Consider the following 102,464-nt stretch of genomic DNA (forward strand, 5'->3'; position numbering starts at 1 on the left):
GCAACAGAGAAAAACTATACGGGGCTTCTACGTATCGCGCAAATCGGCGAACTGCCCAAAAAATCGCACCTAAACATTGTCTGACTAGTCATTTAGGGATAAAGGTACAACAAAACCGCCAGAAAAGTGTCGTGGTTCACAGACATTTCTGGCGGTTTCGTGTTTATCGCTGATCGAAGCCGGCTAATTACCTAGCCGAAAGCTCCACGACTGCCATGTTCTTCTTGCCGCGGCGCACGATGGCATAGCGGCCATGCAGGAAGTTTTCGGCGGTAAGCACAGTCTCGATTCCTGCAACCTTCTCGTTATTCACGTAGGCGCCACCTTCGTTCACGGTACGACGGGCTGCAGACTGGCTTTCGCTCAGACCCGAAACGTGAAGCACGTTCAGAATACCGAGCTCATCGCTCGTGACCTTCGCGGACGGCAACTCTGCGAGCACCGATTCCAGAGTCGGCAGGTCGATCTCGCTCAAATCACCATTACCGAAAACTGCCGCCGAAGCGTCGATCACCTTATTGGTGGCCTCTTCACCGTGCACCAACGAGGTAACAAGCCAAGCGAGTTCGCGTTGGGCCTGGCGCTTGAACGGACGCTCGGCGACCTCAATCTCCAAGGTCTCGATCTGCTCGCGGGTCAGGAAGGTGAAGACCTTCAGTCGGTTGATCACATCCGCGTCGGCGGTATTCAACCAGAACTGGTAGAGGGTGTACGGGCTGCACATCTCGGCGTCCAACCAGATGGCGTTTCCTTCGGACTTGCCGAATTTGGTGCCATCGGAATTGGTAATCAGCGGGGTGCCGTAGGCGTGAGCCGACTTGCCTTCAACCTTGCGGATCAGGTCGGTGCCGCTGGTGAGGTTTCCCCACTGATCCGAGCCACCGGTCTGCAGTGTGCAACCGTACTGGCGGTTCAGCTCAAGGAAGTCGTAGCCCTGCAGCACCTGGTAGGAGAATTCGGTGTAGCTGATCCCCTCATCGGAGTTCAGCCGGGCGGAAACGATTTCCTTCTTGATCATCGTGCCCACGCGGAAGTACTTGCCCACGTCGCGCAGGAAGTCCAAGGCAGAGAGCTGCTGGGTCCAGTCCAGATTGTTGACCAAGCGGACCGCGTTCTCCCCGTCGGCGGAAAGGAAGCGGGAAACCTGCCCCTGCAAGCGGGCAACCCACTCGGTGACGGTTTCTCTGGTGTTCAAGGTGCGCTCGGCGGTCTGGCGCGGATCGCCGATCAGACCGGTGGAACCGCCGACCAGGGCCAGCGGCTTGTGGCCGGCCAGCTGCAGGCGGCGCATATTCAGCAACTGCACGAGGTTGCCCAGATGAAGGGATGGTGCGGTCGGATCGAACCCGCAATAGTAAGTGATGCTCTCTTCGGACAGCACGCGTTCCAGCTCGGCCTCATCGGTGGACACATGCACCAGGCCGCGCCACTTCAGTTCCTGCCAGATATTCTCGAAGGAGGGATCATTACTCTGTCCCGCAATGACGGGATTTTGCTTTAAGTCAGACACAGTCTCCACATTAGCAAAATCCCGTCGGCCAGTCCTAGTTTGTCCCCGTTCTCACACCCGGGGATTCCGAACTGTCTTGGGACGAACGACTAGGACTCGGTGAGCCCCGCGGGCAGCGGAGCGGTGTGAATCACGTGCAAGCGCTGAGTGGTGCGGGTCATCGCGACGTACAGATCGCCCACTCCCCCATCGACGTCCGCGATCAGCTGCGCCGGTTCCACGATGATCACCCCGTCGAATTCCAAGCCCTTGGATTCGCGTGCGGTAATCACCACGATGTCCTGGACCATTCCGCCGGACCCGGTGCCAACGCGCTCACCGTAGATCTTGGTGACCGCAGCGCGCGCGTCGGCCAGCAATTCCTGCGGGACGATGATCGCCTGCAGGCCCCCGGCCGCGTAGTCCAGCTCTTCGGGAAGCTGCGCGATGAGCTGCTCGATCAGCTGGCCCTGCGGCGCATAGGTGAGCACCGGCGGCCAGTCACCCTCGCGCACCGCGCGCGGCGTGGTGATGCGCAGCCCCGCGGCTTGGGCCACGCGAACCGCAGCATCGGCGATCTGCGCCGGGGTGCGGTAATTGACCGTGAGCTCTTCGAGGTTGTAACGCTCGCCCAGGAAGGGTTCCAACGCCTGCGCCCAGCTGTTTGCGCCCGAGGCGGCGGAGGTCTGCGCGATATCCCCGACGATGGTGAAGGACTTCATCGGGCAACGGCGCACCAGCAGGCGCCACTGCATCGGCGAGAGTTCCTGCGCCTCATCGACCACGATATGCCCGTAGGCCCAGGTGCGATCGGCCACCGCACGTTCCGCGGCGCTCTGCGAGGCAGCGGTTTCCTGGTTCACCGCGGCGACCTGCTCCGCGGTGACCACCCCGTCGATCCCCGCGTTGGCGAGCATCGTGTCCATATTGTTCAGCGCCATCTTCGCGTTTTCCACGTCACGCTCGTACTGCGAGGTATCAGGAGCGTCCTGCGGGTTGACGAACTCGCCGAGCAATTCGGCGGCCTCGTCGAGCAGCGGCACGTCGGCCTCGGTGAACGCCGAGCCGGCCGGGCGGAAGAGCGCGTCGCGGTCGGCCTGCGACAGCCGCGGGGCGGCCGCTTCGAGCAGGTGCGGCTTGGCGTAGAGCTCTTCGAGCAGGCCCTGCGGGCTCAGCGGCATCCAGCAAAGGTTGATCGCCACGCGCACATCCCAGGATTCGCGGACTTCCTGGGGCAGGTAGGAGCGGTCCGCGGCGCTGGGCTGCCCGGCGGATTCCTCCAGTTTGCGCAGCAGCTGCTCGGCCAGGTCCCCGACGATCACCTTGGTGAAGGTCTCGCGGGCCTCGTTGTAGGGCTTGTGGCTGTGCCGGGCGCGTTCGCGGGCGTTGCGCACCATGCCCCGGGTCAGCGTCAGCCGGGTGCCTTCGACCACCACGGTGCGGTCCTCGGCGAGCAGCCGCTGGCGGTTGCGCACCGCGGCGGCGATCACCTTGGCCATCGACAGCCGGCCCTTGACCTTCGCCACGGTCCGGTTGGTTTCAGCTCCGGCCGCCACCCCGTGGTACAGCTCGCCTACCGAGGACATGACCACGCCGGTTTCGCCCAGCGAGGGGAGCACGCGTTCGATATAGCGCATGAAGGAATTGGACGGGCCGACGATCAGCACGCCGGCGTTCTTCAGCCGTTCGCGGTATTCGTAGAGCAGGAAGGCAGCGCGGTGCAGCGCAACGGCGGTTTTGCCGGTGCCCGGACCGCCCTGCACGACCACGGCGCCTGGAAGCTCCGCACGGATGATCGCATCCTGCTCGGCCTGGATGGTGCCGACGATATCGCCCATCCGGCCGGTGCGTTTTTCGCGCAGCGCGGCCATCAAGGCACCTTCACCGTGGTGGGTGTGCCCCTCGTCGAGCCAGGTTTCATCGAGCACGTCGTCTTCGATCCCCGCCACCGTACGGCCCTTGAGCATCAGGTGGCGGCGGCGCCGCACGCCGCGCGGGTTCAACGCGGTGGCCTGGTAGAACGGGGCGGCTTCGGAAGCGCGCCAGTCGATCATCAGCCGATTGAGCTCCTCGTCGGATAGCCCGATGCGGCCGATATAGCGCGGTTCGACGCCCTCGCCGTGGTCGGCCATGTCCAGCCGGCCGAAGACCAAGCGATCCTGCACCGCGTCCAACTGGGCGATGCGGTCCTCGTAGAGGCTGGCGAATGAATCGCGTTCGGATTGGTTCTGGAAGGTCCCCACCGCACCGGTGGCGCGAGTGCGCGCAAGCTGCTCCACCTTTTCCGCGCGCAACTCATCGAGCCTGTCATACAGGCGTGCGACGTACTGGCTTTCAGCGAGCAGATCCCGCTCGATCGTACCGGTCAATCTTGGTTCCCCTCGCGCTAACTTACAGGACAGACAATCTTACGCGCGTAGCGACCCTACGGGTTAATCCCGCGAAGCCACCACGTCATCTTCGCGCCGCACCACGCCGTGGCGCGGCGCGGCGCGGCGGTTAAACCGTTTGCAGCGACAGCACCCGGTGCCCGCCCAGGTTCTTGCGTCCGCCCAAGGCCTCAAGTTCCAAGATCACCCCGACGCCGGCGACGATGCCTCCGGCGCGTTCGATCAGCCGCACCGAGGAGCCCACGGTCCCGCCGGTGGCGAGCACATCGTCGAGCACCAGCACCCGGGTGCCGGGGGCGATCTCATCCTTATGCAACTCCAGCGCGGCGCTGCCGTATTCCAGGGTGTAGTCATCGCGGTAGACCTCGCGCGGCAGCTTTCCGGCCTTGCGGATGGTCAGCATCCCGGTCCCCGAGGCGTAGGCCGCGGCCGCGGCGAGCACGAAGCCGCGCGCTTCCAGCCCGGCGACGATGTCGAAGGTCCCGGCGAAGGGCGCGATCAACTCGTCGACCAGGCGGCGCAAGCCCACAGGATCGGCAAACACCGGGGTGAGGTCCTTAAAGGAGATACCGGGCTGCGGGTAGTCGGGGACCACCGCGCACAGACGATCCAGCAGTTCGCAAATGCTCTCGTTATTAGTCACGCGTAATATTTTAGTGCGTGCGTGACCCCGCTGGGTACCTGGACGATTGTGCCATCGGCGGAACGGAGGCACCCGGGCTCGCTGCTGCTGCGCCGCCCGGTCGCCCATTGCCTAGCGCGGCAGCGGTCCGGGCGCGGAATCGCGCGGAATCAGCGCTGCATCAGGGTATCGCTCGGCCAAGGCAGCAGTGTGGGGAATTCGGCCGAATCGGCGGCCTTGGTGGCGCGTACCACCCCGCTGACCGGGCGGCCGACGAACCAGGCGGCCAGATCGTAGTCGGTTCCCTCCAATACCCAGGACCGCTGGCCGTTGCCGAGCACCTGGCGCTGCCGTCCATGGGGTTGCACCACGACGCGGTCACCTGCCCGCACCCGGGCGGCCAGCGCGCGCAGCAGGTGATCGGAAAACTCTTGCGGCCAGCTGGCGGCCGGGCGCACGAATTCGTCCAGATCGGTGGCGTGTATCAGCATTTCGCGCCACACCGCATAGACCATGTCCGCGACCTGCGCCGCGGGCCGATAGCCCACCGGCTGCTCCCACTTGGCTTCGCAACCGGCCAGCACCACGCGCAGCTGCGCGAGGGATTCGGCCACCAGTTCGCGCAGCTTTTCCGGTCGCAGCAACGCGACCATATTGATCGCTTCGATCCGCCCGACCTGTCCCCCGTCGTACATCGGCGGCAAGTGCGCGGCCCCGGCGTTCTCGAATTGCCGCCGGGCAGCCTGCGCCAGCGAATGCAGGTGCGCGACTAGTTGCGCGGTGCTCCAACCGGGCAGCGAGCTGGGCTTGGCGAATGCCTCGTCGGGCAACTGCGCCAGCTGCGTGGCCAATTCGTCCAAGGCCGTGGTGACCTGCTCAATGAGTTGTTCCGGCGGAAGTTCAGATGTCATGGCACACACTCTAGCGCGCGGGCATATCCGCGCAGAAGTCCAGCTCGTTAAACGCCTATGGCGGCCCGATAGCTNNAGCTATCGGGCCGCCATAGGTTGCCGAACGAAGGTTTGGGCCTAGCCCTTGACCCAGGCGCGGATCTCGTCGAGCTGGCGTTCGAATTCGGTTAGCTGCGCCGCGACGGCACTCGGCGCGGTGCCGCCCTGCCCGTTGCGCGCGTTCAGCGAACCTTCGGTGGAGAGCACTTCGCGCACCGCCGGGGTCAGGTGCTCGGAGATGCCCGCATATTCTTCGTCGGTCAGATCCCACAGCTCCACGCCGCGCGATTCGGTCAGCTGCACGGCGGACCCGGAGAGCTCATGCGCATCGCGGAACGGCACGCCCTGGCGGACCAGCCATTCGGCGATGTCGGTGGCCAAGGCGAAGCCCTGCGGAGCAAGCTGCGCCATGCGCTCGGTATTGAAGGTCAGCGTGCCCATCATGCCGGCCATCGCTGGCAGCAGCATCTCCAGGGTGTCCGCGGCGTCGAACACCGGTTCCTTGTCTTCCTGCAGGTCGCGGTTGTAGGCCAGCGGCAGCGCCTTCAGCGTTGCCAGCAAACCGGTCAGGTCGCCGATCAGCCGGCCGGCCTTGCCGCGGGCCAGCTCGGCGATGTCCGGGTTCTTCTTCTGCGGCATGATCGAGGAGCCGGTGGAGAAGGCATCGTGCAGCTTCACGAAGCTGAACTCCTTGGTGGCCCAGAGGATCACTTCCTCGGACACGCGGGAGAGGTCCACGCCGATCATCGCGGTGATCCAGGAGAATTCGGCGAATACGTCACGTGCGGCGGTGCCGTCGATTGAGTTGAACACCGCGGAGTCGAAGCCCAGCTCGCTGGCGACGAAGTTCGGGTCCAGCCCCAGGGTCTGCCCGGCCAGCGCGCCGGAGCCGTAAGGGGAAACCGCAGCTCGCTTATCCCAATCGGCGAAGCGCTGCACGTCGCGCAGCAGCGGCCACGCGTAGGCCAACAGCAGGTGCGAAAGCAGGATCGGCTGGGCGTGCTGCAGGTGGGTACGCCCTGGCATCGGCGCGTAAGGGTGCGCCTTGGCCTGGTCGACCATCGCATCGATGGTGTCGATGACACCGGAGGCGATGATGCGTGCGTGGTCGCGCAGGAACAAGCGGCCCAGGGTAGCGATCTGGTCATTGCGCGAGCGGCCCGCGCGCAGCTTGCCGCCCAGCTGCGTGCCGGCGCGTTCGAGCAGTCCGCGTTCCAGCGAACCATGCACGTCCTCATCGGATTCTGCCGCCACGTAGGCCTCGGACTTCACGTCCGCTTCGAGCTGGTCAAGGGCGGCGAGCATCTCCGTCAGCTCGGCCTCGGTCAGCAGCCCCGCGCGGTTGAGCACCTTGGCGTGGGCACGGGAACCGGCGATGTCGTAGCTGGCCAGGCGCCAGTCGAAGTGGGTCGACTTACTCAGGGCAGCCATCGCATCAGCGGGCCCACCGGAGAAGCGTCCGCCCCAGAGCGATCCTTCATTTGTTGACGAGGTCATGACTCGTTCCTTTCAGCCAGATCCCGCCGGGCGACGGGTAAAGTTTATTGATTCGCTGAAACCACTCTAGCAAAGCTTTATGCATTGGCGCTCATAAATATTCAGCAAGTTTGCGATTCTGCTGTGCGCATCTTTCGGTGCGCGGTCCCCCTCCGTTCGAAGCACGGGTCACCCGGCGTCACATATCGTGCCCGGCATGAGTAGCGATCGGCTGCCTGTGAACTATGTACCGATTTTTTGAGAGGAGTCGGTGAGTTGCGCGTTTTACACTTCCGCAGGTGCGGAGGCGAGCGTATGGTGAGAGACACACAATCGAATACGGATACTTCGTTGGAGGAAACCCCATGGAAATCCAGTTATACCGCGGTGATATCACCACGTTGAACGTTGATGCCATCGTGAACGCAGCCAATCCCTCATTGTTGGGTGGCGGCGGCGTTGACGGAGCTATTCATGCGGCAGCCGGCCCGGCCCTGCTCGCCGCTTGCCGCGAAGTGCGCACGGCCCGGTACCCCGATGGGATCCCTTCCGGTATTGCCGTAGCGACGAAGGCAGGGAACCTTTCGGCGAAGTGGGTTATCCACACCGCTGCGCCGAACCTGGCACTGCTCAAGCCAAACCCGAAAATACTGGCCGATTGCTTCAGCAATTCGCTCTATCTAGCCGCGCGCCATGAGGCGCACTCGATCGCATTCCCGGCCTTGGGCGCGGGTGCGTTCGGCTGGCCGCCGGAGCAGGTCGCACAGATTGGTTTCGAAACGATCAGCGCCTGGATCGAAACGAATAAGCATATTTCGCCGATCCATCGAGTTGTGATGGTGTCACATACCGACGAGGTTCAAGAAGCCTTCGAGCAGGCTTTTAACATGTCCTCCGTGGACCAGCTCGCAGCCTAGACGCTCCGATACCCCGGTGTCAGACACCAATAACTACCCGTCATGGCACAGCGCCTGACGGGTAGTTCTTCTCTGGGGCGCGGTCAAGCAGCCCGGTGAGCACTATCGCCCGGGGCTTGCCGGTCCTGCCGCGTTTCCGGATGCCGGTTCAACACGGCCCGATAACTGGCGCCGGGTGGAATCCCGGGGCCCTGCGCAGAGCCATTTCCCGTGGCATCGAAGGTTTGGAAGTACCGATTGCGTCTCGGCCTTCGATCTGGGTCGAGGTGTTCGGGCAAGATGACGTGCGGCAGCCCGTCGATGCTCACGATCTTGAGGTACCCCAGGTGCACCGCGACATGATGGGCCGGGCATAAGGGGCAGCAATTGGACAGGCTGGTTTGGCCACCGTGTTCCCAGTACCGGATGTGATGGTAATCCAGCAGCGCCGGATCCATGGTGCAACCGGGCACGACGCAGCCGCCGTCGCGTGCCCGCGCGGCGCGTTTGATCGACTTGGGAAACAACCTCTGGGATCGTCCGACATCGAGCACCTGCCCCGCTGCATTGAAAACCATGGGGATGATCTCCGCTTCGCACAATAATTTGCGCAGGTCTTCCGGTTCCAGCTCGATCCCGTGGGCGGTGCGGGCGGTGCCGCTGGCCAGCTCGCGCAGGTCGCGTAGCGCCAGGTACACGATCAGCTCCGGGGTGACGGTTTTTCCGTCGCTGCCTTCACCGCCATGGGTTTGGTTCCGCAAGATGCCAAGCAGGGCATTCAGCCGGCGTTGCGGCACGCTGCACAGCGGATCCAGGTCCGTCTGCGCGGCCATGAACTCGGCGGAGGCCGGAAAAGGTTCGATTCCTGCCGGGACCGGCGGTGGGTTGCTGCGCCGGGTCCGGGAAGAAGGTGCTGGCGATGCGGGGTTTTCCTTGCCCCGCGGTACTGCTTCAGCCTCACCGCTAAGTTCGGGCGCTGGGCTCCCTTCGGGCGCCGCTTCCTCCGCGGCCGCGGGTTCTGGGATCTGCTCGGGGTCGGGAGCTGCAGCCCACCGCGGAGGTGGGCTGGCGCTGTTCCACTGCCGATCCAGGTTTTCTCGCCACGCCGGCAGCTGCTCCGCGGACTTTCCGGTGGTTGACTGCATGTCCGGGGCATCCGCTGGCCGTTTGAGCACCGTCGCGGCCAAGCGGGCCGCCGCCCCGGCGGCCGTTCGCTTGTTGTCGGCCTGGGCGATCAGCGATTCGAAGAGCTCTGCGTCGAGGCCCTCCACTCGGATGAGGTACTCGTGCACTCCCTGCTTGACCGGGCGGGGGAAAACGCCTAGTTTCGGGCGGGGCTGCTCGCTATGCTTCAGCTTGTATCTGGCCATCAGGGCGCCGATTTTCTTCCGGCTGGTGGCTCGATCGTGTTCTTTCAGCAGCCGGTTGGCGTGCGCCTCGAGGGTTTGGCCGTCCTCGGCCGTGGCGCTGGCGGTGGTGGGCAGCCCATCGAAGGTGGTGTCCTGGGGCTCGACCTTGTCCAGCGCCCTGGCCTGGGCGAGCACCGCGCGCGGATCAAGCTGCTTGTGCTCGGCGAAGGTGCGGGCCAGTTGCGTAAACCGCGGGGCGCAGCCGGTGCCGGCGATGCTGCGCCGGGCGTGGATCAGGTGCGCGTCGGCGATGCGGCGGCTAGCCTCCTGATAGTCCAGCCCGAGCCACTTGCCCAAAAAATCCGCGGCATCCCGGTAGCAGGTGCGTCCCGGAGCCAGTCGCGCGGCGGCGCTGAAATCGGTGGAGCCGGCACGCAGCGCGTCGAATTCCTCCAGGGCCAGGGCATGGCTTGCGGTAATTTCCACGGCGCTGGCCGCACGCGGCAGCTCGCGGTAGACCTCGCGGTTCAACCGCTCGAGATGCTCGGCGAAGGCGGCCGCCACCCGCGGATCATCGGTGGCGGCGGCTTGCTCGGCAAGAACCCCGAACAGCGTGCGGCACGCGTCTTGCGCGGCGATGAGCTGTTCGATACTCAGCGCGGGCGCGGTTACGAGCTGGCCGGCCAGCTCGCTCAGCGTAGGTGGCAGTTGTTCGGGGTCCATGCACCGATGATGCCCCGAGACGTGCGCGGCTTAAACGGCACCGCCACCGGGTGTGGATAACATCCGGTGGCGGGCCGATCGTGCGTGAGCAAGCCGGTCAGCGCGGTTCGGCCAGTTGCAGGAAACGCCCGGCGACCTCCGCGGCCCCCTCGGCCGCCCGGGTGATCACCATGATCGTGTCGTCCCCCGCGATGCAGCCGAGGATGGAGGGCATCTGCGAGTGGTCGATGGCCAGCGCTAGCAGGTTCGCGGCGCCCGGCGGGGTGCGCAGCACGACGATGTTGCCCGAGGCTTCGGCGGTGACCAACTGCTCAGCGCAGATCTTGGCCAGCCGTGCGTCGAGCACCTCCTGGGTGATCGCGGTCTTCGGGGAACGGTCCCCGCCCTCCTGGCGCACCGCGTAAATCAGCTGGCCGAGGTGATCGCGGATGCGCACCGCCCCGATTTCCACCAGGTCCCGGGAGAGCGTGGCCTGGGTGACCTCCAGCCCGTCGTCCTTCAGCAGCCCGAGCAGCTCGGCCTGGCTTTTGACCGAATTATTCCCCAAAAATGCGCGGATCCGCGCCTGGCGGGCGGTCTTGGTGCTTGGCTGGGTCCCCATTTAAAGCTCGACCCGCTCGTCCTCGGCCAGCTCGGAGGCGACCATCAGCCAGGCCATGATGGCCTTCTGCGCGTGGACCCGGTTTTCGGCCTCGTCGAACACCACCGACTGCGGGCCGTCGATCACCTCGGCGTCGATCTCGTAGCCGCGGTAGGCCGGCAGGCAGTGCAGCACGATGGCATCGGGCTTTGCCAGCTTCATGGCTTCGGCGGTCACCGAGTAGTCGGTGAACAGCTGCTGGCGTTCGGCCTTCTCGGCCTCCTGCCCCATGGAGACCCAGGTATCGGTGACGACCACGTCCGCGTCGGCCAGCGCGGCGGCCGCGTCGGTGGTGATGGTGACCGAACCGCCGGACTGCTCGGCGCGGATTTCCGCGGCGGCGATGATCTCGGCGGCCGGGAGGTAGCCTTCCGGGCCGGCGATGCGCACGTGCATGCCGGCGGTGACCCCGGCCAGCAGGTAGGAGTTGGCCATGTTATTCGCCGCATCGCCCAGGTAGACCATGCTCAGCCCGGCGGTCTTGCCCTTGTGCTCGCGCACGGTGAGCAGGTCGGCGAGCAGCTGGCAGGGGTGGTAGTCGTCGCTCAGCGCGTTGATCACCGGCACCGCGGAGTTCGCCGCCATTTCCTCCAGCCCGGACTGCGCGTAGGTGCGCCAGACGATGGTGGAGACCATGCGCTGAAGCACCTTGGCCGAGTCGGCGATGGATTCCTTGTGGCCCAGCTGCGATTCGCCGGAGTTGATGATCAGCGGGGAGCCGCCGAGCTCGGCGATGCCCGCGTGGAAGGAGACCCGGGTTCGGGTGCTGGTCTTATCGAAGAACACCGCGACGGTTTGCGGGCCGGCGTAGGGCCGGTAGCCGTATTTGTCGGCCTTCATCGCCGCGGCGAGGTCCAGGACCTTGGACTGCTCGGCGGGGCTCAGGTCGAGGTCGGTCAAGAAGTGGCGGGTAGCGCTCATGAATCGGTTCCTTTTGCTTCCGGTGGTGCCGGGAAAATGTGTGGGCTAGGCGGCGGTGGCCGCGGTCAGCAGCGCCGGCAGGGCGGCGAGGAAGGTGCCCAGCTGCTCGCGGGTGATGATCAGCGGCGGGGCCAGGCGGATGGTGGACTCGTCCGTGGCGTTCACGATGAACCCCGCATCCAGTGCCGCGCCGACCAGCTGCGGCGCCGAACCATCCATCAGCTCGAAGGCGGTGAGCAGGCCGCGGCCGCGGACCTCCCCGACCCCGTCGATGCCGGCCAGTTCGGCGCGCAGCCAGTTCCCGGTTTCGCGCACATGGCCCAGCAGCTTCTGATTTTCGATGGTGTGGATGACCGCGAGCCCGGCGGCGCAGGCCACCGGGTTGCCGCCGAAGGTGGTGCCGTGGTCCCCCGGGGTCAGCCAGGCGGTGTTCTGCTGCCCGAAGACGATCATCGCCCCGATCGGGAAGCCGCCGCCCAGGCCCTTGGCCAGGGTCATCACATCGGGGATCACGCCCGCGGAGGCGAAGAACTCGCCGGTGCGCCCCATGCCGGTCTGCACCTCGTCGAAGACCAGCAGGGCCCCTGCCGCGGAGGTGATCTCGCGGGCAGCACGCAGGTACTCGGCGCCCAGCTCGCGCACCCCGGCCTCGCCCTGGATGGGTTCGATGAATACCGCGGCCACGGTTTCGTCCACCGCGGCGCGCAGCGCGGCCTCGTCTCCGGCCGGAATCCAGCTGACGTTGCCCGGCAGCGGCGCGAAGGGAGCGCGGTACTTCTCCTTGTAGGTCAGCGACAGGGCTCCGAGGGTGCGGCCGTGGAAGGCGTGCTCCAGGGCGATCACCTTGGTGCGCGGGACCGCCGCGGTGCCGGTGTTCCGGCGGGTGAGCTTCAGCGCCGCCTCGTTCGCCTCGGTGCCGGAGTTCGCGAAGAACACCTTCGAGCCTTCCGGGGCGGCCGAAATTTCGAGCAGCTTCTCGGCCAGCGCGATCTGCGTCGGGGAGCTGAAGAAGTTCGACACGTGGCCCAAGGTGGCCAGCTGGCTGGTGATCACGGAAGTCAGCAGCGGGTTCGCGTGGCCCAGGGTGTTCACCGCGATGCCGCCGAGCAGATCCAGGTACTGGTTGCCGTCGGCGTCCCAGACATGGCAGCCGGCCCCGCGCACGAGCACCCGCGACGGGGCGCCGAACACGCCGAGCAGCGACTTGGCGTAGCGGGCGGACAGATCCGCGCCGTGCAGCGCGGAGAGTTCGTTGGCCTCGTTCAACGCGCCGGTGGCGCGCAGTTCCTGACTCACTTGGATTCCTTAATCTGGGGTACCACCTGGGTGCCGACCCCGGCGGTGGTGAAAATTTCGAGCAGCATCGAGTGCGCCTCGCGGCCGTCGACGATATGCGCCTGGGGCACTCCGGCGTCCACCGCCTTCAGGCAGGCACCCATCTTCGGGATCATGCCCGATTCCAGGGTGGGCAGCATGCTGCGCAGCTCCTCGTTGGTGATCGAGCTGATCAGCGAGGACTTGTCCGGCCAGGCGGCGTAGAGCCCCTCCACGTCGGTGAGGATCACCAGCTTGGCGGCGCCCAGCGCGGTGGCCAGCGCCGCGGCGGCGGTGTCCGCGTTGACGTTGAGGATCGCGCCGGTGGGATCGGCGTGCTCGTCGAACTCCGGGGCGACGGTGGAGATGACCGGGATCATTCCGGCCTTGACCAGCGAATCCACCTGGTCGGTGCGCACCCGGGTGACCTCGCCGACCAGCCCGAGGTCAACCTCGACGCCGTCCACGGTGGTGCCGGTGCGCACCGCCTGCAAGGTGGCCCCGTCCTCCCCGGACATGCCCACCGAGTAGGGGCCGTGCGAGTTGATCAGGCCCACCAGGTCGCGCTGCACCTGGCCGGTGAGCACCATGCGCACCACGTCCATCGCCTCCGGGGTGGTCACCCGCAGCCCGCCGCGGAATTCGGATTTGATGCCCAGGGTGTCGAGCATCTTGTTGATCTGCGGTCCGCCGCCGTGCACCACCACCGGGTTGATCCCGGCGTGGCGCAGGAACACGATGTCCTCGGCGAAGGCGCGGCGCAAGGACTCGTTGACCATCGCGTTGCCGCCGTATTTGATGACCATCGTGGTCCCGGCGAAGCGCTGGATCCAGGGCAGCGCCTCGATCAGGGCTTCGGCCTTGGTGCGAGCGGCGCCGAGGTTGGTATGTGCTGTGTGCGGCATGGTGGGTTTGCTCCTGCGAAGGCGGCCTAGCTGGAGTAGGCGGAGTTTTCGTGGACGTAGTCGTGGGTCAGGTCGTTGGTGAGGATCGTCGCCTCGATCGCCCCGGCGTTCAGGTCGATGTCGATGGTGACGAAGCGGTCTTCCAGCGAGATCAGGTTGCGGTCCTCGCCGACGCCGCCGTTTTTGCAGACCATGACGCCGTTGATCGACACGTTCAGCTCATCGGGTTCGAAGGCCGCGGCCGTGGTGCCGACCTCGGAGAGCACCCGGCCCCAGTTGGGGTCCTTGCCGAAGATCGCGGTCTTGACCAGGTTCGAGCGGGATACCGCGCGGGAGACCTCCAAAGCGTCGGCCTCGGTGGCCGCGTTGTAGGTGCGCACCGCGATGGTGTGCGCCGCGCCTTCGGCATCGTCGATCAGCTTCGCGGCCAGCTCCTGGCATAGATCTGCCAGGGCTGCGGTGAATTCTGCCAGGTCCGGGGCGATGCCCGAGGCGCCGGAGGACATCAGCAGCACGGTGTCGTTGGTGGACATGCAGCCATCGGAGTCCGCCCGGTCAAAGCTCACCGCGGTGGCCGCGCGCAGGGCCTGGTCCAGCGCCTGGGGCTCGAGCACCGCATCGGTGGTGAGCACCACGAGCATGGTGGCCAGCGCCGGGGCGAGCATTCCCGCACCCTTGGCCATGCCGCCGATGCTATATCCGCTCACGCTGCGCGAGGCGATTTTCGGGACGGTGTCGGTGGTCATGATGCCGGCGGCGGCTTCGTCGGCGGCCCCTTGGCCGTCGGCGAGCGCGCCGGCCGCCTGCTTCACCCCGGGCAGCAGCTTACCCATCGGCAGCTGCATGCCGATCAGGCCGGTGGAGGCCACCGCCACGTCGCCCGAAGAGAGGTTCAGCAGTTCGGCCACGTATTCGGCGGTGCGGTGCGTGTTGCCGAATCCCTCGGCACCGGTGCAGGCGTTGGCGCCGCCGGAGTTCAGCACGATCGCATCCACCCGGCCGTCGCGGAGAACTTCCTTGGACCAGTGCACCGGGGCGGCGGCCACGCGGTTCGCGGTGAATACCGCGGCGGCGGTGAAGTCCGGGCCCAGGTTCTGCACCAGCACGACGTCGTTCTTGCCGGTGGACTTCAGGCCCGCAGGGACCCCGGAGGCCAGGAAGCCGGCCGGTGCGGTGACGCCGGCCAGTTCGGCCTGCGGAAAGGTGGGGGTGTGGGTCAGGCTCACGGTGCGACTCCTTGCATCATCAATCCGGTGGTTTCGGGCAGGCCGAGGGCGATATTCATCGATTGCACCGCGGCGCCCGCGGTGCCCTTGGTGAGGTTATCCAGCGCAAGGGTGACGATCACTCGTCCGGCGTGCTCGTCGAGCGCCAGCTGCAGCTGCACGTGGTTGCTCCCCTGCACCGCGCCGGTGGTCGGCCACTGGCCCTCGGGCAGCAGGTGCACAAAGGGCTCGTTGGCGTAAGCCGATTCCCAGGCTGCGCGCAGCGCGCCGGCGGTGACTCCGGGCTTGATGCGCGCGGTGGCGGTGGTCAGGATGCCGCGCGGCATCGGTGCGAGGGTCGGGGTGAAGGATACGGTGACTTCCTCCCCGGCGAGCTTGCTCAAGCCCTGCTCCATCTCGGGGATGTGGCGGTGGATGCCGCCGACGCCATAGGTGCTCATCGAGCCCATGGTTTCGCTGCCCAGCAAATGGGTTTTGGCGCTCTTGCCGGCCCCGGAGGTGCCCGAGGCGGAGACGATGACCACGTCTTTGGCCTCCAGCAGGCCCGCGCCGTAGCCCGGGGCGAGGGCCAATTGGCCGCCGGTCGGGTAGCAGCCGGGGACGGCCACGCGCTTGGTGCCGATCAGTTGTTCGCGCTGGCCGGGCAGTTCGGGCAGCCCGTAGGGCCAGGATCCGGCGTGCGGCGAACCGTAGAATTTCTCCCAGGCGGCGGCGGATTCCAGCCGGTGATCCGCCCCGGCATCGATCACCAAGGTGCATTCGGGCAGGGCCGCGGCGACCGCTGCGCTCGCGCCATGCGGAAGGGCGAGGAAGACCACGTCGTGCCCGGCCAGGTTTTCCACGGTGGTCTCCACGAGCACGCGGTCGGCCAGGGAATGCAGATGCGGGGCGACGCCGCCCAAACGCAGCCCGGCCTGGGAATGCGCGGTGATCGCACCGATCTCTACCTGTGGGTGGTTGGCCAAAATTCGAAGGACCTCGCCGCCGGCGTATCCGCTGGCGCCGGAGACAGCAACTGAAATCGTCATGACCTCACTCTACAACTGGTTATGCATCAAACCTAATAAATATGCATAAATAGTTCGTCATTTACGCAACCCGGGGTTGCCGCACACCCGGCTCACACCCTTCAGACCTAAACTAGTTACCAGGAGCCGTCAGCAATATGGCAAGGGACAAAGATTGGAAGCGCATCGCATGAATCAGCAGAGCATACTCGTCCCCCACGCAGGTGGGCCTGAAGTTTTGGAGCTCGGCGAAACCCAAATCCCTGCCCCGGGCGCCGGACAGGTGCTCGTCAAGGTCGAGGCCGCCGGGGTGAACTTCATTGAAACCTATCAGCGCTCGGGAGTCTACGCCGTGGACTATCCGTTCACCCCGGGCAGCGAATTCTCCGGCACCGTCACCCAGGTCGGTGAGGACGTGCGCCATTTGAAGGTCGGCGACCGGGTCGCCACCGCCAGCGGTGCAAAGGGCTATGCCCAATACACCGTGGTCAACGCGGCCGAGCTGGGCAAGGTGCCCGACAAGGTCGACCTGCGATTGGCCGCGGCGCTCCCCCTGCAGGGCATGACCTCGCACTACCTGACGCATTCGAGTTACCTGGTGCGTTCGGGCGATGTCATCCTCAGCTACGCCGGCGCCGGCGGAGTGGGGCTGCTGCTCACCCAGATCCTGAAGATGAAGGGCGCCACCGTCATCACTACCGCCTCCACCCAGGAGAAGAAGGATCTGGCCCGCGCCGCCGGAGCAGACTACGTGGTGGATTATGACCAGGTCGAAGCCACCGTGGACAAGGTCACCGGCGGGGTGGGCGCGCACGCGGTCTACGACGGCATCGGCAAGGACACCTTCGAAACCTCGCTGAAGGTGCTCAAGCGCCGCGGCACGCTGGTGCTCTTCGGCGGGGCCAGCGGGCAGGTGCCGCCCTTTGATCTGCAGCGGCTGAATGCGGCCGGGTCGCTGAGCGTGACCCGGCCGAAGCTCGCGGACTTCCTGGCCACCGACGAGGAACGTGCTTGGCGCTTCGGCGACGTCTTCGGCTGGGCCGCCAGCGGGGACTTGGATGTCCGCGTTGGACAGAAATTCGCGCTGGCCGACGCGCGTGAGGCGCATGCCGCGTTGGAATCACGCAAAACCACCGGCAAGGTGCTGCTCGTTCCCTAAACAGGGCCGGCAGGCATTCCAATGCCCGATGGACCAGCGAATCCATCGGGCATTGTTGCTCGTCTTCAGATTTTGGCCAACAACCGGGCGCTCATTGACCCATCTTGCGGATTAGTTCCGTGGAAATATATTTCATCTGCTGAGCTGAAATATGGTTAGTCGCCACGTAATCTATGTGCTCGGATTCAACTCGTTCCACGAAGTTACGAGCCCACCTGCCATTTGCCCGCGCTCCCGGATCCAACGAGGCGTAGGCCGACATCACTGTGTCGGCAAGGGCGTCGGGGTCAAAACTCCAATTCCGCGCCAACAGGTCTTGGACTATCTGAGCGATCTCCGCTGGGGAGTAATCGAGGAATTCAATCCGCAGAGGAATACGCGAGGGCAACCCCGGATTCGCCTTAAGGAACCGCTCCATACTCTCGGTGTAGCCAGCGAAGATTGCCACAAATTTGTCGCGGTCTTCCTCCAATCGGGTCACGAAGGTTTCCACTGCTTGGCGGCCGAAGTCACTATGTGAACCATCGGTTAGCTGGTAGGCCTCATCGACGAACAGCACTCCACCCATGGCCTCCTCAATGACTCGGCTCGTTTGTTCTTCTGTATGTCCGACCCATTTACCGACCAGTTGCGCACGGTCCACTGTCTTGACTGTGGGAGATTCGAGTAGCCCGAGGTTAAAGAAAATTTGACCGATGAGCTTGGCGACAGTGGTCTTTCCAGTTCCAGGGTTTCCTGCGAAGACCATGTGGTACGACGGGCGGGCGATCACTTCGCCTAGCTGCTGGCGCTGTTGGTCGATCTTTACCCGGTTCACCAGCTTTCTCACCCATTGCTTGACGTTGCCCAGCCCCACCAGTCGGTCGAGTTCGGCCAATAATTCATCGACTTTCTGCTGCTTCGCTTGTGCATCTCCGCCTAGTAGAGCCTCGAAATCCGCCGCGGTAATATGCGTGAGGGCTGCTTCGTCGTGACTCGGCTGGCCAAAGACCCGCCCTGCCATCTGCTTTACGAGCTCTTCGTTAAAGTTACGCACCCATCGACCGTTGCTCCGATCGGCGGCTTGGCCGTACTTTTGTGTGACCGTGCGACGATACAGCTGCTCGTCGACGGTGTAGTCGGCTTCCAGAAGGCTCCGGTAGCCGATCTCGGCAATTTCCAGCGCACTGTAGTCTTCAAAATCGAATCGGTTTGGAATGCGGGATTTCAGTCCCGGATTCATGTTCAAGAAGTCTTGCATCTGGTTCGCATAGCCGGCAAAGATCACTACGATGCTTTCCCTATGGTTCTCCATGTAGGCAAGGATTGTGTCGACGGCTTCCTGTCCAAAGGAATTTCCTTCCTTCTGATGCAATGAATATGCTTCGTCAACGAACAATATTCCGCCGCGGGCCTTGTCTAAGGCCTTCTGCGTCATGATCGCGGATGCGCCGAGATGCTGACCGACCAGATCCGGGCGCCCGACTTCAATGAAGTTGTTTTTCTCGATTGCACCTGCGGCGTATAGCGCATCACCGAGCATTCGAGCGACGGTGGTTTTGCCAGTTCCGGGGTTCCCGAGGAATAAGCTGTGCATGCTAATTCCAGTTGTTTTGAGTCCTTGTTCTTGGCGCATTTTATTGAACTGAACCATCTGGGTGAAAGTGGCAATTTGTTGCTTGACGGTCCGCAAACCCGTGAGATTATCGAGTTCCGTTAGCGGATTCGCCTCAGTGCTTTGGGCTACTTCACTTTTGGCCGACGTATCTGAATTGGTCCTGTCGTTCTGAGCCAGCTGCTGGCTGGACGCGTCACTGCTCGGCTCGACTGAAACGACTGGGCCGGTTTCCTGCAACATTTCGGTGTCTAGGTTTCGAATTTCGACGGCATTACCCGTGACATCCAGAATCGCATCGTCTTCACCCAACACACCAACCGTTGCGGTGTCCGGTGATTTCAAGTCCTTAATGGCTAAAGTACTCTCGGAAACATAGATTTCGGCATAGGTCGCCTCAGGTTTCACCTCGGCGCCACGCACCGTGGAATTCGATTTGACTACCATCGCCCGCATATTGCATTCGTTAACTTGAATTGTCAGCACACCGTGCGATTTCACGGTCGATCCTGTTTCGGCCCAGAGGCGATAGGCGCTACAGTCCACGAGCTGACCCTGACCGGCATTCCAGAAGTTCACCCATCCAAGGAACGAGTTCTCGGCCTCCAGCCTGGCGCCATCGCCGATATCCACCGATCCAGCCACCGCGCTGCTGTCGGCTGCGATTCGGCAATCGCTCATCTGCACGAGACCCTCTATGGCGACGACCGCAGGTTTTTCCGCGCCCGGAGCTGGCTGAATAATGACGTTCACGAGATTGACCGACTCGTCGCCCGCGACGAAGACCGCATTGCTGGCAGCCTTGGGCCGGATGGTCAGGTTCGAAACCCTGATGTTTGCCTTGTCCATGATTCTGATTCCGCCATGGAGAATCGTGCGTTCGGCCCTACCTCGACCAGCGATGTCCGCGCCCATCAGAATAAAGTGTTCATATTGCTCGAGGAAGTATTCGCCCTCTTCGAGCATGATGGTGTCCCCTTTATTCAGCTTCGGGGCCACCGCATTGGCGAAGTCACGCGCGTCTTTGAGATCCCATAGAATCACCTTAGGCTTCTGGACGGTTGGCATCGGTGGTTCCACCGGTTGAGGCTCCGCAGTCGACGTGTCCAAATTCTTTGTGGCCGTTCCCACCGCGGGAATGTCAATCCTGGCAGCGTTCTTGGTGACTAAGAGATATTTTTGCCCCTCGCGCACAAGAACGTTCCCGATCTTCAGGTAACCATCTTGGCAATAGCCCTCTAAGGGTTCGCTCTGGGCACGCAATAACTCGATACTGCAGGCGGATTCGCCTTCGATTCGCAAGGAGCGACGCCCCTCGGCCGGGTGTAATTCTAAAAACCCTGCGCAATCAACTCGGCTGCGTTCGAGTGCGACTATCGCAAAGCTGAACACATTCGAGGTAGTTGCCTTGCTCGCTGTCAAGGTCAGCAGCCCAATCCCTGAATCCTTGGCGAACAACACGCTATTCGACGATGCTTCGATGCTGGAGGCTGCTCGATCAGTGAATACATTGCTGTCAACCATGGAAACCGTGCTGGAACTGGCATATATCGCTGGGTACTTCCCTGCAGGTTCGCCATGAATTTGGCTGGATTGAAGTTCCAGCTGGGAATCCCTTACTGTCAACGCGTTGTGATAAGGCGGAGCTTGAATCGTGACGTTAGCAATTTGGCAGGTTCCCTGAATGCTCAGTTGACCGAAAATGACTACCTTGCTCGAATCGCCAAGACCGGTGATTTTTAGGTTGGATAAGGATACGGAGTCAACTACGTACTCCCCTTCCTTGAGCTGAAGCTCGTCGCCCTGTTTAGCCCGCCGAAGTGCATCCGTCAGGCTCAGCCCAAACCGGCCATTGCTTACGCGTATCTTTGCCACGAATTTTGCTCCTACCACGTGTTCATTTCGTTCATGGACTGGTCTATTCAATTTATCTCAGGTGGTTTAGAACACATCTTGGATGACCAGAAACTACTTAAGCGGCGCCGACTTCTGGCATCGATCGCTTCATACATCGCAGCCAGGCCTCGCATCGGGCCTACTGAATCCTCCTTGGCCAGTGGCAAGGTACTGCTCGTTGCGTAACCACTCGGTTCAATCTGCGAAAGGCTTCCGTTCAGCGCCAGCTGCCGGCCGTCGTCGTCTACTCAGGAACCAGCCTGTGAGACCGACTTTCCCCTCGATACAGCTGATTGCTTGGTTTTGAAGCTCTCGCAGTCCAACATGGCCGGAATAACATCTAGAATCGCGAGGATCCCCCGGCGCCGGAGAAGCTGCCGCCGCCGGAATAGCCGTGGGAGACGCCCGAGGAGCTGGCGGCCTCCCGGGAGGTGTCCACCGCGTTGACCCCGGTGGCGTACCCTGCGTGGTAGGAGTTCACCCGCCAGAACATCGAAGCCGGGTAGATCACATCGAGAATGGATCCCGAACGGCTCGCGCCGGTGCTGTCGTAGCGGGAGTGGCGCAGCGCTTCGTGCATCTCCTGCTTCTCTTCGGCGCTCGACGCATAGACCTCGACCTGCGCGCTGGCGTAGGCATCGAGCCGTTCGGTGAGCTGGCTGCGCAGTTCGGACAACTGATCAAGGGCGGTATCCACGTCGAGCTTTTCGGCCTTCAGCTCGTTGCCCAGATCTGCTACGGCCCGTTGTGCGCTGAAGGAGTAGGAATCCAGCGCGGCGGCTGCGGCCTGCAGCTCTTCCGGCGCCTTTTCGATCAGCGCGGGCAGCTCGGCCAGGTCTTCGAGCAGGGGTGCGGTTTGGCGGCGCCAGGCATCCTCCCACGCGGCGCCGCGGGTGTAGAGGGCCGCGGCGTCGTTGATCGCATCGTCGGTGAGGTCCAAGGCCTGGGCGCTGGCGTGGAATTCCTTGGCGCGGGCCACCCCGGGGCCGCTTGAACGCAGCTTCTTGCTCGCCTGCGCCAGCTCTTGCTGCGTGGTGAAGCAAGCGCGGTAGGTGGCGGCAAAGTCGGCGAAACGGCGTTCGAGCTCCGCGGCGTGGTGCGAGTCGCCAGGCAAGGTGCGCGCGGATAGTTCGGTGGCATCCAGGTCCATGGTCACATTGGTCAGGTGCGCGCTGCCCGATTCCAGCTGCTCGGCGAAACTCTTCCGCCGCCCCGAACGCACCGCGAGCGCTATCCCGGTACCTCCAATGGCGCCCAGGCTCCCCAGCCCTACGGTCCAGCCGAGCGCCGGATGCCGATACCAGGGGCGGTTGATGATGTTCGCGCCGCGCGTGGCGACGGCGATCATTCCGTCGGACCAGCGGGCCTGGTTAAAATCCTCGGAGCCTGCCTCGTGGATCGAGCGCATCTGAGAGTCGGATACCTTGCGGTCTTCGCCGAAGTAGGTCCCGATCTGGCCATCTCCAGGGCCCTCCACGGACAGCGTGATGATGAAGTAACCATCGGCCCAGTAGTCGCCGTAGTCCTCGGGGGCCTGCGAGATCCATTCGGGGTGCGCGCTGCGGGCGTGGCGCAGCGTCTCGGTGTTGATGTCATCCGCGTACTGGCCTTCGCGCGAATACACGGCGACCTTGGTGGGCTCGTTGAAGTCGATCTGGCCCACTGCGTCGCGCAGCTTCTGCTCGTTGAGCACGTTCGCGGTGTCATCGATGGTGATCGAATCCAGGTTGGTTCCCTCCGCCTGCGCCGCGGGCGGCACGGCGAGGAACAGCAGCGTGGCGGCGGCCGCCGCGGCGAGTGCACGGCGTGGAGACTTGAGCTGGCGCATGGAGAATTCCTCCCAGACAGATGATGCGAATTATTCCGAACGTTAGGCCAATAGCTCCATCCTAACGGCCGGCACGGGGTAGCTGCGCAGCCCGCGGAACGCCGCGGCGCGCTGCCAGGAGGAGCAGCACTGTGATTCCAGCGACCAATTGCCCCTTCAACTTCCCGGTAAGCGGTCCGAGGGTATTTAATGAGTTATGGACGTCGCAACGTCCGATCCCCCTCCAGGATCCGTACCCCCTTTTCCGAGAGTTCACTCCCCCTGAGCGCTCGTACCACTTGTGCATGACACTTTAGTGAAGGGACGGATCCGCCAAGTATGGACTCCGTAAATAGTTCAAAGACCGAGGAGCCTGGGCTCCACTCGCCCCAGTTCCCTTCCGGTGCGCTAGCTCCTGCCGAGCGCACCCTCATCGACATTCTGCAGGCCACCGCCACGGCGCATCCCGACGCGCCGGCCATTGACGACGGCGAACGCAGCGAAAGCTACGCGGAGCTGATCGAAGAGGTCAAGGCGAAGGCCCGCGCCCTGCATGAACACGGGCTGGGTGCCGGGGACCGGATCGGCGTGCGCGTCCCCTCGGGCACCCGCCAGCTCTACGAATGGATCCTCGCGATTCTCTGGGTCGGTGCCGCCTATGTACCGGTCGACGCGGACGATCCGGATGAGCGGGCGAAGGTGTTTTTCACCGAGGCCGAGGTCGCCGGCATCGTGAAGGGCCTGGAGGAGATCGTGGTTTCCGCCGATCGCCCCGCCCCCTTCCCGAACCCGCGCGCGCCGCAGCTGGATGACGACGCGTGGATCATCTTCACCTCCGGCTCCACCGGCAAGCCCAAGGGAGTGGCGGTCTCCCACCGATCGGCCGCCGCCTTTGTGGATGCCGAAGCTCAAATGTTCCTGCCCGAAGACCCGCTGAACACCTCGGACCGTGTGCTGGCAGGACTGTCGGTGGCCTTCGATGCGTCCTGCGAGGAGATGTGGATCGCCTGGCGCAATGGCTCCTGCCTGGTTCCCGCCCCGCGGGCGCTGGTGCGCAGCGGCATGGATCTGGGCCCGTGGCTGATCTCCCGCTCCATTACCGCGGTCTCCACGGTGCCCACGCTCGCCGCCCTGTGGCCGTCGCAGGCGCTGGAGTCCGTGCGCCTGCTGATCTTCGGCGGCGAAGCCTGCCCGCCGGAGCTTGCCGGACGTCTGGCCACCGCGGGCCGCGAGGTGTGGAACACCTATGGCCCGACCGAGGCCACCGTGGTGGCCTGCGGCGCCACCATGGACGGCAGCCTGCCGGTGCGCATCGGCCTGCCGCTGGCCGGCTGGGACCTGGCGGTAGTGGACGCCGAGGGGATCCCCGTCGCCGAAGGCGAAACCGGGGAGCTGATCATCGGCGGGGTGGGCCTGGCCCGCTATCTGGACCCGGAAAAAGACGCCGAGAAGTACGCGCCCATGCCCACCCTGGGCTGGGACCGCGCCTACCGCTCGGGCGACGTGGTGGTCAATGACCGGCTGGGACTGGTCTTCATCGGACGCGTGGACGACCAGGTGAAGATCGGTGGCCGGCGCATCGAACTGGGCGAAATCGACGCGGCGCTGAACTCGCTCGACGGTGTGTCCAGCGCCGCGGTGGCGGTGCGCGAAACCAGTACCGGAAACAAGCTGCTTGTCGGCTATCTGGCCGCCGACGCGGACTATGACCTGGATGCCGCACGCACCGAACTGCTCAAGGATCTGCCCGCGGCGATGGTGCCGCTGCTCACCGTGGTGGACAGCATGCCGATGAAAACCAGTGGCAAGGTGGACCGCAACGCGCTGCCGTGGCCGCTGGCGGGGACCGAATCCGAGCAGCCCGGCGAGGAGCTGACCGGGTTGGATGAGACCGGCGACTTCGTGGCCCGGGCCTGGAAGGGCGCGCTCGGCATGGCGGCCTCCAGCGCCGATGCCGACTTCTTCGGCTCCGGCGGCGGCTCGCTCTCGGCAGCCCAGCTGGTCTCCGCTTTGCGCGCCCGCTACCCGGACCTGACGGTCGCCGAGCTCTACGACTACCCGCGCTTCGGCGCGCTGGTGGAATACCTCGGCGGACAGCAGGTCAACGACGAGGTCATCGAGCCTCGCATCGTCAAGCGCACCAAGCGCATCACCCAAATCACCCAGACGCTGCTCGCGGTGCCGCTGTTCATCCTCTCCGGCCTGCGTTGGTTCACCTACCTGATGCTCGGTCACTGGTTCCTGCTCAGCGTGGGAATCCTCGAAGCGCAGCTGCCGATTCCGTGGTATTCGATTCTCGCCTCCTGGCTGATCTTCGTGACCCCGGCCGGGCGCATGGGGCTCTCGATCCTGGCCAGCAAGCTCTTGCTGCGCGGGCTGCAACCGGGAACCTATCAGCGTTCGGGCTCGATGCACCTGCGCTTGTGGCTGGCGCAGCACATTTCCGACGTGGTGGATCCGATTTCCCTGGCCAGCGCTCCGCTGCTGCCTTGGTATGCGCGCATGCTGGGCGCAAATATCGACAAATCCGCCACCATGCACACGCTTCCTCCGGTGACCGGAATGCTCACCGTCGGACCGGGGGCCACCTTGGAGCCCGAGGTCGATGTCTCCGGCTACTGGATCGACGGCGACCAGGTGCACGTGGGCCACGTGAGCGTCGGCGACTTCGCCTCCGTCGGCGCCCGCTCCACGCTGCTCCCCGGCGCGGTTGTGGCCGCGCAGACCATCGTGGAAGCCGGATCCGCCGTCTACGGCGAAACCCGCGAGAACTCGCGCTATGCCGGGTCCCCGGCCGTCCGCGAGGGGCGCGCCAAACCTCGCTGGCCCGAAGCAGTACCCGCGTACCGCCTCCTTCCGCGCGTACTGGGCGCGGCCGGTTCGATATTGCTGAACCTCTTGCAGTGGCTGCCGGTGGTATTGGCGGTGCTGGCGGTGGCCCCGATGCTGCGTGCCGAGGAATCGCTGACCTCGATCGGCTGGAAGTTCCTCCCCGCGGTGCTGCTCGCCGCGCTGGTGTGGTTCCTGTCCATGATGGCGCTGATCATCGTCGAGGTGCGATTGCTGTCCATTGGCCTGGTCGAAGGCTGGCATCCGGTCACCTCCCGGGTCGGCTGGCAGGCGTGGGCGACCGAACGCGTGCTGGATACCGCCCGCGATGCGCTCTTCCCGCTCTACGCTTCATTGTTCACCCCGGTGTGGCTGCGGCTGCTCGGCGCCAAGGTGGGCCGTGACGTGGAAATCTCCACGGTGCTGCTGATCCCGAAGATGACCACCATCGCCTCGGGCGCGTTCTTGGCCGATGACACCATGGTCGCCTCCTACGAATTGGGCGGCGGCTGGATGCACATCGCCCCGGTGCGCGTAGGCAAAAAGGCGTTCCTCGGCAACTCCGGCATCTTGCATGCCGGCCGCCGGGTGCCCAAGCGTTCGCTGATTGCGGTGCTTTCGGCGACCCCACGGAAGATGAAGGCCGGAACTTCCTGGATCGGATCTCCCCCGCATAAGCTGCGCCGCACCACGGTGGATGCCGAATCCGAGCGCACCTACCAGCCGCCGATGAAGCTCAAGGTCATGCGTGCGGCCTGGGAGCTCTCCCGTTGCCTGGCGGTATTCACCACGGTCGGCATCGCCGCCGGAGTGCTCTGGGCGCTGTCCGCGCTGGTGACCCACGTGAACCCGCTGTCCGCCGCACTGCTCTCCGGCGCGGTACTGGTCTTGGCCGGAGCTCTCGCCGCATTCACCGCGTTGGCCGCCAAATGGCTGGTGGTCGGGGTGATCCGCCCGGGCGAACACACGCTGTGGAGCTCGTTCATCTGGCGTACCGAAATGGTCGACTCTTTTGTGGAGCTGGTCTGCGCCCAGTGGTTTGCGCGTCTGGCCTCCGGCACCCCGGCGCTGGTCTGGTTCCTGCGCGCGCAGGGCGCAAAGATCGGGCACGGGGTGTGGTGTGAAAGCTACTGGTTCCCGGAGGCAGATCTGGTCACCTTGGAAGATCACGCGACGGTGAACCGCGGCAGCGTATTGCAGACCCACCTGTTCCACGACCGCATCATGTCCATTGACACGGTCACCCTCGGGGCCGGTGCCACGCTCGGCCCGCACAGCGTCATCCTGCCGGCTGCGAAGATCTCCGATGGCACCACCACCGGACCGGCTTCGCTGGTGCTGCGCGGCGAGGTGCTGCCAGCAAATACCTACTGGCGCGGCAATCCGGCGGTACGCTGGAACATCACGCCCGACGAATCACAGACAGTATAGGACCGCGCCGGATGCCCCAGAAGATCTTGGATGAATACACCAAGCACCACGGTTCGGCCGCGTACACCGTGGACCACTACGACCTGGAACTGACCTGCAAGCTCGCCAGCAACCTGCTCGAAGGCAAGGCGGTGCTGCACCTGCGCGCGCTCCAGGACTTGGACACCGTGCAATTGAACCTGCACGGGCTGCGCGTGCTGAAGGCCACCTGCCAAGGCAAAAAGGCCCAGGTCTCCAAGCGCAACCACCGCATCGAGGTGCAGCTGCCGAGCCGCTTGGCCGCCGGCGAGCGCACCGAGTTGACCCTGCGCTATGCAGGCAACCCCGGGGTGCAGAACGGTATCTGGGGCGAGGTCGGCTGGGAAGAGCTGACCGATGGGGTGCTCGTTTCCGGTCAGCCGACCGGCGCGGCGACCTGGTTCCCCTGCAACGACCACCCGAGCCACAAATCCACCTACCGCTTCTCCATCGCCACCGACGCCGGCTACCGGGCAGTGGCCAACGGCGAACTGATCAACCATTCACGCGCCGCCAGCCGTGACACCTGGGTCTACGAGCAGCGCGAACCGATGACCAGCTACCTGGCTACCTTGCAGATCGGCCGCTATTCGGAGATCCCCTTCGACGAGGAGCGGCATCTGGTGGCCTATGCGGTGCCCGGCATGGATCTGAAGGTCCGCGGGGCCTTCGGCAAACAGACCGAGATGGCAGAGGTCTTCGAACGGCACTTCGGCCCGTACCCCTTCGAGAGCTACAAGATCGTGGTGGTCAACGACGAGCTGGAGATCCCGCTCGAGGCCCAGGGGCTGAGCATCTTCGGGCTGAACCACCTGTCCATGGATTGGGAGGCGCAGCGCCTGATCGCCCACGAATTCTCCCACCAGTGGTGGGGCAACTCGCTGACCCTGAAGCATTGGAAGGACATCTGGCTGCACGAGGGCTTCGCCTGCTTCAGCGAGTGGCTGTATTCCGAAGCCGCCGGGGTTATGCCCATGGCCGAACGTGCCCGGCTGGCCTGGGAGCTGCTCGACGGGCAGGACCAGGATTTGGCCATCGGGGATCCGGGGGCCAAGGACATGTTCGATGACCGCGTGTACAAGCGTGGCGCGATGGCGCTGTTCGCGCTGCTCGGAGAGCTAGGCACCGAAACCTTCTACGCGATGCTCAAGGAGTGGGTGGCTGCCCGAAGCCACGGGCACGTGGACACCGAGGCGTTCATCGCGCACGCCCAGGGTTTCGCCCCCGACGCACTGGATGTCCCCGCCCTGCTGCGGCCGTGGCTGTACGACCTGCAGCTGCCGGTTTTCCCACGCTAGCGCGTCGCATAGAGCACCACCTGCGAACCGTCGAGTCTTCTCGGCGGTTCGTTTCTTTAAGCGCAGTTGCGCAATGCTCCATGAGTCTACCCGGTTGCATCTTCGGATTCTGCGTGCCAAAAACTTCGCTATTCGGTATTGCCATCTACCAGTAGTCGGCGATACTATCTACTGGTAGTCATTATCACTAGATAGCGTTTGGAAGGCCTCTATGGCAAAGCAGATGACCGAGTTGCTCAAGGGCACCCTGGAGGGGATCGTCTTGGCGATCTTGGATGAGTCCCCGGCCTACGGATACGAAATCACCGCACGGCTGCGCGGCAAAGGGCTCAGCGACATCGTCGAAGGAACCGTCTACGCCCTGCTGATCCGCTTGGAGAAACGCGGCCAGGTAGACGTGGAAAAGGTGCCCTCGGAAAAGGGGCCACCGCGCAAGGTCTACACCTTGAACGCGATGGGCCGCGATTACCTCGAAGAGTTCTGGAAGAGCTGGTTCTTCCTCTCCGAACGCATCGAAGCATTGCACACAAATTACACCAACCACGCAGAAGGAAAATCCTCATGAGTACCAAATGGTACGAAGTTCTCACCGGCCAGCTGCAGCAGAAAAAGCAGTACAAGGATGCCAAGGCCCGCTTGGACGCCCTGCCCGAGCCCTACCGCACAACAGCTACGGCGTTGAATCGCTACTTCATGTATTTCGGCGGTATCACCGACGGGGACACCATCGTGCAGATGTTCATCGACCACGCTGACCTGTGGGAGCGAGCCTCCATCGACCGGCTTCCGCTCAGTGAAGTTGTTGGCGAGGACCCAGTGGAATTCGCTGAAAACTTCACTCAGTCCTACGGAGGAAAACAATGGATCGACAAAGAACGCGCCCGGCTGATCAAGGCAGTTCAGGACGCGAAACGAAGCGAAGAGTCATGAACACCGAAGGTGCGCGCACCGCAATCAGCGTCCGCGGGCTGAAAAAATCATATAAGGATCTCCAAGTGCTGCGCGGAATTGACCTGGAGGTAAATCCCGGAGAGATCCTCGCATTACTCGGCTCGAACGGCGCCGGGAAAACCACACTCGTGCGGATACTTTCCACGTTGCTGACCGCAGATGCGGGCAGCGCGAGCGTCGCCGGTTTTGATATTGCCGCCCAGCCGCACCAGGTCCGCGAAACGATCAGCCTGACCGGTCAATTCGCCGCCATCGATCCGGTGCTCAGCGGCCGCGAAAATCTAGTATTGATGGCGCAGCTGCGTCATCTGGAACACCCTCGCCAGCATGCCAAGGAGCTGTTGGAACGGTTTGCGCTCAGCGAAGCTGGCGACCGGAAGGCCGCGACCTATTCCGGTGGAATGAGTCGCCGGCTAGACATTGCGATGAGCCTGATTGGGAATCCACACATCATTTTCTTGGACGAGCCAACCACCGGCTTGGATCCGCAGGCACGCTTGGAGGTCTGGGACACCGTACGCCGGCTCGCCGCGGACGGAACTACCGTGCTGCTGACCACGCAGTACCTCGATGAGGCCGAACAGCTGGCGGATCGTATCGCGATCTTGCACCGGGGAATCATCATTCAAAACGGGACCCTTGGCCAGCTCAAGGACTTGCTGCCGCCGGCCCACGTTGAATATGTGGAGAAGCAGCCTTCCTTGGAGGACGTGTTCCTCGCTCTGGTCGGCGCCCCGGATCAGGAGCCGTCATGACCGCCCACGCCCTGCACGACACCGGCGTACTCACCGGACGCTCGCTGCGTCATATCCTGCGCAGTCCCGACACGATCATCACCACAGCGATCACCCCGATCGCCATGATGCTGTTGTTCGTTTATGTGCTCGGAGGTGCAATTAATACCGGCACCGATGGCTCCTACATCAACTACCTGTTACCCGGGATCCTGCTGATCACCATTGCCTCGGGTATTGCGTATACCGCCTACCGGCTGTTCCTGGACTTGCAAGGCGGCATCTTTGAACGCTTCCAATCCATGCCGATCTCCCGATCCAGCGTGTTGTGGGCGCATGTCTTCACCTCGCTGCTCGCAAACCTGGTATCGATCGCCATCGTCATCGGGGTGGGGCTGCTGATGGGCTTCCGCTCCCAAGCCTCGATCGGGGGCTGGTTGGCGATAGTGGGGATTCTGGTGCTCTTCGTCTTGGCGTTGACTTGGCTCGCGGTCATCGCAGGGCTGAGCGCGAAGACCGTAGATGGGGCCAGCGCGTTCAGCTACCCGTTGATCTTCGCCCCATTCATCAGTTCCGCTTTTGTGCCTACCGCCTCGATGCCCTCTCCGGTGGCCTGGTTCGCCGAACACCAGCCGGTGACCTCCATCGTTGACACACTTCGGGACTTATTTTCCGGGCAGCCAGTTGGACAAGAAATCTGGGTGGCGCTGGCCTGGCTGCTGGGAATCCTAGTGATCGCGTACTCGCTGGCGAACCTGATCTATCGCCGTAAAATCAGGTAGCTGCGAGGGTAAGAAATAAGAGCATCGCGAGCAGACCGGAGCGTGCTCCCCGCGGGCCCTGGACACCGGGGCATACAAGAACATTCGATCGGCTCATCGAGCGTCCGACGGCGAGCACTACCGGGATTCGCCTTGGAGCCCCGCCTCGAAGTTCGCGCCCTGCAGCACGATTAGTTCTTTCTCCTACCCGCCAAAGAGTTTTAATCACATCTTCCCTTTTCAAGCTCTGGTTTCCCAATTGTTCATATTGTGTTAACCGGCAAAAATTAGGCTGGGGCCATGACGGTTGAACTCCCCCTCCTCGAAGAGGCTTTCCACGGATATTCGGTTTTGGACAATGACGACGACGACCCGGTCTTAGTTCGCGCCGACGGGAGCATCGTGGACACTTGGCGGGAAGACTACCCGTACGAGGCCAAGATGGACCGTGTCACCTACGACGCGGAGAAGCGAGCGTTGCAGATCGAACTGCTGAAGCTGCAAAAGTGGCTCAAGGTGCATGGTCGACGGCTGATGATCGTTTTTGAGGGCCGCGATGCCGCCGGCAAGGGCGGCACGATCAAGCGGTTCGCCGAGCATCTGAACCCCCGCGGCGCTCGTGTTGTCGCGCTCGAAAAGCCGACGGAGCGCGAATCCAGCCAGTGGTACTACCAGCGCTACATCGAGCATTTCCCGACGGCCGGGGAGATCGTGCTCTTTGACAGGTCCTGGTACAACCGCGCCGGGGTGGAACGCGTGATGGGGTTCTCCACGCAAAACCAGGTGGAGCATTTCCTGGAGCAGACCCCGCATTTCGAGCGGCTGCTCGTCGAGGAGGGCATCGACCTGGTGAAATTCTGGTTCTCCGTCTCCGCCGGCGAACAGCTGACCCGCTTCACGATTCGCCGGATCGACCCGGTGCGCCAGTGGAAGCTCTCCCCCATGGACCTGGCCTCGCTGGACAAGTGGGATGATTACACGGCCGCGAAGAAGCAGATGTTCTTGAAGACCGATACCGAGCACGCCCCGTGGACGGTGGTGAAGTCCAACGACAAGAAGCGCGCCCGGTTGCAGGCGATGCGCCACGTGCTGAACCTCTTCGAATACAAGGGCAAGGACCACGAGCTGGTCGGCACCCCGGACCCGAAGATCGTCGGCCGCGCGGCGCGGGTTATCAACCACGGCGAGGAGTTCTAGCGCCGGCCCTTGTGCCTCGGCCGCAGCCGGCACTACGCTGGGGCAACCGACAAACACCACCGCCGGATGCCGGCGGAATTCCCAGCGCGAAGGAACGATCATGGCCGATCCCGCCGAAACCGTACGGCGGGCTGCGGCGCCCGCGCTCTATGTGCTCTTCCCCGGCACCGCCCGGGAAGCCTTGGGCCGCTACGCGCAGATCTTCGGCGGCAAGCTCTCGCTATTCAGCTACGCGGAATTCTCCCGCGCAGATGGCGCCGGCGAGGCGATCGCCCACGGCATGCTCGACGGCGTGGTCACCCTCTTCGGGGCGGACGCCGCCGAAGGGGAAAAGTCCGTGGCCATGCAGGGGCTGATGCTTTCGCTGCTGGGAACCGCGGCCCCGGAGGTTTTGCACGGCTGGTTCGACCAGCTCGCGCAGGATGGCGTGGTGATCGATCCGCTCGCGGCTAAGCCGTGGGGCGCGACCGACGGGCAGGTTGTGGACCGCTTCGGACTGCACTGGCTGATCGGCTACGAACCCGAAGGCTAGGCCCCTCCGGAGCGCGACGGCATGCTTTATGAGGGCAGCGGATTCCCGTACGGATAATCCACCCAGACCCCATCGCCGCTCTCGGGGCAGTGCCGCTCGGCCCCGTTGCGCACGCAATGCGTGTCCGCCGGGTAGCGGTGCCCCTGCATCAGCTTGCCGAATTCGATCGATCCCAGATCGGATACCTCGCGCCCGTCTCGGTAGCGCAGCGCGTAGTTGAAATAGCGGAAGCGGCGCTTGGTGAACCGGCGGATCCCGGACAATGCCGAGGCGCGCACCGCAACGGGCAGCTCAAGACTCATGGTGCCATCATTCCGCGTGGCCGGACGCGTCGAATCCGCTGGCGACGACCGTGGTGAAATGCTCAACGACGGGGAACGGCTCGTAGAAGTGATGCAGCGCCTGCTTCCACCGCTGGTATTCCGGCGAACGGCGAAAGCCCTCGGTGTGGGCCGCAACCGACACCCAGCGCACCAGCAGCAGATAGTCTCCCGGGGATTCGATCGAACGCGATAGCTCCAAGTTCGCGAACCCCGGTTGGCACTCGATCAGCTTTCGCGCCTCGGCGAAGGCGGCCTCGAATTCTGCTTCCCGACCTTGTCGGACAGGAAGTATTGCGTGTTCCAGGATCATTCTCTGAGCCTAGCAATTCGCGGTTTAGCGGATCCTATGTGACGCTCCGCGGCCCGCCGTCGCGAGGGCTAAGCTGCCCACCGCTCGCTTCGTGGGCCCCGTTTCACGAGCTCACGCGCAGAAGCTGCGATGCGGGATCTTGGCTGGCTCCGCTGCCCTATCCAGATGCGGCGGCTCTGCCTATGCTGGGAGGCGTAGGTCCCATGCCGCGTCCAACAATACGAAGGAAGGCATCCTGATGGAAGCAGAGACCCTCATGCTCGCCGGAATTCTTTTGCTGTCGCTGATCGTGGTGACCACCGGCGGGCAGTTGCTGCTCAGGATCACCACCGGTGCGCTGTACGCCAATGAGCTGCAGAAGTCCTGGTTTCGTGCCGGGCACGCGCATGCCGGCGTGCTGCTCGTGCTCGCCCTGGCGCTGCTTCCCTACACCGATCATTTCGCCACGGAGAACTTCTTCGGCTCTGTGGCTCGGCTCGGCGTACCAGTTGCCGCAATCTTGATGCCGGCGGGATTTTTCCTCAGCGTCATCGGCAAGGACCCGCAAAAGCCCAGCAAGCTAGCTTGGCTGATCGCGGTCGGGGCCACTTCGCTCATTGCGGGCCTGCTCGCCGCGGGAATCCTGGCCATTCAAGCCGGGGCCGGCGGCTAATCCATCGGGGGTCTAGGATCCGAGCTCGTCTCCGGGAAGCGTGGCGCGTGGCCCCAAGGGCCGGTGGGATTCTTCTTCCCACTCCATCGTAGGTGTGGGTGGATCATCCAGATGCACGCCGGCGCCTCGTTGGATCATGGTGACCGCTCCCATCGCCAGGAATACCGCTACGGCCACCGCCGCGATGCCGAGCACCAGGATCAGCAAGACGGCGCCGAGGCGCGAAGCTACGCGTGAGCCCATGGGATACCGCCTTCCGAGTCTGCCATAAACGCTAATTCTATCGGTACGCGCCGGCTTCGGCCGGGACAACGGCAGAAACTTTCGGCCTGTTCACCCATTTTTCATCCGGAAACGGCAAACGCCCCGAGATTTCCGCGGGCTGCGGATCTCTCGGGGCGTTGGGCGTGCTATGCCTGGCTTAACGCTGGGTGGCGCCGAACTTCTCGGTAGCCAGGGCCACCGCGGCGGCGCGCGCCTCGGAGGCTTCATCGGCGGTCAGCGTGCGATCCTCGGAGCGGAAGCGCAGCCCGAAAGCCAGCGACTTCTTGCCGTCCTCGATGCCCTTGCCCTGGTAGACATCGAATAGGGCGATGTCTTCGAGCAGGGCACCGGCGCCTTCGCGCAGGGTGCGCAGCACGTCTCCGGCGACAACGTGCTCGTCCACGATCAGCGCGACATCCTGAGTGGCCAGCGGCTGGGTGGACAGGTGCTGTGCGACGACCACGGCGGGAGCGGCGGCCATCAGTGCGGTGGCGTTCAGCTCCATGGCGACCGTGCGGGCCGGCAGATCGGCGTCCTTGAGCAGCTGCGGGTGCAGTTCACCGGCGTAGCCGATGACTTCTCCGTTGAGCTTCAGTGCCGCGACGCGGCCCGGGTGGAAGGCCTGGTGGCTGCCCTGGGCAATCTCCAGCGGGGATCCGAGCAGGTCCGCGATCGTGCGTGCGGTATCCAGCGCGTCGGCCCAGTCCCAGGCGCGCGGGGTGAACCCGACGCCTGCGGCGGCCTCGTGGCCGGTGAAGACCGCGGCCACATGCCACGGCTGCTCCGGCACCCCGCCGAACAGCTCGGCAAGTACCTCATCGCTTGGCTTCACGCCCAGCGGAGGCAGCACCGAAGAGCCCAGCCGTTCGCCCGGCAGGAACACCAAGCCGCCCTCGTAGAGGGCCAGGTCGCGGAATCCGCGGCCCAGGTTGCGCCGTGCGGTGTCCAGCAGGCCCGGCAGCATCGAGGTGCGCAGGAAACGGAATTCCTTGGAGATCGGGTTGGCCAGGGTCACCGCGTCGACCGTGGTTCCGGCCACCGGTGCGCCGAAGGTGTTGTTCTGCGCTGCGGAGACGAACGGGTAGGACAGGATTTCGGTCAGTCCGAAGTCGGCCAGGCCCTGCAGGAGGCGGCGGCGCTGGGACTGGGCGCGAGTCAGGCCGCGGCCCGGAGGGGCCACCGGCAGGGTCGCGGGGATCTGGTCGTAGCCGACCACGCGGGCGACCTCTTCGACCAGGTCTTCCTTGATCGCCAGGTCAGGGCGCCAGCTCGGTGCGGTGACCGCAAAACCGGCGGCGTTCTGCACGACGGACGCACCAATGCCTTCCAGCGCCTCGATGGTCTGCGCGTCGGTGTACGGCACCCCGATCAGGCGTTCGGCGTATCCGGCCGGCAATTCGATCACCGTGGCCGCCGGGATTTCGCCGGCGTCGGTGACCCGCGCGGTCTCGGTGCCGCCGGCGAGCTCGACCAGCAGGTCCACGGCACGCTGTGCGGCGATCTGCATCACCTGCGGGTCAACTCCGCGCTCGAAACGCTTGGAAGCTTCCGAGGGCAGCTTGTGGCGGCGGCGCGAGCGGGCGATGGAGACCGCGTCGAAGTGCGCGGCCTCGATCAGCACGCGGCCGGTCTCAGAGCTGACCTCGGTGGTGGCCCCGCCCATGACGCCGGCGATGCCGATGGCCCCTGACTGATCGGTGATCAGCAGGTCCTCCACGTGCAGTTCGCGCTCCTTGGCATCCAGGGTGGTGAGCTTCTCCCCGGGGTTCGCCCGGCGCACGGTGATGGCTCCGGTGAGCTTGTCCGCATCGTAGAAGTGCAGCGGCGCGCCGAGTTCGAGCATCACGTAGTTCGAAATGTCCACGATCAGCGAGATCGAGCGCATGCCGGCCAGCTGCAGGCGCGAAGCCATCCAGCGCGGGGTCGGACGGCTCGGGTCGACGCCGGTGACTTCGCGGGTTACGAAGCGAGTGCAGCCTGGCACGCCGTAGATCGGGGCGCTGTCTTCCAGCACGACCCGGTGCCCGGCCTCGGCGGCCGGGGTGACCTTCACGGTGGTGGCCGGGTCGGTGAACGAGGTGCCGGTGGCCAGCGCGTACTCGCGGGCGGCGCCGCGGATCGAGAAGCAGTAGCCGCGGTCCGGGGTCACATTGATCTCGGCGGCCTGGTCGGTCAGCCCGAACAGCTCCATGACGTCGGTGCCCAGCTCCGGGTCCAAGCCCAGGGTGGAGAGCACCATGATGCCGTCGTGGTCCTCGCCGATGCCCAGCTCGCGGGAAGAGGCGATCATGCCGGCCGAGACGTGGCCGTAGGTCTTGCGCGGGGTGATCTTGAAGTCCCCGGGCAGCACCGCGCCGGGCAGGGTGACAACAACCTTGTCGCCCTCCACGAAGTTGTGCGCGCCGCAGATGATGCCCTGCACCCCGGATGGCTCGATGCCCTTGCCGGTCAGCGGCTGCTCCTGGCCTTCTGGAACCACGCGGACCTGGCACCAGTTGATGGTCTTGCCGTTGGTCTGCTCCTCCTTAACCAGGGAGAGCACCTGGCCGACGACGATCGGGCCGGACAGGGTGTCGGAGGGACGGTGCACGTCCTCTTCCTCGAGGCCGACCTTGACCAGGTCTGCCATGATGTCTTCGGCCGAGGCATCGGCCGGTACCTGCGCATACTCGCGCAGCCATGAAAGCGGAATACGCATAACCTAGATCTCCATCCCGAAGTGCTGGCTGAAACGGACGTCGCCCTCGATCATGTCGTGCATGTCGGGAACGTCGTTGCGGAACATGAGCGTGCGCTCGATGCCCATGCCGAAGGCGAAGCCGGAGTACTCTTCCGGATCGATGCCGGCGGCGCGCAGCACATTCGGGTTGATCATGCCGCAGCCTCCCCACTCGATCCAGCGCGGTCCGCCCTTGGCGCCCGGGTGCCAGATATCGAGCTCGGCGCTCGGCTCGGTGAACGGGAAGTAAGCCGGGCGCAGGCGGATCTGTGCCTCGGCGCCGAACATCTGGCGGGCGAAGTGCTCCAGTGTGCCGCGCAGATCGGCCATGGTCAGGCCCTTGTCCACGGCCAGTCCTTCGAACTGGTGGAAGACCGGGGTGTGCGTGGCGTCCAGCTCATCGGTGCGGAAGGTGCGTCCCGGGCAGAGCACGTAGACCGGCACCTCGCGCTCCAGCATCGAGCGGACCTGCACCGGGGAGGTGTGGGTGCGCAATACCAGGTGCGCGTCGGCGGGCTCGATGAAGAAGGTGTCCTGCATCTCGCGGGCAGGATGGTCCGGCTTGAAGTTCAGCGCGTCGAAGTTGAACCATTCGGATTCCACCTCGGGGCCTTCGGCGATTTCCCAGCCCATGCCGACGAAGATGTCCGAGACGCGGTCCTGCAGGACCGAGAGCGGGTGGCGGGCGCCGGCACGGCGGCGCCGCGGCGCGGCGGTGACATCGACCGTTTCCTCGATCAGGATGCGGGCGGCTTCGGCTTCTTCGAGCACTTCGGTGCGCGCGGCCAGGGCCTTGTTGACGCGGCCGCGGGCGCCACCGACGAGCTTGCCGGCTACGGCCTTCTCGGTTTTGTCCAGCTTGCCGATCTGGCGGTTGGCCAGCGACAGCGCGGACTTCTCCCCGGTGTGAGCCAGCCGTGCGTCTTTTAGTTCGGTCAGGTCGCCGGCGGTCTCGATGGCTGCTAGTGCCGCCTGGACCGCGGCGTTGATGCCTGCTTCATCGGTCGGATGCGGGACGCTTTGGTCCGTTTCCGTTGCCTCTTGGGTTGTCTGATCAGACATGGGATCGATCGATCCTTCTCTTCGCTCGTGGAACTCTTGGTTCCTATTCTATTGGCTAGGGCCCGCCAACGTTTCAACGATGACGGGCCCGGGCCGTGAAGATGCTTACGATTCGCTTAGTGGCCGCTCGGGTCCTTGGCACCCTTCGGCGCAAAGGCCAGGACAATGATCAGCACGAGCACCAGCAGGGCGCCGCCGAAGATCACCGAGTAGAACAACGCGTAGTTGGCGCTGCCGGTGGCCTTGTATTCCTCGGCGCCGGCCATCATATCGAAGGCTACCGAGTGGTGCTCGATCTCGCCCGCAGAGTGCGAAACAACCTTGCCCGGGAAGCTGACTACCAGATTTGCCTCGGTGAACTGTTCGTTGACCACGACTTCTCCGGCACCGGGCATGGAGAACTCAAATTCGCCGCCCTTGTCGGTCAGCGAGATCGGGAAGCCGAAGGTATTGAAGGCATCCTGCAGCTGGACGAAGTTCATCTTGCCGACGGTTTCGAAACGCAGTCCGACGTTCTCCCCGTCGTCGACGGTGGTGTAGCTCCACTGCTCGCCGAGGATCTGATCCAGTTCATCGGTATTCAGCTGGCTGGCCAGCACGTCTTCGAAGGGCTGGCCCTGCAGGTTTTCCTGATGAGTGGTGACCTGCAGCGCACCGGTGGCCTGATCGGCACCGGTCACATTGACTTCAGCGTTCATGTTGACGCATCCGGACAAGGCCAGGATTGCGGTAAATACCAGCGCGAGAACGCCAAGAAGTCTCTTCACTCGGATTGCTCCTCAAGTTTATTGATTGATTATCTACATTTTGCCGACACTGGGCACTTGTTCCAGCTTACGCGGTTTAGAGCGCGCGCCCTGCATGGGCTTGAGCCAGGCAGGCGGCGACGATCGGAGCGTCCGCTTCGATCCACGGCACCGCGGTGCCCAGCGATTCGTCCAGAGCCAGCCAGGCCAATTGGTCGTGCCCATCGAGCGTGTCGGGGGTGCCGGAGCTGATGGTGGCGAACCAGACCCGCATGGCGGCCTGTTCGTTCAGCGCCCAGCCCTGCGTGAGCGGGCCGGTTATTTCGGCGCCGAGCGTCAGCTGCACGCCGAGCTCCTCGCGCAGCTCTCGATGCACCGCCTCGATATCCGACTCCCCCGGTTCGACCTTGCCACCGGGAAACTCCCAAAGGCCGGCCAAGACTGCCGGGCGGTTGCGCCGGGCGGCCAGCATTTTTGTCGGCGAGGCGAAGCTATCGACGATGGCTACGGCGACGATCTGTTTCAGATTCATGGAGGTGTTCCTTGGGCTTTAGCGTTGGGCGCGGGCCGAGGCATACAGGCAAACCGTCGCGGCGGTGCTCACGTTCAGCGATTCGGCCACCCCATAGAGCGGCACCGCGACCTTGTGCCCGGCCAGGTCCTTTTCCCGCTCGTCGAGCCCCTGCCCCTCATTGCCGAAGAGCCAGATGGTGGGCCGCTCGAGCACCGGTTCATGCTCAGGCAGATCGGCTCCACTCCCCGCGCGCAGTACCGCCGCATCCTGCAGAGTGTCCAGGTTGTGGGCAGCGTAGCCATCGGCCGCGAGCACTTGCAGGCGTTCCCCGGCGGCAACGATGAATTCGTCGAGGTCGACGTCGCTGAGCACCGGCAAGTGGAAGAGCGAGCCGACGGTGGAGCGAACGGCCTTCGGATTGTAGATGTCGACGCTGTCCTTGGTCAGGATCACCGCGTCGGCACCCGCCGCATCGGCGGCACGCAGAATGGTTCCGGCATTGCCCGGATCCTGAATTCGGCAGAGCACCGCGATCAGCTTGGGGTTGCTGGCCAGCACCTCGGGAAGCTGCGGCTGGGACATTGCGACGACCGCGAGGATGCCTTGCGGGTTCTTCGTATCCGCCATCGCCGAGATGACATCGCCGGTGACAAAATAGGTGCGCACCTTGGCCGCGTCGAGCAAAGCCGTAAATTCTTCGTGGCGCTCCAGGAAACCCGGGACCACGTAAACCTCTTGGACCAGCTGGTCGTTGGAACGGTGCGCCACCAGCGCCTCGCGGACCGCTTGCGGGCCTTCGGCAAGGAATTCGCCGGTTGCCTCACGGCCCTTGCGGTGGGCCAGGCGGGCGACCGCCTTGACTCGGTCGGCGCGCGGATTGGACATCACGTCTGGGGGAAAGCTCGTCATTATTCGAGAATACCGGTAGAAGCACCGAAGGGTGGGTTCCGCACTATGTGCGGCACCCACCCGATGGTGTGATCTGTCCTACCTGAGGCTTAGCTCAAAGGGAGAAACGGATTTACTTCATCTGCTGGCGGGATTCTCCACCAGCTGGCTCGAAGCCTGCGCCCTTGGCAGCTTCGGTCGAGTTGAACCAGAACTCGGCCTCGGTCTGCTCGTACCAGGTCGAGCCTGGGACGTGGTACTTGTTCGATCCGGCGTTGCCCTTGATGACGAAGCCTTCTGGTGCGTCCTGGCCTTCAACGGCCTTGATCACGCCTTCGCCTTCGACGCTCTTGGCTGCTGGTGCAGCTGCGGCCTTTGGAGCCTTGGCAGCCTTTGGTGCGGAAGCTGGTGCTTCTGCGCCGCGAGGAGCGTTGACATCTGCCGGAAGAGCGTCCTTTGCAACCTTGACCAAGGTAGCGAAAGCGTTCGAGTCCGAAACAGCCAGCTCGGAGAGCATGCGACGGTCAACCTCGACCTCAGCGGCCTTCAGGCCCTGGATCAGACGGTTGTAGGTCAGGCCGTTGGCGCGGGATGCAGCGTTGATACGCTGGATCCACAGGCGACGGAAGTCGCCCTTGCGCTTACGGCGGTCGTTGAAGCTGTAAACGAACGAGTGGAGCAGCTGCTCCTTGGCCTTACGGTACAGGCGCGAACGCTGACCGCGGTAACCCTTTGCGCGTTCCAGAACGACGCGACGCTTCTTATGGGCGTTTACTGCCCGCTTCACACGTGCCACGTGTGTACTCCTTCAAGTCAGTTCCTCCCACCCGGGATAACCAGGTGAAAGCGAAATCTATGGTTGTTGGGGTTGTGCTTCCCCGAATTGCGAAAGGGAGAGCTTAGAGGCCCAGCATCCGCTTGATGGTCTTCACATCGGCCTTAGCTACCAGCTGGTCAGAAGCCAGGCGGCGCGTGACGCGCGAGGACTTGTGCTCCAGGTAGTGACGACGGTTGGCCTGCTGGCGCTTGAGCTTGCCGCTACCAGTCAGCTTGAAGCGCTTCTTGGCGCCACTGTGAGTCTTGAACTTCGGCATAGCTGCCGTTCTCCTAACGTGCTCCACATAAATCGTGAGATCTGTGGGGATCATCCGAAGCGGGCCTCTTGGCAAGGTGACCGCTGCTGTTCTCTTGTAGTTGGACCTTCGCAAGGAAGATCCTTCACCGTTTCCGATGACGGGCCCGGAGGCCCAACATGCTTGGGCTAGGCTTCGCCTTCAGCCGCGTTGCGAGCCTGCTCCAGCTTCGCGAGAGCTTCATCGTCCATCGCTGCTGCGACGTTCTGACCCTCGGTCTCTTCTGGGGCGTCGGTGCGGATCTTGCGCTTCGCGCTTTCCCGGCCACCCGACTTCTGCTGCTGTTCGCGGCGAGCCTCTGCCTTGTTCTTCAGCGGACCGACAACCATGACCATGTTTCGGCCATCGATGCGAGGTGTGGACTCTACGAGCCCGACCTCTGCTACGTCTGCTGCAAACTTTTCTAGCAAGCGAATGCCCATCTCTGGGCGCTGCTGCTCACGTCCACGGAACTGGATCATGGCCTTGACCTTGTCGCCTGCGCCTAAGAAGCGCAGTGCGTGGCCGACCTTGGTCTCGTAGTCGTGGGTGTCGATCTTCAGGCGGAAGCGAACTTCCTTCAGGATCGTGTTGGTCTGGTTCTTACGAGCTTCACGAGCCTTGACAGCGGCTTCGTACTTAAACTTGCCGAAGTCCATCAGTTTGCATACAGGAGGCTTGGCGGTCGGTGCCACCTCGACCAAGTCCAGATCGGACTCGACAGCGAGTCGGAGTGCGTCCTCGATGCGGACGATTCCTACCTGCTCACCATTGGGGCCGACGAGACGTACCTCTGGCACGCGAATGCGCTCATTAATGCGTGGATCGCTGATGTGTCACTCCTGATTTTCGTAAGTCACTTACTCGCAAATGAAGAAGGCCCCCGTCTGCGAAGTGCAGGCGAAGGCCAAAAGATAGACGACACAATAGCTTTACGATATTTCCCCGTAAAACTATTTCCGGATACTCATAAATATCCTGCCGAATTACCCGGAAGCCTAAGCGGCTACTGCGGGTGGGAGCTGGCCTCCACTTGCATGGCTCAACACTGATCTCTTGGTGACATCATCCGGATACCGGACGCTCTCAAGTACCTGTATTGAGTCGGTCTGTGACAAGCTTAGCAGTATGAGTACCGAAGACACCAACTCGCAGCAGCACGCCGTCGAGCAGCAGATGCGCGACATCGCAGAAGTTCCAGCAGTAGAGATCATCACCACCGCCGCAGTTCACCTGATGAGCGCGGCCGCGGTCAAATGCGGACTGGCAGAAGGTGATGACGCCGATGAGCTGAAGGATCTTGATGAAGCTCGCAAGCTAATTACCGCTCTGGCTGGCCTAGTCACCGCGGGTGCACCGGAGCTTGGATCACAGCACGCGGCACCACTGCGTGACGGTCTGCGAAGCCTTCAGCTCGCCTTCCGCGAAGCATCATTGATCCCGGATGCGCCAGGCAAGGGCCCGGGCGAAAAGCTCACCGGACCGGTCAACTAGCGATTATTTCGCAGAATATTAAGAGATTAACGTCATGGATCCGCTTCCTTTGGGAAGCGGATCCATGCTCGTTTAAACATGAACTTTCCGTTTCGGAACAGATATTGCCGGATTGAAACGAGCCACAACGCGTTGCACTAGATAGGCTTCACTAATGGAGACTTTCGAACAGCCGGTGCTGCACGCCGGGCGCTATGTCTTGCGGCCGTTCGACATCCGCGACGTGGCACTGATCGAGGCGGCCTCGCTGGATCCGCTCATTCCGTTGATCACCAGCGTTCCCATTAAGGGATCCAGCCAGGACTTCGCGGACTTCATTTACAGGCAGCAACAGCGCGTGGCTGAGCGCACCGGGTATTCTTTCGCGATCGCCGAGGCGCAGACGAATCGGGCGGTCGGGCAAATCGGCTTGTGGCTGCACAACGTTGCCGCCGGCCGGGCAAGTATCGGATGTATCGGATACTGGGTCGATCCTGGACACCGTGGACGCGGTGCGGTGAGCGCGGCGATGGATGCACTCACCGTTTGGGCCCTGGAGCTTGCGCCCATCCATCGGGTGGAGCTGTACGTCGAACCATGGAACGAAGGTTCCTGGCGGGGCGCCGAAAAATGCGGTTTCACCCGCGAAGGAATACTGCGAAGCTGGCAACTGATCGGCACCGAGCGCAAGGACATGTACTGCTACTCCCGGCTGAAAACCGATGGGCCGGAGCGCTAGCAAAAGCACGATTCCACTACGAGAGGCAGGATCAATGATGGACCGTCAAACGCAGAAGATTGTTCTGGAACCATTGCACGAGGGGCATCGGCCGTTCGTCATTTCCCTGGCCTCCGATGAACGAGTCACTCGCTATATCGGTGATGGCTCAGTCTGGGACGATCAGACGATCGGCGAGCGAATCCAGTTGGCACTGAGCGCGCTGCCGCTGGCCACGGTTGGGGCCACTCGCTGGTTTGTGGCTATCGCTGCGGGGCATCCGGCAGGGCTGGTCGTGGCCACCCGTAAACCCGAGGGAGTCGAACTTGGGTATTGGGTCTCCCCCGGCTATTGGGGTCAGGGAATCGCCGGTGCCATGGTCAATAACGCGATAGGGCTGATCCCCGAACTATTTCAGGTGCGCCGTTTGATCGCCCGGGTTGACCCAGCCAATGTTGCCTCAGCCAAGTTGTTGGCGCGCAGAGGCTTCACGGGGCGGTCAAGCACCGACGGGCTGGATCACTACGAGCTCAAACTCACCTCTGCCTAAACGAAGCCGCCCATCCGCGCGCGACGGGTGCGGCGGGTGCGGCGGGTGCGGCGCACTCGTCGGCGAATCTGCTGGGCGATCAATGCGATTACCACGATGAATACCGCCAGCAAGCCGATGCCGATAAATGCCTGGGCGGGTCCGAGCGTATCCACGAAGATGCCGGTCAGCGGTGAACCGAGCGCGGTGCCGGTGGTCATCGCAGAACCGTACCAGCCCATGGCCTCGCCGCGGCGATTCTCCGCGACCAGATCGGTGAGCCATTCGGAGGCCGCCGAGAGCGTGGGCGCGCAGAGCAGGCCAGGGGCGAGCGAGAGCAGCGCCAAGCTCCAGGTGTCGGTGGCGAAGTACATGGGCACCGTCAGCACCGCCATCGCCAAGAGCAGCAGGAGCGGGGAGATGGCCCGGTTCATCGAGCCGTAGACCAGCCCGCCGATCAGCGACGAACCGCACCAAAAGAGGAATACGATCCCCAGGTCACCGGAGCGTGACTGCGCTTCGAGTTCGGCAACGATGCCCACCTCGGTGCCGGTGAGCAGCGCACCGGCACCACCGGCGGCGATGAACACCGCAAGCACCGAGGCGCTGATCCAGTTGAAGCGGCTCTTGAACGCACGTCCGCGGCTCTTGATCCGGGCGCGCGCGGACTTCCAACCCGCGGTGATCAATTCGCCTTCGACCTCGGCCACGCCGAAGGGGGCCGCGGCGATGAAACTGGCCTCCGCGCCGAGGCGCTCCTCGTGCACGTTGGCGCGCAGGGCCACCGCCTTGGGGTCATCGCTGCGCGTAGGCGGGTTCAAAATCATCAGCGCCAGACCGGCGACCGATGCGGTCACCCCGATGACGCTCAGCCCGATGGTGCTGCTGATCTGCGTGGCGACGATCCCTGCCGAGGCCGGTCCGACGATGAACACCAGTTCGGTGGCCGTCGCATCGAGCGCAAAGGCGGTGCGCCGGTTATCTCCGGTGGTCATGATGCCCAGGGCGGTACGGACTACGGAGAACACCGGCAGTGAGAAGAGCCCGCCGATGAAGGCCAGCGGGTACACCCACTCCAGCGACACGTGCGGGACGGTGCACCAGACGATGGTTTCGACGAAGATCGAAGGGATCAGCGCCCGGCGCAGCCCCCACGCATCGACCCGGGCACCGCGCCACGGGGCGCCGATGGCAATGCCGAGTGTCATCAGCGCGGTAACCAGTCCGGCGGACACCCAGCTCTGATCTAGGTTCGTGACCAGATGCAGAAGCAGCAGCATGCTCAGCGCCGAGTGCGGCAATCGGGCAATCATTCCGATGACTAGCAGCGTTGAAATCTGCGGCTGCCGCAGAATCTGCCAATACCGTTTCATACCCGGTGGTGTCCTTGTCTCTTAGTCTGGTGCGCTGAGCAAACTCACTTCGAGCGAATCGACCGCTTCTGCGAATTCTGGGTTTTGGGCCAGGCGCCCATGGATGTCTTTGGTGCTCTGGCGGGCTTCGGGCTCGGGGGTCCCGGCGGCGAAGACGAACTGCAGGTTCAGCTCCGGTCCGGGGCCGCCGCCTAGGACTGCCGCTCCAGAGACGTCTCGCGAGCCGACTCCCCGGCCCGGCGCCACCTTCACCGCGCGGAGCGCCCGACAGCCGGCGGTCGCCTCTTCAACGAGCTTGGCGATGTGCTCGCTGAGATAGCTCGGGGTCCAATCGGTTTGCTTGGCCAGGCTCCACATTCCGGGACGGCGCAGCACGAAGGTGAAGTCGCTGCCCGGGTCTAGCACCAGCAGTTGGGCTTCTTCGCTCACCGCAGACAGGGCCGCGCGGGGTGCGTAGACCGCCACCGGGCGGGCCTCGCCATGCCAGGCCTGCAAGCGCTCGACCGTGGTGAATACCGGCAAGGCCATCCGCCCGTCGGGTGCCTTGATCTTGACCAGCGCCATGTCGGCTTCCTTATCGGCGGCGAAACCGTGTTCGGTCAGCGCTTCCTCGCCCAGCTGGGCGACAACCGCCACGAAGACGCGAGCCTGGGACAGGGCCCGATGCACGCCGGCCTCGTCTCCGGTTCCCGCGCGGAGTTCGGCCAGGGCGCGCACCACGGCCGGGTCGGCGGCTCCATCGTCCTTGTCAAACTTGTGCAACGGATTTTCCTCGCCGCTCAAGTCCCGGCCATCCCAGCCTTGGCCGGCAGAATCTGCGCGGTTGCCAGCTTGCGCCAACGCCGCGGCGATATGCCCGGGCAGGTGGCGTTCGGGTTCGGATTCGGGGTGCGAAGTGCTCATGCAACTATGCTATCTGCCGGGTCCAAATGCGAAAGTCCTGCGAGGAGAATCTGTTCATGACCTTGGCCACCCATCCCGGTTCCGGCGCGGAAAGCAAAGGACCCGAACCTGCGCGGTGTGTGCGCTGGTTCGGGTCCGCTGTTGAGACAGGTGGAGGCTAGCGGCGGCCTGCCACGTCCAGCGCTTGGGCAAGAGTGAACTGGCCGGCGTAGAGCGCCTTGCCCATGATCGCGCCTTCGATACCCTCCGAGACCAATTCGCGTAGCACGCGCAGATCTTCCAGCGAGGAGATGCCGCCGGAGGCGATCACCGGTTTGGTGGTCTTTGCGCAGATTTCGCGCAGCAGTTCAACGTTCGGACCGCGCAAGGTGCCGTCCTTGGTCACGTCGGTGACCACGTAGCGGGCGCAGCCGGCATCTTCCAAGCGTGCCAGCACGTCCCAGAGGTCGCCGCCGTCCTTGGTCCAGCCGTGGCCGGACAGCGTGGTACCGCGCACGTCCATGCCCACCGCGATCTGCTCGCCGAAGCGTTCGATGACGCGCGCGGTCCATTCGGGATTCTCCAAGGCCGCGGTCCCCAGGTTCACCCGGGTGGCCCCGAATTCCAAGGCGCGCTCCAGCGAGGCATCGTCGCGGATGCCGCCGGAGAGTTCCACCTTGATGTTCAGTTCATCGGCGATGCGGCGGACCACCTCGGTGTTGTTGCCGCGGTCAAAGGCCGCGTCGAGATCCACCAGGTGGAGCCATTCGGCCCCTTCGCGCTGCCAGGACAGGGCCGCCTCCAGCGGATCGCCGTATCCGGTTTCCGACCCGGCTTCGCCCTGCACCAGGCGAACGGCTTGGCCTCCGGCGATATCTACCGCCGGGAGCAGTTCAAGAATTGGTTGCTCGCTCATAATTTCCTTCTGTCGCTAATGTCTAGAGAGTCTGAACCCAGCCGGCGACGATTGCCGCGGCGGCCAAGGCCCATAACGCGATGATCCACGAGATGTGCGCTTTCTGGCTTTTGAGCGAGATCGCGCCACCGGCGAGGAAAGCACCGAGGGTTAGCAGGATGATGGCCCACATGTCCTAAAGTGTCTCCAACCAGTTGCGCAGCAACCGCGCCCCGGCGTCGCCGGACTTTTCCGGGTGGAATTGCACGGCGGACAGCGGACCGTTTTCCACGGCCGCGACGAAATCGGTGCCATGGGTGGACCAAGTGACCTGGGGCGGGGTCATCGCCGGTTGGGTAACATCGAACTCCCACTTCTGCACGCCATAGGAATGCACGAAGTAGAACCGCTCGTCCTCGATCCCGGCGAAGAGCCGGGAGTTCTCCGGTGGGCGCACGGTATTCCATCCCATATGCGGGATGACCTCTGCTTGCAGGCGCTCGACCACACCGGGCCACTCGCCGATGCCTTCGGTTTTCACCCCGTGCTCAACACCTTGCTCGAAGAACACCTGATGTCCTACGCAGATGCCCAGCACCGGCTGGCCACCGGCGATGCGGCGGCCAATCCACCGCAGCGCGCCGACCTTGGTCAGCTGCTCCATCACCGAGGCGTAGGCTCCCACGCCGGGAACGACGAGGCCATCGGCGGCCAAGATCGCTTTCGGATCCGCGGTCAGCTCCACCTCGGCGCCGGCGGCTTCCAGCGCCCGCACGGCCGAGCGGACGTTGCCGGATCCGTAATCGAGGACGACGACAGTTTTTTTCGCCACTTAGAGGGCACCCTTCGTGGATGGGATCTTGTCGCCCATGCGGGCGTCCGGCTCGACCGCTTCACGCAGCGCGCGAGCGAATGATTTGAACTGGGCCTCGACGATGTGGTGCGGATCGCGTCCGGAGAGCACCTCGATATGCGCGCAGATCTGCGCATGGAAGGTGATGGCCTCGAATACGTGCCGCGTCATCGAACCGGTGAAGTGCCCGCCGATCAGGTGGTATTCCTGGCCTGCCGGTTCCCCGCCGTGCACCAGGTACGGGCGGCCGGAGACGTCGACAACCGAACGCGACAGCGCCTCGTCCAGCGGTGCGTAGGAGGTGCCAAAGCGGCGAATTCCCGCCTTGGTGCCCAGGGCCACGCGCAGCACCTCGCCGATGGTGATGGCCACGTCTTCCACCGTGTGGTGCACGTCGATATGGGTATCTCCGGTGGCACGCACGGTCAGGTCGATGAGCGAATGCTTGGACAGGGCGGTGAGCATGTGGTCATAGAACGGCACGCTCGTGCTGATTTCCGAGACCCCGGTCCCGTCCAGGTCCAACTCGACGAAAACTGATGATTCGCTGGTCTCGCGTTCCATCCGGGCGCGACGAGCGCCAATCAATTCGGCAGACATGTCTTCCTTCGCTTGTGGGTGAATTCTACTTCTGGGCACCCAGCAACAAGGCCAGGTGCTCCAGGAAGGCGGTGGTTTCGGCTTCGGTGCCGGCGGTGACGCGCAGCGTTCCCTTGATTCCATTGTCGCGGACAATGATGCCGGCATCCAACAGGCCCTGCCAGATGGCGTGCGGATCCTCCAGTCCGCCGAAGAAGACGAAGTTCGAATCCGAGACAGATGGCTTCAAGCCGAGATCGATCAGCGTGGACACGATGCGGTCGCGCTGGGTCTTGATGTCTTCGACCTGCGCGAGCAGCAGCTCGATATTCTTCAACGCAGCGATGGCGGTTGCTTGGGTAACCGCCGAGAGGTGATAGGGCAAGCGCACCAGGCGAATCGCGTCGGTCACCTCGGGGGCCGCCGCTAGATAGCCCACGCGGGCGCCGGCCAGGCCGAAAGCCTTGGACATCGTGCGCGAGACGATCAAGCGCTGGCGCCCTTCGAGCAGGGTGAGCGCCGATCGGGTACCTGCCAGCGAGAATTCTGCGTAGGCTTCATCCACGATCACCATGGCGTCGGTTTCGCTGGCGGCCTCATAGACCGCTTCGATAACGTCCAAGCCCAGTGCGGTTCCGGTCGGGTTATTCGGGGAGCACAGGAATACCACGTTTGGGCGGTGTTCGCGCACCTGCGCGGCGGCGGATTCGGCCGAGAGGGTGAAGTCTTCGGCACGGTTTCCGGCAATGAATTCGGTATCGGTGCCACTTGCGAGCAACGGGTACATCGAGTACGTGGGGACGAAACTCAGCAGGCTGCGCCCCGGGCCGCCGAAGGCCTGCAGGATCTGCTGGAGAATTTCGTTCGAGCCGTTTGCGGCCCAAATGTTGTCGCGGGTCAGTTCGTGACCGAGGTAGTCGGCGAGCAGCTCGCGCAATTCGGTAAATTCACGATCCGGGTAACGGTTCAGGCCGGCAGCCGCTTTGGCTACTTCCTGAGCGATGGCATCGATAACTGTCGCTGGCAATGGATGGGTGTTCTCGTTGACGTTCAGCTGAATGGGAACGTCAATTTGTGGCGCTCCATATGGGGATAGCCCGCGGAGATTCTCACGCAGGGGCAGCTGACTCAGAAGTTCACTACGGTCATTCACGCATTAATTCTAATGGTGAGGCGCTCTCGCCGGTGAATCCACGACAAGAACAGGTAACAATGGTGAGCTGGCACCTAGTTTGAAAGTACGGGGATATCCAAAGTGTCCCCGACGTACAGCACACCAGCATCGATGGAGTTCAATTCCTCAATGTGGTTCATCGCCGCGTTGACTTCGTAGCCTGCAGCGTACTCGCTGGCCAGCCCCCATAGAGTGTCACCGGGAATCACGGTGACCTCCACAGTCGCCGGGCCGCTGGGCAGGTCCGTGGATGCTTGGGCGCTGCTGGTGAACATGAACGCCGCGGCGATCGTGAGGAGGAAGACCGGTATGCCTACCAGTACTGCCCAACCCCGACGGTTGATGCGGATCCTCATTGGTCTTTTGCTCTGCTGTGGGTGAAGTGCCAGAGTTGCCACGACTTTTTCTCCTCAACGGTTACGTGTGATGCGAACCAATATTCGAATGCAATCTTCGAACACCTGTTCGATACTAGTACATCTTTTCTAACAGAGCCAGATCGAACTTGTCCAGATGTTTTCGAACAAATCTTTGAAAGAAGCCCTGTGATCAACTAAGATTTCGAAGTAGTCGATCAATGAATACATCACAACATTGGGCACCGACAGTTTGTAGCTTCGAACTGAGGACCGAATGCAAGGGAAGGCAAAAATACATGTCAGCATCACAGCGCACTCCCCGGTCGAACGCCCGTTCGCTGACGATACGTCAGAAAAAGATCCTCGAAACCATCCAGCGTGCGATCGGCAAGAATGGCTATCCGCCGTCGATGCGTGAGATTGGCGACTCGGTCGGGCTCAAAAGCCTTTCGAGCGTGACTCACCAGCTCGGTCAGCTCGAAAAGCTTGGGTACATTCGTCGCGACCCGAGGCGTCCTCGAGCCATGGAGATTTTGCTTCCGTTGCAGCTTGCGGAGGACGGCGAGGGAAGCAGCGAGCCGCAGAGCGCGCCGGAACCCGTTGAGGACACGAAGGTCATCGAGCTGAGCTCCTCGGCGGATACCACGATGGTTCCCTTGGTCGGACGCATCGCCGCCGGTGGACCAATTTTGGCGGAGCAAACCGTCGAAGACGTCTTTTCCCTACCACGCCAGCTGGTTGGCCACGGCGAGCTGTTCATGCTCAAGGTGTCGGGCGATTCGATGGTGGATGCGGCAATTTGCGATGGCGACTGGGTGGTCGTCCGTCGCCAGCAGACCGCGGAGAACGGCGATATTGTGGCCGCATTGCTTGACGAGGAAGCCACGGTGAAGACCTTCCGTCAGCGCGATGGCCACACCTGGTTGCTGCCACAGAATTCACGTTACGAGCCGATTCTCGGCGACGCTGCCACGGTGATGGGACGCGTCGTGTCGGTGATGCGCTCGCTGTAGCGGGCAAGTCTGTTCCAACGAGCCATTCGGCCTCACCCATTCTCGGTGAGACCGGATGGCTTTTATTTTGCGTCGAGCTGGCTCGGCGGCAGGCTCACGCGCCCGGCCGCCTGGAGGATCGTCCAGCGTTGGGTGGCCGCAGAAAGCTCCGTCTCGACCCGGTCCGCGAGCTGGCTCGCCGTGTCGCAGACCAATCGCGCGGCGGTGCGCCGGGTCGCGGCGGGCAGGCGTTCATCGTTCGCGGCGAGCGCCAGGTAGCGGCAGAGGATTCCAGTGAACAGATTGCCGTCTCCACCGGATTCCAGGCGCAGGCCCTGTGCCGCAGTGGCGAGCCGATCGTTGATCGCCTGGATCAGCGAGACAGCTTGCGCCAGATGCTCCGCGGACCCGGCGGCCAGCAATGCACCGAGCACGGTGCCCTGGTTGTAGGTGTAGATCGCTTCCTCGGTGCGCGGGCCGCCGGCGGTCAGGCGGATGCCGTCGAGGTAGAGCCCGGAAGGTGTGCTGTAAAGCTCGCGGCGCAGCCAGTCCAGCAGCCCGGTGGCGGTGTCTAAATCCGCGATGCGTGCGAAATACAGGGCCGCCGGGGCGTTGGTGGGCGTGTTCTTGAAGTCGCGTTTGCGCGACCAGTAAAGCCCGCCGCCGAGCTTCTCGTCTTGGCCGCGCACCAGCTGTCGACCCAGTGCACGCATGGCTAGGGTGGCGAGCAGCGCCGGGCGGGCGGTGAGCTGCTGGCTCAGCCCATTGAGCCGTTGGCTGGCAAGCAGCAACCAGGCCATGTCGTCGTAGAAGTAATTCGGGAAGCGGCCGAAATTGCGCAGCAGGATGCCGCGCAGCAGCTGTTTGGCCCGCCGCCAGTGCCTCTGGGCCGCGCACCGGTGACCGGAGTGCAGCTCATGGAAGGCCGCGTCGAGGATCGCGTCGAGATAGTGTGCCTGCCACCAGTAGTGCCATTCGGACCAGGGGCGCGGGCGTTTTCTAGGCGCTGGCGCGGCAGGCATCGCATGCAGCGAGCCGATCCAGGTGCCGGGCAGGCCCATGAGCCGATGGCCGAATCGGGCGTGCAGGTCCTCGCCTGCCACCGCGGCCAGGGCCTCCCAGTGTGCGGGATCGTGGATGCCTGGCTGATGCTGCGCTTCATTCACGAGTCGGCTCCCACTACTCAGTTCTCCGGTTGTGTGCACCAGCGTAGCCGCTTCGCCCGCCGGCATCGAGCACATCGAGCGGGCGGGATCAGGCGGCGAGCACTTCGGCGGCCGAGAACCAGTAGGTGTTGCGCCGCGGTTGTTGATCGGGGTCCAAGAATTTGGGCAGCAGCACCGCCGGAGGTTTGCCCTCGGCCACCACGAGGCTGAAAAGCCCGGCATGGCGTGCGTGGTGATGCATGGGACAGAGCAGTACGCCACGATCCACGCGGGTCTGTCCGCCCTCCTCCCACGGGTCGACGTGGTCCGCCTCGCAACGGCTGGCCGGCATCCGGCAGCCCGGGTAGATGCAACCGCGGTCGCGGGCCGCCAGAGCGCGTTTCATATGCGGTGGAAAAAGGCGTTTGGATCGGCCGATGTCCAGCGCTTGGCTTTTGCCGTCCAGCACCACCGGGTAGATTCCGGCGTTGCACATCAGCGTTCGGGCCGACGCCGCGGTCAGCGGCAGACCGTTTTCGGTGCTGGCGAAGCTGGCGGCGCCATCGAGCATTTTCTCGTAGTTCAGGTGCACGATCACCTGCGGGGTGATCAGCCCGGCGCCCGGATTCTTGCCGCCGACGCGATTGGCGCGCAGCACCGCGAGCAATCCGGTCAGGTGGCGCAGGGCCGGGCTCAGGTCTTCGAAGGGCCGTTCGGGCGGCGCGGCGAGGTTGCTGGGTGGTTTCGGTGGTTCGGCTTCCGTCGCTTCGGCATCCGGGGTGCGGGCCCAACCGGGCATGCTCGGTGCATCATCCCATTCCCTGGGGGTGGGTGGCATTGGCGCAACCGGGGTTTCGGGCTCGACCGATGGGGTGGGCTCGGCAGATGGCGTGGGCTCGGCGTGCTTAGGATAGCTGGCGTGGACGAGCTCGTTGAGCTGCTCGCGGTTGCCGGCGATGGTGTTGGGGTTGTCGATTTTGGCGCGGAGCGACTCGATGAGTTCGGCATCGTGCGGGAAGACCTTGAGCTGGTAGATGACCAGCCCGCCTTTTGTGCCGCGGGGGAAGAGCCCGGCCTCGGCGAACAGCGCCTCGGGCGGGCGCTGGGACTGGAGCTGTTCGGCGATGAGGCCGGACAGGTGTTTCGCGGCGCTGGCCGGCTCCTGGGCGATGAGCCTGACTGCCTGCGCTTCGAGCTGGGCACGGGCCTGCGGGCCGGGCAGGTCCGCTTCGGCGTTGCGGATGGCCCGGGCGGCACCGATCGCTGGGCGCGGATCCACGTTGCGGTTCGCGAAGTGGGTGGCAAGCTGCGGGCAATCGGGGGTGGTGCGCTCCCCCGCCTCGGTGACCTTGGCGATCAGCGAGCCGGCGGCCGCGAGCCGGGAGAGGGCCGCGCCGTGGGCGATGCCCAGCCAGCCGGAGTGCAGGTCTGCGGCGTCCTTGAAGCTGCTGCGGCCCAGCGTGCAGGTGCCGTGCAGTGCGGCGAGCTGCTCGTCCGTGGGTGCGGCGCCGGCGTCGGCGATGGCATCGAGGGATTCGGTATCCAGCTGATGGCTGCCGCTGCGCTGAACCGCGTCCGCCGCATGGATCTGCAGGCGGGACAGGGTCTGCGCGGTGCGTTCGGCCAGCCAGGCGAAGTAGGCGGCCTGGCCGGCGGGCAGTTCCTCGGAAGAGAGCTGCGCGCAGGCGGCATCGAGGGTGGTGATGGCCTGGGCCATCGCCCCGAGGGCCGCCTGGTTGCTGCTGAGTTCTTCCATGCCCACCACCCTGCACGGTCCGCGGGCGGGGGCCGGCGGATCGGGCGCAGGGTGTGGATAAGCGGGAGTGGAAGCTCCGGCGCCGGCTACTTTTCCGGTTTCAGGCGCTGCAGCACGCCGGTGATGACCTTCTTGTCGGTGGTCGGCCACATCGGCGGCAGCGAACTTTTCAGGAATGAGCCGTAGCGGGCGGTGGCCATGCGCGAGTCGAGGACCGCGACCACCCCCTTGTCCTGCACCGAACGGATCAAGCGGCCGACGCCCTGGGCCAGGCGGATGGCCGCGTGGGTCGCGGAGACCTGCATGAAGCCGTTGCCGCCGTGCTTGGCCACGTCCTCGGTGCGGGCCTTGGAGATCGGGTCGTCGGGGCGCGGGAAGGGGATCTTGTCGATGATCACCAGGCGGCAGGAATCCCCGGGAACATCCACGCCCTGCCAGAGGGTCATGGTGCCGAACAGGCAGGTGTCGCGCTCCGCGGAGAAGTCCGCGACCAGCGACTTCATGCTCGCGTCGCCCTGGCAGAGGATTTTCACGTCGAGCTTCTCGCGCAGGATCGCCGCGGCCTCCTCGGCCGAACGCTTGGAGGTGAACAGCGCCAGCGCGCCGCCGCCGGAGGCGGTGATCAGGTCCTCGATCTCGTCCAGCGTCTCGGCGGCCAGCTGGCGCCCGGGCTTGGGCAGGTGCTTGGCGACGTAGAGGATGCCCTGGTTCGGGTAGTCAAACGGGCTGCCGACATCCACCCCGGTCCAGGTCGGGGCGCCTTGGCCCATGAGCCCGAGCGATCCGGCCACCGAATCGAACTGCGAGCCGATGGCCAGGGTGGCGCTGGTGAGTACGACGGTGCGCCCGTCGAACAGGCCCTCGCGCAGCTTGCCGGCCACCGAGAGCGGGGCGACGTTCAGCGTCGCCGGTTGGCTGTCATCGGTTTCCACGTAGCCGCGGCCCTCGATGAATTCACGCGGGCGGGAGGTGAAGAGCACCTCGCGGCGTTCCTCGGCTTCGAGCATGCGGATCGCGTCGTCCATCACCGCCTGCATCTGCGAGCGGGCGGTCTGCCGGCCCCCGTCCGCCGGGGCGTTCGCCTCCGGCTTGGACAGCGCCAGCACCAGGCGGGCCTGTTCGACGATGTCGTTCAGTGCGATGCCCATATCTTCGCGCAGCCCGCGCTCCAGCAGCCCGGTGGGCACCCCGGTGAGCGACTTCTCCAGTCGGCCGGCGGCCTTGGTCAGCTCGTCGACGTTCACGCCGCAGTGCCTTTTGGCGCCGCCTGCGGCGGTGAGCACCCCGCGTGCCGAAAGCGCTCCGGAGACCGAGCTGGTCACCCGGTCCTGCAGCTCGTGGGCCTCGTCGATGATCGCGACCTCGAAGTCCGGCAGCACCGAGAGGCCTTCGAAAGCGGAGACCGCGAGCAGCGCATGGTTGGTGATGACCACGTCGGATTCGGCGGCCCGCGCCCGGGCCATTTCGGAGAAGCACTCATCGGCCATCGGGCACTTTTGGGCGCCCAGGCATTCCATGGCCGAGACCGAAACCTGTTTCCAGGCCTTGTCGCTGACCCCGGGGACCAGCTCGTCGCGGTCCCCGGTATCGGTCTTCTCCGCCCAGTCGCGCAGCTTCAGCACCTCGGCGGCCAGCGGGGAGAACATCTGTCCGGCCGGCGCGGCCGGCGCGTCCATTTCGAACAGCGTCCCCTCGCTGTCATCCGGGTACCCGCCGCCGAGCTTGTACTGGCAGAGGTAGTTGGCCCGGCCCTTGAGCAGGGCCACATCCATCGGGCGGGAGAGCTTGCCCTTGAGCGCTTCGAGCAGCCGCGGCACATCGCGCCCCACGATCTGGGACTGCAAGGCGAGGGTTGCGGTGGACACGATCACCGGCTTCGCGCTGGTTTGCGCATGGGCGAGCGCCGGGATCAGGTAGCCCATCGACTTCCCGGTGCCGGTGCCGGCCTGCACCAGCAGGTGTTTTTCGTCCTCCAGTGCCTCGACCATATGCTTGACCATCTGCTGCTGGCCGACGCGCATCTGGCCGCCCATGGAGGTCACCGCGGTTTCCAGAAGGTCCAGGACCTGCTCTTGCTTATCCATGTAGGTTGAAAGTCTCCAACTGAACCGCGAGGGATTCTCGCACCTTGACGATCATCCGGGTTCCGTGATCTGTGTGTTCGCTTTCCAATATTTCCGATTCGCTCTGGTGCAGCTTGGCGATCAGGTCTCCGCGGTCGTACGGGATGAGGATTTCCAACTGCACCTCGGGCCGCGGGATCGAGCTGCTGATCTGCTCGAGCAGCGCCTCGATGCCTTCCCCGGTGCGCGCCGAAACGATCGTGGTGTTCGACTCCCGGTTGCGCACCCGTTCGATGACGATCGGGTCGGCCACATCGGCCTTGTTCAGCACGATGATCTCGGGAATGTTCAGCGCGTCGACCTCGGCCAGCACCGTGCGCACCGCCTGAATCTGCCCCTCGGGGTCCGGATGCGAGGCATCGACCACGTGCAGGATCAAATCCGAGTCGGCGATTTCTTCCAGCGTCGAGCGGAAGGCCTCCACCAGCTGGGTGGGCAGGTTGGAGACGAACCCGACGGTATCGGCCAGCGTGTAGGTCAGCCCGTCGGCGGTTTCCGATTGGCGCACGGTGGGATCCAGGGTGGCGAACAGCGCGTTCTCCACCAGCACCCCGGCGTTGGTCAGCCGGTTGAGCAGCGAGGACTTGCCGGCGTTGGTGTAGCCAGCGATGGCCACGGCCGGGACCTGGTTGCGTTTGCGGTTGGCGCGCTTGGCCTCGCGGGCAGGCTTCATCGCCTTGATCTCGCGGCGCAGCTTGGCCATCCGGTCGCGAATGCGGCGGCGGTCCATCTCGATCTTGGTTTCGCCCGGACCGCGCGAACCGATGCCGCCACCGGCGGCACCCACCCGGCCACCGGCCTGGCGGGACATGGACTCGCCCCAGCCGCGCAGGCGCGGCAGCAGGTATTCAAGCTGCGCCAGTTCGACCTGGGCCTTGCCTTCGCGGGACTTGGCATGCTGCGCGAAGATGTCCAAAATCAGCGCGGTGCGGTCGATGACCTTGACCTTGACGATGTCCTCCAACGCGCGGCGCTGCGAGGGGGCGAGTTCGGCATCCACCACGACGGTATCGGCGCCGGTGGACGCGACGATGTCGCGCAGCTCTATGGCCTTGCCGGAGCCGAGGAAGGTGGAGGAATCGGGTTTGCTGCGGCGCTGCACGACCCCGTCGAGCACCTCGGAGCCGGCGGTTTCGGCCAGCGCGGCGAGTTCGCGCAAGGAGTTTTCCGCGTCGGTGACGCTGCCGGAGGTCCAGATGCCGGCGAGCACCACGCGTTCCAGGCGCAGCTGGCGGTATTCGACCTCGGTGACATCTTCCAGCTCGGTGGAGAGCCCGGCCACGCGGCGCAGCGCGCGGCGGTCGGCTAAATCGTCTTGGTCCCCGTCGAAGGATGAATGCTCGGCGGAGAAGCGGTTCAGCGCGGTCGCCTGTCCGGAGAAGATGTGCTCCTCGACCGGTTCGTCGGCGTGGAATACGGCAGGGGCTTGTGCGTCGTCGGCCGCCAGAATGCGGTCGATGGCTGCCTTGATCTGGGCATCATCCATTGATGCCGCGTCTTGCTCGTGTGACTCGGAGTTAGTCATGGTCTCCTTAGAAGAACTTCTCTGTACAGAATAGTGCGGGGTACCCCCACTTCGCGAGGTGGCGCGATCAGATGTCGGTGGGTGTTCGGTCATACCGGTCCTTGTGCTCAAGACAAATTGCTGTCGGTGATCAGGTGAAGGGGCGGTTACCAAGAGACTGCGGCGGGGCACGAAGTGGTGCGGAGAATCCAGAAAGAAAAAGAAAAGGACCTTGCCGTCTGCAGGTTCATGTATCCGGTGGGCGCGCGAAATCAGCGCCGGTTCTCCGGGGAACCCTGGTAACCGAGTGGGTTACGTATTAGACGAAAATCAAAGTCATAGGTAAAACTCTATCAGTGGAATGCGCCGCGCGCCTATATCGTGTAGCTCACGTTGTTTGCCCGGCTTTGCGCGCAGGCGATAATCTTTGGTGCATGACCTCGGATCATTACTTCAGCGCCAGCCCCGCCTCGGCCGACGAACGCCGCAGCATCGCGGTGGAATTGAACGGCCAGCGCCATCAGGTGCAGACGGCGCCGGGCATCTTCTCCCCCGCCGGGCTGGACAAGGGCACCGCCGTGCTGCTGGAGCATGTCCCGACCCCGCGCGGGCGGATCCTGGACATCGGCTGCGGTTGGGGCCCGATCGCGCTGACCGCCGCATTGCAGAGCCCGGAGTCCGAAGTTTTCGGTGTGGACGTCAACGAGCGTTCGATCGATCTTGCCAAGCTGAATGCGCAAAGTATGGGGCTGTCCAAAGTCACCGTAGGCACCCCGGACTCGGTGGATCCGGACCTTGAATTCGACACCATCTGGTCCAACCCGCCGATCCGCATCGGCAAGGAAGCCCTGCACGAACTGCTGCTGCTTTGGCTTCCGCGCTTGGCACCGGGCGGCGACGCCTGGCTGGTGGTGCAGAAGAACCTGGGCAGCGACTCGTTGCAGAAGTGGCTGGGAACCCAGTTGCCGGAGGACTGGAAGATCACCCGCGAGGCGACAGCCAAGGCCTTCCGCGTGCTGAAAGTGGCCCGCCCGGCCTAACCGGGATTGAAGACTTAAGCGAAGCAGCCTGCCACCGAATCCAGTGATTCGGTAGCAGGCTGTTTTCGTCTTGGGTTAGTTGGCGCCGATCACGCCGCGGGCCACCAATGCGGCGGGGCCCGAGAGAATCGTGTCTTCCTTGCCGTCGCCGGTGGGTGCGAATTCCACGCCAACCATCCCGCCGGGCACTTCGACGGCCCACTGGTTGATCAGTGCCGTGCCGCTAAGTCGAAAAATCATCTTGTCCTGCAACGGAATCGGTGATCCGACGACCGCATGCGTTTGAACTGATTTGCGAGTCGCAGATGAATTCGCAAATCCACTGCCGTCATATGTGAAAACACTTTTGATGTCCCCGCCGCCGGATCCTTGCAAACAGGAGACTCGCTTTGAACCCAGCTATCGGCTACTTCATGGCGTTTATTAACGAGTGTTCCCGAGCCCCAAGGCTAGTACTTTCAAAGGGGTCGTTCTCCAGTCGCTTCAGTCGAATCAGCGGTACCCGCTTCATTCATCGCAAGTAAATACGAAGCCGCAGTTGCCACGGCGATCTGCTGGACATACCCGGCGATCGTGATGAGTAACCCTAGCGGGACAAGCGAGAGAAGTGCTGGGTTTCCTCCAAGAAATAGCACCACCAAGCCGATGACTAAACCACATGCAGTAAGTACTTTACCGACGACCTGTAATAGACCACCTTCGGTTTGGACATGCTGAACGGTTGGCGGCGTGAAGTAGTCTTTGCTCATGCTCAGATCATAGCCAGCTGTACCTACAAAATAGGCGGTTAGCTACGCTTTGAAGACCTGGGCGGATGAATCATGCTATCCACCTTGAAGCTTGCAAAGCCTGAGGTCATAGAGCGCACCGGTCATCTTTAACCAGCAACAGCCTGCCACCGAATCCAGTGATTCGGTAGCAGGCTGTTCCCGTCTTGGGTCAGCTGGCGCCGATCACGCCGCGGGCCACCAATGCGGCGGGCCCGGAGAGAATCGTGTCTTCCTTGCCGTCGTCGGTAGGTGCGAATTCCACGCCGACCAGCCCGCCGGGCACTTCGACGGCCCACTGGTTGATCAGTGCCGTGCCGCGCGCCCAGTAGCGCATGGCGGCCGCCGCGGCACAGGCCCCGGTGCCGCAGGAGAGGGTCTCCCCCACACCGCGCTCGTGCACGCGCATCTTCAGCTGCGCGACGCCATCGGTGATCAGCGGTTCGGAGGGAACCACGAATTCCACGTTGCTGCCGTTCGGCGGAGCCGGGGATACTTCGGGTGCGGAAAACAGGTCGAGGTTCTCCAGCATCTGCGCATCGGGCAGGGCCGCCACGGTATGCGGGTTGCCCATGGTGATGCTCAAGGCGGGAAGTGCCTGCTCCCAGTCGCGCGGCTTGACCATCGAGTCGACCGAGTCCGCCGCGGCCTGCTGCTCGAAGATCAGCCCCCAGGGGCCGAGGTTAGCGGCGTAGCCATCGGCCAGGCGGGTGACTTCCTTGACTCCGGCGCGGCTGCCGATGAGCAGGCTGGCACCGATCGGGAGGTTGACCAGCCCCTCGGCGAGCAGATAGTGCACGAAGGCGCGTACGCCGTTGCCGCACATTTCGGCGATGGACCCGTCGTTATTGCGGTAGTCCATGAACCAGTAGGCCTTGGGGTGTTCCAGGGCCTGCTGCTCGAAGCCGGGGACCTGGGAGGTGGGCACGGCGCGGATCAGCCCGTCGCCGCCGATGCCGAAGCGGCGGTGGCACAGGGCCGCGACCTGCTCTGGCGTCACCTCGTGCTTGGCCTCGGGGTCCGCGAGCAGCACGAAGTCGTTTCCGGTGGCGTGTCCCTTGGCGAAGGGCAGTCCGGCAAGCTGGGCTAGTTCGGTGCGGTACATTGCGCTCCTTTAGATGGTGGGGTCGCTCGGGCGGAGCAGCTGCTGTGCTTTGCCCAGCAGCCCGGGTTCTTTCGGGTTCAGCCAGTGCACCCGCGGGTCGGCGTTGAACCAGGTCAGCTGGCGGCGGGCGAACTTCCGGGTGGCCACGATGGTGTCCTCGATGGCTTGGCCCCGGTCGATCTTGCCGTCCAGGTAGTCGGTGTACTGCTGGTAGCCGATGGCGCGCGCGGCGGTTTTGCCTTCGCGTAGCCCCTGGCCCAAGAGTTCGGCAACTTCCTCGGCCAGCCCCATGCGGTCCATTTTACGGACGCGTTCGGCCAGTGTCTCGTGTAACGCGGGACGCTCGTAATTTAGTCCGATCTGCAATGCCGGCTGGAAGTACTCGCGGTTGGGCATGTAGGAGCTGAAGGGGCGCCCGGAGATTTCGAAGACCTCCAACGCGCGGACGGCACGCCGGGTATCGAGGTTGCGGTCCGCGGAAACCGGGTCGACCTTTGCCAGCCGGCGGCGCAGCTCGCCGTCCCCGTGCTCCTGCACCTCGGCTTCGAGCCGGTCCCGGACCGCGCGATCGGTGGGCGGGAAGTCGATCACGTCCAGCGCGGCGCGTACGTAAAGCCCGGAGCCGCCGACCATGATCGGCACCTTGCCGTGGGAGCGGATTTGGTCGAAGTGGTCGCGGGCTTGGGCCTGGAACTGGGCGACGGAGGCCTCTTCGCGGATATTCATGATGTCCAGCAGGTGGTGCGGGATGCCGCCGCGCTCGGCTTCGGCGAGCTTTGCGGTGCCGATGTTCATGCCGCGGTAGAACTGCAGCGCGTCGGAGTTCACGATTTCGCCGCCCAATTCTTGGGCCAGCGCGATGGCCAGATCCGATTTGCCGGTTCCGGTGGGTCCAACAATGGAGATCACCGGCAGCTGAGTGGAGTTCATGCGGTTAGCTGCGCGCCTTCAAGGTCGGCATGCCCAGGTTGGTTCGGCTTGCCCCGCCGCCGCTGCCGGCGGCAGGCACCGCGCAGCTCTCGGCTTGGGCGCGGTCCCATGCGTCGCCGGCTCGTGAACGACGCAGCGAATACTCTTCGAGCGTCGGATCGGAGACGAGGTGGAAGGCCGCGGCCTCGGTGATCGGCACGGTGACCAGATCGCCCGGGCGAGGCTGCTCGGCGCCTTGCGGCACGGAGAAGTGCACCAGCCGCTGGTCCTGGGCGCGGCCGGCCAGGCGGTGGGTTTCCTCGGACTTGCGTCCGGACTGCTCGGTGACCATGACTTCCACGGTGCGCCCGAGCTGCTTGGCGTTTTCTTCCTTGGCGATGCGGTCCTGCAGTGCGGTGAGCCGCTCGAAGCGTTCCTGCACCACTGCCTTGGGAAGCTGGTCGGGCAGCTCGGCTGCCGGGGTGCCCGGACGCTTGGAGTACTGGAAGGTGAAGGCGGTGGAGAAACGTGATGCCTCGACCACGTCGAGAGTCGCCTGGAAATCTTCCTCGGTTTCACCCGGGAATCCGACGATGATGTCGGTGGTGATCGCCGCCTGCGGAATCAGTGTGCGCACCTTGTCCAGGATGCCGAGGAATTTCTTCGAGCGGTAGGAGCGGCGCATGTCCTTAAGGACCTTGTCGGAGCCGGACTGCAGCGGCATGTGCAGCTGCGGCATCACATTCACGGTTTCGGCCATCGCCTCGATCACGTCGTCGGTGAAGGCGGCCGGGTGCGGGCTGGTGAAGCGCACCCGTTCCAGTCCCTCGATTTCACCGCAAGCACGCAAAAGCTTGCCAAAGGCCAGCTTGTCGCCGAATTCCACGCCATAGGAGTTCACGTTCTGCCCCAGCAAGGTCACCTCGATCGCGCCGTCGGCAACCAGCGCCTCGATTTCGGCGAGGATCTCTCCTGGGCGGCGGTCGCGTTCCTTGCCGCGCAGCGCGGGCACGATGCAGAAGGTGCAGGTGTTATTGCAGCCAACCGAGATTGACACCCACCCGGCATAAACCGATTCGCGGCGGGTCGGGAGCGTGGAAGGAAAGACATCCAGAGATTCGAGGATCTCCAATTCAGCCTTTTGATTGTGTTCGGCGCGGTCCAGCAAGGCCGGCAGCGAACCGATATTGTGCGTGCCGAAGACGACGTCCACCCAAGGGGCCTTCTTCAGGATCGTTTCGCGGTCTTTCTGCGCGAGGCAGCCACCGACAGCGATCTGCATTCCCGGTCGGCGGTCCTTGACGCTTTTGAGCATTCCGAGGTTTCCGTAGAGCTTGTTGTCAGCATTTTCACGGACCGCGCAGGTATTAAACACCACGACGTCCGCCACTTCGTCGTCGTCGGCTTCGGCTTTGCGGGCAAGCCCCGCGCCTTCGAGCAGCCCGGAGAGCCGTTCGGAATCGTGCACGTTCATCTGGCAACCGTAGGTGCGTACCTCGTAGGTGCGCGAAGGATTCTCGGTATCTGCTGGGGTCATCTCGTCGAACTCACTCACCCCTCAAGGTTACCGAATCTTCAGGGGCGCGGAAACGTAGGCATGCCTAGGAAGAAATGTGCCCACTTGTGCTGAGCGCACGGTGCGGGAGCCCTGCATCAATGACATAATCCCGGCAGCAAGAATCCACTAGTTTCCTGGTTTTCCTGAACAGCCGGGTCATTGGCTGGCAACGGAAAATTTTCGGCGATCACTGCCGGCCTAGGCGCTCGGATCAGAACCTGCTGATCTAGTTTGAGGTCTAGCTCGGGTAAACCTACTGGAACTGTTCGGGCATGGTGCCGTAGCTGTACCAGACGATGTCGTCGTCCATCGCGTTTGAGTAGGCCAAGCGCGGGAAGTCGAGCTTGCGCCCTTCAAAGGTCAGCGATCCGGCGGCGCATTCGCCCGGAGCCAGCACGCGCTCTTCGAGCTGATTGGGGGTCGGGATCCGTTCCGCGTAGATGTAGCCGCTGTCTAGCATCCTGAAGTCATCGGGTGAAATCCGGCGTTGAGTGTCCGGGGCGACGCCGGTGGCCTTGGTGTCCTCGCCCGCGCAGATATTCACGTCCACACCCACCACGTACTCTTGGCGTTCGAGGGTGGGATGCTTGATCTCAAATCCCGAGGTTGTCAGTGCCGTGCCGTTTGCCAGTTCGGCCGGTTCGGTGATGTTCAGTCGTTCGAAGACCGGACCCGCCGCGCGTTGGGTTACTCCCTGGATCACGGCGGCGCCGATGAGCACGCCGCCGACTGCCGCTACACTGCCCCACATCAGTGCCAGCCCGGTTCTGCGGCGGGTGCGCCAATGTGCCGCATCGGATTGGGTGAGCCGTGACTCGACGCGCAACCGAGGTGTCGAGTCGGCGATGCGTTGCTCGACGCGTTTACGCAGGGATTTTGCGGCGAGGTAAAGCTGCGGGTAGATGGTGAGCATGCGCAGCTTTTCATCGAGGATGAACATATTGCCCTGCGAATCTTCCAGCACTGCGAGCAAGGCCGCGGTTTCTACGGCGTTGCCTGCCGTGATTCCCGGTCGTTTCAGCCGCTGCCAGCGCTCCATGAAAATGGAGTCGCGTCCCACCACCAGCGGCGTGATCGGAGCGAACGGCCCACCCTTAAAGCCACGTGGCGCCCAAGACTTGTAGCGGCGGGGTCGCACCGGCGTCGGCAGAGACAGGTCCTTGAATACCTCAGCGGAAATAGCGGTCTTCGAGTCCGCACGCTGGGCGCCATACTCGACCAACCCGCCGTCGGGATCGACGGCCGCATGCAGAGTCCCCGAGGCGCGGATAATGATCTCGCGGATGTCGCTTTCCAACGGGCTGCCATCCGGTTCCATCCCGAGTACGGCTCGCGTACGCTGCATCGAATCGTGGACCACATCGCCGGCGTAGGCCATGATATCGGCCAGCCAGGCATCCGGGATCAACGTCATCGAGGTGGCGAAGTCGCGGATCAGCGTCCGACGCTGCTGTTCGCCGAGCATGTGGCTCAGGTGGAAGATCGCGCAGAAGTCTTCGCCCATGCCGACATGCTCAACCCCGACATTCAATTGTTCATTGACGATGCCTTGGGCGCGCTGGGCCAACTGGCGCTTGAGTATCTGGGAGGCCAGCAAACCGGCTGCGGAGCGTGGGACCAACACCGAGAGAATGACCGGAGTATTGTTTCCGTACACAGCGCCGGTGCCGTTTCCTGCGGCGGGTTGGCTGAACGGATCGAGCGTCGCGAACCGCGCGGAGGGATTCTGGGTACCATGACGTTTGGGTGTGCCATCGGCCCAGGTTGCGGTCATACGTCCCAGCGGATCGGTGCGCACCGGATAGACGTGGCCGATGAGCGAAGCATCATTGGTGTAGAAGACCGCCGGAGTGCGCCCGGAGTACGGGTTGAGTCGGGCGAAGGTCTCCCGGGCCGGTGTTTCAAGCTGTTCCGGGAAGGCCAGCAACGCGGTTAGTGCCGCAGCGTTCTTTCCGGTGCGCTGCAGAACATCGGCAGGCCAGAAGGTGTTCTCGTGTTGGATGGGCAGGGTGCCGGCCGGGATGGCCGCGGATGCGAAGAGCGCGGGCAGTCGCTTCCACGCGGCGGCTACGGTGAGGCTGTCACCACGCACGGTGAGGTCGGTGGTGTCGCTGCCCACGCGCACAAACACTTCGGGCAGCGAGCTGCGGCCCGGCCCCAGTTCCACCGGGCGGGCCAGCTCGGCGCGAATGGCTGCGACGATGGTGGCGAGGGTGCCCGAATTTTCCAGCGCCTCATCGAGCAGACCAGTTCCGAAGGTGACGCCGAGGACGGTTTGGGCGTCGATGGGCTCTTCAAGCTGCCAGTTGCTGCCATGCCACACGGCCATATTTCTTCCCCTATTTCTTCGGAACGCGGCAACCTGGGCTTGCTCCGCTATCCGTGCTGAGGGTCTTAATCTACCAAGCCAAGTACCGGTGCGCGCTGCATTGCACGGCGGGTGAGGCGGTGTTGCAGAACACAGTTAGCGGGTGCCGTAGCGCTCTTCCCATTCTTCGCGCGCCACCTTGAAGGCCATCGAGCCGTGATAGCCCTTGCGCCCGAGCATTCCTACCAGCCGGCGCAGCGCCTTGTCGCGGTCCAGGCCCATGGAGGCCGGGCGGAGCTTGGCGCGCACCAGTTCGCGGGCGCGCGCTTCCTCGGTCTCGTCGTCGATCTGCTCCAGCGCTTCGGCGGCGACTTCGTCTTCGATGCCTTTGCTGCGCAGCTCGTGGCGGATCGCGCCCCGGGCGAGGCCGCGGGAGCGGGCCCGGGCGACGACCCAGGATTTCGCGAAGCGCTCGTCATCGACCAGGTTCAGTTCGGCGTAGCGTTCGAGGACCTCGTCGGCGATGTCTTCGGGGCATTCCTTTTCCAGCAGCTTGTCTTTGAGCTGTTTGCTGGTTTTGTCGCTGGCGGTGAGCTGGCGCAGGATGATGCCTCGGGCTTTTTCTTGCCACTGGTCATCGCTGAGCTCTTCCGGCTCGCCCGATTCGCGTGCTGCACGGCGTTCGGCTCTGGCCTGCCGGCGTTCTTTTTTGGTAGGGCTTTCGGCTTCCGGGGAGTTACTGGCCACGATATTGTCCATCGCGGCGCGAAGCTCATCGACGGTTTGCGGTTTTTCCGGCTCGGCGGTGCCCTGCAGTATTTGCGTTCGCTGGCTGGACTTGGCGGGGCGTGCGGCGCGCTTGGGCGCAGGTTCTTTCAGCTGCTCCAGCTCTTGCCCGGTGGGTTTGGCCCAATCCGGCATTTGATCGAAGTCGCCCTGAAACTGCGCGGAGACGGACGTAGCGTCCGACCCGGATNNATCCGGGTCGGACGCTACGTTTCTGAAAGCCTGAGGCCACTACTTATCGCCCTCGACGATTCGCAGGTCGGCCTCTCCTTCTTCTCCGCTGTCAAGGATGCCGAGCTTGGTCAGGATCTGGCGCTCCAGTTCGTTGGCCAGATCTGGGTTGTCGCGCAGGAAGCGGCGAGCGTTTTCCTTGCCCTGGCCCAGCTGGTCACCGTCGTAGGTGAACCAGGCACCGGACTTCTTGACCATGCCGTGCTCGACGCCCATATCGATCAGGCTGCCCTCGCGGGAAATGCCGTGGCCGTAGAGGATGTCGAATTCGGCCTGTTTGAAGGGCGGGGCCATCTTGTTCTTGACGATCTTGCAACGGGTACGGTTGCCGACGGCGTTGGTGCCCTCCTTGAGGGTTTCAATGCGGCGGATGTCGATGCGCACGGAGGCGTAGAATTTCAGCGCCTTGCCGCCGGTGGTGGTTTCCGGGCTGCCGAAGAAGACGCCGATCTTTTCACGCAGCTGGTTGATGAAGATCGCGGTGGTCTTCGAGGTCGAGAGGCGACCGGTGATCTTTCGCAGCGCCTGCGACATCAAACGTGCCTGCAGGCCCACGTGGCTATCGCCCATTTCGCCTTCGATTTCGGCGCGTGGAACCAGGGCTGCCACGGAGTCGATCACGATGATATCCAGTGCGCCGGAGCCCACCAGCATATCCATGATTTCCAGGGCCTGCTCACCGGTGTCCGGCTGGGAAACCAGCAGTGCGTCGGTGTCCACGCCAAGCTTCTTGGCATATTCAGGGTCCAGCGCGTGCTCGGCGTCGATGAAGGCCGCCACGCCGCCGCCGCGCTGTGCGCTGGCTACCGCGTGCAGCGCGAGGGTGGTCTTACCCGAGGATTCCGGGCCGTAGATCTCTACGACACGGCCACGAGGCAGTCCGCCAACGCCGAGCGCGACGTCCAATGCCACCGAACCGGTGGGGATGACCTCAACGGCGGCGCGGGTGGTGTCACCCAGACGCATGAGCGAGCCCTTGCCGAAGGCCTTGTCGATTTGGCCCAGAACGGACTCGAGAGCCTTTTCCCGATCATTACTTGCCATGGTTCACCTTTGGTCATGCAGGCCATCGCGCGACCTGCCAATCAATCTTTGTACTGTATCTAGACAGTATGAGCGCCAACCGACACTTTAGACCGCTTGGGCCCGAGGTGTGGACAAACTCTTCGTGCTGCTGTTACTAGAATAGCCTAATCCGAACAGATGTTCGAAATTGCCGTGCGGTGTTTCGAATGTTTCGATTCTTCGAAGACGCCGGGGCGCCTGCGTCGCGCGCGGCTAGGCTTCCTTGGGCTCGATGTCCATGCCGAGCCAGCGCTCGGGCGGGACATCTTGCGCGCGGCAGATCGCTTCCCACACCTGCTTGGGCTTGATTCCCTTGCGTAGCGCCTGGGTGGCGTTGAGGCTGCCCAGCTCCGTCAGCGCGAGCGAGTCGGCCAGCATGTGCGAGTAGCCCGAACCAAATTCATGATCCATGTTCCGCCAGAATTCACTGTTTTTCACGAGTTGTATTCTTCCATGCATAACGCGAGGGCCCTCGCATTTGCGAAGGCCCTCGGGTCGAAAACTTAGGTCGGGATTAAACCGATGCCAGAGGTTTGCCGTTGCGTCCGTCGACGTCCATGGCGAACTCATTGGTCAGATCCAGCGGAACGGTGTCCGGGATGACCACGCCTTCGGCCAAGGCGATGCGATCGGAGACTTCACGGAGCATCAACGACAGCGGCACCTCCAACGCGGTGCAGATCGAGGAGAGCAGCTCGGAGGATGCCTCCTTCTGTCCACGCTCAACCTCGGATAGGTATCCAAGCGAAACGCGGGCGCTGTGGGAAACCTCGCGCAGGGTTCGGCCCTGGCGCTGGCGAACATCGCGAAGGACGTCACCGATTTCATGTCGGAGTACTACCATTTTGTGTTCCTCCTTCTCGGGCTGGACCGAATGGGCTTCTCCCATATCGCGCCAACGGACGACACCATTGACAGTTACGGGTTGCTTCACCATGTGTATAGCCTCTACTCCTAGGTCCTTCTCGAAAGATGCTTCTTATCCGAAGAGCCAGACCTTGCGGCCCTTCAATTCGTACAACATCAAGTTATACGCTTTTGTTCCCGACACCTTACCCTAATCACAAATATGCGACATACGCCACATTTAGACGGATTATTGTGAAGATCAAGGGGATTAATAGTATCTCGTCTCTTACTGTGAAGAAGCTTTACCCAAAATGGCAGCTAGCTGATTGATTGCAGCTTGCGTGCTTCGTTCCCGAATCTGCACCCGGTCCCCGACGAAGTGGTGAGCCACGAATCCGGAGTCCTTCCCGTGCGCCCAGCCGATGAACACCGTGCCTACGGGTTTGCCGTCATGGGCCTGCGGCCCGGCGACGCCGGTGGCCGAAACCGCCAGGTCCGCCGCGCAGGCCCGCTGGGCACCGACCGCCATCTGCCGGGCAACTTCACCATCCACCGAACCGACCTCGCTCAGCAGCTGGGTATCCACGCCGAGCAGCTCGGCCTTCACCTGCGCGGAGTAGCTGATCACTCCCCCGCGCAGCACGGCCGACGCCCCGGAGATCTCGGCCAGGGTGGCGGCGATCAGTCCTGCGGTCAGTGATTCGGCCGTGGCCAGTTGCTTGCCTTGGGCGATCGCCTGGGCGATCACCGCGGCGCCGTGGTGTTCCATGAAGTTGAACCTTTGCTAGTTGGCCTTGGCGGCGGCGCGCAGCTTGGCGGCCTTCCACAGGTATTCCAGCCCGGTGAGCACGGTGACCGCGACGGTGGCCAGCATCAAGATGAACGCGAGCGTGCCCAGCCAATCGATCGTCTGGGTGAACGGCAGCAGGTAGAGGCCGATAACCACCGCCTGCATCACGGTTTTGACCTTGCCGCCCATATTCGCGGCGATCACCCCGTAGCGGATGACCACCAGGCGCAAGAGCGTGATGCCCCATTCGCGGACCAGGATCACGATGGTGATCCACCAGTCCAGTTCACCCAGCATGGAGAGCACCACCAGCGCGGAGCCGGTGAGCAGCTTGTCCGCGATGGGGTCGGCGATCTTGCCGAAGTTGGTGACCAGCCCGCGGCTGCGGGCCAGGTCCCCGTCAAGCTTGTCGGTGTACATGGCCACCACGAACAGCCCCAGCGCCACCCAGCGCCAGAGCCCCTGCTCCCGGTCGTCGGCCAGCAGGGCCCAGACGAAGAAGGGCACCATCAGGATGCGGATGCTGGTCAGCACGTTGGCGATGTTCAGGTTCGGGACCGGGGCGTGAGCCGCGGAGTCATCGGGCTGCGGGGCGTGCGCGCTCATGGCTTTAGTTTCTTCCTGTCAGGTCCCAGGCGTCCTCGCCCGGTTCGTCGGCTTCGTCGTAGTACTCGGTGGCCGTCTCGCGCTTGGCGAGGTCTTCGGCGACCAGGTCCACCGGCTCGGCGTGGTTCACATTGGCCTCGTCGACCAGGGCCTGCTCGGCGGCGCTGGCCTGGTGGACGGCGCCGTCGTCCCCGCGCATGGCGGCGAGCACCATCGGCAGGTCATCGGGCTGGATCAGCACATCGCGGGCCTTGGACCCCTCCGAGGGGCCGACCACTCCGCGCGATTCCATCAGGTCCATCAGCCGTCCGGCCTTGGCGAAGCCGACGCGCAGCTTGCGCTGCAGCATCGAGGTGGAGCCGAACTGGCTGGTGACCACAAGCTCGGTGGCCGCCAGCAAGAGCTCCAGATCGTCGCCGATGTCCTCGTCGATCTGCTTCTTCTTCTCGGCCACCGGGGTGACGTCGTCGCGGTATTCGGGCGTCAGCTGCCCCTTCACGTGGGTGACCACGCGCTGGATTTCGGATTCGGTGACCCAGGCGCCCTGCACGCGCATCGGCTTGGAGGTGCCCATGGGCAGGAAGAGCGCGTCGCCCTGGCCCAGCAGCTTCTCCGCGCCCGGCTGGTCGAGCACCACGCGGGAGTCGGTGACCGAGGAGGTGGCGAAGGCCATGCGCGAGGGCACATTGGCCTTGATCAACCCGGTGACCACGTCCACGGAGGGGCGCTGGGTGGCCAGGACCAGGTGGATGCCGGCGGCGCGGGCCAGCTGGGTGATGCGCACGATCGAGTCTTCGACATCGCGCGGGGCAACCATCATCAAATCGGCGAGCTCGTCGACGATCACCAGGAGGTACGGGTAGGGCTTCATCACGCGTTTGGAGCCCTCGGGCGGGATCACCTTGCCGGCACGCACGCCCTTGTTGAAGTCGTCGATGTGCTTGTAGCCGAAGTTCGCCAGGTCGTCGTAGCGGGTGTCCATCTCGCGGACCACCCACTGCAGCGCCTCGGCGGCCTTCTTCGGGTTGGTGATGATCGGGGTAATCAGGTGCGGCACGCCCTCATAGGCGGTCAGCTCCACGCGCTTGGGGTCGACCATCACCATGCGCACCTCATCCGGGGTGGCGCGCATCAGGATGGAGGTGATCATCGAGTTCACGAAGGAGGACTTGCCGGCGCCGGTGGCACCGGCGACCAAGAGGTGCGGCATCTTGGCCAGGTTGGCCACGACGAAGCCGCCCTCGACGTCCTTGCCCACGCCCATCACCATCGGGTGCTCGGTCTTGCGTGCGTTATTCGAGCGCAGCACGTCGCCCAGGGCGACGATTTCCTTATCGGTGTTCGGGATCTCGATGCCGATGGCGGACTTGCCGGGGATCGGCGAGAGGATGCGCACATCCGAGGAGGCCACCGCGTAGGAGATGTTCTTGGACAGCGCGGTGACCTTCTCCACCTTGGTGCCCGGGGACAGCTCGATCTCGTAGCGGGTCACCGTGGGGCCGCGGGAGAAGCCGGTGACGTGGGCCTCCACCTTGAACTGCTGCAGCGTATTGGTCAGCGCCGCGACGATGGCCTCATTGGCTTCGGAGGCTTCCTTGGCCGGCGGGCCGGCGGGCAGGAAGTCGTCCTGCGGCAGCGTGTAGGTGACGTCTCCGGAAAGCTGGAGCTGTTCGGTGCGTTGCGGGATGGGGGCCAGCGCCGGGGCCGGGCGGGTGTGGTTGACCGCGACGGTCGGGATCGCGTCGGTCTCCGGTTCCGGCTCGGCGTTGCCCAGTCCCACCTGATCCATGATCGCGGCCATCTCGGTCTCGGCCTTGGTGGGGCGCTTGACGCCGGGCGGCGGTCCGGCGGGAGCCGCCGGCTTGGCCTCGGCGACGGGTCGGGAGATCGCCTCGGTGGCGGTGGAATCCGCGTCGTAGACGTCGGTGACCGGCAGCGCATTCGTGGCCGGTTCGTTCGGCTCGATCACCGCCTTGTCGTAGGCGACATCTCCGGTGAGTTCATCGCCGGACTCGCCGTCCACGTTGTAGACCTCGGAGACGCGCTTGGCCTCGGCCCGGCGTTCGAAGAAGCTCTTCTTCTTGGGCTTCGGAGCCGGCGCTTCCTGCTGAGCATCCGCGTAGAGGTAGGACTGGTCGTGCGACTCGGAGTTCGGATCGAGCACCGGGACCTGCGCCACGGTCGGCGCGCTGCGTTCGCGGTGCGGATCCTGGCCAAGCAGCCGGTTATAGCCGATGCGCAGCCGTGAGGCGATCTGCAGCGGCGGGGTGGCGGTGACGACCAGCAGCGAGAGCACGAGGAAGAAGATGTGCACGGCCATCGCGCCGGGAACCGAGATCAGCAGGCCCAGCGGGGTGCCCAGGATCGAGCCGACCATGCCGCCGGCGGCCCAGAGCGCCGCGAAGTCGTCGGTGACCGCAGGCGAACCGTTGGCCAAGGCGGCCAGGGAGGATCCGGCCATGGTCATCATGAACAGCCCGATGCCGATCCGGTTATTGGCCGAATCGGCTTCCGGGTAGCGGAAGAGGCGGAAGGCCCCGATAAACAAAACCACCGGCAGCAACACCGCCATGAAACCCAGCGAGCCTCCGGCCACCGAGTGCACGCCGCGGCCGAACCAGCCCACGTCGCGCAGCCCCCACCATTCGACGATGGCGACGGTGATCGCGATCAGCGTCAGGAACAGTCCGGTTCCGTCGCGGCGCAGCTCGAAGTCGGGCCGGACGGTGGCCCCGATCCGGCGGAAGGCGCCGCCGAAGATCCGGGCGATGCCCATCCACACGCTGCGAATTGCGCGCAGCGGAAGAGCGAGATCCTGTTCCGGGTTCTCGGGAGTTTTTTTGGCAGGCGAAGAGCCCGACGTCCGCGGTTTGCGCGTCGTCGGCTTCTTCGCCCCCTGCGACTGGGTGCGTGAGGCCATAGTTCTAGGGTATCTCCACCTACCGGATACCGGCTGAATTTACACGTCTCGACAGGGTTTGGCGCCAGCTAGATACTCATCACGTGGAATTGCTCCGGGGTCGAGCCTAAATGTCGGTGGGCACCGAGATACTTTCTTCATGGCCGAATTTGTCCAGTCCCAGCTATCCACTGCGCGTCTTGAACCACGCCCGCGTTCCAGCTCAATTCCCTGCGTCCCAACATCGACGCATGCCGCGTCCGCATTCCATGCTGCGTTCATTGCCTGGACGACGCCGCAGATCGCAGGCAGCGCGGAGTTCATCTACTGGATCATCGCCATTCGCAATGAGCGCCAGGAACCGACCATGCATCGGGGGCAGTCGAGTTCGCCGCGGCCGATGGCTGAAATCATCGAACACTTCGAACGGCTGCTCGGGCAGCGCAAATCAGAGACCTGGGTGGCGCTGGGGAAAAGGCATTGGTATTTGCCCAAATATCTCCAAGCCGCCGGATTCACGGTGACCCGCGGGCTCAACGACTTGAATCAAGCCTCGGGTGTGGTGCATCGGGAAGCGGAGATCGCAAAGAGAGTCCAGACCAGAGCGGCAATCCAGGCAGGAAGCGCGTTGGCGGTGCCGATGGCCATTCCGGCTCGGGGCCACAGGCCCCGACATGATCTTTCGCCGCAGCAATGGCAACCGGAGTATTGGGATCTCGCTGATCACGCGCCCTCGAGCATCGCCCTGGCGGTAGATGCCTCAACCGATCCCACCGGCGCCAGTGCGGTCGCACTGCTCAGCGAACATGGAGATGCGGTCCTCTACGGCGGGGAGTCCTTCGACACGATCAGCATGCTCGAATTTGCTGCGCTCATCGTGGCGCTGGAATACCTCGCAACCACCTCTCCGGCCAGTGCAACGATCCATACCGATTCGGCCGATGTCTATCGTGTAGCCCAGGCGCTGGCCCTTGAGGGCCGGTGCGAGACCGGCTATTGCGGCATCAGCGAGGACTCCAAGCACCGGTTCCTGCAGGCATGGAACTCCACCGAATCGCAGGTTGCCTTTGAACTGGTCAAAGGGCACAGCGGTGAAAAGCTGAATGAAGGAGCGGATCAACTGGCGTGGGCTGGGCGGGCCGCTTCAAAACGTCCGCGGGAACAGGTCGAGGCGGCGCTGATGTCCCGGATTGCAGAGATTCGCCAAGCCTTCACCGGCGGCTGCCGCTGAGCGGCAACCCCAGGGACCTTGGACGACGGCCGGCTGCGGCTTCCCCCTTGTGATTTCCTTATCGAGCACCTCGGGTGCCTCGGCACCCGAGGTGCTTTCGTTCATGCGACCAAGGGAAATTGCCTAGCTCGCGCTAGGCCGGCACTGCGTGTTCTTCCGCGGAGCTAGAGCGCCGCGGCGAGAGGCAACGGATCGGGGTGCTCATCGGCCATGCTGAAGACAAGCTGCAGGGTGCCGCGCACGGAAAACGGTTCGACGTGGATCCCGTACACCCGCAGCAGCAACTCGGGGGTGAGCACCTCCTCGGGAGTGCCGCTGGCCACTGCCTGGCCGTTTTCGAGCATAACCAGCTTCGTGCAATAGCGGGCGGCCAGGTTCAGGTCGTGCAGCACGACCACGGTGGTGACCCCCAGCTGCCCGACCATGCGCAGCAGCTCATGCTGGTAGCGGATGTCCAGGTGATTGGTCGGCTCGTCCAGCAGCAGGTGGTCCGCCTGCTGGGCCAGGGTGCGGGCCACCAGCACGCGCTGCTTTTCACCGCCCGAGAGCGTGGCGTAGCGGCGGTCGGCCAGATCCCGCGCCCCGACCCTGCTCAGCGCCGCGGCCACCGCCTGGTGGTCCTCGCGGGTGAATGCCGCCAGCGCCTTGCGGTGCGGGGCGCGGCCGAGCAGCACCATGTCGGCGACGGTCACCGGCAGGTCGGTAGGCGTCTCCTGGGCGACCACGGCCACCCGGCGGGCCAGCTCGGTGCCGCGCAGCTCCTCGAGGGGCTGCTCGTCCAGGGTGACCAGCCCGGCGCGCGGGCGCAGCGCCGCATACAGGGTGCGCAGGAAGGTGGACTTGCCGCTTCCGTTCGGGCCAATCAGCCCAACGACCTCTCCTTGCCCGGCATGCAGGCCGACGGATTTCACTACCAGCTTGCCGCCGTAGCCCACGGATACATCGGTGGCTGTGATCATGCTCTATGCCCCTTTCGGTGGTTGGTTGTCATTGGGTCGGGTTCAGCTTGCGCACCAGCACGAAGAGCAGCGGGGCGCCGAGCAGGGCGGTGACGATGCCCAGCGGCAGCTCCTGCGGGGCCATGGACGTGCGGGCGAGCACGTCGGCCCAGACCAGGAAGATCGCGCCGAGCAGGGCGGCCACCGGAAGCAGCTTGCGGTGTGTGGAGCCCACGCACAGCCGGGCGATATGCGGGATGATCAGCCCGACGAATCCGATGCCGCCGGAGGCCGCGACCAGCGCGCCCACGCACAGCGCGGTCACGATCATCACCGCCGCGCGCAGCTTCGCCGGGGAGATCCCCAGCGTCTGCGCGGTGGAATCGCCGATGGCCAGCGCGTCCAGCGGGCGGGACCAGAGCAGCAGCAGCGCCAAGGTGCCCAGCACCACCGCCCAGGTGAGCAGCGCGGACTGGCCGGTGGCCTGGCCGAGCGAACCGAGCGTCCAGAAGAGCACCGAGCGGCCCGCGTTCGGGTCATCGGAGGCGAAGATCAGCAGCGAGGTCAGCGCGTGCAGCACGTAGCCCACGGATACCCCGGCGAGCACCAGCCGGGTGGAGGTCATCTGCGAGCCGACCCGGGCCAGCAGGAATACCGCAATCCCCGCGGCCAGCGCCCCGGCGAAGGCGCTGCCGGCCAGCGAAGCCGAGCCGATGCCGGCCGCGGTCCCGAAGAGGATCGAGGCCGCTGACAGCGTGGAGGCCCCGGAAGTCACCCCCAGCAGGTAGGGTTCGGCCAGGATATTGCGGGTCAAGGCCTGCAGGGCCACCCCGGCCAGCGCCAGCCCGGCGCCAACGGCGGCGCCCAGCAGCACGCGGGGCCCGCGCAGCAGCAGCACGATGGATTCCTCGGAGTCGGTCCAGGCGCCTATCATTTGGCCGCCGGACAGATGCTGGCGCAGGATCTGGAGCACGGTGCCCGCCTCGATGGCCACCGGCCCGAGGCCCACGGCCACCGGCAGGGTGATCAGCAGCGCGCCGAGCAGCCCGGCGATCCACAGCCAGGTGTGCCGGGTGCGTTTGCCGTGCTCCAGGTCGTCTCCGGTGAACACCAGCGGCGCCGCCGGTGGTGTTGCGCCGCGCGGTTCGCGCAGCGCGGGATCAAGTTGGGTCATGGTTGCCTTTCCAGCGATTCGTCATTCGTTGCGGTGCGCAGCGTCAGCGCGGCAATCAGGGCAAGCAGGGTGAACCCGCCGAGCACTGCGGCCGCGGCCAGATATCCCGCCGTACCCAGCGCCGCCCCGGCGGCGCCCGCGCCCAGAGACAGTCCCAGTGACATGCCGGCGGCGTTCAGGCTCAGCGCGGTGCCGCGCACTTGCCCGCAGCGGCGTACCAGCAGGGTCATCACCGCGGCGGAGACCACCGCATGGCTGGCCGAGAGCACCGCGGTGCACAGCATTGCCAGCGGCAGCACCGGGGAAAGATACACCCCGAGCAGGGCCAGCAGCGCCGCGGACAGGGCGATGCACATCACCGCCCGGGTGCGCCGCTCGGAGTCCTCGGCGTTCAGCATCCGTCCGGCCAGCAGATGCCCGAGGAAAAAGGATCCTCCGCTCAGCGACCAGACGAAGGCGAACCAGCCGGTGGATAGCTGGAATTTGTCCGCATACAGCGGGGCGAGGAAGGCCAGGTGCCCCATGAGCGCGCCGGCCCGCCCGAAGGAGACCAGCAGCAGGGCGCGCGCCCCGGGGATGGCGGCCAGCGTGCGGAAGGCGGCCAGGTAGCCCAGCCGCGGGGCCGGTTGGGCCGGCTGCCCCGCCCCGGGTTCCGCCCGGCCGTAGCGCAGCAGCGCGGGCACCAGCGCAAAGGAAGCGATGGCGATGGCCACGAGGTTCCCCTGCCAGCCCCACCACAGCGCCGGCAGCACCAGCAGCGGCGCGCCCACCGTGGAGGCCAGGGTCTGGGCGGTCATCACCAAGGTTGCGGCGCGGCCCGCGGCGGGAGTGTTCCCGAAGCGGTCCGCCGCGGCGGTGGACAGCGCCGGGTAGAGCAGCGCGTTGGATACGCCGGTGGCCAGGCAGAAGGCGGCCAGCGCGGCGAGCCCGGAAAAGGTCCCGAGCACCGCGGCGATGCCCAGCAGCGCCAGCGCGGCGGCGGCCACCCGTCCCGGGGCGATGCGCCCGATCAGCGGGGCCAGCGCAACGCCGGTGAGCACCGCGCCGACGCCGGCCAGCCCGCGCAGCGAGCCGACCTCGGCATAGCCGGCTCCGGCCCAGTCGGCGATCGGCACCAGGAAGGTGGAGAGCACGGTGAAGGGCAGCAGGCCCACGGCCGAGGCCAGCAGGGCCGGCCAGATCTCGGCGATGATCTTCCGTTCGCCGGGCAGCTTTTCGTTGGTGTCCAATTCGGTCTCGCTCATGAGGCCCTTCCGATCCCGGCGCGGATCATGCCCAGGTCTTCGCCGAAGTCCTGCACGGCGAAGTCCGCGGAGCGCGGCTGGGCGCCCAGTCCCTGCGCCGCCTGCGTCAGCGCGCTCTCGTAGGCGGCCAGCAGGCGGTCGATCATCGGGCAGGGCACCGCCAGATGCCGGGCGAGACCTTGGATGATCTTGGTGCGGTAGTAGTCTTCCTTCGGCATCCGCGGCACGTCCCAGTGGCCTGCGTCGTTGCGGAAGATCGGCCGGATGGGAATGGCCGAGAAATCGAAGTAGCGCCCGTGGGCGTCCGGTTCGGAGAAGGGGTCCACGAGCAGCGAGGCGTAGCGCACGTAGACGAGGTACTCCTGATGGATGGCCGGCAGCTGCTCGAATGCGGCCACCTGCTCCGGGTCGATGCTCTGCGGGTGGACCGGGTAGCCGTCCTGGAGCATGAAGGCCAGCAGGTTGACTCCCTTCCCGCCCAGCGCGGTGACGATGGCCGAAAGCTCGCGCCACTGCTGGACCATGGCGTGGATCATGGATGGGGTGACCGGCCCCTCGGGGTAGAGCTTGTAGACGTACTGCGTCGGCGGCTCCGCGGCGAACACGGCGCGCAGCGTGACCTCGTTCATGAACAGTGCCGGATGCACGTACAGCGAGATGTTCCGCGCCTCGGCTTCGGCCGGCAGGCCGAGCACCGCCAGCTCGGTGCCCGCCGCCTCATGCACGGCGCGCAGCCGTTCCAGTCCCGGCGAGATGCCGCGATTCGATGCGGCGTAGATGCGGACCTTGGCTCCGGCGGTCAACACCGCAGCGCCAGGGTGTCCCTGCGGCCAGCGGGTGTCGCCCAGGTAGCTGGAGAAGCTGATCACCTCCGGATCCGCGCCCCGGGCGTTGGCGTATTCGCGCACCAGTGCCCCGGAGCCCATGGTGGGCGAGAGCAGGACGATGCGTTCGAACCCGGCCAGCACCTCACCGGCCAGTTGGCGCAGCACCGGGAGGTAGGCATCCGCAGTGACCGCCAGGAGCAGCGTGTCCCATTCCCCGGCCACCGATCCGTACCCGTGGAAGACGTGTTCGATCTGTGCTTCCCCGGCCAGTGCCGCGTGGGCGAGGTTCTGCACCTCGGCGCGCACGGTGCCCGCAGTTGTCTCCAGCGCGGCGAAGAATGCCGCCGCGCGCTGCGATTCGCGGCCCGCAAGGCCCAGGGTCCCGGGGAGCCGCCCGAGCAGCACCGCGCTTTGCACGGCCACCGGACCGGTCCCGGCGATGAGGATATTTCCCAATTCGTCCATCTGCTAAACGTCTTTTCCTATTGAGCGCTGCTTCACGTACAGCGCGATGTCGAATACCTGGTCCGGCTGGCGGATGATGTCGACCAGCCGCCAGAGCGCCGGGTCGACCTGCTGCATCGGGTAGTTGAACAGCGATTTAAGCCCGTCCCCGAAGCGCATGGCCACCACGATGTCCTCGCGGGTCAGCGCATGCATCTGGTGCAGCAGCTCGTACTTCACCGGAACCGTGGAGCTGATCACCACGTGGGTGGCCTGCGCGGTGAAGTCCAGCTCGTGGAGCGCGCGTTCCTCCAGCCCGATGTCCAGGCCCTCGCCGAGCTGGGCCACGACCCGGCGCCCGAGCGCAATGGACTCGGCGTCGATGTCGATCCCGAGCGCGGACGCGCCGGTGCGTGAGGCGACGTTCAGCAGCGTCATCGGGAAGGATCCCGAGCCGACGAGCAGCAGCTTGGAATCCCCGGTCAGCGCGACGGCCCCGAATTCCTTGGCGATGCAGGATTCGATATTGGCAAAGTATCCCTCCGCTCCCACCTGCCCCTCCAGCAGCCGTAGCGCGCGGTACTTCTCGATGACCGCCACGCAGCGCGCCGACTGGCAACGCAGTTGGTCCACCAGCTCATCGGTGCCGGCGGCCGCGGCAAGCTGGGCGAAGGGGGGCACGTTGCCCGGATCGGTGACGAAGCGCGCGTAGTCCGCCAGCAGCTCCTCGAGCTCGCCAGCGTGCCGGGTCGAGCCGTCGTAGCCGTCGGCCGCCGCGCTGAAGTGGCGCAGGAAGCCGCGCAGCGTGGCCAGCATGGCCTGCGCACCGGAGCTCAGCTCCGGGCTTGCGCCAATCGATATTTCAGTCATGGATATATGCCCTCCCCTCGGCCACGATGGCCACGTGTCCGGCGACGCGCAGCCCGGTTATCGTTCCGGAGCCGTAGTCGGCTTCCACGTCCATGGTGCCGCCGGGTTGCCGTACGCTGGCGCAGACCGGAGCGCGGTTCTTCGCGGCCAGGTACGCGCCGAGCGCGGCGGTTCCCGAGCCGCAGCTGCGTTCCCAGAGCAGGCTGCCCAGTGCGGGCACGTTGATCAGCGGGTCCAGCGCCCCGCGCGCCGGATCGTAGAGCATCACCCCGGCAACGGAGACGCCTTCGCTATTGCCCAGCTGCAAAGCCGCCTGTTCGGCGTGCTCGCGCAGCCCCTGGCCGTGGCCGGCGCATTCAATGACAAGGTGCACCGAATCCGCATACCGCACCAGGGCCGTTCCCGAGCGGGCTCCCGGGGACGGGTAGGGTTCGATGCTCAGCGGCAGCGGGCTGTCCAGCTGGCAGCGGTAGCCCGAATCCCGGGGCTCGACTCGGCAGCTCAGCAGCTGATCGGCGCCCGAGGCTTCTACAAAGAGTTCAACCCGGCCGGTCTGCCCCTGCTTCGAGGCGTGCAGCGCCGCCAGCGCCATCGCGGCGTTGGCGCAGAATTCGTCCCCTGCCATGTGCAGGCGCAACTGCGCCGCGGAGGATTCCGCCGGCAGGATGAACCCGACCTGTTCGGCATGCAGATGCTCGGCGCGCAACAACTGCTCCGCGATGGTGCGGTACTGCCGGGGCGGATGCTGGCTGGTGACCAGCACGGTGGTGTTGGATGTCGGGCTCAGCTTCGCGAAGTCCACTTCGGTGGTGCCCCTGGCCGCAGTGGAACGCGCGTATCTGCGTGCAGGCAGCGCGGAGGCGCGCCGGCGGCCGGTGTGGCGCGGGGTCCGGCGCAGCTGTGCTGACTGGCTCATGGGGCGGACAGCCGGTCCGCGAGCAGCTCCACGCCGTCCACGGCCAGCGGGCCGGGTGAGGAATAGTAGTAGTTCAGCGGCACCACGGCCGCGTCCTCCTCGATGGCAGCGAGGCCATCGAGCTCGGGTCGATCGCGCAGCGCCTGGAGCACCTCCTGGTCGGTTTCCAGTGCCGAGGAACCGGTAGGCAGGTACATCGCGAAGACCTTGTCGGCGGCGCTGGCGATCAGTTCCTCCGTGGAAGGGTCGAAGTAGCGCTTGGGCACATCGCCGAAGACATTCTCCAGGCCGAGCAGCTCCATCTGCTCCGAGACCAGCGATTCCCCTCCGTAGGATCCGAGGCCGCCGGCGCTCGGCACGTAGAGGGACAGCGCGCGCTCTCCGCTGCCCTGCTCAACGCGCGCCGCGGCGGCCGCTACACGCTCGCGCATGTCCTCCACCGCATTCTCGGCCGCCTGATCGGTGCCGAACAACTGGCCGTAGGACTGCACGTCACGGTAGATCTGCTCGAATCCGCTCACTCCTCCGGTGGAGCGGTCTTCGAATCCGGCGCAGTAGCCGCTCACGGTCAGCATCTGGACCCCGGCCTCGTCCAGTCGTTCGGCCAGGGAATCCAGATCGACTCCGGCTGCGATATCGGTGCCGATGACCACGTCGGCTCCCGAACCGAGGATCATCTCGTAGGAGACGTCGTGCGAGTCCTCCGTGATCCGCTCGGCGTCCTCCACCACGGCCTTGGTGGCCGCGTCGAAAGGCACCTCCAGGCTGCCAGCGTAGTGCGTCAGCTTGTCGCCCGCTCCAGCTGCGGACAGCAGCGCCGGGGCCTCCGAACCGACCGCGAGCACGCTGCGCGGTGCCGCGTCGAACACCACCTCCCGGCCGCAGCTGTCCAGGGTGATGCTGCCGGCGGCCGATTCATTCTGCGCGCTGTTCACGGTTCCGCCGGGGACGGCGCAGGCGGTGGCCACGGCCAGGATGACGGCGGGCATGGCCACCATCCAAGGATTGATTCTTCTCATAGATCATTGCTCCATTCGGTGCGGCCAGGGCGGGGACCTTAGGTCTCTGAGTACGCCTTTTAGCCAACAATCGTAAACACTAATGAGAATCATTCTCAAAAGTCAAAACGATGACGGCCCGCCGTCTCCTTGAACCCACGCCAGCCCCGCTCGCCCGGATAGGCCGCAGCGCACCTCGGAACAAAAATAGATCGCCCGCCGTACCCGGNNCCGGGTACGGCGGGCGATCTCCTGGATATCCAGCCTAGAGAGGATCTGGCATTAAAGCCCTTCAGCGGTCAGCCAGGCCGAAGCGATATCGGCGGCCGACTTCTGGTCAACGGTGCTTTTCACATTCAGCTCAACCAGGGTCTCGGCACTCAGCTTTTCGCTAACCGGGTTGAGCACCTCGGCGAGATCCGCTGACAGCTCGGCGGAGACCACCGGAACGACGTTCGAAGCCAGGAACAGCGACTCGGGGTCTTCCAGCACCACGAGATCTTCGGTCTTGATGCGCGGGTCGGCGGTGAACACGTTGGCAATGTTCACCGTGCCGGCGACCAGATCTTCAACGGTGGTGTCGCCGGTCCCGGAGAAGTCAGCCTTCACCCCATAGACGCTTTCGAGCCCCTTAGGGCCATAGGGGCGTTCGGCAAGCTCCGGTGGCCCGCCGAGGGTCAACGGCTCGCTAACATTCGCCAAGTCCTTGATGGACTTCAGGTTATTTTCCTCAGCAAACGCCCGGGTCACGGTGTAGGAGTCCTGGTCAGAGGCCTCGGCCGCTTCAAGGACCGCCAGAGAATCCGGAAGCTCCGACGTCAGCTCGGTGTAGACCTCATCGGCGGCACGCGCTTCGGTGTCTTCCTTGAAGAATTGCAGCAGATTGCCGGTGTACTCGGGGAACACATCGATACTGCCCTCTTCGAGCTGAGGCATGTACGCGTCCCGCTGACCAATGCTGTACTTGCGTTCCACCTCTTTGCCGGCACCTTCCAGCGCCTGGGCGTAGATCTCGGCAACGATCTCATTCGAGTAGTAGGCCTGCGAGCCGACAACAATCGTTTCTCCGCCGCCTTGTTCGGCGTTGCTCTCGGTTGCCAGCGGGTCTCCCCCTGCGCAACCAGCCAAGACAAGACTGCCGGCCAGCATTGCGGCTGCGCTCGGGATGGTGCGTTTCAGTTTCATGGCTTTTCCCTTTCCTGGGATGTCGAGTGATCTATTTTCGGGTTTGCATCTTCACCGGCGGTTTTGTCTGGGGCGAGCTTGCGCGGTGCCTTCTTCCTAGCTTTTCCCAGGCCCTCCGGAACTGCCGTCTTTTGAATCACGGCGAACAACAGGTCCAGGAGCAGCGCAAGCACCGCCACCATGAGCGCTCCGCCGAGAACCATGTCGAAGCGCCGCAGATTCAGCCCGGTAATAATTGGCAGGCCCAGCCCGCCAAGGTTCACGTAGGCCGCGATGGTCACCGTTGCGACCACTTGCAGCATGGCTGACCGGATTCCGCCTACGAGCAGCGGCAGGCCGAGCGGGATTTCAACCTTGAAGAGGATCTGCCACTCGGTCATCCCCATGGCCCGAGCCGCGTCAAGGGTCTTGCGGTCTATGGCTTCAAACCCCGTATAGGCTCCGGCCAGCAGCGAAGGGATGGCCAGTAGAACAAAGGTGACAATGGCTGCTTCGGGTTTGTGCAGCACGCCAAAGAGCAGCACCAATAAGATCAGCAGGCCGAAGGAAGGTATCGCGCGGGCGACACCCGCGGCGCCCACGGCGATCTCGCGCCCAATGCCGGTGTGCCCGATCGCCCAACCGGCAGGGATGGCAATGACACCTGCGAGGAGCACCGCCACCACCGTGAACAGCAGATGCTGGCCAAGCAATGCCTGCAGTCCCCCGCTGCCTTCCCACTGTTCTGGCGCGGAAATCCATTCAATTGCCTTGGCAATCAGGTTCATGGCGACACCCGCGTTCTGGCCGCATGCGTGGCTTTTCGCTTTGGTTGCTTAATTTGACGTGTCCAAGGCATCAGCCATCGTCCGAGGAGGACTAAGAACAAGTCGATGGCCAGGGCAATCAAGGCCACCGCAAGGATCCCCGAAAAGACTTCTTCGATGATGCGCCGCTGGAGGCCGTTCGTGAACAGGTATCCCAGGTTCGTCACACCCACCAAGATTCCCACGGTCGCTAGCGAGATGGTGCTGACCGCGGTGACGCGCAGTCCGGCGAGAATCACCGGACCGGCAAGCGGCAGGTCCACCGCGAAAAACCGGCGCCCGGGCCCGTAGCCCACGGCAGTTGCGGCCGCGCGCGCGGCAGGGTCTACGGAGTCCAGTCCGTCCACGACGCCGCGGACCATAATCGCAATCGCGTAAATGCTCAGTGCCACGATCAGGTTGGCTTCACTGATCGCGCTCATTCCGGTGAGCACAGGCAGGAGCATCAGCAACGCGAGCGAGGGGATGGTGTAGAGCAGGCCGGTGGTTGTCACAACCGGTCCGCGAACGATTCGAAATCGCCAAGCTACCCAGCCCAGCGGGATGGAAAGCAGGAACCCGATGACGATCGCTATCAGGCTCTGCCGCAAGTGCTCTAGCGACAGCGACCCGATGAGTCCCAGATTCTCGAGTATCCAGTTCACGCCTTGGATCCGTCCTCGACGAGTCTTCCCTGGGTCCGGCCTTGGGAATCCACGAGCACGGCACCGTGGGGCGTATTTTTGACGCTCAGTGCTCTGGCTCCACGGTCTGTGCCGATGAAGGAAGCCACGAACTCGTTGGCTGGGTTTTCAATGATTTCGCTCGGGCTACCCACCTGCAGCTTCTGCGCACCGGCGGACAGGATCACCACCTGGTCGCCGAGGAGGAATGCCTCATCGATATCATGGGTGACGAAGACAATCGTCTTATCAAGTTCTTGTTGCAGCCGAATCAGTTCCTGCTGCAGTTCGGCGCGCACAATGGGATCGACGGCACCGAAGGGCTCATCCATGAGCAAAATATTCGGGTCAGAAGCCAAGCCACGGGCCACTCCGACACGTTGCTGCTGGCCTCCGGATAACTGGTGCGGGTATCGGTCAGCCATGGTTGAGGGCAGGCCTACGGTCTCCATAAGTTCCAGTGCCCGGGTTCGGGCAACCTTGCGAGATTTGCCTTCGAGCCGGGGAACCGTGGCGATGTTCTCTGCCACGGTGAAATGCGGGAGAAGCCCCGAGTTCTGCATGACGTAGCCGATACTGCGGCGCAGGCCCACCGCGGGCTTTGTGGATACATCCTGGTCGTCTATGCGGACCGTGCCGGCACTGGGGTCAACCATGCGATTGATCATGCGCAGCAATGTCGTCTTGCCGCAACCAGAGGAACCCACGAATACGGTGGTGCGATGGGCTGGAATCGTCAAGCTGAAGTCCTCAACAGCCGTGGTGCCGTCTGGATAGTGCTTGGAAACGGTATCAAATTCGATCATGCACTGTTGCTCCCCACTAGCTCGTTGTGATCAGCTGCGTCGTGCCTGTGCATACATTGGCTCCTTGCGGTGGCGTTGAGCCTAATTCTGCCCTAAAAATCCGATGACGGCACGGCAGACTACGAACTGATTTTCACTCGATCTTCGAGACAACATGCACTAAACCTTCAAGCCACATTAGGATCGACATAAACATAGTTACTACTTTTGGAGGAATATCTTGCTTATCCCCGCCGTTGCCCTAGCTTCCCTCTCGCTGACCACCGGGATATTAACGGCCTCTGCGCCAGCAGTGACTGGCCCCGAAACAGAAATACTGACAGAAATGTGGGATTCGGTGCTGACCCTCGATGCGGCCACCGGGCTAGCCCTTGACGAAAACATGCAGCAGGAATGGGTCTCAATGACGGTCGTGGACGTCCAAACAGGAAAAATTCTAAGTGAGACTACACTGACTCCTGGGCATGCAGGAACTCCGGTCCAGGTTCCGATATCGGTTCTTCCGCTTCGAGATCGCTTGGGCTGGAATTAGTCGCTTTTCGTAGAAGACGGAATGCTCCGACCTCCACAACCTTTCGCTGGACGGAGCTTTGCCTGTTTCCATCGCACGATCATCGTTCTGATAAGCGCCACGAAGGACAGCGGGATCACCATTGCCCCGGCAGCCAGCGATAGATCAGCGGTGATTCGGAATACTCCAGCCTCAGGGAAAACATCGCTCAGCAGCAGTGCCCATATGGTGCTTGGAATAATTCCCAGAGCTAGCGAGAGCAACGTGAACAGCAGAACGCTCACCCGAGTTGAAACGACGAATCCAAGGAACGCCATCAACCCAGCGAATCCGAGCCACGGCAGCAGCGGGAAACTCAGTGCAAACCACAAACCCGCGTCGAGATAATTCCACCAAGGGGCACGGGCAAGCAACGGATCCACGACAAGAAACAAGATCGCCCATCCTGATCCGCAAAGCAGCGGCAGAAATCGCCATTTGTTTTTTGTTATCAGTTGATTGTTCCCGACACCGCGCGTTTGCTCAGAGATCTCCACGGATTCGTTCCTGTCGGGTTTTGAAAGTCTTAGTGATTGGACCTGCACCGAGGAGATGCGCTTCGATTGGAGCCTTGCCTATTCCGCGGGCGCTCCCGGCCGTGGCCGAATCGAAGATGCTGCCCTTCGTTGCGCTAGCCCACGAATGCTCATCCACGCGATAGCGAAGCACAGTATGAGGAAGGCCAAAGCAGATGCAAGCCCGGATACGAGGTCCAGCGCTTGGGAGAAAATTGCGCCGAGCGCCAGTACCACGAAGACCCCGCCGGCGGCGGAACCGATCGCGCCCATCAGAGCCTGGGAGTTTCCGGTAGCGGCGGGTCGTTTCTTCTCACGAATCGCCAAGGCGATGGTTGCCCCCGTGGCGGGAAAGACCGCGGCGATCGCGCCGATCCACGCGCCGTTGGCCAAGGCCAGCACCAGACCCCCACCAATGCCGGACAGCGAGAACGGTGATTCCTTAGCCAGAATTGGCCAGAAAATTGCGGCGCTGAGCGCGGCGCCAAAAACAATGCCGGCCAGGATCGCCAGCCCGAAGAGCGGCAAAGTGAACGATTCGGCCTTCTGCCCAGCAATTTTCACCATATGGTGATCATATGCGATTGCTATTTGACTTGTCGATATTTAATGCGTTGCAGTGATACGTCAGTCTATGCCGGTTAGTCGTTCAGGTCGTTTGCGCCACGGACCCGAGCTTGGCGATCAGGGAATCCCGCCGCTGCCAGTAGCCGAGCGGGCCCAGCGTGGGTGGCAGCAAGCTGGCTGAACGCTGCGCGCGGAGCGTTAACATGGCTCTTCCCAGATGAGGGTGTAGGTCGGCCGGGCGCGTCGGTCCGCAGATAGACGTCGAGGTCTCCCGACGATGGAGGTTCCTACGCCATCCATCCGAAAGACCTCGACGTGACCGACGCTACCCCGCCGGCCGGCTTCGGCCGCCCTGACCTGACCGCCTTCGCGTCTCATCCCAATCGACCCTGATCGGGTCTGCTGATCCTCTCGACGAGAACGCAGCGACATCATAGCCACCCAACCCCGACCGTCCGGGAAGCCGGGGCACGTCGCATGGCCTGTGCTGCGGGCGTGTCGAGTGGGGCGTCCAGGGGCGACGCAGGAGCGTCGACGCGACGTGCTGAGAGGTGGTTCTAAGGCATGGCGATAGGTCAGGAACGGCGTCGCTCCTTGCGCAGGAGGGAGCGCAGAGTCTCGGCGTTCGCGTAGCCGACCCGTAGCGCGATCTCGGCGGAGGTGAGGTCCGTGGTTGCTGAGAGGTGCCGAGCTCGTTCGATGCGAAGCCGTTGGACGAAGCCGAGCGGAGTGAGGTTGAGCGCCGCACGGACTCGTCGTTCGAGGGTGCGCCGGCTGGTGCCGAGCGACTGCGCGACGAAGGCGACGTTGAACGGTTCGTCCAGGCGGGCGCGCACGAAGCGTTCGAACTCGACGACGATCGGGTCCTCGTGCCGGAGATGTTCGTAGGCGACGAAGGCCGCCTGCGACGGACGCTCGTCGATGATGAGGAGCTTGGCGACATGTTGGGCCAGGTCGGGGCTGATCGATCGCACGAGTGAGAGCGCGAGGTCGATGTGGGCGAAGGCGGCGCCGGCGGTGACGAGGTTCCCGTCGACCACGACCATGGTGTCGAGATCGAGGGCGACGGTCGGATAGCGCTTCAGGAACTCCGGCCCCAGGAACCAGCTGGTCGTCGCCCGCCGATGATGCATCCGTCCGGTCTCGGCGACGGCGAACACGCCGGTGCACGCCGCGGCGATCCGGGTGGTCGCCTCGTCGAGGCGCCCGAGCGAGGCGATGACCGAACGAGCATCTCGGCTCTGGAGGGCGTCGTTGGTAGCGGCGGCCGTAAGGGTTCCAAGCGCAGGGACGACGACCACGTCGAACTCTCCGGACTCCGACAGCGGGTGGTCCACCGACAGGGTCATCGATGCCGTCGTGGTCACTCGCCGTTTCGGTCCGAGGATGACGAGTTCGATCGGGTCGATCCGCGGGTCGACATCGCCGCGGGCTCCGTCGGCCACCCGCACGATGTCGATGATCGACGCGATAGCCGAACCGAAGCAGCCGTCGATCGCAATCAGTCCAATACGCATGACGTAAACAATAGCAATACTGCCGTATACGCCACTTCTCACATGCCCTTTTTCGTCATATACTGAACTTGCTTCACCAAGAAACCTCGACACCTAGGAGAACCTCTCATGTCCACACCCGCATCACTTCCGTATGCCTTCGTCGCCAAGATCGTCGCGGCCGATGGACAGCACGACGCGCTCGCCGATCTGCTCACCGGCGCTGTCGCGCTCGCCAACGAAGAAGTAGGAACGATTGTCTGGTTCGCGGTCAGGACCCACGCCGACACCTTCTGGATCTTCGATGCATTCCCCGACGAGGCCGCTCGCGACGCCCACGCCAACGGCGCCATCGTCGCAGCCCTGATGGCCAACCAGCACCTCCTCGGCGCAGCACCCGAGATCCTGGCGGCCGACGTCCTCGCGTCCAAGCTCCCGTAGTCCGCCAACGCACGAGACCATCGCGCCCCGCCGAGCCGTCGCCAGGTCGCAACGCAACGCCACGCTGCGTTGCCGAGCGGTGCGAGGCCTATCGGCACACGGACAGGATGCCGGCCGCGAGCGCTCAGCCTGCGAGGGGTCCGTCGCAGAGGAGAGCGACGTCGGTGTCGGGCAGAGCCGTGAGGCCAGCGCATCGCGCGACCACCAGAACCGAACAGCCCCTGCCCTGCGTTTCCGCAGGTCAGGGGCTGTTCGCCGGAGCCGCCTGTCGGAATCGAACCGACGACCGAATCACGTCGGCTTTGCGTCTATCACTTGATGCGCCCACTGGGCGAACGAGCCGCTGACCTGCGCAAACGCCGAGCGTGGGGGACGCCGCCATCCGGTGGTGACCGACGACGACCGACCAGTACCGACCGTTTCACCGGAGCTTGCGGCGGCGTCGAAGCCGAGTAAGCTCCATTCCTTTAGCTCACCGCGCCCTCCTCCTCGCCGGTCCCGTCGTCGTCGAAGACGTTTCAGGGGTCTTCTCAGATGACGGTGTAGGTCGGCCGGGCGCGTCGGTCCGCAGATAGACGTCGAGGTCTCCCGACGACGGAGGTTCCTACGCCATCCATCCGAAAGACCTCGACGTGTCCGAAGCTACCCCGCCGGCCGGCTTCGGCCGCCCTGACCTGACCGCCTTCGCTCGACTCGACGGCCTCGGTCTGAGCGTGACCGGACAACGACTTGAACCGGATCGTGCGGTCCTCGCGTGCCGCGTGGTGGAACCAGATCAGTGGTGCCGACGGTGCGGCAGCGAAGGCGCTGCTCGTGACACCGTGATCCGGCGGTTGGCCCACGAGCCGCTGGGCTGGCGACCGACCGTGCTGGAAGTTGTAGTGCGCCGCTACCGCTGTGCCGACTGCGGACACGTGTGGCGCCAAGACACCAGCGCCGCGGCGGAGCCACGCGCGAAGCTCTCGCGCACCGGGCTGCGGTGGGCGCTGGAAGGGATCGTGGTCGCACACCTCACCGTCGCCCGTGTCGCCGAGGGACTCGGGGTCGCGTGGGACACCGCCAACAACGCGGTCCTGGCTGAAGGCAAGCGGCTGCTGATCAACGACCCCCCGCGGTTTGAGGGCGTGAAGGTCATTGGCGTCGATGAGCACGTCTGGCGCCACACCAGGCGTGGCGACAAGTACGTCACCGTGATCATCGACCTCACCCCGGTCCGCGATGGCGCCGGCCCAGCAAGGCTGCTGGACATGGTCGAGGGCCGGTCGAAGGCGGCGTTCAAGACCTGGCTCGCCGACCGCGACGACGCCTTCCGTGACGCGGTCGAGGTGGTCGCGATGGACGGCTTCACCGGGTTCAAGACCGCGGCTGCAGAGGAGATCCCGGACGCGGTCACGGTGATGGATCCCTTCCACGTCGTGCGCCTGGCCGGTGACGCCCTCGACAGGTGCCGGCGCCGGGTCCAACTCGCGATCCACGGGCACCGTGGGTTCAGGGACGACCCGCTCTACAAGTCGCGGCGCACGCTGCACACCGGCGCGGACCTGCTCACCGACAAGCAGAGCGACAGGCTACGCGCGCTGTTCGTTGATGACGCTCACGTCGAGGTCGAGGCGACCTGGGGTGTCTACCAGCGCATGATCGCCGCCTATCGCCACGAGGACCGGCAACGTGGCCGCGAGCTCATGGAGAAGCTGATCACCGACCTCAGCGCCGGCGTCCCCAAGGTGCTCACCGAGCTCACCACCCTGGGCCGGACCCTGAAGAAGCGAGCCGCTGACGTGCTCGCCTACTTCGAACGACCCGGCACCAGCAACGGGCCGACCGAGGCGCTCAACGGACGGCTCGAACACCTGCGCGGCTCCGCACTCGGGTTCCGCAACCTGACCAACTACATCGCCCGAAGCCTGCTCGAGACCGGCGGCTTCAGACCCCAACTCCTACACCCCCGATTGGGATGAGCCGTTAACATGACCACAGCATCGGCAGAGAACCTTGCCTTAGATACACGAAATGCCCCAAACCACTGGTGGTTTGGGGCATTTCGAGGATTGAAGCTTACGCTTCGAGCACTACCGGAACGATCATCGGACGGCGGCGCAGCTTGCGCGACACCCACGAACCGATGACGCGGCGCACGATCTGCTGCAGCTGGTGGGTGGAGTGGTTTGGATTATTAGCCACTGCCTCCAAGATCGCTGCGGCGATCTTTGGCTTGATCTCGTTGAAGACCGCATCGTCCTCGGCCACGCCGCGGGCGTGGATGTCTGGCCCGGAGATCAAGGTGCCGTTCTGGCGGTTGATCACGGTGATCACCGAGATGAACCCTTCTTCGCCCAGGGTGACACGGTCCTTGAGGTCCTCGTCGGTGATGGTGCCGACCTTGGAACCATCCACGTAGACGTAACCGCATTCGACCTGGCCAACGAGTTCGGCTACGCCGTCCTTGAGGTCAATGACCGAACCGTCTTCCGCGAGGATGACGCTCTCTTCCGGAACACCGGACAGCGCGGCCAAACGGCCATTGGCGATCAGGTGGCGGGTTTCGCCGTGGACCGGAAGAACGTTCTTCGGACGGACGATGTTGTAGCAGTACAACAGCTCACCGGCCGAGGCGTGGCCGGAAACGTGGACCTTGGCCATGCCCTTATGGATGACCTCGGCGCCCAAGCGCATCAGGCCGTTGATCACGCGGAAGACCGCGTTCTCGTTGCCCGGGATGAGGCTGGAGGCCAGGATCACGGTGTCACCCGGGTTGATCTGGACCTTGTGTTCACCGTTGGCCATGCGGGACAGTGCTGCCATCGGCTCACCCTGCGAACCGGTGGACATCAGCACCACCTTGTGATCCGGCAGCTGGTCAACCTGCTTCAGGTCAACAACGACCCCCTGCGGGATGTGCAGGTAGCCGAGGCGCTCGGCGATGCCCATATTGCGCACCATCGAACGGCCGATGAAAGCAACCTTGCGGCCGTGCACGGCTGCAGCATCCAGCACCTGCTGGACGCGGTGCACATGCGAGGAGAAGGAGGCGACGATGATCCGGCGGCGGGCCCGAGCAAACTTCGCTTCCAGCACCGGACCGATTTCGCGTTCGGCGACGGTGAAGCCCGGCACCTCGGCGTTGGTCGAGTCGGTGAGGAACAGGTCCACGCCCTCCTCGCCGAGCTTGGCGAAGTGGCGCAGGTCGGTGATGCGGCCGTCGAGCGGCAGCTGATCCATCTTGAAGTCACCGGTGTGCAGCACGGTACCGGCTTCGGTACGCACGAACACGGCCAGCGCGTCTGGGATCGAGTGGTTCACCGCGACGAATTCGCACTCGAACTCGCCGATCTGAGCCACTTCATTCTCGGTGACCACGTTGGTGATCGCCTTGATGCGGTGCTCGGCCAGCTTGGCTTCGATGAAGGCTAGGGTCAGCTTCGAACCATACAGCGGGATATCTTCGCGCAGACGCAATAGGTACGGAACCGCACCGATGTGGTCTTCGTGGCCGTGGGTGAGCACTACGCCCACCACGTCGTCCAGACGATCCTTGATGTAGGAGAAGTCGGGCAGAATCAGGTCAACGCCCGGCTGGTGCTCTTCGGGGAAGAGCACACCGCAGTCGATGATCAACAGCTTGCCGTTGATCTCGAAAACGGTCATATTGCGGCCGACCTCGCCCAATCCGCCCAGCGGAACGGTACGTAGGGTCCCCTTCTTCAGCTTGGTCGGCTTCTGCATACGCGCAGTATCGGCCTTGCCTACTGAACTTTCAGTCATAAGTGGTTAAGCCCTTTCGTTAAAGATCCCATCCACCTTCACGTAGGTCCGCGCGGATGGCATCGAGTTCTGCGTCCGATGGTGCCAGTAGCGGCAATCGAACGACGGTGTTCGGCAGGACACCCTGCCAGTGAAGTCCATATTTTGCGGCAACTGCGCCCTGAATGTGGCCCATGATGCCGCGCTGGATCGGGTCCAGCTCGAAGTGTGTAGCGCGTGCAGTCGCCAAATCCCCGGCATGCATCGCATCAACAAGCGTACGGTACTTAGCCGCCGCGACGTGAGCCGTCACGGAAACGACACCGGCGGCGCCGGCTGCCATCAGTGGCAAAGTCAGCCCGTCGTCCCCGGAGTACACGTGCAAATCGGTGTTAGCCAGCACGGTGGTGGTCGACTGGTAGTCGGCCTTTGCATCCTTCAACGCAATGACCTGAGGAATCTGCGCTAGTTCAATGATAGTTTCCGGGCTCAGCGCGATTCCGGTGCGGCCCGGAATGTCGTACATCATGATCGGCAGGTCAATGGCCTCGGCAATCGCCTTCACATGGGCGATAATTCCGGCCTGGCTTGGCTTGTTGTAATAAGGTGCGGTGACCAGGATGCCGTGGACTCCGGCCTCCTTGGCGCCGAGCGACAAACGGATGGAGTGGCGAGTGTCATTAGTTGTGGAGCCCGCCAGCACCGCTGCGCGGTCGCCGACCGCATTGACGACGGTGCGGAACATTTCGATGTTCTCTTCGTCGGTGAGCGTTGAGGTCTCCCCGGTGGTGCCGGTGACGACCAGACCGTCGCAGCCTTCATCAACGAGTTTGATAGCCAGCTTGGCGGCGACATCATAGTCAACCTCACCTGCCTCGGTGAAGGGGGTGACCATCGCGGTCAGCACGGTACCGAACGGGAACGACTGATTATCAATTTCACTAGTTGCCATGGCTTAAATCTACACGCGGAAGTGTCTTGATGGCATATTCATGTTGTTCCGTGATGCGATATGTCTATGGACGTGGAAACAAAGGCCCGCAGACTGCCCGGATTGGATGCAGCCAGGGCGCTAGCCATCTTGGGAATGTTCGCCGCCCATATCTTTGATCTTTTCGCCCGCGATGCGACCGGTGCGCTGCAGCCAACCCTCACCGGAGCCGTGGCAAATGGCCGCGCCTCGGTGCTCTTCATGGTGCTCGCCGGTGTTTCGCTGGCCTTGTTCGCCCGCTCGCTGGAACGCAAGGGCCTGAATCGCAGGTCCGCATCGATGGTGCTGCTGCGCCGCGCGGCGGTTATCGCCGCGCTGGGCATGCTGATCGGCCCGGCGAACGAGTCCATCGCGAACATTCTGGTGCATTACGGATTGCTGTTCCTGGTGCTGATCCCGGCGTTATGGGTGCCAGTGAAAGTTCTGTGGACACTGGCCGGTAGCTGGCTGCTGGTCGCTCCGCTGATCTGGCGGCCGCTGGCGGCCGGCGATGCCGGAGCGCCCCTGGGCCATAATCCAACCTTCACCGACTTTGCGCGCCCGGGACTGCTGCTCGAAGACCTGCTGGTCACCGGGTACTACCCGCTGCTGATCTGGATCGGCTATGGCGTGCTCGGGGTAGCTGTGGGGAAACTTCGACTGACTGACCGGCGCACGGTGGCGTGGTTGGCGGCCGGCTCGGTAGTTGTCGCGGCACTAAGCCTGCTCATCGGATGGCTGAAGATCCTTCCGTGGGTCGATGGGATTGGCGCGCTGGCCGGGGTTCCTCGCTCGCAGCTATTTGCCTTGCTGGTCACCGGGCGTTCACCGTCCGGGAACCTCGACCCGTTCTTGACTCAATCCGCTTATATTTGGCTGCCCACCGCGCATTCGGGATCACTGATTTTCACAATTCATGCAGCGGCCTGTGCTGTCGCAGTCTTGGCGGTATTGCTGCTCCTGGTCCCCTACCTGGGCTATTTCGGCTCGCTCATTGCAAGCGCCGGGCGCGCTCCGCTGACGCTCTACATCGGCCATCTGATCTTGTTGCCGATGCTGCAGCTGGGACTCTCGCAGTGGACCCAGTGGTGGGTACTGTGTGTGCTGATGCTGCTCACCGCGTTGCTCTTGCACCACACCCGCAGGGCAGGCCCGCTGGAAGCTGGCGTTCGCTACCTGAGCGAATTGCCGAACGCAGACCACAAAGAGAACCCAAGCTAAGCTCTCCGCCAGTCCCCGAAGGCAAGAAATATGCATCTCGCTATTAGGCCAACTGACAAGGGATTAGTTAGACTTTCCTTATGATCAAACGCGTCCATTCCCGGCAGAGGCTGCATAATATTCCGCTCAAATCTTCGTGCATTTTGCTTGCTCTTGCGCTCATCGGATGCTCTTCGGCGCCCATCGATCCACCGCGCGAATCTTCACCTGCACCATCCGAATCCCCCGCTGCCCCAAGCCTTCGCGAATTTGATCTTGACAACGCGTTATGGGAATTAAGCGACGGATACGGTTCCGAAGAATCCACAGCGCTTCAGTTCAAGAACGGCAAGGCGAACCTCAACACCGCCGAATACTCCATTGGGGACGTAGTCTATTCGGATATGAACGGCGATGGAGTCGAAGATGCCTTAGCGCCGGTCGAAATGCTAGACGGCAACAGCTTCTCCTCGCTTTGGTTTATCTGGCTAGCGGCCATCGAACAGCCAGAACAATTAATCCACCCTGTAGCGGCCAGCAGAAGCTGCGGTGATTTCATCAATGAGGTGACCGCCATACCCGGTGGCATAGAGATTACGGAAACTCGTCGCACCATCTTCGATGAGGACCGATCATGCGCAGAGGGAGGAACCTGGGAGGAAACGCGAACCATCGCCGTCGAGCAATTTGGCGAGGACAAGATCTGGCTTCCCGTTCAAACGGGCCCCGAACGCGGCTACGGCGGCGTTTGCAATGAAGAACTGCCCGGCGATGTCGTGCCCTTTGACGAGCCCTACTACCTGGCGCCCACGACGGAAGCCAAGGAGGAATTCTCATCTGGTGAGATCCGCGGGATCAGCATTGCTGGACTTGAAGATCAAGGCACTGAGGGCGGAGAACCCGGCGGGTGGCGGCTCTACAACGTGGTGGAGAATGACGACTCCGTAGAGCGCTGCATCTGGCTCCCCATCCACTAGAGCTAGACTTCTGAAATATCTCAATTAAAACGGCAGGAGCTTCGAAACCAAGAGTAGGTTGCGAAGCTCCTGCCGTTTCATGTGTTCAGATCACTTGCTCGTTGTGCTCGCGTTCTTCTCGGCCACGAAGAAATTCACGGCAGTTCGCATCGAAGCTCGTGCACGTTTCCGGTCTCCACTGGCGTCATAAGCCAAAGCCAAGCGGTACCAAGACTTCCAGGATTCAGGATGGGCCTCGACGTCTTGCTTGTGGATCGGGAAGTCAGCGTCAGCAGCTTCTCGCACGAACCTGCCCGAGGGCATGCGTGGCAAGTCTTCCGGCAGTTCGCCGAGTTCTGCGAGAATTTTTCCCATCTTCTCGGTGCGCAGTCCGAAGAGAATCTCGCGGATCAAGATCCACACGCCCAGCGCAGGAATGACGAAGACCGCAACGCCTATGGCGATGGCGATCGGTTCGCCGGTGCGCATGAAGCGCATCGCTTGGGTGAAGGACATGGCAATATACAAAACGAACAGCAGCAGAATGCCGCCTACCCATAGTTTGGTTTTCACTGGCCCAACTCCAAGTAGCCGTCGAGCCCATAGGTAAGTCCTGGGCGCGAGGCGACGGTACGCAGGCCGAGCAGCACCCCTGGCATGAAGGATGCCCGGTCATAAGAATCGTGGCGCAGGGTGAACTGCTCGCCGGGGCCGCCGAAAAGAACTTCCTGATGGGCCACCAGACCGCGCAGACGCACTGAATGTACGTGCACGTCGTCCACGAGGGCGCCTCGGGCACCGTCAAGTTGGGTTTCCGTTGCGTCCGGGCTTTTCGCCACGCCGGCGTCCCTGCGGGCTGCGGCAATCAGCTCGGCGGTGCGCACCGCGGTGCCGCTGGGTGCATCCACCTTGTTGGGGTGGTGCAGTTCGATAATCTCTACCGACTCAAAGTATTTTGCGGCCGTGGCCGCGAAGGCGCTGGCAAGCACCGAACCAAGAGCAAAGTTTGGGGCGATCAGCACACCTGCTTCGGGGTGCTGCGCGAGCAGGTGCTCAAGCTTCGCACGGCGCTCGTCGTCCCACCCGGTGGTTCCCACTACTGCGTGCAAGCCATTCTCCACGGCGAAGCGCACGTTGGCTTCGGTGGCTGTCGGTACCGACAGGTCAACGATGTGGGTTGCGCCTGCCTCAAGAATTTCTTTCAGGTCTGCGCCTCGTCCAAGGCTCGCCACGAGATCCATATCGGCGGCTTCGGAGACGGCTTTAACCGCTTCCGCGCCCATTCGTCCTGCGGCGCCAAGCACCGCAACCTTAATCTGTGCACTCATGGGTTTAAGCCTATCGCCTGTACCCTGCAGGTCTTCGCATCGGTGACGTGATCTGCGCCTGATCCAGTCGCGACGGCACCGCGGGGATCCACCTCCAAGATTTTGCGATCATCTCGAGATATACGGCGTGTAGCTTGTAATTCAATTCTTCACAAGGAAAAATGGAAGACAGGATCTTTCTAGGAGTTGTCAAGTAATGGGGACCGTCCTGAAGCGATGGCGCGCTATCACATTCATCTTATTTGCTGTTGCTTGTGGAACTGTCGCTTGCGGTTCCGGCGATGTACCGACGTCGTTAAGCGATGAAGAGCGCTCCAGGCTCGTTGATCTGCTGGAGCAGGAAAGCTCGTGGATCGAAACGCCATCATGCCAAGTCGAAGTTTTCCGTCAGGACGCCGATACCACCTATGGCTGGGCGACTTGCGTGACCGCAGCCTCGGCACCCGATCAGGAAATAGACCAGGGGCATTCTTACCCTTTCCGTGCCGATGGCAGTGAAGTAAGCACTCCCGGTGACGGCAGCGACTATCAAAAAAACGTTGAAAAGCTCTTCCCCAAGGACCTTTGGCCGGCAATCGAGCAACACGCGGTGGGTCTGCCTTAAAGCTGCAATGCACCATTGCTCGCGATGATTGGCTATCCTTGATCCTCAGTTAACTGAATACTAGATTTTTCGTGGAATCGTCCGCGGACGGAAGGTTATGTGTGCGGCACGGTTATTTTGGACAGGTCCCGGAGTCTTTGCGCACTCGATTATCGGTGCGCGTGGCCGGCGAAGGTCCGGACGTGGTTCTCATCCACGGGTTGGGAGCTTCAAGCCGCTATTTCACTCCTCTGGCCACGGAGTTGGCCCGTGACCATCGAGTGATTGTGCCCGAGCTACCCGGGCATGGCAAAAATATGGATGATGGACGCCCAGTCAGCGTGGCACGCTTCGCCCACGAAGTGTCCCTAGCGCTGCGCACGCTCAACGTGAAAAATGCGGTGATTCTCGGGCATTCGATGGGGGCACAGGTGTCCATTGAGATTGCACGGACCCGACCCGAACTGCTCGAACACCTCATCATTGCCGCACCCGCGGTCAATGACCGGGAAGACACGCTTTTTCGTCAAGCGCGCCGTTTAATCCAAGACTTCCCTCAAGAGTGGAACGCGGTCAAGGCGATCCTGCTCGTTGACTACCTACGCTGCGGGATTCCGTGGTGGGCTAAGAGCTGCTCGGAAATGCTCGACTACTCGACCATTGATCTGTTGCGCACCGTCCCCGTTCCCGTGGATGTGGTCTGCGGTACGCAAGATTCACTTTCACCGCCTGAATTTGGGCTACGGCTGACGGCTAAGGCCCCGCAGGCGAAACTGACGGTGTTCCAGAACGCTGCTCACGGTTTTAATTACTCGCATTTCGAAGAGCTCGCTGAGCTTGTACGCAAAGCAAAAAATTCGGCTGTTTCAGCGTCAACGTGCTGACGTTCAAAAGCAAGAAGTGTATTGGCGGACTGTCCAAACCTGTATCTCCAACCCCTTGAATTAGAGTTTCGCTCGGCATAGGGTTGCCCTGAGAAACATCAACCCAGCATGTGAGGTAAGCGATGAGGCGCACTCTGCGAACATTTGCAGCAGCGGCAGCGCTTACCCTGGCAGCCACGACTCTGGCGGTTCCCGCACAGGCCTACGAGAGCTACAACATGGACAATTCTTGGGCGAAAAGCAGCGGTAAAGTATGGCGCGATGACAATCGAAGCATCGGTTTCAATCTGGCGCTCACCGATGACAATCGCGATGGCAAGTGCGTCTACTACCAATACCAGGGAGTACGCAACAATGCTCCGGATACCGGATGGTCCCGGCTGACCACCAACGTGTGTGGTGCGGGAACGACAAAATACTATCGAGACGATTCCAAGCGCGTCATTCCGTACTATTCGCTCACCGTCAACGGGTTCCGCGTGCGAGCCTGCAAGGCAATCAACAACGCTCCCGACACTTGCACCGCGGCCTCGTACGTCGCCACTCGAGGCAAATACAACAAGGGATAGCGTTTTTCCGGCACAAATGAAGGGACGCCAGGTCAAGCAACATTTAGTGCGACCTCGCGTCCCTGCAAATTCTCTGCTTGCGTTTAGCGTCCGAGCGCCTGCGCCGACTCGAATGGGCCAACCACGGTGATGGTCCGCTCCTTGGCCGCAAGCTCTTGAGCCAATGCCTGTACGTCCTTGGTGGTGACCGCGTTTACGCGGCTCAGCGCCTCATCTATGTCCTGGAATTCGCCGGTGACCATCTCGGCCCGACCCAGACGCGACATACGGCTTCCCGGGTCTTCCAGTGCCAACACCGTTCCGCCGGCGAGCTGGCCCTTTGCTTGAGTAAGCTCCGAATCGGTGATGCCGTCGGCGGCTAAACGATCCAGCTCGGATTCGAGCAAGCCGATGACCTCTCCGGCTTTAGCCGGTGAACAACCTGCATACATGCCGAAATATCCGGCGTCGGTGTATGCAGCTGAGAATGAATAAGTGGAGTAGGCAAGGCCACGCTTTTCGCGGATCTCTTGGAAGAGCCGCGAGCTCATGCCGCCACCCAGTACCGCGTTTAGGACCGCAAGGACCTGCCGGCGGTCATCTTGCCCGCTAATACCTGGGCAGCCAATGATGATGCTGGCCTGCTCGACCGGGCGGTTGATCACTTCGATGCCAGGAACTGAGACGATCGTTGCTGGTTCCGAAGAACGGCGTGGTTTCGGCACTGCCATAGGATCAAGATCCCAGCCAGCCTCGGTTAACGAAGCGAGCACCATGGAGCACAATTCATCATGGTTCAATGAACCAGCTGCGGTGATGATCACTTCGCTCGGACGGTAGTGGGCCCGATAGTGTTCCATGACTGCTTCGCGAGAGATCTCCATGATCTCGGCCGGTGTCCCGCCGATCGGGCGAGCCAGAGGATGATCGCCTAGCACCTTGGCGACGAAGCGTTCGTGGGCGACCTCGGTGGCGTCGTCAGCGTCCATGGCAAGTTCCTCAATGATCACCCCGCGCTCCTGCTCTAGCTCTAGCGGATCGATTACCGCGGAGGTCACCATGTCGGCAATGACATCCATAGCCATCGGCAGATCGGAATCTAGCACTCGCGCGTAATAGCAGGTGGATTCCTTCGCCGTCGCGGCATTCGATTCCCCACCTACCGCGTCAAAAGACTGAGCAATTTCCAGTGCGGTGCGCTTCTTAGTTCCTTTGAACAGCAAGTGCTCCAAGAAATGAGTTGAGCCGTAGTGCCCTGCTTCTTCATCACGGGAGCCCACTGGTACCCAGAATCCAACGGTAGTCGAACGCTGGCCGGGCATGGCCTCGGTCAGAACCCGTACGCCTCCGGGAAGAATACTGCGGCGGACTTCCGCGCCACCCTCACCACGGTGAACCAGCGAGGGGTCAGCCGGGTCAATCGGAGAGAACTGTTGAGCCTCTACCGAGTGCAATGGCAACGGAATCATGACCACAGAGAAACATCCTTAAATCATTGGGGCCCGGATCGTAAGTCTGGGCGGAACATTGTCCCTATTCTCCCACAGCCCCACCATTGAATACTTGGAACTAGGGGCAACCTCTCAATTGCTTGCCGCGCTTGACCTCCGAGGTTTTCCTAAGATACTGGGCTTGGGTACCTCGATGCGAAAGAGCGGCAAGTGGAGTCCGGACTTCCTCGGTTCCAGCATCGGTGCCCCTTTGGTGACAGCCAAGAACAAGATCCGACTCGCCAAGTGGGCGAGCCGGACCTCGTTAGAGACAAACCCTCAGAATGAGCTTGAACCGAACTTATGTTGCTGGTCAGCTGTCCGTGGGCGTAGTCGGATCAAACGGTGGCTGTGTGCTGGGGCCACCGGGATCGGGCCGGCTTGGTGGCGTGGTCGGATCAGGTGGATCTATGGGCGAGGTTGGATGATCTGGAACATTCGGCCGTGGTGGCTGACCAGGTGATGGCCATCCTGGTTCTCTCGGAAAATCGGGATCGGTGGACTCCATATTGTTTTCCTCTTCGCTCCGTTGAATGATTCTCCGCTATCGCGGCTATCCGTCCATTCAAGTACCCAGCGCAGAATAGTTCAATAGTCAGCAGGGAATACTCACTAGTTTCACTCACGCGAGCGCGCACCGAATCAGGCCATGGCCGAAGTGAACTACTCGATGCCGTCAGCTACGCGATGTTTGTCCGGTCAAATGCATCGAGGCTGATGCCTTGTTCCAAAATCAGTTTTGCCCATTCCTTGGCCGAGTGCAGGCTGTGGTCTCGGTAGTTACCGCAGCTCACTGCTTCGGTGCCTGGAACGTCATCCCAAGTAACGCGCTCAGCTAGGTCTTCAAGGGAAGACTTAATGGCCTTAGCAACCTCGGCTGGAGTCGGCTCGCCCCACACAATCATGTGGAAACCCGTACGGCAACCAAAAGGAGAGAAATCAATCAGGCCTTCGAAGCGGGTCCGGATCAAACCAGCCATGGTGTGCTCAATAGTGTGCAGGCCAGCGGTAGGGATCTCACCGTGGTTCGGCTGCACAAAACGAATGTCGTAGTTCGTGATGGCGTCACCCTTAGGTCCACGCTCAACGCCAATCTTACGAACGTAGGGAGCCTTGACCTTGGTGTGGTCCAAGGCAAAACTTTCGACTTCAGCAAGTTCAATATCACTCATACTTTAAGTCTATCCGCTCCCCTGCCAGCAAAATCGAAAAACTTCATCTTCCTTAACCGATAAACTCAAGTGAGGATACTGGCCGTGCGATCTGCTTCCGGCCTGAATCAAAAAGACTTTAGTTGTTGTTGAGAGGAACCGAATGTCGGATCAGAAGACCCTGCTAGTATTCGCGCACAGTGACGAAGCGTCAGCTTTCGCGGACGTACCGCATGTGGTCTCCGGAGTAGGCAAGGTCAATGCCTCGGTCGCTCTTGCCGGTGCGCTCGCCGAGGGCAATGTTGAGCGCGTGATCGTTTTGGGCACCGCCGGTGTAGTCGGCAGCGCAGATGAAGACCGCCCAAGCTTGGACACCATCTATCAGGTCACCCGATTGATCCAGCACGACTTCCCATTGGCCTCGGCCGATGTAGTGCCCGCCGGTGAGATCCTGTTGCCAGATACTCAGGCGACCATGGCCACCGGTGACGTATTTGTCAGCAATGACGAGCAGCGCACCCACATCTCCGGGCTGAATGCAGCATTGGTGGACATGGAAGGCTACGCCTATGCCAGCATGTGCCAGCTCTTCGGTGTACCGCTGCAGATCTTTAAGGTGCCTTCTGACTATGCGGACAGCTCCACCAGCATGGAAGATTGGGACGCGATTGTCGTGGCCAAGAGTGTTCAGCTTCGCGAGTTCTACGATGCGCACCTGCGCACGGCACTCGACGCAGCCAAATAGTACCGCGCCCGCGCGCTATTGAGAGGTGAACGACAGGTGATTGACCGGTCCGCCATCGGCTTTTGCTAAATCGTTCCCCTGGCGCAGACGTGGTTCAAGGAAACAGATGCCTAGACCACGCCTGCGCCATTCGCGTTCAAGATCGTGCGCGGATTTCAAAATCCGAGAATTCCTAGATGTTATTTTGATCGAATATCCCATTGATTTCCCTGGCCGATCAAAATGACCAATCTTCTATGGCTTGCGCCATCCCGCTGATGGTTCGCACTAGAATCGAATGACTAGGATCGATTGGAGAACGTTTCATGACCGCACAGGCAAACGCACGTGTCAGTGTTGGAGACATCTCTGTGCCTCGCCATCATCAGCTGATCGTGTCCCTCTTTGGTTTATACGCACGCCAGTACGGGGGCGCCTTGCCTGTGGCAACGATTATTTCCCTGATGGAGGATGTTGGGGTTGAATCTGCCGGAACGCGTTCCTCGATATCTCGGTTGAAAAAACGCGGAGTCATTGAGAGCGTTCAAGTGCAAGGCCGCAATGGATATTCGCTTGCTGACTCAGTCTTGACCACGTTCGCCGAAGGTGACGAACGGATCTTCCATCCCCGTCGCGCCACAGCTCAGGATCGCTGGTTGTTGGCGACCTTCACGGTGCCAGAAACCCAGCGCAATATACGGCACAAGATTCGCTCATCACTGGTGCGGATGGGCTTTGGCTCCGTAGTTCCTGGACTGTGGATTGCTCCGGAACATGCCAAAGACGCAGCGCTGGCCTATTTCACGCGACACGGACTAGATCAGTATTTCGAATTTTTCCTTGCCGAGCATATCGGCGGTGCCCAAATTCAGAAGAATCTTAGTTCTTGGTGGGACTTAGTTTCCTTGGATCAGCTATATTCCGAATTTTTGAACGAGAACCGAGGCCGATTGGAAAGCTGGCAACAGCTTGTCCAGGCCGGGGACAACCCTGAACTTGATGCCCGGGCATTCGCAGATCACTTGATCCTGCTCACCCAATGGCGACGACTCCCTTACTCCGATCCAGGGCTCCCAGCAGAATTGCTTCCAGAGGGATGGAATGCATTAAAGGCAGAAGATCTCTTCCACAATTTACACACACTCTTGGCACCCATGGCTGGTCGTCATGCTAAACGTATTATCGGCGTGGACAGCTGACACAGCTCACAAAATAGCTATTACCGCGCAAAGCCAAAGAGCCACGG

General features: G+C 63.4%; 98 protein-coding genes. 27 read left to right on the forward strand and 71 right to left on the reverse strand.

Annotated features, from left to right (window positions below; translation table 11 throughout):
- Positions 1–187: 187 nt before the first annotated feature.
- From tyrS to argH, 5 genes are all read right to left on the reverse strand, one after another.
- Positions 188–1,510: a tyrosine--tRNA ligase gene (gene tyrS / locus CIK76_RS15365; protein ID WP_176484249.1), complete on the reverse strand. Its 1,323-nt coding sequence runs from the start codon at positions 1,508–1,510 to the stop codon at positions 188–190.
- Positions 1,511–1,599: 89 nt separating this feature from the next.
- Positions 1,600–3,858 carry an AAA family ATPase gene (locus CIK76_RS15370; RefSeq protein ID WP_096287991.1) on the reverse strand — a complete coding sequence of 753 codons (2,259 nt, stop codon included), beginning with the start codon at positions 3,856–3,858 and terminating at the stop codon, positions 1,600–1,602.
- A 130-nt stretch (positions 3,859–3,988) separates the two neighbouring features.
- Positions 3,989–4,531, reverse strand: coding sequence for an adenine phosphoribosyltransferase (locus CIK76_RS15375; RefSeq protein ID WP_255248516.1), 543 nt, complete (start codon positions 4,529–4,531; stop codon positions 3,989–3,991).
- A 140-nt stretch (positions 4,532–4,671) separates the two neighbouring features.
- The gene (locus tag CIK76_RS15380; protein ID WP_096287995.1) at positions 4,672–5,412 is read right to left on the reverse strand and encodes a maleylpyruvate isomerase family mycothiol-dependent enzyme; all 741 of its coding nucleotides are present in this window, start codon (positions 5,410–5,412) and stop codon (positions 4,672–4,674) included.
- A gap of 117 nt (positions 5,413–5,529) precedes the next feature.
- Positions 5,530–6,948: an argininosuccinate lyase gene (argH, locus tag CIK76_RS15385; RefSeq protein WP_096287997.1), complete on the reverse strand. Its 1,419-nt coding sequence runs from the start codon at positions 6,946–6,948 to the stop codon at positions 5,530–5,532.
- A 344-nt stretch (positions 6,949–7,292) separates the two neighbouring features.
- Between argH and CIK76_RS15390 the strand changes: the two genes are divergently transcribed.
- A complete protein-coding gene (locus CIK76_RS15390; protein WP_096287999.1) occupies positions 7,293–7,844 on the forward strand; it encodes an O-acetyl-ADP-ribose deacetylase in 552 nt (183 codons plus the stop codon).
- Between the two features lie 83 nt (positions 7,845–7,927).
- On the opposite strand, the gene CIK76_RS15395 is transcribed toward CIK76_RS15390, so the two are convergent.
- The 7 genes from CIK76_RS15395 to argC all read right to left on the reverse strand — a co-directional run bounded on the left by CIK76_RS15395 (position 7,928) and on the right by argC (position 15,929).
- Positions 7,928–9,895 (reverse strand): HNH endonuclease signature motif containing protein, encoded by a 1,968-nt coding sequence (locus tag CIK76_RS15395; RefSeq protein WP_096288001.1) that lies wholly within the window; start codon positions 9,893–9,895, stop codon positions 7,928–7,930.
- A 97-nt stretch (positions 9,896–9,992) separates the two neighbouring features.
- On the reverse strand, positions 9,993–10,496 hold the full coding sequence (locus CIK76_RS15400; RefSeq protein WP_096288003.1) for an arginine repressor: 504 nt from the start codon (positions 10,494–10,496) through the stop codon (positions 9,993–9,995).
- Positions 10,497–11,456 (reverse strand): ornithine carbamoyltransferase, encoded by a 960-nt coding sequence (argF, locus tag CIK76_RS15405; RefSeq protein WP_096288004.1) that lies wholly within the window; start codon positions 11,454–11,456, stop codon positions 10,497–10,499.
- Between the two features lie 45 nt (positions 11,457–11,501).
- Entirely contained in the window at positions 11,502–12,722 is a 1,221-nt protein-coding gene (locus tag CIK76_RS15410) for an acetylornithine transaminase (RefSeq protein WP_255248517.1), read from the reverse strand.
- A 26-nt stretch (positions 12,723–12,748) separates the two neighbouring features.
- A complete protein-coding gene (argB, locus tag CIK76_RS15415) occupies positions 12,749–13,675 on the reverse strand; it encodes an acetylglutamate kinase (protein WP_096288006.1) in 927 nt (308 codons plus the stop codon).
- A 26-nt stretch (positions 13,676–13,701) separates the two neighbouring features.
- Positions 13,702–14,901 carry a bifunctional glutamate N-acetyltransferase/amino-acid acetyltransferase ArgJ gene (argJ, locus tag CIK76_RS15420; protein ID WP_255248507.1) on the reverse strand — a complete coding sequence of 400 codons (1,200 nt, stop codon included), beginning with the start codon at positions 14,899–14,901 and terminating at the stop codon, positions 13,702–13,704.
- Positions 14,898–15,929, reverse strand: coding sequence for an N-acetyl-gamma-glutamyl-phosphate reductase (argC, locus tag CIK76_RS15425; RefSeq protein ID WP_096288008.1), 1,032 nt, complete (start codon positions 15,927–15,929; stop codon positions 14,898–14,900). The genes argJ and argC overlap by 4 nt, the downstream gene beginning before the upstream one ends.
- A gap of 169 nt (positions 15,930–16,098) precedes the next feature.
- On the opposite strand from argC, the gene CIK76_RS15430 reads away from it, so the two are divergent.
- Positions 16,099–17,067, forward strand: coding sequence for a quinone oxidoreductase (locus CIK76_RS15430; protein ID WP_096288010.1), 969 nt, complete (start codon positions 16,099–16,101; stop codon positions 17,065–17,067).
- Positions 17,068–17,158: 91 nt separating this feature from the next.
- Here CIK76_RS15430 and CIK76_RS15435 read toward each other — a convergent pair whose 3' ends face one another.
- Positions 17,159–20,536 (reverse strand): AAA family ATPase, encoded by a 3,378-nt coding sequence (locus CIK76_RS15435; protein WP_096288012.1) that lies wholly within the window; start codon positions 20,534–20,536, stop codon positions 17,159–17,161.
- Positions 20,537–20,897: 361 nt separating this feature from the next.
- On the reverse strand, positions 20,898–22,385 hold the full coding sequence (locus CIK76_RS15440; RefSeq protein ID WP_096288014.1) for a DUF5129 domain-containing protein: 1,488 nt from the start codon (positions 22,383–22,385) through the stop codon (positions 20,898–20,900).
- A 318-nt stretch (positions 22,386–22,703) separates the two neighbouring features.
- On the opposite strand from CIK76_RS15440, the gene CIK76_RS15445 reads away from it, so the two are divergent.
- From CIK76_RS15445 to CIK76_RS15480, 8 genes are all read left to right on the forward strand, one after another.
- Positions 22,704–26,624: a Pls/PosA family non-ribosomal peptide synthetase gene (locus CIK76_RS15445; protein ID WP_096288016.1), complete on the forward strand. Its 3,921-nt coding sequence runs from the start codon at positions 22,704–22,706 to the stop codon at positions 26,622–26,624.
- 11 nt (positions 26,625–26,635) lie between these two features.
- A complete protein-coding gene (locus CIK76_RS15450) occupies positions 26,636–27,940 on the forward strand; it encodes a M1 family metallopeptidase (protein WP_096288018.1) in 1,305 nt (434 codons plus the stop codon).
- 211 nt (positions 27,941–28,151) lie between these two features.
- Positions 28,152–28,505, forward strand: coding sequence for a PadR family transcriptional regulator (locus CIK76_RS15455; protein WP_096288020.1), 354 nt, complete (start codon positions 28,152–28,154; stop codon positions 28,503–28,505).
- Positions 28,502–28,870 (forward strand): DUF1048 domain-containing protein, encoded by a 369-nt coding sequence (locus CIK76_RS15460; RefSeq protein WP_096288022.1) that lies wholly within the window; start codon positions 28,502–28,504, stop codon positions 28,868–28,870. Before CIK76_RS15455 ends, CIK76_RS15460 begins: the two co-directional genes overlap by 4 nt.
- Positions 28,867–29,646, forward strand: coding sequence for an ATP-binding cassette domain-containing protein (locus CIK76_RS15465; RefSeq protein WP_096288024.1), 780 nt, complete (start codon positions 28,867–28,869; stop codon positions 29,644–29,646). The genes CIK76_RS15460 and CIK76_RS15465 overlap by 4 nt, the downstream gene beginning before the upstream one ends.
- A complete protein-coding gene (locus CIK76_RS15470) occupies positions 29,643–30,407 on the forward strand; it encodes an ABC transporter permease (protein ID WP_096288026.1) in 765 nt (254 codons plus the stop codon). The genes CIK76_RS15465 and CIK76_RS15470 overlap by 4 nt, the downstream gene beginning before the upstream one ends.
- Positions 30,408–30,686: 279 nt before the next feature.
- Positions 30,687–31,583: a polyphosphate kinase 2 gene (gene ppk2, locus CIK76_RS15475; RefSeq protein ID WP_096288028.1), complete on the forward strand. Its 897-nt coding sequence runs from the start codon at positions 30,687–30,689 to the stop codon at positions 31,581–31,583.
- 100 nt (positions 31,584–31,683) lie between these two features.
- The gene (locus tag CIK76_RS15480; RefSeq protein ID WP_096288030.1) at positions 31,684–32,115 is read left to right on the forward strand and encodes a VOC family protein; all 432 of its coding nucleotides are present in this window, start codon (positions 31,684–31,686) and stop codon (positions 32,113–32,115) included.
- 26 nt (positions 32,116–32,141) lie between these two features.
- Here CIK76_RS15480 and CIK76_RS15485 read toward each other — a convergent pair whose 3' ends face one another.
- Positions 32,142–32,417, reverse strand: coding sequence for a hypothetical protein (locus tag CIK76_RS15485; RefSeq protein WP_096288032.1), 276 nt, complete (start codon positions 32,415–32,417; stop codon positions 32,142–32,144).
- Positions 32,418–32,424: 7 nt separating this feature from the next.
- Complete coding sequence (locus tag CIK76_RS15490; RefSeq protein ID WP_096288034.1) at positions 32,425–32,748, reverse strand: antibiotic biosynthesis monooxygenase; 324 nt, start codon at positions 32,746–32,748, stop codon at positions 32,425–32,427.
- A 238-nt stretch (positions 32,749–32,986) separates the two neighbouring features.
- Here CIK76_RS15490 and CIK76_RS15495 point away from each other — a divergent pair, with 238 nt between their 5' ends.
- Positions 32,987–33,400 carry a hypothetical protein gene (locus tag CIK76_RS15495; RefSeq protein WP_096288036.1) on the forward strand — a complete coding sequence of 138 codons (414 nt, stop codon included), beginning with the start codon at positions 32,987–32,989 and terminating at the stop codon, positions 33,398–33,400.
- A 12-nt stretch (positions 33,401–33,412) separates the two neighbouring features.
- Here CIK76_RS15495 and CIK76_RS15500 read toward each other — a convergent pair whose 3' ends face one another.
- The 9 genes from CIK76_RS15500 to infC form a co-directional block, all read right to left on the reverse strand.
- Positions 33,413–33,643, reverse strand: a complete 231-nt coding sequence (locus tag CIK76_RS15500) for a hypothetical protein (RefSeq protein ID WP_096288038.1) — start codon at positions 33,641–33,643, stop codon at positions 33,413–33,415.
- A gap of 178 nt (positions 33,644–33,821) precedes the next feature.
- Positions 33,822–36,362, reverse strand: coding sequence for a phenylalanine--tRNA ligase subunit beta (gene pheT / locus CIK76_RS15505; protein ID WP_096288040.1), 2,541 nt, complete (start codon positions 36,360–36,362; stop codon positions 33,822–33,824).
- Between the two features lie 3 nt (positions 36,363–36,365).
- A complete protein-coding gene (locus CIK76_RS15510; protein WP_096288042.1) occupies positions 36,366–37,445 on the reverse strand; it encodes a phenylalanine--tRNA ligase subunit alpha in 1,080 nt (359 codons plus the stop codon).
- Positions 37,446–37,561: 116 nt separating this feature from the next.
- Positions 37,562–38,212, reverse strand: coding sequence for a DUF3153 domain-containing protein (locus CIK76_RS15515; RefSeq protein WP_096288044.1), 651 nt, complete (start codon positions 38,210–38,212; stop codon positions 37,562–37,564).
- 76 nt (positions 38,213–38,288) lie between these two features.
- Entirely contained in the window at positions 38,289–38,723 is a 435-nt protein-coding gene (locus CIK76_RS15520; protein WP_096288046.1) for an NUDIX domain-containing protein, read from the reverse strand.
- Between the two features lie 18 nt (positions 38,724–38,741).
- On the reverse strand, positions 38,742–39,614 hold the full coding sequence (locus CIK76_RS15525) for an RNA methyltransferase (protein ID WP_096288048.1): 873 nt from the start codon (positions 39,612–39,614) through the stop codon (positions 38,742–38,744).
- Between the two features lie 112 nt (positions 39,615–39,726).
- The gene (gene rplT, locus CIK76_RS15530) at positions 39,727–40,389 is read right to left on the reverse strand and encodes a 50S ribosomal protein L20 (protein WP_096288050.1); all 663 of its coding nucleotides are present in this window, start codon (positions 40,387–40,389) and stop codon (positions 39,727–39,729) included.
- 103 nt (positions 40,390–40,492) lie between these two features.
- Complete coding sequence (gene rpmI, locus CIK76_RS15535; protein ID WP_096288052.1) at positions 40,493–40,687, reverse strand: 50S ribosomal protein L35; 195 nt, start codon at positions 40,685–40,687, stop codon at positions 40,493–40,495.
- Positions 40,688–40,854: 167 nt separating this feature from the next.
- Complete coding sequence (gene infC, locus CIK76_RS15540; RefSeq protein ID WP_096288054.1) at positions 40,855–41,538, reverse strand: translation initiation factor IF-3; 684 nt, start codon at positions 41,536–41,538, stop codon at positions 40,855–40,857.
- Between the two features lie 295 nt (positions 41,539–41,833).
- Between infC and CIK76_RS15545 the strand changes: the two genes are divergently transcribed.
- The 3 genes from CIK76_RS15545 (at position 41,834) to CIK76_RS15555 (ending at position 43,446) form a co-directional block, all read left to right on the forward strand.
- Entirely contained in the window at positions 41,834–42,199 is a 366-nt protein-coding gene (locus CIK76_RS15545) for a DUF1844 domain-containing protein (protein ID WP_096288056.1), read from the forward strand.
- 154 nt (positions 42,200–42,353) lie between these two features.
- The gene (locus CIK76_RS15550) at positions 42,354–42,917 is read left to right on the forward strand and encodes a GNAT family protein (protein WP_096288058.1); all 564 of its coding nucleotides are present in this window, start codon (positions 42,354–42,356) and stop codon (positions 42,915–42,917) included.
- A gap of 34 nt (positions 42,918–42,951) precedes the next feature.
- Positions 42,952–43,446 (forward strand): GNAT family N-acetyltransferase, encoded by a 495-nt coding sequence (locus CIK76_RS15555; protein ID WP_176484250.1) that lies wholly within the window; start codon positions 42,952–42,954, stop codon positions 43,444–43,446.
- Here CIK76_RS15555 and CIK76_RS15560 read toward each other — a convergent pair.
- The 8 genes from CIK76_RS15560 to CIK76_RS15590 all read right to left on the reverse strand — a co-directional run bounded on the left by CIK76_RS15560 (position 43,443) and on the right by CIK76_RS15590 (position 49,537).
- Positions 43,443–44,798 (reverse strand): MFS transporter, encoded by a 1,356-nt coding sequence (locus tag CIK76_RS15560; protein ID WP_096288062.1) that lies wholly within the window; start codon positions 44,796–44,798, stop codon positions 43,443–43,445. The two genes, CIK76_RS15555 and CIK76_RS15560, sit on opposite strands and share 4 nt — an antisense overlap.
- A gap of 21 nt (positions 44,799–44,819) precedes the next feature.
- A complete protein-coding gene (locus CIK76_RS15565; RefSeq protein ID WP_096288064.1) occupies positions 44,820–45,701 on the reverse strand; it encodes an SseB family protein in 882 nt (293 codons plus the stop codon).
- A gap of 157 nt (positions 45,702–45,858) precedes the next feature.
- On the reverse strand, positions 45,859–46,596 hold the full coding sequence (gene priA / locus CIK76_RS15570; RefSeq protein WP_096288066.1) for a bifunctional 1-(5-phosphoribosyl)-5-((5-phosphoribosylamino)methylideneamino)imidazole-4-carboxamide isomerase/phosphoribosylanthranilate isomerase PriA: 738 nt from the start codon (positions 46,594–46,596) through the stop codon (positions 45,859–45,861).
- Positions 46,597–46,618: 22 nt separating this feature from the next.
- Complete coding sequence (locus CIK76_RS19465) at positions 46,619–46,768, reverse strand: hypothetical protein (RefSeq protein ID WP_176484251.1); 150 nt, start codon at positions 46,766–46,768, stop codon at positions 46,619–46,621.
- Positions 46,769–46,771: 3 nt separating this feature from the next.
- Positions 46,772–47,407, reverse strand: a complete 636-nt coding sequence (gene hisH, locus CIK76_RS15575; RefSeq protein ID WP_096288068.1) for an imidazole glycerol phosphate synthase subunit HisH — start codon at positions 47,405–47,407, stop codon at positions 46,772–46,774.
- The gene (gene hisB / locus CIK76_RS15580) at positions 47,408–48,028 is read right to left on the reverse strand and encodes an imidazoleglycerol-phosphate dehydratase HisB (RefSeq protein ID WP_096288070.1); all 621 of its coding nucleotides are present in this window, start codon (positions 48,026–48,028) and stop codon (positions 47,408–47,410) included.
- Between the two features lie 25 nt (positions 48,029–48,053).
- A complete protein-coding gene (locus tag CIK76_RS15585; RefSeq protein WP_096288072.1) occupies positions 48,054–49,160 on the reverse strand; it encodes a histidinol-phosphate transaminase in 1,107 nt (368 codons plus the stop codon).
- Positions 49,161–49,234: 74 nt separating this feature from the next.
- Positions 49,235–49,537 carry a LysM peptidoglycan-binding domain-containing protein gene (locus CIK76_RS15590; protein WP_096288074.1) on the reverse strand — a complete coding sequence of 101 codons (303 nt, stop codon included), beginning with the start codon at positions 49,535–49,537 and terminating at the stop codon, positions 49,235–49,237.
- A 299-nt stretch (positions 49,538–49,836) separates the two neighbouring features.
- On the opposite strand from CIK76_RS15590, the gene lexA reads away from it, so the two are divergent.
- The gene (gene lexA / locus CIK76_RS15595) at positions 49,837–50,553 is read left to right on the forward strand and encodes a transcriptional repressor LexA (protein WP_096288076.1); all 717 of its coding nucleotides are present in this window, start codon (positions 49,837–49,839) and stop codon (positions 50,551–50,553) included.
- Positions 50,554–50,615: 62 nt separating this feature from the next.
- On the opposite strand, the gene CIK76_RS15600 is transcribed toward lexA, so the two are convergent.
- The 4 genes from CIK76_RS15600 to hflX form a co-directional block, all read right to left on the reverse strand.
- Positions 50,616–51,737 carry a glycoside hydrolase family 76 protein gene (locus CIK76_RS15600; RefSeq protein WP_176484252.1) on the reverse strand — a complete coding sequence of 374 codons (1,122 nt, stop codon included), beginning with the start codon at positions 51,735–51,737 and terminating at the stop codon, positions 50,616–50,618.
- A gap of 49 nt (positions 51,738–51,786) precedes the next feature.
- Positions 51,787–53,433, reverse strand: coding sequence for a DUF222 domain-containing protein (locus CIK76_RS15605; RefSeq protein WP_096288080.1), 1,647 nt, complete (start codon positions 53,431–53,433; stop codon positions 51,787–51,789).
- An 86-nt stretch (positions 53,434–53,519) separates the two neighbouring features.
- Positions 53,520–55,517, reverse strand: a complete 1,998-nt coding sequence (locus tag CIK76_RS15610; protein ID WP_096288082.1) for an ATP-dependent DNA helicase — start codon at positions 55,515–55,517, stop codon at positions 53,520–53,522.
- Entirely contained in the window at positions 55,510–57,081 is a 1,572-nt protein-coding gene (gene hflX, locus CIK76_RS15615; protein WP_096288085.1) for a GTPase HflX, read from the reverse strand. Before hflX ends, CIK76_RS15610 begins: the two co-directional genes overlap by 8 nt.
- 413 nt (positions 57,082–57,494) lie before the next feature.
- Between hflX and CIK76_RS15620 the strand changes: the two genes are divergently transcribed.
- A complete protein-coding gene (locus CIK76_RS15620; protein ID WP_096288087.1) occupies positions 57,495–58,100 on the forward strand; it encodes a methyltransferase in 606 nt (201 codons plus the stop codon).
- Between the two features lie 75 nt (positions 58,101–58,175).
- Here CIK76_RS15620 and CIK76_RS19145 read toward each other — a convergent pair whose 3' ends face one another.
- The 13 genes from CIK76_RS19145 to CIK76_RS15675 form a co-directional block, all read right to left on the reverse strand.
- A complete protein-coding gene (locus CIK76_RS19145; protein WP_176484253.1) occupies positions 58,176–58,340 on the reverse strand; it encodes a hypothetical protein in 165 nt (54 codons plus the stop codon).
- A 218-nt stretch (positions 58,341–58,558) separates the two neighbouring features.
- A complete protein-coding gene (locus CIK76_RS19150; protein WP_141393588.1) occupies positions 58,559–58,849 on the reverse strand; it encodes a hypothetical protein in 291 nt (96 codons plus the stop codon).
- A gap of 190 nt (positions 58,850–59,039) precedes the next feature.
- Positions 59,040–59,972 carry a diaminopimelate epimerase gene (gene dapF, locus CIK76_RS15625; RefSeq protein ID WP_096288089.1) on the reverse strand — a complete coding sequence of 311 codons (933 nt, stop codon included), beginning with the start codon at positions 59,970–59,972 and terminating at the stop codon, positions 59,040–59,042.
- Between the two features lie 9 nt (positions 59,973–59,981).
- Positions 59,982–60,902: a tRNA (adenosine(37)-N6)-dimethylallyltransferase MiaA gene (miaA, locus tag CIK76_RS15630; RefSeq protein WP_096288091.1), complete on the reverse strand. Its 921-nt coding sequence runs from the start codon at positions 60,900–60,902 to the stop codon at positions 59,982–59,984.
- Positions 60,903–60,906: 4 nt separating this feature from the next.
- Entirely contained in the window at positions 60,907–62,418 is a 1,512-nt protein-coding gene (miaB, locus tag CIK76_RS15635; RefSeq protein ID WP_096288306.1) for a tRNA (N6-isopentenyl adenosine(37)-C2)-methylthiotransferase MiaB, read from the reverse strand.
- Positions 62,419–62,692: 274 nt separating this feature from the next.
- On the reverse strand, positions 62,693–64,768 hold the full coding sequence (locus CIK76_RS15640; RefSeq protein ID WP_096288093.1) for a hypothetical protein: 2,076 nt from the start codon (positions 64,766–64,768) through the stop codon (positions 62,693–62,695).
- Between the two features lie 135 nt (positions 64,769–64,903).
- On the reverse strand, positions 64,904–65,668 hold the full coding sequence (locus tag CIK76_RS15645) for a regulatory protein RecX (RefSeq protein ID WP_096288095.1): 765 nt from the start codon (positions 65,666–65,668) through the stop codon (positions 64,904–64,906).
- Between the two features lie 96 nt (positions 65,669–65,764).
- Entirely contained in the window at positions 65,765–66,808 is a 1,044-nt protein-coding gene (recA, locus tag CIK76_RS15650) for a recombinase RecA (RefSeq protein ID WP_096288097.1), read from the reverse strand.
- Between the two features lie 234 nt (positions 66,809–67,042).
- Positions 67,043–67,267, reverse strand: coding sequence for a DUF3046 domain-containing protein (locus CIK76_RS15655; RefSeq protein WP_096288099.1), 225 nt, complete (start codon positions 67,265–67,267; stop codon positions 67,043–67,045).
- A 76-nt stretch (positions 67,268–67,343) separates the two neighbouring features.
- Complete coding sequence (locus tag CIK76_RS15660) at positions 67,344–67,766, reverse strand: helix-turn-helix transcriptional regulator (protein ID WP_096288101.1); 423 nt, start codon at positions 67,764–67,766, stop codon at positions 67,344–67,346.
- Positions 67,767–67,964: 198 nt separating this feature from the next.
- The gene (locus tag CIK76_RS15665; RefSeq protein ID WP_096288103.1) at positions 67,965–68,447 is read right to left on the reverse strand and encodes a CinA family protein; all 483 of its coding nucleotides are present in this window, start codon (positions 68,445–68,447) and stop codon (positions 67,965–67,967) included.
- A gap of 15 nt (positions 68,448–68,462) precedes the next feature.
- Positions 68,463–69,074, reverse strand: a complete 612-nt coding sequence (gene pgsA / locus CIK76_RS15670) for a CDP-diacylglycerol--glycerol-3-phosphate 3-phosphatidyltransferase (protein WP_096288105.1) — start codon at positions 69,072–69,074, stop codon at positions 68,463–68,465.
- Positions 69,075–69,078: 4 nt separating this feature from the next.
- A complete protein-coding gene (locus CIK76_RS15675; protein ID WP_096288107.1) occupies positions 69,079–71,994 on the reverse strand; it encodes a DNA translocase FtsK in 2,916 nt (971 codons plus the stop codon).
- A 139-nt stretch (positions 71,995–72,133) separates the two neighbouring features.
- Here CIK76_RS15675 and CIK76_RS15680 point away from each other — a divergent pair, with 139 nt between their 5' ends.
- On the forward strand, positions 72,134–73,204 hold the full coding sequence (locus tag CIK76_RS15680; RefSeq protein ID WP_096288109.1) for an RNase H family protein: 1,071 nt from the start codon (positions 72,134–72,136) through the stop codon (positions 73,202–73,204).
- 164 nt (positions 73,205–73,368) lie between these two features.
- On the opposite strand, the gene CIK76_RS15685 is transcribed toward CIK76_RS15680, so the two are convergent.
- The 11 genes from CIK76_RS15685 to CIK76_RS15735 form a co-directional block, all read right to left on the reverse strand.
- Positions 73,369–74,163, reverse strand: coding sequence for an ABC transporter ATP-binding protein (locus CIK76_RS15685; RefSeq protein WP_096288111.1), 795 nt, complete (start codon positions 74,161–74,163; stop codon positions 73,369–73,371).
- Between the two features lie 28 nt (positions 74,164–74,191).
- On the reverse strand, positions 74,192–75,316 hold the full coding sequence (locus tag CIK76_RS15690) for an iron ABC transporter permease (protein WP_176484254.1): 1,125 nt from the start codon (positions 75,314–75,316) through the stop codon (positions 74,192–74,194).
- Entirely contained in the window at positions 75,313–76,560 is a 1,248-nt protein-coding gene (locus CIK76_RS15695; RefSeq protein ID WP_096288113.1) for an MFS transporter, read from the reverse strand. Before CIK76_RS15695 ends, CIK76_RS15690 begins: the two co-directional genes overlap by 4 nt.
- Positions 76,557–77,852, reverse strand: a complete 1,296-nt coding sequence (locus tag CIK76_RS15700; RefSeq protein ID WP_096288115.1) for an opine metallophore biosynthesis dehydrogenase — start codon at positions 77,850–77,852, stop codon at positions 76,557–76,559. The genes CIK76_RS15695 and CIK76_RS15700 overlap by 4 nt, the downstream gene beginning before the upstream one ends.
- A gap of 3 nt (positions 77,853–77,855) precedes the next feature.
- On the reverse strand, positions 77,856–78,701 hold the full coding sequence (locus CIK76_RS15705; protein ID WP_255248508.1) for an SAM-dependent methyltransferase: 846 nt from the start codon (positions 78,699–78,701) through the stop codon (positions 77,856–77,858).
- A complete protein-coding gene (locus tag CIK76_RS15710; protein ID WP_096288117.1) occupies positions 78,694–79,617 on the reverse strand; it encodes a diaminopimelate epimerase in 924 nt (307 codons plus the stop codon). Before CIK76_RS15710 ends, CIK76_RS15705 begins: the two co-directional genes overlap by 8 nt.
- On the reverse strand, positions 79,614–80,636 hold the full coding sequence (locus tag CIK76_RS15715) for an ABC transporter substrate-binding protein (RefSeq protein ID WP_096288119.1): 1,023 nt from the start codon (positions 80,634–80,636) through the stop codon (positions 79,614–79,616). Before CIK76_RS15715 ends, CIK76_RS15710 begins: the two co-directional genes overlap by 4 nt.
- A 261-nt stretch (positions 80,637–80,897) precedes the next feature.
- A complete protein-coding gene (locus CIK76_RS15720; RefSeq protein ID WP_096288121.1) occupies positions 80,898–81,800 on the reverse strand; it encodes an ABC transporter substrate-binding protein in 903 nt (300 codons plus the stop codon).
- A complete protein-coding gene (locus tag CIK76_RS15725; protein WP_096288123.1) occupies positions 81,797–82,567 on the reverse strand; it encodes an ABC transporter permease in 771 nt (256 codons plus the stop codon). The genes CIK76_RS15720 and CIK76_RS15725 overlap by 4 nt, the downstream gene beginning before the upstream one ends.
- Entirely contained in the window at positions 82,564–83,250 is a 687-nt protein-coding gene (locus CIK76_RS15730; RefSeq protein ID WP_096288125.1) for an ABC transporter permease subunit, read from the reverse strand. Before CIK76_RS15730 ends, CIK76_RS15725 begins: the two co-directional genes overlap by 4 nt.
- Positions 83,247–84,074, reverse strand: a complete 828-nt coding sequence (locus CIK76_RS15735) for an ATP-binding cassette domain-containing protein (protein WP_096288127.1) — start codon at positions 84,072–84,074, stop codon at positions 83,247–83,249. Before CIK76_RS15735 ends, CIK76_RS15730 begins: the two co-directional genes overlap by 4 nt.
- Positions 84,075–84,294: 220 nt before the next feature.
- On the opposite strand from CIK76_RS15735, the gene CIK76_RS15740 reads away from it, so the two are divergent.
- Positions 84,295–84,606, forward strand: coding sequence for a hypothetical protein (locus CIK76_RS15740; RefSeq protein WP_141393589.1), 312 nt, complete (start codon positions 84,295–84,297; stop codon positions 84,604–84,606).
- On the opposite strand, the gene CIK76_RS15745 is transcribed toward CIK76_RS15740, so the two are convergent.
- The 4 genes from CIK76_RS15745 to CIK76_RS15760 form a co-directional block, all read right to left on the reverse strand.
- On the reverse strand, positions 84,603–85,121 hold the full coding sequence (locus CIK76_RS15745; protein ID WP_096288131.1) for a hypothetical protein: 519 nt from the start codon (positions 85,119–85,121) through the stop codon (positions 84,603–84,605). The genes CIK76_RS15740 and CIK76_RS15745 overlap by 4 nt on opposite strands.
- Positions 85,122–85,199: 78 nt before the next feature.
- Positions 85,200–85,706 (reverse strand): hypothetical protein, encoded by a 507-nt coding sequence (locus CIK76_RS15750; protein WP_096288133.1) that lies wholly within the window; start codon positions 85,704–85,706, stop codon positions 85,200–85,202.
- A gap of 82 nt (positions 85,707–85,788) precedes the next feature.
- Positions 85,789–85,911, reverse strand: a complete 123-nt coding sequence (locus tag CIK76_RS19925; protein ID WP_255248509.1) for a hypothetical protein — start codon at positions 85,909–85,911, stop codon at positions 85,789–85,791.
- Positions 85,912–86,281: 370 nt separating this feature from the next.
- A complete protein-coding gene (locus CIK76_RS15760; protein WP_096288137.1) occupies positions 86,282–87,223 on the reverse strand; it encodes a helix-turn-helix domain-containing protein in 942 nt (313 codons plus the stop codon).
- 108 nt (positions 87,224–87,331) lie between these two features.
- Between CIK76_RS15760 and CIK76_RS15765 the strand changes: the two genes are divergently transcribed.
- Positions 87,332–87,643: an antibiotic biosynthesis monooxygenase gene (locus CIK76_RS15765; RefSeq protein ID WP_096288139.1), complete on the forward strand. Its 312-nt coding sequence runs from the start codon at positions 87,332–87,334 to the stop codon at positions 87,641–87,643.
- 632 nt (positions 87,644–88,275) lie between these two features.
- Positions 88,276–89,601: an ISL3-like element ISPfr2 family transposase gene (locus CIK76_RS15770; RefSeq protein WP_096288141.1), complete on the forward strand. Its 1,326-nt coding sequence runs from the start codon at positions 88,276–88,278 to the stop codon at positions 89,599–89,601.
- A gap of 97 nt (positions 89,602–89,698) precedes the next feature.
- Here the strand turns inward: CIK76_RS15770 and CIK76_RS15775 are convergent, their stop codons facing one another.
- Together CIK76_RS15775 and dapA are read right to left on the reverse strand one after the other, a co-directional pair.
- Positions 89,699–91,405: a ribonuclease J gene (locus CIK76_RS15775; protein ID WP_096288143.1), complete on the reverse strand. Its 1,707-nt coding sequence runs from the start codon at positions 91,403–91,405 to the stop codon at positions 89,699–89,701.
- A gap of 19 nt (positions 91,406–91,424) precedes the next feature.
- Complete coding sequence (gene dapA / locus CIK76_RS15780; protein WP_096288145.1) at positions 91,425–92,336, reverse strand: 4-hydroxy-tetrahydrodipicolinate synthase; 912 nt, start codon at positions 92,334–92,336, stop codon at positions 91,425–91,427.
- Positions 92,337–92,402: 66 nt separating this feature from the next.
- On the opposite strand from dapA, the gene CIK76_RS15785 reads away from it, so the two are divergent.
- Entirely contained in the window at positions 92,403–93,575 is a 1,173-nt protein-coding gene (locus CIK76_RS15785) for a heparan-alpha-glucosaminide N-acetyltransferase domain-containing protein (RefSeq protein ID WP_176484255.1), read from the forward strand.
- Between the two features lie 80 nt (positions 93,576–93,655).
- A complete protein-coding gene (locus CIK76_RS15790; RefSeq protein WP_096288149.1) occupies positions 93,656–94,531 on the forward strand; it encodes a hypothetical protein in 876 nt (291 codons plus the stop codon).
- A gap of 90 nt (positions 94,532–94,621) precedes the next feature.
- Here CIK76_RS15790 and CIK76_RS15795 read toward each other — a convergent pair whose 3' ends face one another.
- Complete coding sequence (locus tag CIK76_RS15795; RefSeq protein ID WP_096288151.1) at positions 94,622–95,083, reverse strand: hypothetical protein; 462 nt, start codon at positions 95,081–95,083, stop codon at positions 94,622–94,624.
- Positions 95,080–95,838: a 4-hydroxy-tetrahydrodipicolinate reductase gene (gene dapB / locus CIK76_RS15800; protein ID WP_096288153.1), complete on the reverse strand. Its 759-nt coding sequence runs from the start codon at positions 95,836–95,838 to the stop codon at positions 95,080–95,082. The genes CIK76_RS15795 and dapB overlap by 4 nt, the downstream gene beginning before the upstream one ends.
- Before the next feature lie 196 nt (positions 95,839–96,034).
- Between dapB and CIK76_RS15805 the strand changes: the two genes are divergently transcribed.
- From CIK76_RS15805 to CIK76_RS15815, 3 genes are all read left to right on the forward strand, one after another.
- Positions 96,035–96,442, forward strand: coding sequence for a hypothetical protein (locus tag CIK76_RS15805; protein WP_096288155.1), 408 nt, complete (start codon positions 96,035–96,037; stop codon positions 96,440–96,442).
- A gap of 137 nt (positions 96,443–96,579) precedes the next feature.
- Positions 96,580–97,305 carry an alpha/beta hydrolase gene (locus CIK76_RS15810; RefSeq protein ID WP_176484256.1) on the forward strand — a complete coding sequence of 242 codons (726 nt, stop codon included), beginning with the start codon at positions 96,580–96,582 and terminating at the stop codon, positions 97,303–97,305.
- Positions 97,306–97,427: 122 nt separating this feature from the next.
- Entirely contained in the window at positions 97,428–97,874 is a 447-nt protein-coding gene (locus tag CIK76_RS15815; protein WP_096288159.1) for a hypothetical protein, read from the forward strand.
- 83 nt (positions 97,875–97,957) lie between these two features.
- On the opposite strand, the gene CIK76_RS15820 is transcribed toward CIK76_RS15815, so the two are convergent.
- A complete protein-coding gene (locus CIK76_RS15820; RefSeq protein WP_096288312.1) occupies positions 97,958–99,322 on the reverse strand; it encodes a pitrilysin family protein in 1,365 nt (454 codons plus the stop codon).
- A 701-nt stretch (positions 99,323–100,023) separates the two neighbouring features.
- Positions 100,024–100,515 (reverse strand): S-ribosylhomocysteine lyase, encoded by a 492-nt coding sequence (locus CIK76_RS15825; RefSeq protein WP_096288161.1) that lies wholly within the window; start codon positions 100,513–100,515, stop codon positions 100,024–100,026.
- Positions 100,516–100,657: 142 nt separating this feature from the next.
- Between CIK76_RS15825 and CIK76_RS15830 the strand changes: the two genes are divergently transcribed.
- Both CIK76_RS15830 and CIK76_RS15835 read left to right on the forward strand, forming a co-directional pair.
- Complete coding sequence (locus CIK76_RS15830; RefSeq protein ID WP_096288163.1) at positions 100,658–101,239, forward strand: purine-nucleoside phosphorylase; 582 nt, start codon at positions 100,658–100,660, stop codon at positions 101,237–101,239.
- Between the two features lie 305 nt (positions 101,240–101,544).
- The gene (locus CIK76_RS15835; RefSeq protein ID WP_096288165.1) at positions 101,545–102,417 is read left to right on the forward strand and encodes a PaaX family transcriptional regulator C-terminal domain-containing protein; all 873 of its coding nucleotides are present in this window, start codon (positions 101,545–101,547) and stop codon (positions 102,415–102,417) included.
- Positions 102,418–102,464: the final 47 nt, after the last annotated feature.

The organism is Glutamicibacter sp. BW80, assembly GCF_002332385.1.
GTDB lineage: Bacteria > Actinomycetota > Actinomycetes > Actinomycetales > Micrococcaceae > Glutamicibacter.

Excerpts from the sequence above, each read along its gene's own strand:
- CIK76_RS15470 (WP_096288026.1), top strand. The coding sequence starts at position 29,643 with ATGACCGCCCACGCCCTGCACGACACCGGCGTACTCACCGGACGCTCG.
- CIK76_RS15695 (WP_096288113.1), bottom strand. The coding sequence starts at position 76,560 with ATGAGCGAGACCGAATTGGACACCAACGAAAAGCTGCCCGGCGAACGG.
- CIK76_RS15675 (WP_096288107.1), bottom strand. The coding sequence starts at position 71,994 with ATGGCCTCACGCACCCAGTCGCAGGGGGCGAAGAAGCCGACGACGCGC.
- CIK76_RS15835 (WP_096288165.1), top strand. The coding sequence starts at position 101,545 with ATGACCGCACAGGCAAACGCACGTGTCAGTGTTGGAGACATCTCTGTG.
- CIK76_RS15440 (WP_096288014.1), bottom strand. The coding sequence starts at position 22,385 with ATGCGCCAGCTCAAGTCTCCACGCCGTGCACTCGCCGCGGCGGCCGCC.
- CIK76_RS15820 (WP_096288312.1), bottom strand. The coding sequence starts at position 99,322 with ATGATTCCGTTGCCATTGCACTCGGTAGAGGCTCAACAGTTCTCTCCG.
- CIK76_RS15500 (WP_096288038.1), bottom strand. The coding sequence starts at position 33,643 with ATGGGCTCACGCGTAGCTTCGCGCCTCGGCGCCGTCTTGCTGATCCTG.
- lexA (WP_096288076.1), top strand. The coding sequence starts at position 49,837 with ATGTCAGCATCACAGCGCACTCCCCGGTCGAACGCCCGTTCGCTGACG.
- CIK76_RS15640 (WP_096288093.1), bottom strand. The coding sequence starts at position 64,768 with ATGGCCGTGTGGCATGGCAGCAACTGGCAGCTTGAAGAGCCCATCGAC.
- CIK76_RS15605 (WP_096288080.1), bottom strand. The coding sequence starts at position 53,433 with ATGGAAGAACTCAGCAGCAACCAGGCGGCCCTCGGGGCGATGGCCCAG.
- CIK76_RS15525 (WP_096288048.1), bottom strand. The coding sequence starts at position 39,614 with ATGACGAGCTTTCCCCCAGACGTGATGTCCAATCCGCGCGCCGACCGA.
- CIK76_RS15775 (WP_096288143.1), bottom strand. The coding sequence starts at position 91,405 with ATGACTGAAAGTTCAGTAGGCAAGGCCGATACTGCGCGTATGCAGAAG.
- CIK76_RS15465 (WP_096288024.1), top strand. The coding sequence starts at position 28,867 with ATGAACACCGAAGGTGCGCGCACCGCAATCAGCGTCCGCGGGCTGAAA.
- dapA (WP_096288145.1), bottom strand. The coding sequence starts at position 92,336 with ATGGCAACTAGTGAAATTGATAATCAGTCGTTCCCGTTCGGTACCGTG.
- CIK76_RS15665 (WP_096288103.1), bottom strand. The coding sequence starts at position 68,447 with ATGGAACACCACGGCGCCGCGGTGATCGCCCAGGCGATCGCCCAAGGC.
- CIK76_RS15480 (WP_096288030.1), top strand. The coding sequence starts at position 31,684 with ATGGCCGATCCCGCCGAAACCGTACGGCGGGCTGCGGCGCCCGCGCTC.
- CIK76_RS15495 (WP_096288036.1), top strand. The coding sequence starts at position 32,987 with ATGGAAGCAGAGACCCTCATGCTCGCCGGAATTCTTTTGCTGTCGCTG.
- CIK76_RS15430 (WP_096288010.1), top strand. The coding sequence starts at position 16,099 with ATGAATCAGCAGAGCATACTCGTCCCCCACGCAGGTGGGCCTGAAGTT.
- argC (WP_096288008.1), bottom strand. The coding sequence starts at position 15,929 with ATGACGATTTCAGTTGCTGTCTCCGGCGCCAGCGGATACGCCGGCGGC.
- CIK76_RS15685 (WP_096288111.1), bottom strand. The coding sequence starts at position 74,163 with ATGATCACAGCCACCGATGTATCCGTGGGCTACGGCGGCAAGCTGGTA.
- CIK76_RS15520 (WP_096288046.1), bottom strand. The coding sequence starts at position 38,723 with ATGAATCTGAAACAGATCGTCGCCGTAGCCATCGTCGATAGCTTCGCC.
- CIK76_RS15715 (WP_096288119.1), bottom strand. The coding sequence starts at position 80,636 with ATGAGAAGAATCAATCCTTGGATGGTGGCCATGCCCGCCGTCATCCTG.
- CIK76_RS15750 (WP_096288133.1), bottom strand. The coding sequence starts at position 85,706 with ATGGTGAAAATTGCTGGGCAGAAGGCCGAATCGTTCACTTTGCCGCTC.
- CIK76_RS15720 (WP_096288121.1), bottom strand. The coding sequence starts at position 81,800 with ATGAAACTGAAACGCACCATCCCGAGCGCAGCCGCAATGCTGGCCGGC.
- CIK76_RS15555 (WP_176484250.1), top strand. The coding sequence starts at position 42,952 with ATGATGGACCGTCAAACGCAGAAGATTGTTCTGGAACCATTGCACGAG.
- priA (WP_096288066.1), bottom strand. The coding sequence starts at position 46,596 with ATGAGCGAGCAACCAATTCTTGAACTGCTCCCGGCGGTAGATATCGCC.
- ppk2 (WP_096288028.1), top strand. The coding sequence starts at position 30,687 with ATGACGGTTGAACTCCCCCTCCTCGAAGAGGCTTTCCACGGATATTCG.
- CIK76_RS15790 (WP_096288149.1), top strand. The coding sequence starts at position 93,656 with ATGATCAAACGCGTCCATTCCCGGCAGAGGCTGCATAATATTCCGCTC.
- argB (WP_096288006.1), bottom strand. The coding sequence starts at position 13,675 with ATGCCGCACACAGCACATACCAACCTCGGCGCCGCTCGCACCAAGGCC.
- CIK76_RS15765 (WP_096288139.1), top strand. The coding sequence starts at position 87,332 with ATGTCCACACCCGCATCACTTCCGTATGCCTTCGTCGCCAAGATCGTC.
- CIK76_RS15550 (WP_096288058.1), top strand. The coding sequence starts at position 42,354 with ATGGAGACTTTCGAACAGCCGGTGCTGCACGCCGGGCGCTATGTCTTG.
- CIK76_RS19925 (WP_255248509.1), bottom strand. The coding sequence starts at position 85,911 with ATGTTAACGCTCCGCGCGCAGCGTTCAGCCAGCTTGCTGCCACCCACG.
- CIK76_RS15645 (WP_096288095.1), bottom strand. The coding sequence starts at position 65,668 with ATGCCGGATTGGGCCAAACCCACCGGGCAAGAGCTGGAGCAGCTGAAA.
- dapF (WP_096288089.1), bottom strand. The coding sequence starts at position 59,972 with ATGTACCGCACCGAACTAGCCCAGCTTGCCGGACTGCCCTTCGCCAAG.
- CIK76_RS15660 (WP_096288101.1), bottom strand. The coding sequence starts at position 67,766 with ATGGTGAAGCAACCCGTAACTGTCAATGGTGTCGTCCGTTGGCGCGAT.
- pheT (WP_096288040.1), bottom strand. The coding sequence starts at position 36,362 with ATGCGTATTCCGCTTTCATGGCTGCGCGAGTATGCGCAGGTACCGGCC.
- CIK76_RS15830 (WP_096288163.1), top strand. The coding sequence starts at position 100,658 with ATGTCGGATCAGAAGACCCTGCTAGTATTCGCGCACAGTGACGAAGCG.
- CIK76_RS15710 (WP_096288117.1), bottom strand. The coding sequence starts at position 79,617 with ATGAGCCAGTCAGCACAGCTGCGCCGGACCCCGCGCCACACCGGCCGC.
- CIK76_RS15560 (WP_096288062.1), bottom strand. The coding sequence starts at position 44,798 with ATGAAACGGTATTGGCAGATTCTGCGGCAGCCGCAGATTTCAACGCTG.
- CIK76_RS15620 (WP_096288087.1), top strand. The coding sequence starts at position 57,495 with ATGACCTCGGATCATTACTTCAGCGCCAGCCCCGCCTCGGCCGACGAA.
- CIK76_RS15690 (WP_176484254.1), bottom strand. The coding sequence starts at position 75,316 with ATGACCCAACTTGATCCCGCGCTGCGCGAACCGCGCGGCGCAACACCA.
- CIK76_RS15785 (WP_176484255.1), top strand. The coding sequence starts at position 92,403 with ATGGACGTGGAAACAAAGGCCCGCAGACTGCCCGGATTGGATGCAGCC.
- argF (WP_096288004.1), bottom strand. The coding sequence starts at position 11,456 with ATGAGCGCTACCCGCCACTTCTTGACCGACCTCGACCTGAGCCCCGCC.
- CIK76_RS15735 (WP_096288127.1), bottom strand. The coding sequence starts at position 84,074 with ATGATCGAATTTGATACCGTTTCCAAGCACTATCCAGACGGCACCACG.
- CIK76_RS15680 (WP_096288109.1), top strand. The coding sequence starts at position 72,134 with ATGGCCGAATTTGTCCAGTCCCAGCTATCCACTGCGCGTCTTGAACCA.
- rpmI (WP_096288052.1), bottom strand. The coding sequence starts at position 40,687 with ATGCCGAAGTTCAAGACTCACAGTGGCGCCAAGAAGCGCTTCAAGCTG.
- CIK76_RS15610 (WP_096288082.1), bottom strand. The coding sequence starts at position 55,517 with ATGGATAAGCAAGAGCAGGTCCTGGACCTTCTGGAAACCGCGGTGACC.
- CIK76_RS15455 (WP_096288020.1), top strand. The coding sequence starts at position 28,152 with ATGGCAAAGCAGATGACCGAGTTGCTCAAGGGCACCCTGGAGGGGATC.
- CIK76_RS15590 (WP_096288074.1), bottom strand. The coding sequence starts at position 49,537 with ATGAGGATCCGCATCAACCGTCGGGGTTGGGCAGTACTGGTAGGCATA.
- CIK76_RS15825 (WP_096288161.1), bottom strand. The coding sequence starts at position 100,515 with ATGAGTGATATTGAACTTGCTGAAGTCGAAAGTTTTGCCTTGGACCAC.
- miaA (WP_096288091.1), bottom strand. The coding sequence starts at position 60,902 with ATGAACTCCACTCAGCTGCCGGTGATCTCCATTGTTGGACCCACCGGA.
- pgsA (WP_096288105.1), bottom strand. The coding sequence starts at position 69,074 with ATGAGCGCGCACGCCCCGCAGCCCGATGACTCCGCGGCTCACGCCCCG.
- CIK76_RS15460 (WP_096288022.1), top strand. The coding sequence starts at position 28,502 with ATGAGTACCAAATGGTACGAAGTTCTCACCGGCCAGCTGCAGCAGAAA.
- CIK76_RS19145 (WP_176484253.1), bottom strand. The coding sequence starts at position 58,340 with ATGATTTTTCGACTTAGCGGCACGGCACTGATCAACCAGTGGGCCGTC.
- CIK76_RS15395 (WP_096288001.1), bottom strand. The coding sequence starts at position 9,895 with ATGGACCCCGAACAACTGCCACCTACGCTGAGCGAGCTGGCCGGCCAG.
- miaB (WP_096288306.1), bottom strand. The coding sequence starts at position 62,418 with ATGACCCCAGCAGATACCGAGAATCCTTCGCGCACCTACGAGGTACGC.
- CIK76_RS15450 (WP_096288018.1), top strand. The coding sequence starts at position 26,636 with ATGCCCCAGAAGATCTTGGATGAATACACCAAGCACCACGGTTCGGCC.
- CIK76_RS15380 (WP_096287995.1), bottom strand. The coding sequence starts at position 5,412 with ATGACATCTGAACTTCCGCCGGAACAACTCATTGAGCAGGTCACCACG.
- CIK76_RS15445 (WP_096288016.1), top strand. The coding sequence starts at position 22,704 with ATGGACTCCGTAAATAGTTCAAAGACCGAGGAGCCTGGGCTCCACTCG.
- CIK76_RS15805 (WP_096288155.1), top strand. The coding sequence starts at position 96,035 with ATGGGGACCGTCCTGAAGCGATGGCGCGCTATCACATTCATCTTATTT.
- CIK76_RS15760 (WP_096288137.1), bottom strand. The coding sequence starts at position 87,223 with ATGCGTATTGGACTGATTGCGATCGACGGCTGCTTCGGTTCGGCTATC.
- CIK76_RS15400 (WP_096288003.1), bottom strand. The coding sequence starts at position 10,496 with ATGGGGACCCAGCCAAGCACCAAGACCGCCCGCCAGGCGCGGATCCGC.
- dapB (WP_096288153.1), bottom strand. The coding sequence starts at position 95,838 with ATGAGTGCACAGATTAAGGTTGCGGTGCTTGGCGCCGCAGGACGAATG.
- CIK76_RS19150 (WP_141393588.1), bottom strand. The coding sequence starts at position 58,849 with ATGAGCAAAGACTACTTCACGCCGCCAACCGTTCAGCATGTCCAAACC.
- CIK76_RS15545 (WP_096288056.1), top strand. The coding sequence starts at position 41,834 with ATGAGTACCGAAGACACCAACTCGCAGCAGCACGCCGTCGAGCAGCAG.
- CIK76_RS15725 (WP_096288123.1), bottom strand. The coding sequence starts at position 82,567 with ATGAACCTGATTGCCAAGGCAATTGAATGGATTTCCGCGCCAGAACAG.
- CIK76_RS15705 (WP_255248508.1), bottom strand. The coding sequence starts at position 78,701 with ATGACTGAAATATCGATTGGCGCAAGCCCGGAGCTGAGCTCCGGTGCG.
- CIK76_RS15510 (WP_096288042.1), bottom strand. The coding sequence starts at position 37,445 with ATGTCTGATCAGACAACCCAAGAGGCAACGGAAACGGACCAAAGCGTC.
- CIK76_RS15815 (WP_096288159.1), top strand. The coding sequence starts at position 97,428 with ATGAGGCGCACTCTGCGAACATTTGCAGCAGCGGCAGCGCTTACCCTG.
- CIK76_RS15490 (WP_096288034.1), bottom strand. The coding sequence starts at position 32,748 with ATGATCCTGGAACACGCAATACTTCCTGTCCGACAAGGTCGGGAAGCA.
- CIK76_RS15485 (WP_096288032.1), bottom strand. The coding sequence starts at position 32,417 with ATGAGTCTTGAGCTGCCCGTTGCGGTGCGCGCCTCGGCATTGTCCGGG.
- CIK76_RS15700 (WP_096288115.1), bottom strand. The coding sequence starts at position 77,852 with ATGGACGAATTGGGAAATATCCTCATCGCCGGGACCGGTCCGGTGGCC.
- CIK76_RS19465 (WP_176484251.1), bottom strand. The coding sequence starts at position 46,768 with ATGTGGGCCATCATCCTGCTAACCCTCGGTGCTTTCCTCGCCGGTGGC.
- CIK76_RS15390 (WP_096287999.1), top strand. The coding sequence starts at position 7,293 with ATGGAAATCCAGTTATACCGCGGTGATATCACCACGTTGAACGTTGAT.
- argH (WP_096287997.1), bottom strand. The coding sequence starts at position 6,948 with ATGACCTCGTCAACAAATGAAGGATCGCTCTGGGGCGGACGCTTCTCC.
- hisB (WP_096288070.1), bottom strand. The coding sequence starts at position 48,028 with ATGTCTGCCGAATTGATTGGCGCTCGTCGCGCCCGGATGGAACGCGAG.
- CIK76_RS15565 (WP_096288064.1), bottom strand. The coding sequence starts at position 45,701 with ATGAGCACTTCGCACCCCGAATCCGAACCCGAACGCCACCTGCCCGGG.
- hflX (WP_096288085.1), bottom strand. The coding sequence starts at position 57,081 with ATGACTAACTCCGAGTCACACGAGCAAGACGCGGCATCAATGGATGAT.
- recA (WP_096288097.1), bottom strand. The coding sequence starts at position 66,808 with ATGGCAAGTAATGATCGGGAAAAGGCTCTCGAGTCCGTTCTGGGCCAA.